Raw genomic sequence first — 115343 nt, 5'->3', positions numbered from 1 at the left:
CATCAGCTTCACTTACAAAAAGATTTGTAAATCCAGTAGTCAATGTTAAAGAGTATCTTTTTGTTAAATCATATTGTAATCTTGCATCTGCACCTAAGGCTAATTTGTATGGGTCTTGAGTAGCATATCCACCACTAACACCAAATCCTAATTTGAAACCTTGATCGTAATTTTTTACTGCTGTGTCTTGCGCAGATGTTGTATTTGATAAAAAAGCTGAGATTGCTAATACAAGTAGTGTCTTAATTTTTGTTGTCGTTTTCATAAATCTGGGTTTTTATATTGATAATTTTAATGCCATCTGAATATCTATTGTTGTATTGATGACTGGTGCAAATGTATAGCGGCAGCTCTCCTGAAAAGTTATAGAATTATTTGATTTTCTTATATAATTCGGGAGTAAGGGATAATATCTTAAAAAAAGGGAGCTTATTAGTTGAATAATACAAGAACAATCAAAAGCTTCTAATTATCTTTGCCTTCAAAATAATAATACAGTGAATTTTTCTAAATATACTCAAGAGTTTTCCTATAATTTAAGACTGGCTTATCCAATCATTTTAGGGATGCTTGGACATACAATTGTTGGGATTGTAGACAATATTATGGTGGGAAAACTAGGGCCAACAGAATTGGCAGCGGTTTCTTTAGGTAATAGCTTTGTTTTTATAGCCATGTCAATAGGTATTGGTTTTTCTACTGCGATAACTCCCTTGGCAGCAGAGTCTGACGGGAAGAATGATATTGAAGAAGGAAGAAGCGTATTTCATAACGGGCTGTTTTTATGCACGGTTTTAGGTTTGACTTTATTTCTTATTATATTCTTTTTTAAGCCTTTGATCGCTTTCATGGGACAACCGGATATTGTGGTGGAAATGGCAAAGCCGTATCTCGATATCGTTGCTTTCTCTCTTGTTCCGCTTATAGTTTTTCAGGCGTACAAGCAGTTTGCTGATGGGAAATCAGAAACTAAATATTCTATGTGGGCCACAATCATTGGTAATGTCATTAATGTGGTCATTAATTATTTCTTGATTTATGGGATTTGGATCTTTCCTAAAATGGGAATTGTGGGAGCAGCTATCGGTACGATTATTTCTCGTATTGTTATGTTGCTTTTTATGCATTACATCATGATTAGAAAACCAAAATTCCATCCCTATTTTGAAAACTTCAGTTTAAAAGAAATCAAGAAAAAAATGCTTAATAAGATTATCAACTTAGGCTTACCTTCCTCTATGCAAATGTTTTTTGAGGTAGGTTTGTTTACAGGGGCAATTTGGCTTTCGGGGGTTTTAGGAACGACGAGTCAGGCTGCTAATCAGATTGCGTTGAGTTTAGCTTCTTTGACTTTTATGTTTGCCATGGGTTTGAGTGTGGCAGTAACGATTAGAGTAGGAAATCAGAAAGGACTGATGGATTATGCTAAACTGCAGCTTGTGGCGCGATCCATATTTTTATTGGCCATACTTCTAGAGACGGTGTTTGCTGTTATTTTTGTGGTTTTTCACCAATATTTACCTCAAATGTTTGTGGATGTTAACGATATGAGGCACATAGTAGAGACTAAGGAAGTTGTTGTAATAGCCTCTCAGCTACTATTTGTGGCAGCATTTTTTCAAATTTCAGACGGAATTCAGGTTGTTGTTTTGGGAGCCCTAAGAGGATTACAGGATGTGAAAGTACCAATGTATATTACATTTGTGGCTTATTGGGTTGTTGGATTTCCAATTTCAATTTACTTAGGTTTATATACTGATTTGAAAGCTACTGGTATTTGGATAGGTTTACTGGTAGGATTATCTTTTGCCGCTTTATTTTTGTATATTCGCTTCTCTCGATTGACGAAAAAGTTAATCTTAGAGAAATCTATAAAATAATGTTATTCTAACATTATAACTTCTAATTCGTTTATTGTTCTTATTTGACCAATAAACATTCTAAATTAAAATACATGATAATACTTATTATTCTAGGCATAATCTTAGTGGTTATGAGCTTTACTTTGAAAACAGATCAAAATCCGCTGTCAAAATTTTCAAATCTTTTTAAAATTATTGGGATTTTGCTAATTATTGGAGGAATATTCTCGTCTGCATTTAAGCAAATTGATGCTGGTACAGTGGGGGTTAAATCCTTGTATGGTAATGTGGAACCAGGGATTCTTACAAGTGGTCTGAATGTTATAAATCCACTTTTGGATGTAACCATTTTTGATACCCAAACTCAAAACTATACTATGTCTGCCGCACAGTCTGAAGGAGCTCAAGAGGGCGATGATGCTATTCGAGTATTATCAAATGACGGTCTTGAGGTGGTTATTGATTTAACGGTATTGTACCGCGTATCGGCTGCAGATGCTCCAACAATTTTTAAAGAAATAGGGGTTAGCTATATGGATAAAATTGTGCGACCGGTTACTAGAACACGTATCCGTGATAACGCAGTTTACTATGATGCTGTGGCTTTATATTCTACTAAAAGAAATGAATTTCAAGATCGAATTTTTAAAAGTATTGAGACTGATTTTAAATCAAGAGGTTTGATTCTGGAGCAATTACTGATTAGAAATATTAATCTTCCTACTTCAGTAAAAGCATCTATTGAAAGTAAAATTAATGCTGAACAAGACGCGCAAAAAATGACTTTCGTGCTTCAAAAAGAAAAACAGGAAGCAGAACGTAAAAGAGTGGAAGCACAAGGTATTGCTGATTATCAAAGAATTATTTCTACGGGTTTAACAGCTAAACAATTGCAATATGAATCCATAAAAGCACAAAAAGAACTAGCTGCATCACCAAACACAAAAATTATTTTTATGGATGGTAAAGGAAGTTCTTCAATCATTCTTTCTGATAAATAGATTATATTTGTTGCAACGATTATTGATTTAATCGTTGCAATGAATTTAGCAATTAATGATTTAACATTTATAAATGGAATTACCAAAATTTTTACTAGGCGATAACACTGATTTTCAAGAAGATATCTTTATCATTCACTTAGATTATCCAAGATTCATAATCAATCTTAAAGATGATGAGGTAGAATTTATTGAAGAAGCCGAAGACCTTGATGAAGGCGAATTAAATGCCGAAATGGAAGGATTAATAGTTTTGGCTAACGAGTTTTATGATAGAGAAATGGAACGTTACGAGAAAGAGTAACGATTAATATATTGTTTTACTGAAAGTCTAGATGAAATATCAAATAGATTTATCCTTTAAAATACTTTTCTAACAATATTTGAGCGGCTGCAAAAGGTGAAATTTCACCATTTTGCACCGCTTTTTTAGTTGAATCTAATAATTTTTGAATGTCAGAATTATTATAAAAACTAAGCTTAAGCTGTTCGTTGATGGTTTCGAGCATCCAATATTCATTTTGCTCCGAACGTTTTACATTAAAGTAATCATTGCCTTTTGTGAGTTCGACAAATTGTACAATCGTTTCCCAAACATCTGGAATTCCATCTTGGGTAATCGCACTACAGGTAGCGGTTGTGGGAATCCAACCTGATCTTTTTGCAGGAAATAAATGCAGCGCTCTATTGAACTCTGTCTTAGCTAGTTTTGCTTTTCGAATGTTATCACCATCTGCTTTATTGATGACAATCGCGTCTGCCATTTCCATAATACCTCGTTTGATACCTTGTAACTCATCGCCGGCTCCGGCAATTTTTAATAACAAAAAGAAGTCCACCATACTATGAACCGCTGTTTCACTTTGACCAACACCTACCGTTTCTATGATAATGGTGTCAAAGCCACAAGCTTCACAAAGTGTAATTGTCTCCCGTGTCTTTCTGGCTACACCACCTAAGGTATCTCCAGAAGCAGAAGGTCGGATGTAAGCGTTTTTATCTTTAACTAATTCCTCCATTCGGGTTTTATCACCCAAAATACTTCCGTGTGAAATCGTACTGCTCGGGTCGACGGCCAGAACAGCTACCTTTTTCCCTAATCCAGTTAAATGTTTTCCAAACGCTTCAATGAAGGTGCTTTTTCCAACGCCTGGAACACCGGTTATTCCTATTCGAACTGATTTATTTGCATGAGGCAAACACGCATTAATAACTTCATTGGCTTTGAGCAAATGATCGGGATTCGTGCTTTCTACTAAAGTAATAGCGCGGCTTAGAGCGGTTATATTACCCGATAAAATCCCGGTTACTAGTTCATCCGATGAAGGCTGTACTTTTCTATATTTTTGAATGTTTTTTACAACAGACGGACTAAATATTTCTGGCTGGGGAATTCCAGCTTTCTCGTTAAGGGCAGTCTGTTTTATTTTGTCGTTTTCCAAAGCTTAAAATCATTTTAGTAAAATTAACACTTAAACATGAATTATTAGAATTTAATCCGCTTTTTAAGTAGAATAGTTTAGCTCGTCCCATTGAAATTGAATTATTGAAAAATAGTGAAATACAATTCTAATAATTTTGATTTATACCAAGTGATAGTGCTAAATTAGCTGATATAATTTTTAGACGATGATTAACTTTATTCTTATCTTTTTTTATTTAATTCTTGGGATTGTATTGCAACGTGTAAAACGATTTCCTACTAACAGCTATAAGCTATTAAATAAGATTGTAATTTATATTTGCCTTCCAGCTTTGGCCTTGTATTACATTCCGAAAATTCATTGGAATAACCAATTGTTATTTCCTATTGGCGTGGCATGGATTGGGTTTGCAGTTTCGTTTGTGTTTTTTCGTTTTTTAGGAAAAAAGTATGGTTGGTCAAAAAAACTGACTGGATGCTTAATCTTAACGGCAGGTCTCGGAAATACGTCGTTCCTTGGTTTTCCAATTATCGAAGCGCTATATGGTCAGGAAGGGATGAAAACTGCGATATTAGTAGATCAACCCGGAACTTTTGTAGTACTTTCTACTTTAGGGATTCTGGTAGCTACTATGTACTCTAAAGGGGAGCCGAATGGCATTCAAATTTTTAAAAAAATAATGTTTTTCCCTCCATTTATTACTTTTGTGGTGGCCTGTGTGATGAATGTGTTGAATTTTGATTTCCATGAATGGGTACAATATATTCTCCAGAAAGTAGGTAGTGGAGTTACCCCATTGGCGTTGGTTTCCGTGGGGCTACAGCTGCGTTTTGAAAGTCGAAGCCAACATTGGCGGTTTTTGGGATTGGGACTTCTATATAAACTAATATTGACTCCAGCCATAATCTATGTGTTGTACGTTGTGATTTTGAATCAAAATTCTAAAATGATTGAAGTGGCCATCATGGAGTCAGCGATGGCGCCCATGATAACTGCCAGTATATTGGCTGCTACACATGGTTTGAAGCCTCGTTTAAGTAGTATGATGATTGGTTTTGGAATCCCAATTTCTTTTATCACTTTAGCCTTTTGGTATTTTGTGCTTCGATTTATTTAATTTTTTATTTCTTCTTTTTTTTATCCGCTATGAATACTATTTCTAATACTGATTTAAAAGCAGATAATCCTGCAGGAGCTCAAAAAACCATTTATTCGGTTTTGTTCTCTATTGCTTTTGCTCATTTGATAAATGATTTAATGCAGTCGGTTATTCCGTCTACTTACCCAATTCTTAAAGAGAATTTTAGCTTGAATTTTACCCAGATAGGGTTGATTACTTTTGTATATCAACTGACAGCCTCTTTATTGCAACCGTTTATTGGTTTTTACACTGATAAAAAACCAAAACCATATTCATTGGCAATTGGTATGGTGTTTACGATTTCGGGATTAGCTTTATTATCGGTGTCTACTCATTTTTGGATGATATTAGTCGCAGTTTCCCTTGTGGGGATTGGTTCTTCCATATTTCATCCAGAAGCGTCGCGTGTTGCTTTTTTAGGTTCTGGCGGGAAAAGAGGTTTGGCACAATCCATCTTTCAGCTGGGCGGGAACACCGGAAGTGCGATCGGACCATTGTTAGTTGCTATAATTGTGGCACCATATGGTCAATCGAATATCATTTGGTTTGTAATAGTGGGTATTATAGGCATATTCGTTTTGACTAAAATTGCGGTTTGGTACCAAAACCATTTGAATTTACGTGCTGCCAAAAAAATTGCCAATGACGAAGATATTGTCCCTTTTTCGAAGAGAAAAATACAAATTTCAATAGGCGTGTTACTGCTTTTAATTTTTTCGAAGTTTTTCTATATGTCTAGCATGTCGAGTTACTTTACATTTTATTTAATGAAAAAATTCGGACTTAGTATTCAAGAATCTCAATTTCATTTGTTCGTTTTCTTAGCCGCTGTGGCTGCGGGAACATTGATTGGCGGACCATTAGGAGATCGTTTTGGGAGGAAATACATTATTTGGATTTCAATTTTAGGAGCTGCTCCTTTTACTTTGCTTTTGCCTTACGCTAATTTGTTTTGGACTGGAATATTATCAGTGGTTATAGGAATAGTCATTGCTTCGGCATTTTCGGCGATTTTAGTATTTGCTCAAGAATTGATGCCAGGTAAAGTGGGGATGATTTCTGGTTTGTTTTTTGGTTTTGCTTTTGGAATGGGAGGTTTGGGTTCGGCTATCTTGGGGTATTTGGCTGATCAAACCAGTATAGAATATGTTTATAAAATCAGTTCTTTTCTACCTTTGTTGGGCGTATTTACTTATTTTTTACCCAATGTAAAAATGAAAAAACACGGACACTAGTTTTGGTTTCTTTGTGTATTTACGCTTCTAGTTCACTATTTTTTGACTAACTTTAATAAAAATATAAAGAAATTATGGCAACACTACGATTAGGAGATATTGCTCCAGATTTTACAGCAGAAACAACAATGGGGGAAATTAATTTCCATGAGTGGATAGGCGATTCATGGTGTGTTTTGTTTTCACATCCTGCCGATTTCACGCCCGTTTGTACTACTGAACTGGGAACTGTTGCAAATTATTATCCCGAGTTTGAAAAAAGAAATACAAAAGTAATTGCATTAAGTGTGGATGGATTAGAGTCGCATATAAAATGGATTAAAGATATTGAGGAAACACAAAATGTTACTTTGCAATACCCAATCATTGCAGACGAAAGTAAGACTGTCGCAAATCTTTATGATATGATTCACCCCAATGCAAATGAAACCTTTACTGTTCGGTCTGTTTTTATAATTGCACCTGATAAAAAAATTAAGTTGATATTGACCTACCCAGCTTCTACAGGGCGTAATTTTGATGAAATTCTGCGTGTTATTGATAGCTTGCAGTTGACATCAGAATACAGTGTGGCGACACCTGCAAACTGGAAAGACGGGAATGACGTGGTAATTTCACCTTCAATTCCGGATCATGATATACCTGCGAAATTTCCAAAAGGATATCAGCAAATAAAGCCTTATTTAAGAATGACCCCTCAGCCTAATAAATAAGATTTTAATGATTTTAAAATTTTAAAAAGTATAATGAAAGCTATTTTATTATACTTTTTTTATGCTTAAAAAGGGTGTAAGAGGAGCTGGTTTTTTTGCGATTAGTAATAAACAAACCCGCGATAACGATTCCCATACTTATGATTTGGCTCAGAACAATATTCTGATTCAGAAAAAAGTAAGCTAAAACTCCGCTAAAGACAGGTATTAAGTAGTAGATTAATGCTGTTTTTTGTGTCCCAATTAGCGTAATGGCTTCGTTCCATAAATAATAGGATACCAGCGAGGCAAAGATCCCAACATAAGTGGTAGCAAAAATTGTAGTGGAGTCAAAAATAACTTTCTTGTAATAAAGGTGTTCCCAAAGGTAGAAAGGTAAAAGGAAAAGAACTCCCAAAACAAAAACACTGAATAGAAATACTTTGGATGGTAATTCCTTTGGTTTCAGCCTGACTAAAATTGTATAACTTGCAAAGAAAAAACAGGCAATCAGCATTATTAAATCACCTATTGCGAACTTTATTTGAAGCAAAGATTGTAAAGATCCTTTGGTAATTAGTATTAGAACGCCTAGTATGATTGTTAGGATGCCAATTATTTGGGTGTTACTTATTTTTTCCTTGAAAGCGATTCGGGATATTGCTACAATAAATAAGGGAATGGAAATGGCTATTAAAGATAGGTTGACGGCTGATGTTGTTTTTCCGGCAAAATAAATCAACGTGTTAAATATGGTAATTCCAAGAACTGCAGTGAGGGCAAGGAAACGAATATTTTTCTTTATTTCTATACGATTTCTAATAGTGCTCTTAATAGCAAAAGGAGCCAAAACCACACAAGCGATTGTCCATCTCCAAAAAGCCAAGCCTACAGGCGGAATATGACCTTTTATCCCGCTTGCAATCACAAAATTTACCGACCAAAGTAGGGTAGCGCATAGTGCGAATAAAACACCTTTTGTCTGGTTATTCATGTACTTAAATTTTAAAGGGAGGGTTTTAAACGAGATTGTTTATTTTAGCATGCTGTAATAGTATAATAGTCTTAGCATCTTTAATTTCGCCAGATGCAATCATAGCATATGCCTCGTCATAAGATATTTCCATAACATCGATATTTTCCTCCTCATGTGCGACGCCACCGCCGTCACTTACCTTCATAGATTCGTCATATTCACCAGTAAATAAGTATAAAATTTCAGTTACAGCACCAGGGGACATGTAGGTTTCCATTACTTTATCAACTTTTGTAATGCGATATCCTGTTTCTTCTTCTGTTTCTCTAATAATACATTGTTCGGGATTATCCTCGTCTAAAAGTCCAGCACAAACCTCAATCATCATTCCTGATTTGTTTTCATTTAGATACGTTGGTAATCGAAATTGTCTTGTAAGAATTACTGTTTTTTGTTTTGAATTATAAAGTAAAATGGCAGATCCGTTTCCACGATTGTACACTTCTCTTTTTTGAGTAATCCAGCTATTATCGTTTTTTTGATAGTCGAAAGTTACTTTATTTAATATGTACCAGTTATCAGAAAGAAGTTCTGTTTGTTTTATTTTTATTTCCGGATTCTTCATTTTTTTATTCGTGCTTTTAATATTGTAAAATTAAGGTTTTCTAGCTCTCAAACTAAGATTTTTAAAGGTAGTCCCCCAGTTATTGTTATTGTTGTCATTTGGTAATCCGGCCTTTGTTAATAAGGCGTCTGTGTCATTCTCATCATTTTTCCAAACCCAAGCACAAACAGATAGACTTCGATTGTAGATAATATCTAAAAATAGTTTAGGATTCATTAAAGCCCCAGCGTTTAAAGGGGCAGTCTCTCCAAAGATAATTGGAAGATTAGCTTTCTTCAAGGCATCTAAGCGATTGTTTATTGTGATTTCATCATCTAATAGCCATTTTTCATAAGCATGGATATCAAATAGAATGTTGGTTTTGTTTTTTAGAAAATCGGCTCCTTTGTTGATAATAATACTTTCATCTTGTCCTTGTTCAGCGCACGGAATTATTAAGATGTTTGTGTTTCCCGTCGCTCGTACTGTAGTGACCAGTTCGCTCATGTCAGACATCCAAACAGTATCTGTGAATCCATCAGCTCTATCAAAACGATATGGTTCATTCCACACTTCAATCCATACATCTTCTTGATCTTTAAATTGTGTAGCCCAAAGTGCTAGTTTTGTTTTGTAATCAGTCCACCACGATGTTTGCGCGGGACTTTTTCCTGTAAACTCTGTTACTTTTTGTCCATTCCAACCAAAAGCACATAGAATGGTAATCCGCTTATTTATTCTATTATCATCAATAATACGCTGCAACGAATATAAATAAGAGCCATTTGAGTCTTGAATTGCGTTACCCGTTACTGGGGTTTCTTTTATGTTTCCAATAAATTCTCTGGCAATATCAATATTCCAAGAATTCATATCAGTGCTTCCAGAACTAAATACGTGAAAGGAATTAGCGCCAATAAGCTGAATGGGATTTGAATTTTGTATAATTTTCGACCCTTCTATTTGGAATTGTTTTGGAGTAACTACTAATTCCTCCTCTTTACAAGATTGCAAAACTATCATTGTAAAAATTAAAAATAAAGAGCGGAATATAGAATAGCTTTTACGATTCAAAAAAGAGAGTGTTAGAAATTAGTTATCGATCTGATCAAGTTTTATTAAATTGTATAAATAGAATAAGGAGAAAAAAAAACGCTCTGAAATTTCAGAGCGTTAGTTAATCTTATTTAGTAATTGTTTGTGTTCTATCTGGCCCTACAGAGACAATTTTGATAGGGACTTCTACTTCTTTTTCAATGAAGTCAATATATTCTTTTAATTCTTTTGGTAATTCATCGTATGTAGTCATACCAGTCAAATCTGCTTTCCAACCTTTAAATTCTTTGTAAACTGGAGTTACATTTTCTGGTTCAATGTTGTAAGGGAAGTGAGCGATGTTTTTACCTTTATAAGTGTACTCTGTACATATTTTTAAAGTTTCAAATCCTGAAAGGACATCACCTTTCATCATCATTAATTGCGTTACACCATTTACTTGAATAGCATATTTTAGCGCTACTAGGTCTAACCATCCACAACGTCTTTGTCTTCCTGTAACAGATCCAAATTCATTTCCTACGCGTGCCATTGTAGTACCGTCTTCGTCAAAAAGTTCTGTTGGAAATGGTCCACTACCTACACGTGTTACGTATGCTTTGAAAATTCCGTATACTTCTTTGATTTTGTTAGGAGCAATTCCTAAACCAGTACAAGCTCCTGCTGCAGTAGTATTAGAAGAAGTTACAAATGGATAGGTTCCAAAGTCTACATCTAGTAATGAACCTTGCGCTCCTTCACATAGTATTGATTTACCTGCTTTTTGAGCTTGGTGTAAATATTCTTCACTATCAATAAAATCAAGTTTTTTCAAATCTTCGATAGATTCAAAAAATTCTTTTTCAAGCTCTTCTAAGTTATATTGAATATTTACATCATAAAATGCGATCATCGCCTCGTGCTTGTCAGCAAGTGCTCTGTATCTTTCTTTGAAGTCTTCTAGTTCGATATCACCAACACGAATTCCGTTTCTACCGGTTTTATCCATGTAAGTTGGTCCAATACCCTTAAGAGTAGAACCAATTTTAGCTTTCCCTTTTGAAGCTTCAGAAGCAGCATCTAGTAAACGGTGAGTTGGTAAAATTAAATGTGCTTTTCTTGAAATGATTAATTTTGATTTAATATCTAAATTAAATTTAGCTAAACCGTCAACTTCACCTTTAAAAACAACTGGGTCGATTACAACACCATTCCCAATAATATTAATGTTATTATCGTGAAAAATTCCAGAAGGAATAGTTCTAAGGACATGTTTTATTCCGTCAAATTCTAAAGTATGTCCAGCATTTGGTCCACCTTGAAAACGAGCAATAATATCGTATTTTGAAGTAAGTACATCAACAATTTTTCCTTTTCCTTCATCTCCCCATTGTAATCCTAGTAATAAATCTACGGTCATTCTGTTTATTATTTGCAGTTAATTATTTATTTGCTGAACCTCTCGCAAGTGATTCGTATTTTTTAAATTTCAGTGTCTGATATTGGTTTTTTCTTGACTCCGTATAGATATAGAGAGTGATTAGTGATTTCAATATCAAATATTTCTTCGATTGTTTTTTTGATGCTTTGTATTCTTGGATCACAAAACTCAATCACTTCTCCAGTATCGGTCATGATAATATGATCATGTTGTTTATCGAAGTATGATTTTTCGTAATGTGCTTGATTTTGACCAAACTGATGCTTGCGAACTAAAGCACAGTCCAGTAATAACTCAATTGTATTATATAAGGTCGCTCTACTGACACGGTAGTTTTTATTTTTCATTTTGATGTAAAGATTCTCGATATCAAAATGCTCTTCACTTTCATAAATTTCTTGAAGGATGGAATAACGTTCAGGAGTTTTTCGGTGCCCTTTTTTTTCAAGATACATTGTAAAAACATTTTTTACAATTTCTTGGTTTTTGTTGTTATCTGTGGAAATGAGTGTCATATCTGGCAAAGATAAATTATTTATTCTAATAGTTTTCAAGTTTAAGGACTTATAAGAGCATAATTTGTGAGTTTTGAAACAAAAAGAACCTAAATGCTGTAGTCCTCAACGAGTCGTGAAAATCGATGATAATGATTTAATCCTTATACTTTTATTTTTTGTAAACACGGGTTACCTTATCGATTCCGTCAATTTTTTTAATATTATCGATTAGTTTATTCAGTAAAGTACTATTCTGTACGACAACAATTAATTGTCCTTTGAATAGTCCTGCATCTCCGTTCAACGATATGCTTTGAATATTGACCTGCATATTATTCGAAATTACTTTAGTCAACTCATTTGTAAGTCCTAAAGTATCCATTCCGGTAATATTTATGATCGCCTTAAATTCTTGTTGTGACGAATCGATCCATTTGGCCTGCATAATACGATACGCATAGTTAGACTGCATCGCAATTGCATTTGGACAATCTTTTTTATGCACTTTAATACCTTCGTTTATCGTGACAAAACCAAAAACTGTGTCTCCTGGAATGGGATTACAGCATGTGGACAGTTTGTAGTCTAATTTATCTTGTTCTTTACCAAACACGAGCATGTCATAATTGCTGCTCAATACTTGTTTGTGGACGTCTGCATCAGCAGTTTGTCCGGAACGTTTAATTTTACTTTTAAAGAAATTTATTAAAGTGTTGCTTTTTTGGGCAGCATAATCTTTAAGTTGCTGATTGTCAATTGAACCCACACCAACTCTGTAAAACAAATCTAAACTGGTTTTTAGTTTGAAAAAATTGACTAATTCATTAATTACGCTCTCACTTAAAGTTATTTTTAGATGCTTTAATTTACGAGTTAGGATTTCTTTTCCGTCTTCAGCAATTTTTTTAGTATTTTCATTTAAGACATTTCGAATCTTATTTTTTGCGCGTGATGTGGTAACGTAATCAAACCAGTTGATAGTTGGTTTTTGATTTTGGGAAGTGATAATTTCGACCTGATCGCCATTTTTTAGTTCATAATTTAGAGGGACTAATTTTCCGTTTACACGGGTTCCACGAGTTTTAATACCTATTTCAGAATGGATGCTAAATGCAAAATCCAGAGAAGTCGCACCCTTTGGCAAAGATTTGATGTCTCCTTTTGGGGTAAAAACATATATTTCTTTTGAATACAGATTCATTTTAAAATCCTCAACAAAATCTACGGCACTAGTTTCTGAGTTTTCTAGTGCTTCTTTAAGTAAGTTCAACCAAACATCCAAACCACCTTCTTCTGTCGCACCATTTTTATATTTGTAATGCGCTGCGTACCCTTTTTCTGCAATCTCGTCCATACGCTCACTGCGTACTTGCACTTCTACCCAGCGCCCTTTAGGTCCCATGACCGTAATGTGCAATGCTTCATATCCGGTAGATTTAGGAGAGGAAATCCAGTCGCGTAAACGACTTGGGCTCGGACGATAATGGTCGGTTACAATGGAATATATTTTCCATGCTAGAAACTTTTCATCGTGCGGATTTGCTTTGTAAACGATCCGAAGTGCAAATTTATCATAGACTTCATCAAAGCTTACATTTTGAGCCAGCATTTTTCTTCTGATAGAATAGATAGATTTTGGACGACCTTTTATAACGTATTCAACTCCTTCAGCATCTAAAGAGCTTTTAATCACGTCAGAGATGTCTTTTATGTAGGCATCTTGTTGTTCTTTTGTCTCTTTAATTTTGCTAACGATATTGTTGTAAACGATAGGTTCAGTGTATTTTAACCCTAAATCTTCTAGTTTTGTTTTGATGTTGTATAATCCTAGGCGATGGGCAAGAGGTGCATATATATATAAAGTCTCAGAGGCAATTTTGACTTGTTTATGGTTTTCCATGGACTCCATAGTTTGCATGTTGTGCAATCTATCGGCTATTTTAATTAGGATAACGCGCACATCGTCATTAAGCGTCAATAACATTTTACGGAAATTTTCGGCCTGCATCGATACGTTCATGTCTTTTTGAACCAACGAAATCTTAGTTAATCCTTCTACAAGTTGCGCCACTTTTGGATTAAAAATCCGTTCAATGTCTTTAACGGTAGTGGGAGTGTCTTCCACAACATCATGTAATAATGCTGCGGCAATAGAAGTGGCACCCAGACCTATTTCTGAGGCAACTATTTTTGCCACGGCAATAGGGTGAAATATATAGGCTTCCCCTGATTTTCTTCGCTGTTCTTTATGGGCTTCTACGGAAACATCAAATGCCTTACGTATCAATTTCTTGTCTTCAGGAGTCAAGGTCTGGTAACTGATGCGCAGTAATTCTTTGTATTCCTGAGCAATTGCTTTGTTCTCTTTTTCTATATCTATTTCTGTCATAGCGGCATGGTTCATTTTCTAAAAATAACTATAAGTTGGCAAATATGCAAGAGATAAATTACTACCTAATATTTAATTTTCCGCTTGATCTTTCAAGGATGTTTTAGAGTTATTTTTTTTAGATTCGAATAAAATCCAAATCTTGAAAATCATAGCTGAAATCTGTTAAATCAGAGATGGGATTCATTTTTAACGTTATGGCTTTTCCTTTTTCATCAAAGCTAAAAAAGAGATGGGCATCAGCATGCAAGTAAGCGTTATTCCATTTTACTACATAGTTTCCTTTTTTATAGAAAAACACCTCTCCGCTAAGCTGAGAAGAACGTTTCGATTCAAAAAACAACTTCCCTTTTTTCTCGCTTATCACGACATCCCCAAACCATTTATCCTGATATGTTCCTGTTATTGAAGCTAGGTCAACTTTTACTTTGTCTTTTTTGTTTTTGGCAACGGTAGCCCACACTTCATCAGTTACTTTATCAGCACTTTCTTCATTGGCTTTAATGCGGTTACTGTATATCGTTACATAGTCTTCTGAATCAATATCTAAATAGCTGTCTTTTATGGTGTTTGTAATTGCGTTAAATGCAGCACCTGATTGTTGGTTTGTCAATACAATAATCCCTAACTGTAATTCAGGAATATAAGTAGTTTGTGTTACAATTCCTTCAAGTCCACCAGTATGTGTTACTTGTTTGTATCCTTTTACATCACTTAAAAACCAACCTAGTCCATAACCATTAAAATGTGTATTGTAGGGAGCTCTAGTTTTAGTTGGAATTATAGTTTGCAACTGCCACATTTCATCATGTTCTTTTTGGGAGAATAACTGCTTGTTGTCAGGGCCATATTTTCCATTATTCATTTGCATAATTGCCCATTTACTCAAATCGTTCACACTGGAATAAATTCCCGCGGCTGCATCAAAAAGCTGGTTTTGGTAGCGTTTAATTACTTTCAACTTTCCATTTATAGGTACGTGAGGGGCAATGATATTAGTAGAATCTTTTAAGCGAACAAATGAAGCTGCGCTATGATTCATTTCGAGTGGTGCCATAATACGTTCTTCAACAAAATTACACCAGCTTTTTCCACTAACTACATGAATGACTTCTCCTGCTACAATGTACAAAAGATTGTCATAATCATATTTAGTTCTAAAAGCCGAAACAGGCTTCAAGTATTGTAAGTTTTGAATAATATCAGTAGCTGTAAAGTTACTTCCGTCAGGCCAAATCATTAAATCTCCTGCTCCAAGTCCAAGTCCGCTTCTGTGTGTCAATAAATCACGAATGGTGAATTCCTGAGTTACGTAATCATTATACATCCTAAAGTTAGGAAGGTATTTTATGACTTTATCATCCCATTTTATTTTTCCTTCATCCACTAATATGGCTAGTGATGCGCTTGTAAAAGCTTTACTGTTAGAAGCAATACCAAATAAAGTATTGGCATCCACTTTTTCTTTTGTATCGATGGATTTTACCCCATACCCTTTAGCAAGAACTACTTTTCCGTCTTTTATAATTGCTACCGCAATTCCAGGGACATTAAATGCAGTTAAGGTTTTGTTCACTAGTGCATCCACTTGCGGCTCGGTTATTTGTCCGAAGGAAAGTGTTGTTGTGATTAATGTTATTAGAGCGAATAATTTGTTTTTCATATTCTTATTTGTTTATTTAATTCTGGAATCAAAAATGTAATTTTAAAATCCTCTTTGCCTTTTGGCTTCAAAAATCAATATTGCTGCAGCAACTGAAACGTTCATACTATCAATTTCTCCCTGCATTGGGATTATAATATTTTGAGTAGCGGCATCACGCCATTCTTGCGTTAAGCCTGTTGCTTCCGTACCTACAACTAGCGCTGTTGGTTTAGTGTAATCTTGGGTATGATATGAAGTTGAGTTTTGCAAAGTAGCACAATAGAAATTGATTTTTTTCTCTTTTAGAAAAGCAATAATTTCTGCTGTTGTTCCTGTTGCAATTTGGTTTGTAAACAAGCAGCCTACACTGGAGCGAACAATATTTGGGCTGTATAGATCACTTTTTGGATTGGCAATAATAACGGCATCAAGATTAGCTGCGTCTGCAGTTCGTAATAAAGCACCAATGTTCCCAGGCTTCTCAGGTGCTTCGGCAACAAGAATTAAAGGACTGTCGGATAATTTTAAATCCGACAGCTGTTGTGATTTTGTTTTGGCTATAGCCAAAACACCCTCAGTAGTATCACGATAAGCTAGTTTTTGAAATACATCTTTATTGATTTCAATTAGCTCAGGAGTATTTGATATTTTCTTAGCTTCAATTTCAGTACAAATTTCAGGATAAAATAAGATGGTTTCTATTTCATAACCTCCTTTTAGCGCCAAGGAAATTTCGCGTTTTCCTTCTATTAAGAAAGTGCCTGTTTGTTTGCGGTTTTTAGCTTTTTCTTGCAATAATACCAAAGATTTTATGAATGGATTTTGAATTGAAGTGATTTGTTTCAAGATATTCTAAAATTTAATTATTATTTAGGAAACAAAGATACGTAGAGAACAGGCAGTTTTAAAAATTTGAAACAGAATATTTGTTGACCCCAAAAGAGATTCCGCAGATATGTTTCTCAGAACTACTTTACGCCATTATTTTTTTTTAATTTTGCGGCAATTGTTTTTAATAACAAGAATACGATTTGCTCAATTTAAACTCATAAGAATCATGTTTCATTTATTGGATATTATAGGAACAATTGCTTTTGCCTTGTCGGGAGCGTTGACTGCTATGAGTAAAAAGCTTGATCTTTTTGGCGTTTTTATTATTGCCTTTGTAACGGCAGTAGGAGGAGGAACCTTGCGGGATGTTATGATTGGTAGAACGCCTGTGGGCTGGATGCTTAATTTAGAGTATGTATATGTGATATGTGCTGCTTTTGTCTTAGCTCTAATATTCAGAAAAAAGTTCGAGAGACTGCGTACGTCATTATTTCTGTTTGATACTATTGGACTTGGAGTTTTTACATTGATTGGTATAGAAAAAGGAATTAGTGTTGGTCTGCATCCTGTAGTTTGTGTTGCTTTAGGGACTATGACCGCTTGTTTTGGAGGAGTTATACGAGATATTTTATGTGCTGAGATTCCAGTAATTTTCAGGAAAGAAATTTATGCCACTATATGTATCTTGGGCGGAATTGTATTTTTTATGCTGAAAAAATTCAATTTAGATAGTGATATTTTATATCTGATAACCTCACTGGTAATTATTCTAGTTCGTTTAATGGCGGTGAAATTTAAATGGTATTTACCCACTTTAGAAAAGAATTAGTCCGTCAATTAGCAACTAATGAGATAAATATAAGAAGCCGACCAGCGGAATAGGGTAGTCTGGATCGTTTAACTCGATAATGTAATAGTAAGTTCCGTCAGGGCATCTTTGGTTATCGAGCAGTATTCCTTTGCTAGCGTAACCATCCCAGTCACTAGTATTGTTATTTCCTTCCCACAATAATGCACCCCAGCGGTTGTATATCGATATTTTAAAATTCAAGAAAATATCACGAATGCCTTTATTCACAAAGGTATCATTGCGATTGTCATTATTGGGTGAGATAAAGTTGTGTACAGTGGGAGCACAATTCTTAGTGTTTAATTGAAAAGAAGTAATGCTAAAACAGTACTCATTTTGGACTCTAATGTATATAGTAGTAACCGCTTTATTGGTCTTGAAGTTGTAAGTATTCTGTATTGCAGTGGCTCCATTTTCTACACCAAGCGTTGCGTCTTCTAGCGAAGTATAAAAACTAACGGTGTCTTCTGTCTTTACTTTTACTAAGTCGTCATAATTTGAAAAGTTATAAAAACCAATTCCTAACCCTTGATTACAAGATTCCATGTCAGCTACGATATTGATTTTTGGAGAAATCCTCAAAGAAATATTTTGAATAACGCTTGAATTATTTTCCTCGTTCAGTTCTGTTACGACTCCGATTCGGCTTCCGTTATCATCGACAGAAAATTCCAAATTAAAAGGACTTTGAATATTGTTGGGTATATCTAAGGTGATTTTGTTGTTTTCGACTCCATCAATAGGGATACTATTTTGGGTCTTTGTGGTGCCCGTCAATATTCCATTTGTATATATGGCGATTGGAGTTGCGATAGGAATAATAGCGGTACTATTAGTGTTATAAACACTATAGTCAATAGTGATTTTTCTAGAGTCACAGGCTAAGTCAATGTTGTTGATACGCAGTGTTGCATCCGGTAATTGACTGTTCAATTTGGTAACGATGGCATTGATCATCACAAAATCTTGACCTGACGTAAGCTGGATTTTTGCCGAATTATCTCCAATGTTAATGTTGTTTTGAATGTTGTATACATCTAAATCCATATTGTAAAGCGAAGTAGAGCCTGTGAAACTATTGGTCCCGTTAAATGCGTTATCTACTGGGTTCAGTGGTAAATTACTGATTGGATTTCCGTTCACTCGCAGCGTTTCATTAACACTGATTGATCGGTCTCCTTCCCAGGCAACAAAGCCTATTCTTGCATCTTGATTGTCAATAACATTCAAACTGTTTAACGTAATGTTTATTTCATTTGGAACATACTGTAATCCATCATATATAGTAAGTTGATTTAAGGGTAGATTAGCATTTTTATACACTAGGACAATTGCCCAACCTCCAAAATTGGTTCCATTCCAGCAATAATAATCGATTACGTCCCTTAAATCTAATTCACTTAAATTATAAACACCACTTCCTGTATTTTTAACTTGTGCTGTTATATCAGTAAAAGCACTGAAAAAAGGAAGCCCAGATGAGCTTTGAGTAACTTGAAAGGTTCTTTGAGCAGTAATATGTTGGTCGTTTAATTTTACTTCAAAATCACCAAATCCAGAGCCAGCCCAATAGAGATAGGCGCTTTCTATTTCATCACCGGGATTTAAGGTCAGTATTGCTGATGAGCTGGTATTAATTTCGCAAGGTCTCCCGGTACCATTTTCAAAGGTATTTAACGTGTTTCCAAAAAACACAAAATCATATCTCCCATTATATTGATTGTAGAGCGAGATATCCTGTCCATGCACGCAAGATGATAGAATAAGAATTAAAGTATAAAAACAATAACGTAATTTTTGCGTCATATAAAAGTAATGTAACGGATCTAAATTTAGTGATTTATTTTTACAAATCTAATTCTATAAATAGTGAGATATTTGCCGAATAATTGTTTAATTTCCCAATGTTTAAAAATCGACTTTGAAAAAACACATAATAAAACAATACGAATCTAAATATTTCGACGAATGGAATGCTTTTATAAGCAAGGCTAAAAATGCTAGCTTTCTGTTTCATCGCGATTTCATTGAATATCATTCAGATAGATTTCAAGATTATTCATTACTGATTTTTCAGGAGAAGAAACTAATTGCTGTATTGCCTGCAAACCGAGTTGAAACTACTGTTTATTCTCATCAAGGTTTGACTTATGGAGGATTGGTTTATGGAGAGCAAACGAAATTAGCATCGGTAATCGCTATTTTTTCAGCCATTTTATTGTTTTTAAACCAAAAGGGGATTGAGGAACTGCATATAAAAACAGTCCCGTCGATCTACCATACTAAACCTTCTGAAGAAATTCAGTACGCTTTGTTTTTGGCTGAAGCCAAATTAACCCAAAGAGATACGTTAGCAGTAATAGATTTATTACAAGAGAATACAGTAGCAAAAGGCAGAAAAAGTAGTCTTAAAAAAGCAATGCAAAATGATCTGGTGATTAAAGAAGAAAGTGATTTTGAACAGTTTTGGAATAATATTTTGATTCCAAATTTATCAGGAAGGCACAATGCTGAACCTGTTCATTCATTGGAAGAAATAGCACGTTTGAAAGAATTGTTTCCAGATAGTATTTTGCAGTTCAATGTCTATCATAATGATACAATTGTTGCAGGAGCAACCATTTTTGAAAGTGGAGCCGTTGCGCATTGTCAATATATTTCTAAATTTGAAACAAATCAGACGCTGAGTAGTTTGGAATTTTTATTCGATTTCTTAATCCATAAACGATTTGCAAAAAAGCGATTTTTTGATTTTGGAAGCTCTAATAAAAACCAAGGAAAAAAACTGAATGTGGGCTTGGTCTATTGGAAAGAAAGCTTTGGCGCCAGCACTATAGTTCACGATTTCTATGAAGTGGAAACGGCTAATTATTATAAATTAGATCAGGCTGCGATATGATACCATTTTTAGATTTAAAAAAAATAAATGCCTCATACGAAATTGCTTTTCAAGTAAAAATGAAAACGGTTTTAGAAAATGGTTGGTATATTCTAGGAGAAGAAGTCAAAGCTTTTGAAAGCAATTTCGCTAGTTACTGTAGCGCTAAATATTGCATCGGAGTAGGAAATGGTTTTGACGCCTTAACACTGATTTTTAAAGGCTACATTCTATTAGGAAAATTACAAAAGGGCGATGAGGTCATTGTTCCTGCTAATACTTATATTGCTACTATTCTGGCTATTCTAGAAGCCGATTTAATTCCGGTTTTGGTCGAGCCAAAGTTGGAAACTTACAACCTAAACCCCGATTTAATTTCTGAGAAAATTACTTTAAAAACGAAAGCTGTTCTTGCGGTTCACTTGTATGGACAATTGGCGGAAATGGAAGCAATAAACACAATTGCTGCTAAACATAACTTACTGGTAGTAGAAGATGCAGCTCAGTCTCATGGTGCAATTAGCAATCAAAAAACAACAGTCGAAAATCAAAAATCAAGCGTAGCGTACAGCTTTTATCCTGGAAAAAATCTAGGAGCATTAGGTGACGGAGGTGCGATAGTTACAAATGATTCAGCTTTAGCCAAAATAATATTTTCTCTTCGCAATTATGGTTCAGAAACCAAGTACTACAATGATTATCCAGGTGTAAATTCTAGATTAGATGAGTTACAAGCCGCTTTTTTAAATGTTAAATTACCACATTTAGATATCGAAAATGAACAACGCAGAAGGATTGCGAGAAGGTATTTGGCAGAAATTAAGAACAATAAAGTAGTGCTACCCAAATGGGATTCTTCAAATAATCATGTTTTCCATTTGTTTGTAATTCGAACAGAAAACAGAGCGGAATTACAAAAGTATTTACATGAAAATGGAATACAGACCTTGATTCATTATCCGGTTCCTCCGCATAAGCAAAAAGCGCTCTCTGATTATAATGCGCTGTCTTTTCCTATTACCGAAAAAATACATGAAACGGTATTGAGTTTACCTATAAGTCCTGTTTTGACCGCTGAAGAAGTGACTTTAATAATAGCAATTTTAAATAAATATTGATTTGGAAGTTTTGAAAAAAATATACCGGTCACAGCTATTTAAAATTAGTTCTTTAAATAGCTTAAGTATTATATTAAAAATAGGAATTGGGTTAGTTACGTCTAAATTGTTGGCAGTTTTTGTTGGACCAAGTGGCATGGCTTTAGTTGGGAATCTCAGAAATTTTATGACTTCAGTAGAAAGTGTTTCTACTTTGGGTTTCCAAAACGGAATTGTGAAATATGTAGCCGAGATCAAAGAAGACAAGCCGAGTCTTCAAAAATTATTGTCCACTGTTTTTATATGTTTAGTTTTTGTTGCTATTCTTTTAAGTGGTGTTTTGTTTTTCTTTGCCGCATTTTGGAACCAAGAAATATTTGGAAATAAGTACCAATATAAGTCTGTTTTCAAAGCCTTAGCTTTAGCCTTACCTTGGTATGTCGTCTCTATCTTTTTAATTTCCGTTCTGAATGGTTTAGGCAGTTTTAAAAGAGTAATTTGGACTAACAGTATTGGAAATGCTATCGGATTACTAGTTTCGATAGTTTTAATTTTGCAGTATAGAACCTTCGGAGCATTATTAGCGATTGTTGTTTCACCAGCTTTATTGTTTTTTTTTAGTTTCTATTTTGTCAACAAAGAAATTGATATTTTTAAATCAATTAGCCTTTCCGCTTTTGATTTAAAGATCATAAAAAGTATGTCTTCTTATTCTCTTATGGCATTGGTTTCATCCGTTTTAGGGCCTTTAATTTTTCTTGCGATACGAAATAATATTATTCAAACGTTAGGTTATAGTCAGGCGGGTTATTGGGAAACGATGATGCGTATTTCGACGTATTATATGCTTTTTGCAAGTACTATTTTGACAGTTTATTTTTTGCCTAAACTTGCTGTCGCCAAAAATAATCAGGAAACGAAAACCATTTTTTGGAGTTTTTATAAAGGGATATTACCCGTTTTTATTTTAGGAGTGACTATTGTTTATTTCGCTCGTTTTTTTATCGTTAAATTACTTTTTACTCAGGAGTTTTTACCGGTGACCACTTTGTTCTTTTGGCAGTTAGTAGGAGATGTATTAAAAGTAGCCTCGTTGATTTTAGGCTATCAGTTTTTTGCAAAAAAAATTACAGTAGCCTTTATTTTTACTGAATTGCTATCTCTTTCTATCACATACTTCTCCAGTATATTCTTAGTCTCAATTTATGGGCTAGAAGGGATTGTAATGGCGCATGCCTTGACGTATTTCATGTACTTAATATTGCTTGGGGTTTATTTTAGGAAAAGCTTGTTTTAGCTTTCAGACCAAGTTGTTATGTACCGCTCAGAAATCTTGACATAATCATGCTCTTTTTCTATAAACGCTCTGGCACGTTGGCCAATTGCAATAATTTCATTTGGGTTTTCAATTAGTAAGGATAATTCATTAACCAGATAATCTACATCAGCGATGGCATTGATAACTACTTTAGCGGACAGTTTGTAATGCTCTACGAATTGTTGTTCCGCGCCCGTAAAAACCACCTTTCCTTTAGCCATAGCTTCTAAGGCGTTGTAACCTTGGTCGTGAGCATACGCCTGGTCTAGTAAAATATGCGCTTTATTATAGGAATGAATGTAGGTGGCATAAGGAACATCTCGGGTTGTAATAACTTCTATTTTGTCCCCGTATTTAGACTCGATTATTTTTAATGCTTTTTCGAAAAAATCATTTCCTTTTTTATGGTAATTTACGGCGTTGATTCCGTGAAAAATGATGATTTTATCTTCGATTTCTAATGGCTTAAAATTAATTTTAGTGGTGTTGATTGGATTGGGAATTAGACCTAAATATTTTGGATTTTGAAGCAAAGGAAAATGGTAATCCATATCAGAGGCAATAATGCCCTTAATGTTTGAGTAAATAAATTGATGAAGTTTCTTAAACGATTTTGTTTTGAATTTCAATACGTTTTCGAAGCTTTTTGTACTTATTCGACCTAATAAATATGCTTGAATTACCGATTTGTAAGTAGGGTTTTCAAAGCAGTATTTTACGTTTAAATAGTCATAACCAGAAGATAGCAAGAAAGTTTTGGCGTTGTTGCTGAAGAGGTGTTTTAGAATTTTTTTTTCATGAAAAAAGTTGCAATAAAAGCTGTTTTCGTTGATAAGCTGAACTACATCAAAACCGGTAAAGTGATTTTTATGTTTTTTAAATTGTCTGTAAGTCAAATACGAGCTGACATCAAAACCAGACAGCAAATGAATTCCAACTTTTAATTTTTTTAAAAAACCACTATCCCATTTTTTCTTAATTGGGTAGTCAATTGGGTAATTTTTAAAGCCATCTTGGTGTCCTACAATGGAAACTTCATGACCCAGTTCCAGCAAGCCTTCTTTAAGGGAGTTATGTAACCTACTAAATTCACCAACAAGTAAAACTTTCATTTATATGTATATTTGACAAATATATTTACTTTTAGACAGGAATGATAAAAAACAAAAATAAAGTCGCTATAATTTCGACCGCATTAGCAAATGGGGGAGCGGAAAAATTTGCTTCGTTGTTGAGTTTTATGTTGGAAAATTTAAATATCGAAGTGCATACTATCATTATAAATGATGCCGTTGACTATGAATATGCAGGTGAGTTGTTGAATTTGGGAATAGATAGTGAAAATCGATTTTCTTTTTTAAAGAAAACAAAAAAGGGATATCTATTAAATCGTTATTTAAAGGAGAAACAGATTAGTTGCGTTATCGATAATAGACCCCGAAATAATCTGCTTAGAGAATTAATCACTAATTGGATTTATGGAAGGAGAAAAAAGATCGTTATCGTTCATAGTTTTAAATTAGGAAACTACTTTCCAAAGTCTGTATTTTGGTCTCAGTTTTTATATCGAAAGACTGCAAAGATAGTATGTGTTTCAAGTGCTATTGAAAAAGAGGTGAAACTGAAATTTGATTTAAAGAATACCAAGACAATACATAATCCTTTTGACTTTTCTAGAATACAAATTAGTAAGGATACTGCGACTACTGTGGATTACATCTTATTTTTTGGGCGATTTGATGAAAAAGTAAAGAATATCAGCTTAATGCTTGAATCTTTTTTTATCTCCAAATTGTTCGAACAGGGAATTAAATTAGTACTAATGGGAGAAGGTCCTGATTTAATCCGAATTGTAGATTCGATTAAAAGATTTCAACTGGAAGACTATGTGACAATCTTGCCTTTTAATAGGAATCCGTTTGATATTGTTAAGAATGCTAGATTTACGGTTTTAACGAGTCAGTACGAAGGTTTTCCAATGTCGATTGTAGAGTCCTTAGCATTAGGGACTCCGGTTGTTGCTGTGGATTGTAATTCAGGGCCAAGGGAAATAATAATCCATGAGTATAATGGATTATTAGTAGAAAACTATAATGCTATTAATCTCGCAGCTGCCTTTAACTGTATGGTTTCAGATCGCGAGTTGTATGCTTTTTGTAAAAAAAATGCTGCCAAAAGTGTTGCGCATTTATCTTTAGAAACGATTTCAAAACAATGGGAATCCATTTTACACTAAAAACAATGACAACTAATAATGATGTTCAATTAATTGAAATTCCAAAAATTAAAGACCGCAGAGGTAATCTTTCGGTAATTGAAGGAGATACTATTCCTTTTGACGCTCAAAGAGTATATTATTTATATGACGTGCCTGGTGGAAGTAGAAGAGGAGGCCATTGCCATATTGAGCAGCAAGAGTTTTTAATCGCACTGAGCGGTAGTTTTGATGTGGTGTTAAAAGATGGAAAGTCTAAAAAAGTGATGACACTTAACAAACCTAATATTGGACTGTTGATTGTAGACGGGATTTGGAGAGAATTAGAAAACTTTTCTTCGGGAGCCGTTTGTTTGGTCATGTCGTCAGCTGTATTCGATGAAGCCGACTATATCCGCAACTATAAAGATTTTAAATTATTTAAAAACCGATGAGCCAAAACCATAGTTAGTTAAAACTGTTTTTAAAGGAATTAATTGTTTCAAAATAAAAGAGGGAAGTAGTAATAGTATCCTTTTTTTTGATTCTAAATTTTTTAAGTCAATGGCGTCGTAATAATTTTGAAAGAGTGTTTTGTTTCCGGCTATTTTATGTTTTATGGCTAACGAAAACCGATTCAAATCAAGAAATATTTTTAATTCAGGATTTGATTTTTCCTCTTCTTTGAATTTTGAAAAATCAACTTTAGTGTCTAAATAGTTTTTATTCTTTGATAGACTTTTATCATCATAAACGTACCTCGCTAAAATTTTCCAAGAAAAAAGTACGGGATATTTTAACCCAATACGAATCCACATATCTGTGTCTTGGCCGCTTTTTATTTGGGTGTCAAAAGTTCCTATGTCTTCAAAAACCGTTTTTTCAAAAACAGCACAGGAAGTACATATTATCGTTTCCTTAGTACTTGCGGTAAAGTAATTTACAATTTCATAATCTCCCGTTTTTGCTATTGCATAGTATGCTGGAAATATGCTTTGTGAAGTTTCGATTTCTATTGCTGCTGAAAAAACTTTTATGTCAGGGAAACTATTTAATCTTACGAACATTTCTTCTAAAAATGTAGGATACCAATAGTCGTCAGCATCTATAAAGCTAATGTAATTGGATTGCGCCTTTTCGATTCCGTAATTTCTTGCTGATGAGGCTCCTCCGTTTTCTTTTGTGAAATAGCGAATTCTGGGATCATCAAATGTTGCAATTAGCTTTTCGCTATTGTCTGTCGAACCATCATTTACAATCAGGATTTCAAAGTCAGAAAAGCTTTGTTCCAGGACGCTTTTTAAAGTGGCTTCGACAAAGGTTTCTTTATTAAAAAGGGGGATTATGACCGAAAAGAAAGGCATCTATTTACTGTTTAAGGAACAAAAATAGCCTATTTTGTAGATGTCAAATGCAATTAGAGACGGTTTTTTTGAAGTCAGGTTTTCTTCCAGTTTAAATTGAAGTCTTCGAAATAATTTTGAAACGATATAATCCATTTTGAAAAAGCAAAGTGTTTTATACAATTGAGTTATTTTGCTTTGTTTTGTGATTGCAGGATTATTTTTAGAAAGAGATAAAAGTGTTTGAAGAGCTGTTTTGGTTTTTGAAAGGAATACTTCAGATGTCTCTATATTCAGATGAAATACTGGGTTCTCTATCTGTTCAATGGTGATATTTCGATGCTGTAAAGCGGCAATAAAAGAATAGTCTTCATAACCGTACGAATCAATTTTTTCATCAAACAAAATCGTTTCAAAAACAGATTTTTGTATCAGAAGATTAGAAACGAAAGTTGATTTATAGGGATTTTTTTTTCTTTCAGATAAAGGAATAGCTTCTCGACTCTTTCCAAATACCCATCGCAATAATTGCTGGTCAGTTGGTTTTTTCTTGGCGTAAAGCAACCCTCCAAAAAAAGCTTTTTTAGTAGCTAATTTAATTTGGTAGATATAATTCGAAATAAAATCAGAGCTTTTAGGAAAGGTGTCACAGTCCAAAAAAAGTAACCAATCCTTTCTAGATTTAGAGGCTAGTAAATTTCGAATTGAACTTCTCCCGATGTTTTTGGGCAATTCATTATAGATACAATTTGATAAAAATTGAATTTCACCGTTATTTGATTGATAATCCTGTGAGGCATCATCAACACAGATAATCTCAAAATCAATCTTGGATTCCAAACACTGAGAATGCAATTCTAACACTAATGGATAGGCATTGTAATTGTAGATTGGAACAAGGATAGAAAGCATTACACCGTTCTTTGAACTACTTCGTATATTTTAGTGTCTTCGCATTTCAATGTTTTTGATGGGAACTTCATCAATAATGCATAATCATGAGTAGCCATTATTATTGTTTTTCCGTTAGCATTGATTTTTCTCAATACCTCAAGCACTTCAGCGCTTGTTTGTGGGTCTAGATTTCCTGTTGGCTCATCGGCAAGGATAAGCTCTGGGTCATTAAGCAAGGCTCTGGCAATGGCGACACGTTGTTGTTCTCCACCTGAAATTTGATGTGGCATTTTGCTAGAGTATTCTTTCATTCCAACTTTATCCAATACCTCGTCAATTTTTCGATCCATCTCATCTTTAACAGTCCATCCTGTAGCTTTAAGCACAAATAACATATTGTCTTTAATAGTACGGTCCGGTAATAGTTTGAAATCTTGGAATACGATACCTATTTTTCTTCTCAAAAATGGGATATCATCTTCCTTTAGGGATGCTAAATCAAAATCTACAATGTGTGCTTCACCTTCTGTCAATGGCATGTCAGCATAAAGCGTTTTCATCAAACTACTCTTTCCTGATCCTGTTTTTCCAATGATGTATAAGAATTCACCACGGTTTACGTCCAAATTAATATTAGATAAAATCACTTTATCTTCTTGATGAATGGTTACGTTTTTTAAAGACAGTATAGCTTGAGACATAATTAGCATTTGTTTATTGGGTAAAAGTAATAAGATAACGGTTGTATTCAAAATAAATTTCATGTAATAAGGCGGATTTGCCCGAATATAAATGCGCGAACGGATAATGATCGTTATCGAAATCTAAATGATCGTGGATTTGTGGTTTTTAAAAAGAGGTTGAAGTAGTGTTAAGTACTTAAAATGGCATTGTTAAAACATTTGTTCATAATAAAACCGAAAGTGGATTCGTTATAGACCATAGAATATGATACATTTGAATATTAAATAAAAATAAAATGCGTAAACTTTCTTGGCTTCTCTTTTTAGTGCTTTTTGTTGCATCTTTTTCTGTTTCGGCACAAAAGTCAACAATATATACCCATGATTTAAAAGATTTTAATAGAGCCCTTTCCTTGTTTAATGACGGGCAATATGCTTCTGCTAAAATTATATTTGAAAAAGTAAAATCGGAAAGCGACAATGACGAACTAAAGTCTGATTGTTCCTATTATGATGCGACTTGCGCCATTCGTATGAATCAGGCTAATGCTGACATGCTTATGGAGCGTTTTGTTTCAGATTATCCTACAAGCGCCAAGAGTAATCAGGCATTTATAGAAGTGGCGCATTATTATTTTGACCAAGGAAGCTATCCTCAAGCTCTACAGTGGTTTGAAAAGGTAAATGAAAGTCAATTGAGTGCTAGCGATAGAGATAAATTTAATTTCCAAAAAGGATACAGTTTTTTTAATTCGAAAAATAAAAAAGAAGCAACTACTTATTTTAATAAGGTTGTAAACTCTCAAGAATACGGTTCGCAAGCCAAATATTATTTGGGTTTTATGGCTTATGAAGGTGATGACTATAAGGAAGCAACGAAGTATTTTGATGCTGTATCCGGTGAAGAAAAATACAAAGAAAAGCTTTCGTATTACCAAGCCGACATGAATTTTAAACTGGGTAATTTTCAAAAAGCAATAGAGCTAGGTGAAAAAGCAATGGCTAAATCGAATGCTGTAGAAAAATCGGAGCTGAATAAAATCATTGGGGAGAGCTATTTTAACCTAAAAAAATACGAGCAGTCGATTCCTTATTTGGCGGCATACAAGGGCAAAAAGGGCAGATGGAATAATACTGATTTTTACCAATTGGGTTATGCTTATTACAAGCAAAATGATTTTGAAAATGCTATTTCGCAATTCAATAAAATTGTAAGCGGAAAAGATTTTGTAGCACAAAATGCTTACTATCATTTAGGAGAAAGTTACCTGAAGTTAGACAAGAAACAAGAGGCTTTGAATGCTTTTAAGAATGCTTCCGAAATGGCATTTGACACTTCAATTCAGGAAGATGCGAGTTTAAACTATGCAAAGTTAAGTTATGAAATCGGGAACTCGTACCAAAGTGTACCTGCTGTTTTATTGGGCTTTACCAAAAAATATCCTAATAACGCTAGTCGTTCTGTAGTGGAGAAATTGTTGATTGATTCCTATATCTCTTCAAAAAATTATAAGGAAGCATTGGTTTTATTGGAGAAAAATAAAAGCCCTGAGAATAAGTTGGCGTATCAAAAAGTTACTTTTTACAGAGGATTAGAATTATATGCTGATAGAGACTATGCAGAAGCATTAAAAATGTTTAAGAAATCTATCGATGGGCAAGTTGATGCAGCCATGACAGCTAGAGCTACTTTCTGGAAAGCAGAAACGGAGTATGTTTTAGATGATTATAAAAATGCATTATTGAGTTTTAGACAATTTTCAGGATCGTCTCGTGCTTCATCTGCACCAGAATATAAAAACATCAATTACAATATTGCCTACACTTATTTCAAATTGAAAGAATACGATCAGGCGGCAACTTACTTTCAAAACCAAATTGAAACAGTAAAAGACGATAAAGTGCGATTGACTGATTCTTACTTGAGATTAGGAGATTGTCAATTTGTAACCTCAAAATATTGGCCTGCAATGGATGCCTACAATAAGGCAATCGATATGAAAGGTGTCGATGCTGATTATGCCTTTTATCAAAAAGCAATTTGCTATGGTTTTGTTGCCAAAAATGATAAAAAAATCGAAGAATTGAATTCCTTTTTACAATTGTATCCAAGATCAAATTATAGAGACGATGCCATGTACGAATTGGCTAACACTTATGTTGCGAGCGGGAAACAAGATTTGGCTTTGAAAACATTTGATCGCTTAATTTCTGAATTTAAGAACGGATCTTATACTGCAAAATCTATTTTGCGTCAAGGATTAATTTATTATAACTCTGATAGAAATGCGGATGCTTTAACTAAATTTAAAAAAGTAGCATCTGATTTTCCTAAAACTCCTGAGGCACTTGAGGCGGTTTCAACGGCACGATTGATTTATGTTGACGGTGGAAGAGTAGCTGAATATGCAACTTGGGTAAGAACTCTAGATTTTGTTGCAGTTACCGATGCGGATTTAGATAATGATACCTACGAATCAGCATTAAAACAATTTGAGCAGAACAATAACAAGCAGGCTATTTCTGGATTTATGTCGTACACTGCCAGTTTTCCAAGAGGAATACATTCTTTACAGGCTAATTTCTACTTGGCGCAAGCATACTTCGCTGAAGGATTGCAAACCAAATCCATTCCTAATTATGAATACGTAATAGGACAGCCGAGAAGTGAATTTACGGAACAATCTTTAGCTCGTTTGTCTCAAGTTTTATTGAAAAACAATGATAATGCAAAAGCGATTCCCGTATTGCTTCGTCTAGAGAATGAAGCTGATTTTCCTCAAAATAAAGTGTTTGCACAATCTAATTTGATGAAATGTTATTATGATAAAAAAGACTATTCAAACTCAGTTATTTATGCTGATAAAGTTTTGAGTAATCCTAAAACGGATGACAATGTAAAAAGTGATGCGCAAATTATCATTGCTCGTTCTGCAATGCAAACAGGTGACGAAGCAAAGGCGAGATCAGGGTATGCGAAATTACTAACGATTGCCAAAGGAGAATTAGCGGCAGAAGCGTTGTACTATGATGCATATTTTAAAAATAAAGACGGAAAGTTTGAGGTTTCAAATACAGCGGTGCAAAAATTGGCTAAAAATTATTCAGGTTATCGATATTTTGGAGCCAAAGGTTTGATTCTAATGGCCAAGAATTTCTACGGATTGAAAGATAGTTTTCAAGCAACCTATATTTTAGATAATGTAATTGAAAATTTCACTGATTTCCCAGATGTAATTTCCGAAGCGAAAAGAGAATTGGATGCGATTAAAACAGAAGAGTCTAAAACAAACTCATCGATTGTAAAATAAAAATGAAGTAAGGGAAATCATTGTTGATTGCCTATTATAAATTTTTAAAATAATTCATAAAAAATGAACATTCCTTTTTACATCGTTGATGTTTTTTCAGACAGCAAGTATGCTGGGAATCAATTGGCAGTTTTTTTAGATGCTGAGAATATAGCGGAGGATCAGATGCAGAAAATAGCTGCTGAAATCAATTTTGCGGAAAGCACTTTTATTACTAAAATGAATCCTGATGAGGCTACTGCGCAAATTAGAATATTCACTCCAGTAAAAGAGATGCAGTTTGCAGGACATCCTATTATAGGGACGTCATGGGTATTGATGAATAAAATTTTTAAGACTAATCCTCTAAATTGTACGGTAACTGTTCCTATTGGTCCAATTCCGGTTTACCAGTCAGAAGGTTTAGTATGGTTACAAGCAGCTCAACCAGAATTTTTTGATATTTTTTCAAAAGATGATTTTGTGTCTTTCAGTAACTTAGAATTGAATGACTTTGATAGCCGATTTCATATTCAAGAAGTCACTACCGGTAGTGCTTTTATAATGGTGCCTGTTAAAGATAAAAAGACACTTGAAAAAATTGAACTGGATAAAAGCAAAGCAGAGAAGTGGCTAAAGGATCATTGTAAAACAGCGCATCAGGTATTATACTTTTTTTGCCTCGAAGATAGTGAGCTTTGCAGTAGAATGTTATGTATCGAAAAAAATCAGTTGATAGAAGATGCTGCTACAGGAAGTGCAAGCAGCTGTTTGCAAGCGTTTCTTTTAAAATATCATTCTCCTATGATTAATATAATAAATAATCAAGGAGAGTTTATTAATAGGCCTTCACAAATTTTTTTCGAAGGAAAATTATCTGCTGAACATTTCGATATCAAAATCGGTGGCAAGACGCAACTCATTGCAAAAGGAGAATGGGAAATAGAATAGCAGCAAAACACTAGTTAGAAAAAATAATAAGAAAAGAGAATAACAGGAGGTTAAGATAAGAACGTTTCTTCTTAACTCTAAAAAAATAATAAAATATGAAATTCAATTTCCAAAATAAGATTAGCATTGCCGTTTTACTAATGGTACTTCAGATTTCTTTTGCTCAAAAGAAAGAAGAAAACATTGGCTCTGAGGTTGTAAACGTAGTAAAGCCATATACACCTGCCATTTCGGATGCTTTCAAAGTACAAGAGACTCCTGTTCTTGATGATGAAGGGAATGCTAAAAAAGAAACTATTAAATATTCTATTTTCTCTTTTCCTGTAGCTTCTACTTTTACACCTTCAAAAGGAAAAGCGGAAGGTGTAGATAAAACAAAACAAGAGCATATGTATAATAATTATGCTACGCTGGGATTTGGAAATTACAGAACATTAAATGCTGAATTGTTTGTTAACCAAGAACTGGATAACAATGATTATGTAGGCGGAATGTTTCGTCATCTGTCTTCACAAGGTGGAATAACTGGTGTGGAGCTAGACGACCGGTTTTATGATTCATCTATCGATTTGACTTATGGGGCTAATTATAATAATATGTCTTGGAATGTGGATTTAGGCTATAAAAACCAAATCTATAACTGGTACGGATTACCAGAAAATTTTGGTACTTCTTTAAACCCGGCGGATAGATCGGATTTGATTTATGGAATTGATCCGCAGCATACTTATAATACGATTTCTTTTGGTGGTAAAATTGATTTTAATGAAGGCATATTAAATGAAGCAAGCATGAAGTTTAACCGTTTTACGGATGCTTTAGGTTCTGCTGAAAACAGATTTTATATCAAGCCGTCCTTACAATTTGATGTTATGGAAGAGTCGATTAAAACAGATATAATAGTTGATTACGTAGGAGGAAGTTTCGAAAATAATTATTTAAAGACTAATACAGAACCTTTAAAATATGGGTATACGAATTTTGGAATAGCTCCTAGTTTTGTAATGCAAAAGGAGGATTGGACCTTGAATATTGGAGCTAAAGTATTCTATAGTTTAGATAATGAAAACAGTTGTAATAAGCTTTATGTGTATCCTAATTTTAACGCTTCTTACAAGGTGGTTGGAGACTTAATGATTTTTTATGCCGGTGCCGAAGGGAACTTAGAACAAAATTCTTATCTGGATTTTGCCAATGAGAATTTATACTTATCTCCAACGTTGAATATTGTACCTACAGACATGCAATATGATGTTTTTGCTGGTTTGAAAGGAAAGATAGTAAATAATGTGAGTTATAATATTCGTGGTTCTTATGTAAATGAAAGAAATAAGGCATTGTATAGAAGTAATGATTATAATGAAAATGTATCAAACGAAGATTATGCCTATGGGAATTCATTTCAAGTCGTTTATGATGATATGAAAACGGTGAGTTTCTCAGGAGATTTGAAAGCTAATTTTTCAGATGATGTGACTTTTGGAGTTAGCGGAACTTTTAGTAGTTATACAAATGATGTGCAGCAAGAAGCTTGGAATTTACCAACGATTAAATTAAATTCTAATATCGATTTTAATATAACTACAAAATGGTTTGCCGGAGCAGCTGTTTTTTATGTAGGGGAACGTAAGGATATGAAATTCAATACTAATTTCACAGTGGATTCTAGTCCAATTACTTTAGATAGTTATTTTGATGTAAATGCGCATGTAGGTTATAAATACAATGCGCAATTGACTGGGTTTGTAAGAGCTAATAATATTGCGAACCAAGCTTATCACAAATGGTTGAACTATCCAGTACAGGGTTTTCAAATAGTGGTAGGAGCTAATTATAAATTTGATTTTTAATCGAATTTACTTCTAATGCATAAAAAAATAGGCTTCCCGATAAGGAAGCCTATTTTTTTATGTTTAATAAATTATTATTCTGTGAAAGGAATAGCAATTCTTACTTTGTCCCAGCCCATATTCAATTCAATTCCTTTATCCGTTTTGGTGAAAACCATAGAAAAAGACTCCAATGAATCAGTGCCTTCAGTTACTGGAACTTTTAATCGAGCAACATCATTAGCTTCTTTGTAGAAGTAGGAACCCCAAACATTCAAATCTTTACTAATAATTATAGTGTAGCTGTCTTTTTCTGGAATAGCATATAAAGTATAAGTACCTGCCTTTACTTTAGTTTCTCCTAATTTCATGTCTTTGTAAAGCGTTATTTCTGCAGCTTCATTTGCACCTGTTCTCCATACTTTCCCCGCTGGAGCAAGTTCGTTTAAACTACGTCCTTTTAGTTGCGGTCTGCTGTAGGTTACTTTTGCAAGTTTGTCAGCATTTTTATAGTCTGTTGGGTATGAAGCCACATCCATAGGGCTTTTATCAAGATCAGGGAATTTTTGAGCATTTGCATTTGATGATAGTAGTATCGTAAAAGCAAAGGCAATTGTAGTAATCAATGTCGATTTTTTCATAGTTTTCATTATACAGGTTTAAATGTTAAAATTAGTATTTCAATCAAATGTAAAGTTAGAAATTCCTATTAAAACTCACTACAAATTCTGAAAAGGATTCTAAAAAAAGTTGTTGGACTCTATAATAATAACATAACTTTGGTAGCTGTAATCCAAAGTAGCGCTGGTGCTCTAGAAGCTTAAAGTGCAGAACTCATTTGCATTATCCGTATTTAAAATTTATAATTATGACTTTCAAACAAAAGATATATCAGTATTACTCACAACTCGTTCAAGACAGAATTGATGTTTTTAGAGATATGATTGTGGCGCTTACTGAGGATTCTAAAAATGATGCTAAAGGTTCTGCTGGAGACAAGCATGAGACGGCGCTATCGATGATGCATCTCGAGCAGGAAAAATTGAATAATAAACTACGAGAAGTGGTCGCGCAAAAGGCAATCCTTGATAAAATTGACTCTTCTAAAATTGCTGGAACCATAGTAGTAGGGAGTTTAGTGAAAGCTAACGGAATATATTTATATCTTAGTCTAGCATTGCCTAAAATTAATATAGAAGGCGTTAATGTTATTGCGTTGTCTCCACAATCACCATTAGGAAACAAACTGATGGGAAATACAGTTGGCTTTACATTCGAAATAAATACTACAAAGTATTTGATAGAGGAGATTGCATAGTATCCATTCTAATTAGTCCTCATAGATGCTTTTAGAATACTTTATGAAATTACTGTTTTCAACTTGGAAACTATTCTCGATGTTCTTTTAGTTACAGTTTTAAGTCTAATTTGCAATTATTGCTTATATTTATAACCAAATAGGTTATTTGTGTTTTGTAATTGTAACTGTAATTGCATCTTTGCCTTATCAAAATAAATGAAATAGTTAAAAATATATAGTTATGTGTGGAATAGTATGTGCCTTTGATCTAAAACAGAAAGCTGAAGTTTTAAGACCGCAAGTATTAGAAATGTCTAAAATCATTCGTCATCGTGGACCGGACTGGAGTGGGATTTACAGTGATGAAAAAGCAATCATGTCTCATGAGCGTTTGGCAATTGTTGATCCTGCTTCAGGGAAGCAACCGTTGTTAAGCGAAGATGGAAAATTGATTTTGGCTGCAAATGGTGAGATATACAACCACAGAGAATTGCGTAAACAATTTGAAGGAAAATATAACTTTCAAACGGAAAGTGACTGTGAAGTTATTCTAGCGCTTTACAAAGAGAAAGGGCCTCATTTTATTGATGAAATGAATGGAATCTTTGGATTTGCTATTTACGATGTTGATAAAGATGAATATTTTATTGCTCGTGATCATATGGGGATTATTCCATTATACATTGGTTGGGATCAACATGGAACTTTTTATGTAGCTTCAGAATTAAAAGCACTTGAAGGATATTGTACAAAAATTCAATTGTTTCCTCCAGGTCACTACATGACGAGTAAAGATGGTGAGTTTGTACAATGGTATAAAAGAGAGTGGACTGATTATGATGCTGTAAAAGACAACGAAACAAACATACAAGATATTAAAGTAGCGCTTGAAGCTGCGGTTCACAGACAATTGATGAGTGACGTTCCTTATGGAGTATTGCTTTCTGGAGGGTTAGATTCTTCTATTACTTCGGCTGTAGCCAAAAAATATGCTCAAAAACGTATTGAATCAGGAGATACAGCTGATGCTTGGTATCCACAATTGCACTCTTTCTCTGTAGGTCTTGAAGGTTCGCCAGATTTAGCTGCAGCTCAAATTGTAGCAGATCATATTGGAACGATTCATCACGAAATTAAATTTACAATTCAAGAAGGTTTAGATGCGGTTAAAGACGTAATTTATAACTTGGAAACATATGATGTAACTACAATTAGAGCATCAACTCCAATGTGGTTGATGGCAAGAGTAATTAAATCAATGGGGATCAAAATGGTACTATCTGGTGAAGGTGCTGATGAGTTGTTTGGAGGTTATTTGTATTTCCACAAAGCGCCAAATGCACGTGAATTCCATGAAGAAAATGTACGTAAATTAGGAAAACTACACATGTACGATTGTTTAAGAGCTAACAAAAGTTTAGCTGCTTGGGGAATTGAAGGACGTGTACCATTCTTAGATAAAGAGTTCATGGATGTAGCTATGCGAATCAACCCACAAGACAAAATGATTAACAAAGAGCATCCAATGGAAAAATGGGTAGTTCGTAAAGCTTTTGAAGAGATGTTGCCGCCAAGTGTTGCTTGGAGACAAAAAGAGCAGTTTAGTGATGGAGTAGGATATGGTTGGATTGATAAATTGAAAGAAGTAGTAGCTGTTGAGGTGACAGATGAGCAATTAGCAAATGCAAAATTCCGTTTCCCGTTACAAACACCTACGTCTAAGGAAGAATATTATTACCGTTCTATTTTCCATGAGCATTTTCCAAGTGATGCTGCAGCCTTATGTGTGCCTCAGGAAGCTAGTGTGGCCTGCAGTACAAAAATCGCATTGGAATGGGATGAAGCATTCAAAAATATGAATGATCCTTCTGGAAGAGCAGTTGCTAATGTGCATTCTGATGCTTATGCAAAAGTGTAGTTTAAAGTTTATTTATAATTAGTTAAGGAAACGTTCTCATTTATGAGAGCGTTTTTTTGTTTTTAACTAGTGCCTAGTGAAGCTATTTTATTTTTTGTTAAGTACTGATTTTTCTTGCGCGCCGAGGCTGGGATCAATTAAATTGAAGTAAAAAGTGAAATTTAGAATTTGGGTTCTATCTAAATAATAGGGAGTAGTTTTTTTTATTTGCTCTTCTTTTTTATATTAGCCTATCTAAACCGCACAATATGAAACGTTATATTTTAATTCTTACTTTATTCTCTCTTGTTTCTTGTCTAAAAAAGGACAAAACTGATGTAGATTCCATAATTACTGATGCCACGATATATACTGTAAACAATTCTTTTGATCGATCAACGGCTATGGCTGTTAAAGATGGTAAAATAGTTGCCATTGGTACAAATGACGAGATACGTAATAAGTTCAAATCTAATACTATCATAAATGCGAAGGGCAAGTTTATCTATCCAGGTCTAATTGATGCACACTGTCATTTTTACGGTTATGGACTTAGTTTGCAAGAAGTCGATTTACGTGGTACTAAAAGTATGAATGAAGTGATAAGCCGTATTCAGGCTTTTCAAAAAAAGAAAAATCTTAAATTTATTGTTGGAAATGGTTGGGACCAAAATGATTGGGAAGTTAAAGAATTTCCGTCTAAAGCAATTTTAGACAAGTACTTTCCTAACATTCCCGTAGTGCTTAATAGAGTTGATGGTCACGCGATAGTCGTGAATAGTAAAGTTTTGGCATTAGCCAATATTACTAAAGACACAAAAACAATTGGCGGACAGATCGAAATTGTAGATGGCGAACCAACGGGGATTTTAATTGATAACCCAATGGAGTTAGTGTTTAATATAATTCCAAAGCCAAGCAGGAAAACACAAATAACGGCATTGTTGGATGCTGAAAAAATAATGTTCGAATATGGGTTGACTACGGTAAATGATGCTGGTTTAGATCCTCAGGTGATTGATTTAATCGATAGTTTACAAAAGGCTAAGGCGATGAAGCTTAATGTTTATGCAATGATTACGGTTAATCAAAAAAACATGGATTTATATCTAAAAAAAGGGATTTACAAAACCGATAATCTGGATGTTCGTTCTTTTAAAATGTATGGTGACGGAGCCTTAGGTTCTCGCGGAGCCTGTATGCATAAGCCATATTCAGACAGTCCTGATCAGTTTGGCGCATTAATTACTCCTATTCCTGATATGAAAGTGATTGCCAACAGAATTGCAGCTTCCGATTTTCAATTGAATACACATGGAATTGGTGATTCTGCAAATACAGTAATATTGAAAGTATATAAAGCGGCTTTAGAAGGTAAAAAGGACAGACGTTGGAAAATCGAGCATGCACAGGTAATACAAGAGGCTGATTTTGATTATTTTAAATTGGGAATTATTCCTTCGGTTCAACCTACGCACGCTACTTCAGATATGTATTGGGCAGGGCAGAGAGTAGGAAAAGAGCGTTTAAAGAATGCTTATGCATATGAAAAATTACTTCAAAAAGCAGGAGTTATAGCCTTAGGTACTGATTTCCCTGTTGAAGAGGTGAATCCAATGCTTACTTTCCATGCTGCAGTTGCCAGAAAGGACAGTAAAGGATATCCCAGAGATGGTTTCCAGATGGAAAATGCTTTAACTCGAGAAGAAACCATAAAAGGGATGACAATTTGGGCTGCTTATTCTAATTTTGAAGAAAAAGAAAAAGGTAGCCTAGAAGTGGGTAAATGGGCAGACTTTGTTATGTATGATAAAGATATTATGAAAGTAGAAACCAGTGAGATTTTAGGAATGAAGCCTTCGAATACCTATTTAAAAGGAATTAAAGTCAAATAAACGAAGTGTTTAAAAGGAGTACTTATATTTATATTCTAATACTTCAGATCGTATCTATTTTAATTTCATTTTTAATGAACTTACTTGTTTTTGGTTATAAAGTATAACTAAATTACACACTTGTGTTTTGTATTTGTAACTGCTAACGCATCTTTACATGTTCGAAACAATGATAATTATAAAATTATGTGCGGAATATTAGCCATTATAGGAAAAGGAAAAGATGCTGAACTAGTAAAGGAGCTTTCAAAAAGGATGTCGCACCGTGGCCCAGACGAAAGTGATTTGCATGTTATGGAAAACGGTTCTATTTTAAGTCACGAACGTTTGTCGATCATCGACTTGCATTCGGGTAAACAACCTATTCAAGGAAGTACTACTGCCTATGTGGTTCATAATGGTGAGGTTTACAATCATCAAGAACTAAGAGAAGGTATATTGAAAGAGCACACTTTTAGAACAAAATCTGATTCGGAAGTAATTGTTCGTTTGTACGAAGAATTTGGCAATGATTTCTGTAATATGCTAGATGGTGATTTTGCTTTTGTAGTGGTGGATGGTGATAATTATATGGCAGCAAGAGATCCATTAGGAGTAAAACCCTTATACTATGGATTAGATGAGCGAGGGAGGATTTATTTCGCTTCAGAAATGAAATCTATTGCAGATCAGTGTAAAACGTTTTCTACATTTCCTCCGGGGCATTTTTATACAGGTAAATCGGGGTTTGTAAAATATTACCGACCAGAATATGAAGATTATTTAAATGCAAATCAAGAATTAGATTTGGTAAGCATAAGAGAAAGTTTGACAGAAGCAACTCGAAAACGCTTGATGGCCGATGTGCCTGTTGGGGTTTTACTTTCTGGAGGATTAGATTCGTCATTAACGTCGGCAATTACAGCAAGAATTTACGCTAAGCAAGGAAAAAAAGTACATTCGTTTTCTATTGGTCTAGATGCTACAACGCCAGATGTGTTGGCGGCCAAAAAAGTGGCTGATTTTATAGGAACAGAACACCATGAAATTTATTTTACAGTTGAACAAGGGATAGCATTGTTAGACAAGTTAATTTGGAATCTAGAGACTTATGATATCATTTCGGTAAGAGCAAGTGTACCAATGTATTTTTTATCGAAAGCGATAACTGATTTAGGAATTAAAGTTGTGCTTTCTGGAGAAGGAGCAGATGAGGTTTTTGGAGGCTATTTGTACTTTAGTAACGCACCATCTGCAGGGGAATTTCAAAAAGAAACAATAGAAAGAGTTCAAAAATTATTTACTGCCGATTTGTTACGAGCAGATAAGTCGACTATGGCTCTAGGATTAGAAACTAGAGTGCCATTTTTAGATAAAGACTTCTTAGATGTTGCTATGAGGGTTAAACCAGAAGAAAAGCAGCCTAAAAAGTATAATAACAAAGAAAAGTATATTTTAAGAAAAGCATTTGACACTCCCGAGGATCCTTACCTGCCTGAAGAAGTTTTGTGGAGACAAAAGGAGCAGTTTAGCGATGGAGTAGGATATAGCTGGATTGATCAATTAAAAGCCTATTGTTCGACACAAGTGACCGATTCGCAATTGGCAGCTGCGTCAGTTGAGTTTCCGTACAATCCGCCAACTACTAAAGAAGCGTATTTATATAGAACCATTTTCCATAAACACTTCCCGCAAGTTAGCGCTGCTCAAACAGTTAGAAAATGGATTCCTAGATGGCAAGAAAATGAAGATCCTAGCGGAAGAGCAAATGCTGCTCACATTGATGCGGCTTCAGAAATGGCTAAAGCTGTAGCTAAAGTTTAAATAAAAATATTATTTTGATATAATAGAAACGTTCTCCTGTTTGAGAGCGTTTTTTTATGTGAAAAAATCAACAATATGTTAATAACTTAACAGCTTAAAAAGCTATTTTAACGGTAATATAGTTTACATTTTTATATATTTGCGTGTTAGACGAAATTACATTATTAGAATAAATCATATGAGCGAAGAAATCAAGAAGGACAATTATTCAGCAGATAGTATTCAGGCATTAGAAGGAATGGAGCATGTAAGAATGCGTCCATCGATGTATATTGGAGATGTGGGGGTTCGCGGACTTCACCATTTAGTTTATGAAGTAGTGGATAACTCGATCGATGAGGCGATGGGAGGTCATTGTGATACCATTACTGTTGATATTAATGAAGATGGATCTATTACGGTTGAAGATAATGGTCGTGGTATTCCGGTAGGAATTCATAAAAAAGAAGGAGTTTCAGCATTAGAAGTTGTAATGACTAAAATTGGTGCTGGAGGAAAATTTGATAAAGATTCTTATAAAGTTTCTGGTGGACTGCACGGTGTTGGGGTTTCGGTAGTGAATGCGCTGTCGAATCATCTTACGGCTACTGTTCATAGTAGTGATGGAAAAGTGTACCAACAAGAATATGAAAAAGGAAAAGCGCTATATCCAGTAAAACAAATTGGGGAAACGACAAAAAGGGGGACGATAGTTACTTTTTACCCTGACAATACTATTTTTACTCAAACAACAGAGTTTTCATACGATACTTTATCTGCTCGTATGCGTGAATTGTCATACCTTAATAAAGGAATTACAATTACATTCACAGATAAAAGAGAACTTGATAAAGACGGAAATTTTGTTTCAGAAATTTTTCATTCTGATGAAGGATTAAAAGAATATATTCGTTATTTGGACGGAAATCGTGAGCCTATTATTGCACATGTGATCTCTATGGATAATGAAAAAGGAGAAATTCCAGTAGAGGTTGCTTTGATATACAACACAAGTTATACGGAAAATATCTTCTCTTATGTAAACAATATCAATACGCACGAAGGAGGAACGCACTTGCAAGGTTTTAGAACAGGTCTAACTAGATCTCTTAAGAAATATGCAGATGCTTCAGGAATGTTAGATAAATTAAAATTTGACATCTCTGGGGATGATTTTCGTGAGGGACTTACAGCTATTATATCTGTAAAAGTTGCAGAACCACAATTTGAAGGACAAACTAAAACGAAACTTGGAAATAGAGAGGTTGTTTCTCCAGTAAGTCAAGCGGTAGGTGATATGATTGAAGCTTATTTGGAAGAAAACCCAAATGATGCTAGAATCATTGTTCAAAAGGTAATTCTTGCAGCGCAAGCTCGTCACGCGGCTAAAAAAGCACGTGAAATGGTCCAACGTAAAACCGTAATGGGTGGTGGTGGATTGCCAGGAAAATTATCTGATTGTTCAGAGCAAGATCCTGCAAAATGTGAAGTGTATCTTGTCGAGGGAGATTCGGCAGGTGGTACGGCTAAACAAGGTCGTGACCGTGCTTTTCAAGCTATTTTGCCATTACGTGGTAAAATTTTGAACGTGGAGAAAGCAATGCACCATAAAGTTTTTGAAAACGAAGAGATTAGAAATATATTTACAGCACTTGGAGTTACTATAGGTACTGAAGAGGACAGTAAAGCATTGAACATTTCTAAGTTGCGTTACCATAAAGTAATTATTATGTGTGATGCCGATGTCGATGGTAGCCACATTTCCACTTTAATATTAACATTTTTCTTCAGATTTATGAAGGAACTAATCGAAGAGGGGCATGTCTACATAGCTGCACCGCCTTTATATTTAGTTAAAAAAGGAAATAAGAAAGAATACGCTTGGAATGATCTTCAACGTGATCAGGCCAATGAAAGAATGGGTGGAAGCGCAGGTATTCAACGTTATAAAGGTCTTGGGGAAATGAATGCAGAGCAATTGTGGGAAACTACGATGGATCCAAGTTTCAGAACCTTGCGTCAGGTAACTATTGATAGTTTAGCTGAAGCGGACAGAGTTTTCTCTATGTTAATGGGGGATGAAGTACCACCAAGAAGAGAATTTATTGAAAAGAATGCTGTTTATGCGAATATTGACGCATAACTAAATTATAAGAATCAACTAACTAACCAGAAACACATATATAAAGATGAAAGTTACTATTGTAGGAGCAGGAAATGTAGGAGCAACTTGTGCAGACGTAATTTCTTATAGAGGAATTGCAAGTGAAGTAGTATTATTAGATATTAAAGAAGGTTTTGCAGAAGGTAAAGCGTTAGATATTATGCAATGTGCTACAAATACAGGATTTAATACCAGAGTTTCTGGTGTTACTAATGATTATTCTAAAACCGCTGATAGTAGTGTGGTAGTTATTACTTCTGGGATTCCTAGAAAACCAGGAATGACTCGTGAAGAATTGATAGGAATTAATGCAGGAATCGTAAAAACGGTTGTTGAAAATGTACTAGTTCATTCGCCAAATGCTATTATAGTAGTGGTTTCAAATCCAATGGATACAATGACGTATTTGGCTTTAAAGTCTACTGGATTGCCAAAAAACAGAATTATAGGAATGGGTGGAGCTCTTGATAGCTCTCGTTTTAGAACATATTTGTCAATGGCTTTGGGAAAACCGGCTAATGATATTTCTGCAATGGTTATAGGAGGACATGGTGATACTACAATGATTCCTTTGACACGCTTAGCGTCTTACAATGGAATTCCAGTATCTCAATTTCTTTCAGAAGAGGCTTTAGAAAAAGTAGCTGCTGATACTATGGTGGGAGGAGCTACGCTTACAGGTCTTTTAGGAACGTCAGCTTGGTATGCGCCAGGAGCATCAGTTGCTTATTTGGTGGATAGTATTTTGAATGACCAAAAGAAAATGATTGCTTGTTCTGTTTTTGTTGAAGGGGAATACGAGCAAAATGATATTTGCATCGGTGTACCTTGTATAATAGGTAAAAATGGTGTTGAAGAAATTATTGAAATTGAGTTGAATGATAAGGAAAAGGCCGTGTTTGCTAAAAGTGCAGTTGCCGTTCGAGCAATGAACGATGCGCTTAAATCGATTTTAGACTAATTAATATCTTATATAATAAAGAAGACTGCACTTTAGCAGTCTTTTTTTTGAGATTAATTAATAAATAAATTGGTTAATCTTAACCTTAATTATATATTTGCTCGGTTAAAAAAAAATAATATAATTCTTGATTTTCTTTTTTAGAATCGAAATCGTGGTCAGGGGTTCTTTTATAAGGGTTGAAAATAAACAAATAAATATAAAATAATTAATTTTTAGTAATAATGCAGAATAAAGGACTTATTAAATTTTTCGCAATTCTATTTGCATTGGTGAGTATTTACCAACTTTCTTTCACTTTTGTCGCAAGCAAAGTAAAAAATGATGCCAAAGCTTATGCTGCAGGTAATTCTGAAAAAGAAACAAAATATTTGGATTCCATAGGTAAGGAAAGCGTATTTAACCTTGGATTTACAAATTTCACCTTCAATGAAGTAAGTGATAAGCAAATCAACAAAGGTCTTGACTTAGAAGGAGGTATTAATGTAATACTTCAAATCTCTGTTAAAGATATATTGAAAGGATTATCTAATAATTCTAAAAACCCTGTATTTAATAAGTCTTTAGCAGATGCTACAGCTGATTTAGAAGGGAACAAATCTTATTTAGACAAGTTTTTTGATGCTTTTGCTGCAAATTCAAAAGGAACTGTAAAATTAGCTTCGCCAGATATTTTTGCAAACAGAAGTTTGCAAGGAGAAGGTGGAGTAGATTTTCAAATGACTGACGCAGAAGTTGAAAAAGTAATCAAAAGAAAAGTTGACGAATCTGTAGAAAGTGCTTTTGGAGTACTTAGAAAAAGAATTGATAAATTTGGAGTTACGCAACCTAACATTCAAAAATTAGGAGAGTCTGGAAGAATCCTTGTTGAGCTTCCTGGTGCTAAAGATGTAGACAGAATTAAAAAATTATTGCAAAGTACTGCTCAATTAGAGTTCTGGGAAACGTACAAAATTGAAGAAATGGGTAATTTCTTAATGGCTGCAAATGAGGCATTGAAAAAAACCGAAATTACTACTGTAGAGTCAAAACCAGTTGTTAAAGATTCTTTGAGTGCTTTACTAGCAGATGGGAAAGATTCAGCTACTACTAAAAAAGGAAACAATCCTTTACTTGACAAAATTATTGCTCAAGGTGGTGGACCAGTTTTAGGTCTTTTCTCTCCAAAAGATACTGCAACAGTAAATGGATATTTTAAAAGACAAGATGTTAAAAATTTATTAGCTGCAGATCAACGCTATGCGAAATTTGTTTGGGGAAAACTTACAACAATAAAAGACGCTAAAGATAAAGATGTTGAAGCAGTAGAATTATATGCTTTGAAAGGGAATAGAGACAATATCGCTGCGATGAGCGGTGGAGTTGTAACTGACGCTAAAGATTCATTTGACCAGTTAGGAAAGCCTTCTGTTTCTATGCAAATGAACGGACAAGGAGCAAAAGCTTGGGAAGAATTAACAGGTAGAGCATACACACAAAAAAGCAATATTGCTATCGTTCTTGATGATATCGTATATTCTGCTCCAGGTGTATCTAGCGGACCTATTTCAGGTGGTAGATCTGAAATCTCTGGATCGTTTGACGTTACAGAAACTAAAGATTTAGCTAACGTACTAAGAGCTGGTAAACTTCCTGCATCTGCGGATATAGTTCAGTCAGAAGTAGTAGGGCCATCCTTAGGTCAAGAAGCGATCGATAATGGTACAAACTCTGCTATTGTAGGTTTGCTTTTAGTATCACTTTGGATGATGGTTTATTATGGTAAAGCGGGTTGGTATGCTAATATTGCATTGGCAGTTAACTTACTATTCCTTTTTGGAATCCTTGCAAGTTTAGGAGCAGTTCTTACATTGCCTGGTATTGCAGGTATCGTTTTGACAATGGGTACGGCGGTAGATGCTAATATTATTATCTATGAAAGAGCCAAAGAAGAATTACGAGATGGTAAATCACTAGATGAAGCAGTAAAATCTTCGTACAGTTGGACAGGAGCAATGCGATCTATTGTTGATGCGAATGTTACGCACATCTTAATCGGTGCTGTATTGTTTATTTTTGGTTCTGGACCAATAAAAGGTTTTGCAACTACATTGTTAATTGGTATTGTAACATCATTGTTTACTTCAATCTTTATTGCAAGAATCTTTATCGATAAAAACATTGGTAAAAAAGCTGATTTAACTTTCGTAACTAATTTCTCTAAAAACTTTTTTACAAATTTCAATTTTGATTTCTTAAAAGTTAAAAAATGGGCTTATTTGTTTTCAGCAATTGTAGTTGTTGTGAGCGTTATATCATTGGCAACAAATAAACTGGATCAAGGTGTTGATTTTGTTGGAGGAAGAACATTTCAAGTGCGTTTTGAAAAACCAGTTGAAGCGGGAATCGTAAAAGAAGAACTTACTAAAGTATTTGGTAGTGCTGAAGTTAAAATATTTGGTAATGATAATCAATTGAAAATCACAACTAAATATAAAGTAGAAGAGCATGGTGTAGAGGCTGATCAAGAGGTGAATAAATTGTTGTTTGAAAGTTTAAAACAACATTTCTCTGCAGATTTAACATATGATAAATTTGTAAATGCATACGCAGGTAAACAATACGGCGTTGTACAAGCATCGAAAGTAGGTCCTACTGTTGCTGAGGATATTAAAACTAATGCATACTGGGCAGTTTTAGGAGCAATGCTAATTGTATTCTTATATTTGTTAATCAGTTTTAGAAAATGGCAATATGGTTTAGGCGCAATCGCAGCTGTAGCGCATGATGTTATATTTGTACTAGGAATTTATTCTTTATGCTACAAGTTTATGCCTTTCGGTATGGAGATTGACCAACATTTTATCGCGGCAATCCTTACTGTTATTGGATATTCAATGAATGATACTGTAATTGTATTTGACAGGGTTCGTGAATTCTTAGACGGTAACACTAAAGGTACTTTCTCAGAAATCGTAAATAAATCAATTAATTCAACAATGTCAAGAACAATCAATACTTCGTTAACGATGATTGGTGTATTGGCGATAATGTTTGTATTTGGAGGAGAATCTATTAGAGGATTTATCTTTGCAATGCTTATCGGTATTATTGTTGGAACATATTCTTCATTATTTATTGCAACTCCAGTATTGGTGGATACAATCTCTAGAGAAGATAAAAAATTAATTGAAAAACAACATCAAGAAAGCTAGTAGTTGTTTTTATATAACTTTAAAAAGACCCAACGTAAGTTGGGTCTTTTTTTTTTGACTTTAAATTAGTTTTATATTGATTCAATTTAGTAATGCTTAAGTAAATGGAATGCCAATTTTAAAATAAAGGAGATAAGGGCTAATAGTAGACTCTTTGATTGGATTCGCTTTTTTACTTTTAGTGGGTACTTACTTAGGAGAAGGGGTGTGATTTTGCTCTTGGTATTTATTGTGGTAGTGCTGTAGGGTTGATAACGATATCTATATAAGTCGCTATTTTAATGTGCAACTTAATAATCTGCTGAAGGAAAGTTAAAACTTAGGGTATGAAATTTTTATGTAACCTGAAATGGATTATGTAGAATATAAACATAGATATTAATACAATAATGAAGTGGTAACTATATTGTACGTTCCAGACAAACAGAATGAATACGGAAGTGTGAAATTCATTAAAACTATATTGTCAATTGTAGCGTTAATGTAGCGAAACCAATTTCAGATTGTCTTTCTGACAGTGTTGGCTCCGTGATGAGGAACACTTAAACAGAATGGTTTTTGTAAGTTTTTCTGTATTTTAATATAGAATTTCAGTGGGTATTGTGTCTAAAGTTTATAATGTATTAGTGGAAGTCTGGCCAATTTATGCCGACTTTCTGATGCAGGCTTGTAAAAGTAAATTTTGGTTTTGACACTCTTAATTTGAAGTTGGGCTCTGTTGTTTCATTATGATTTTATAACTGTATCTCTATCGTAATTTTTCGTTTTTGTAAGAAATACAGAATGCATTCGCTGTTTCATCCCAATTACTCTTGACAATAAGTAGGTATTTAATTTTATTAAAGTCTCAATTTTTATATATTTACTAAATATTGATTTAAATTAAACCTTAAAGTATAATGAAAAAAAAGCACAGGTCATTTCTTTATCTTTTATTAGTAGTATGTTTATTCAATGTGACTCTTTATGGCTATAGTAGAGTAGATACTTTTGATTCAGTTGCTGTACTCATAGTTCCCCCCGCTGCGCCAGCTGTTATTTCACCGATTTATTATTGCCTAAATGGAGCGGCTGTACCATTAAAAGCGACAGCTTCGGCAGGTGCTGCATTAGTTTGGTATGGAACCAGTGCAACAGGAGGAAGTCCTTCTGCAGTAGCTCCAACTCCGTCAACTACCGCAGTAGGTCAAACAAGTTATTATGTAAGCCAAGTAGACGGCACTGGGGAGAGTCCAAGAGCTGTAATTGTAGTAAATGTTGTCGCTGATAACGGCGCTGTTATTCTTAACTTTAGATGCGATCCTACGCAAGCTACCACAACAACTTCAGTATTTTTTGATTGGTCCAATAACGCTGCTTTAGGTAGTAACACTTATAATTATACATATATGATTGAAGGAGGGGGCTCTGGGTCTGGTACAACAGGAGTTTCCCATCAGGAAGTATTTGGAATGGCACCAGGGCAAAAAGCTACAATGATATTGTCTTCGGCAACTTCACCTTGCGCTACTGCTACTTTAACTTGTAGTGTGCCTTGTGGAACTTCAACTGTAACCCCAAATTTTGCGCAGATTGCTCCTTTTTGCTCTGGAGATCCTGCACCTGTATTAGGGAATACATCACCAAATGGGATTACTGGAACTTGGTCTCCAGCAACGGTTAGTAACACCGCTAGTGGTAGTTATTTATTTACTCCAAATCCTACTACTTTTCCGTGCGCCTTGACACAGACGCTCGCCATTACTGTGACGCCAAGAGCAACACCGACTTTCACAAGCATTCCGACCACTGTGTGTCAGAATGCTGCGGCTCCTGTTCTTCCTTTAAATTCTAATAATACACCATCAATATCAGGAACTTGGAACCCTAGCACAGTTAATACTTCAGTTTTAGGACCCGTTACCTATACTTTTACAGCTAATGCAGGGCAATGTGTAGTTGCAACAAAAACGACTGCTACAATAACAGTTCAAGCAAATGTTGCTCCTAATTTTGCTTCAATTGGAGCTATCTGTACCGGAAATCCAGTGCCGGTTTTAGCGACTACTTCACCTAATGGAATTATAGGTACATGGGCACCTGCAGCCATAAATAATACCACTAGCGGTTCATATGTTTTTACACCTACTGCTGGTCAATGTGCCACTCAGCAAACGCTTCCTGTGACAATTACACCTAGAACAGTTCCTAATTTTCCTGCTATAGCTTCTTTTTGTGAAGGAACGGCAGCGCCTATTTTAGATAATAACGTGGCTTCTCCAAATGGAGTATCAGGTACCTGGGCACCAGCTACAATTAGCAATACGGCAAGCGGAAGTTATGTCTTCACTCCTAATGCGAATCAATGCGCCACAAACCAAACATTGAATGTTACTGTTAACCTTCGAATTAGTCCTGGATTTAACTCTTTTGCAATTTGTTCAGGTAGTGTTCCTCCTGTCTTACAAACGACATCTCCTAACGGAATTAAAGGAACTTGGTCTCCAGCTGTAGTTAATAACATGAATACTGGTTCGTATATTTTTACGCCAGACTCAAATCAATGTGCTAACCCGGAAACTATAGTTGTCACCGTAATACCATCTAACACTTTAACAGACTTTCAGTGGACCGTTACTGAGGCTTTTGCCGAAAATCAAGTAGTTACTATAATAGCGATAGCATCTGGTGGTAAGTATCTATATCAATTGGATGATGGGCCGTTTCAAGAGAGTCCAATATTCGAATATGTTTCTTCGGGATATCATACGGTTACCGTTATCGATGAAGGTGGATGTAGTGTGCCGATAGTAAGAACAAACATTCTAGTGATTGGGTATCCAAAGTATTTTACCCCTAATGCAGATGGTTATAATGACAGATGGAATATATATGAGCTACAAGATGATGTGAGTTCTAAAATTCACATATTTGACCGATATGGTAAATTATTAAAAGAGATTACGCCTGACGGTACAGGTTGGGACGGTACCTATAACGGTCGTCCAATGCCAGGAAATGATTATTGGTTCGTTGTCGAATACAGAGAAAATGACATACTTAAGAAATTTAAATCTCACTTTTCGTTAAAGAGATAAAATAAAAAAAGCTTCCTTATTAGGAAGCTTTTTTTTTATGATATGTTTTAATTTCACTTTAAAATTAGGACTTATATCTTTACTGGTTTTTCCGCTGTAAAAATAAAATAGAGCCCGATAAGAATAAATGGGATACTTAGCCATTGACCTGTAGAAAGTAATCCTAAGGAGCTTTCAAATCCACCCTGACTTTCTTTGACAAACTCTACAACGATACGTACGGAAAATAATAGTACTAGAAAAAGTCCGAATAAAAACCCAGATTTTTGTCTGGCTTCTGTTTTCCAATACAAGAAAAACAATATTGCAAAAACAAAAACATAACAAAATGCTTCATATAATTGAGCAGGGTGTCTGGCAGGAACTTGTTCTAGTAAATTAGCAAACTGTGGATTAGTTGCAATAGCTTGATAAGCTTCATTTGGAGTTGGTATCTGTGTTGCATTTACGGCATCTCTAGGACTAAATTGATCACGAACAAACTTTATTCCAAAAGGAGAGCTTGTTTGTTTTCCTATAATTTCAGAATTGAAAAAATTACCCAACCTTACAAAAATAGCACCACTGGCAACTGCAATTACCACTCGGTCTAAAATCCAAAGCAGCGGTCTTTGTAGTACTTTTTTACTAAAGTAATACATAGCTATTATAATTGAAATAGCAGCACCATGACTTGCTAACCCTTGAAATCCTGTAAATTCCCAGCCAGAAATAAAGCCAAATAATTCACCGTTAATATTTTCTCTAATCGGTAAAAGAATTTCGATTAAATGATTTCGAAAATATTCCCAGTCGTAAAAAAATACGTGACCTAAACGGGCTCCTAGTAAGGTAGCAAGAACAGTCCATATAAAAAGAGAATCTAGTTTCTCAATGGATTCTCCTTCGCGTTCGAATATGTTTTTCATGATGTACCAACCCAGTCCAAATGCAATTACAAACATTAGGCTGTAGAAACGGATTATAAAAAAACCTAAATCAATACCTTCTGATGGGTTCCAAACTATGTTTAAAGCGTGTGTCATTATTTTTTATTTGATGTAAAAATACATTTTTTGTTTTGAGTTTCAATAGTATATTGAAGTTATGCCTTATTTTCTTGTGCTATTTAAGAGTCAGATATCACAATTTTACTTAGGGATTATTGTCTTGATGATTGCACTTTTTTTCAGGAACTGGGTCATAGCCGGTTTTACCCCAAGGGTGGCAACTTAAAATTCGTTTAACACCTAGAAATCCGCCATAAAACAAACCGTGAACTTGCAACGCTTCAATCATATAAGAAGAGCAAGTGGGCGCAAACCTGCAGGTTGCTGGCATAAGTGGTGAAAGCACAACTTGATAGAAGCGAACTAATACTACAAAAGGAAATATGAGGATTTTTGAAATCATATTTTAGATATTTAGTATTTGAATTTCTTAGCTGATCACTAAAAAAAGATCATTAAACACTAAAAGTAGTTCCCTCTTTTCCATCTTTCAATTGAATTCCATAGGCAATCAATTGATCTCTTATTTGGTCAGAAAGTTTAAAGTTTTTATCTGCTCTAGCTTGATTTCTCATTCCTATAAGCATGTTTACAACTGCTTCCAGTTTATCATTATTACCGTCTGCTATTTTTTCGTCTTCTAGTCCCAACACATCAAATATAAAGGCATTCATTGTTGAAGATAAGTTTTCTAAATCAACTGCATTTAAGGTTTCTTTATCATCATTTAATAGATTAATAAAGCGAACTCCTTCAAATAATTGTGCGATTAAAATAGGGGAATTAAAATCATCATTCATAGCATCGTAGCAGGATTGTTTCCAGCTAGCAATGTCTAGCGTACTGCTTGGGCTTGCGCTTATCTGTTTTGAAGTAGCTAAGGCTTCCATCAGTCTTTTATATCCTTTTTCTGCTGCAACAATAGCATCATCAGAAAAATCAAGGATGCTTCTGTAGTGTGCTTGTAACATAAAGAATCGTGCTACCGAAGCAGGAAAGGCTTTACTTAAGATCGAGTTTTCTCCTGTTAAGATTTCTCTCGGTAAAATATTATTTCCGGTTGATTTAGCCATTTTTTTACCGTTCAAAGTCAGCATGTTGGCGTGCATCCAGTAATTAACTGGCGTTTGACCGGTACAAGCTTCGTTTTGTGCGATTTCACATTCATGATGAGGGAATTTTAAATCCATTCCACCACCGTGAATATCAAAATGATTCCCTAGGTATTTCGTACTCATGGCTGTACATTCTAAATGCCAACCAGGAAAACCTTCGCTCCATGGAGAAGGCCAGCGCATAATATGCTGTGGCTCGGCTTTTTTCCAAAGTGCAAAATCCTGTGGATTTCTTTTGTCAGTTTGTCCGTCAAGATCACGGGTATTAGCAAGCATATCTTCAATATTTCGACCGCTTAAACGACCGTAATGATTGGTTTCATTAAACTTAACGACATCAAAATAGACAGAGCCATTCGCTTCATATCCAATTCCTTTGTCGATAATTGTTTTTATAATCTCAATTTGTTCAATAAGATGTCCAGTTGCTGTCGGCTCGATACTTGGAGGTAAAAAATTAAAAGCTTTCAAAATTTCATGAAAGTCAACAGTATAGCGTTGCACAACTTCCATCGGCTCTAATTGCTCTAAACGTGCTTTTTTTGCAATTTTATCCTCTCCATCTTCTGCATCGTCCACAATATGTCCTACATCAGTAATATTTCGTACATAGCGCACTTTATATCCTAAATGTAGTAAGTATCTGAATATAATGTCAAATGACATAAAAGTTCGCACGTTTCCAAGGTGAACATTGCTGTAAACCGTTGGCCCGCATACATACATACCTATGCTGCCTTCATGAATAGGTACGAATGTTTCTTTCTCTCCTGAAAGAGAATTGTATATTTTTAACTTCTGGGTAGTATATAAAGGCATGTTTGTTTTTTTAGGAGCTGTTTCCTGCTTTCCGCTTCAATCTTTTTATTTTTAAGAAAAAACAAAAAGGATTTCCACTTCAATCAGGGCTAAGGAATTGTGGGTAAATAAGGAATAAATTACGTTAGAACTTTGTTTCTAATTTAATATAATCCAAAAACTCTCTGCGAGCTTGAGGTTCTTTAAATTTTCCGCCAAATTCAGAAGTGACTGTGCTACTTTCGATGTCACTGATTCCTCTTGAATTTACACAAAGATGTTTTGCGTCAATAACGCAGGCAACGTCTTTTGTACCTAAAGCATTTTGTAATTCCTGAACGATTTGCATCGTTAAGCGCTCTTGCACCTGCGGTCTTTTAGAATAGTATTCAACAATTCGATTCATTTTTGAAAGCCCAATTACAGTTCCATTAGAGATATAAGCAACATGTGCTCTTCCTATAATCGGTAATAAATGATGCTCACAAGTAGAGTAAACGATAATGTTTTTTTCAACTAACATTTCGCCGTATTTGTAATTATTGTCGAATGTAGATGCTTTTGGTTTTCTTGCAGGATTCAATCCTCCAAAAATTTCTTTTACAAACATTTTAGCGACACGATTAGGTGTGCCTTTAATGCTGTCATCAGTCAAATCCATCCCAAGTGTAAGCAGGATACTTTCAACATCTTTTTTTATGCTTTCTATTTTTTCGTCATCAGTAATATCAAAAGCGTCTTCTCGTAAAGGATTTGTTGCGCATGAACCAATATGATTATCTCCTATTTCGTCATGAATTTCTTCATTATGTTTCATTAAAAGCTACTATTATAGTGGGTGTATATATTTAAGGCGTAAAGATAATTAATAAATACTAAAGAATTTCCATCCCTTTTAATAATTAATGATCGCTTTAACATAGTGATTAAGTAAAGGACTTTTTACGATTTTGTATTAAAAACAAACGGCAATAACTTTATTGGTTATTGCCGTTGTAGGGTATTGATTTAATTATGAGGACTATACCTCTATTTTTATAGAGATATAGTCTCTTTTATTGTGAAGTTGTAGTGCTAATTACTTTGCATTATAAACGACAATTGCTTCTTTAAGTATTTGTACTGCTCTAATTAATTCTTCTTTCTTTAAAACATAAGCAATTCTAACTTGGTTTAAACCTACTCCAGGAGTAGAGTAAAACCCAGCTGCTGGTGCAACCATTACTGTTTCTCCATCAAGGTCGTAACTTTCTAAAAGCCATCTTGCAAAATCATCAGCATTTTCAATAGGAAGTTCAGCGATACAATAGAAAGCTCCTTTTGGAGTTGCTACTTTTGCACCTTCAATTTTATGAAGCTCTGCGATAAGTGTATCTCTACGTTCTCTATACTCTGAGATTACTTCATCAAAATAACTTTGAGGTGTATCAAGAGCTGCTTCACTAGCTACTTGAGCAAATGTTGGCGGACTCAGTCTTGCTTGAGCAAATTTCATTGCAGCAGCCATTAATTCCTTGTTTTTTGAAACAATGCAACCAATTCTTGCACCACACATACTGTATCTTTTGGATACAGAATCAATCATGATAGCATTTTCTTCCAGTCCAGGAATGTTCATTACAGAATAATGAATATCTCCGTCATAAGTAAACTCTCTGTAAACTTCATCAGCGATTAAGAACAGATCGTGTTTTTTTACTAAGTCAGCAAGCTGCATCATTTCCTCTTTCGAATACAAATAACCGGTTGGGTTTCCTGGATTACATATAAGGATTGCTTTTGTTTTTGGCGTAATTAGTTTTTCAAAATCAGCTATTGGAGGTAGTGCAAAACCAGTATCAATTGATGAAATAACTGGAACTACATTAACTCCTGATGCAGTAGAAAAACCATTATAATTAGCATAAAATGGTTCTGGGATGATGATCTCATCTCCTGGATCCATAGTGCTTCCCATTGCAAAAAGCAAAGCTTCTGATCCACCTGTTGTAATGATGATGTCCTCAAAATCGATAGTCAATCCTTGATTTTTATAAAATTGAGATAATTTAGTTCTGTAGCTTTCAAATCCAGCTGAATGGCTGTATTCTAATACTTTAATATCAAAATTCTTAACCGCATTCATAGCCACCTCAGGTGTCTTAATGTCCGGTTGTCCGATATTCAAGTGATATACTTTATTTCCCTTTTTCTTTGCAATTTCAGAAAATGGAACTAATTTACGTATTGGAGATTCAGGCATTTGTGTACCCTTGTTCGATATTTTTGGCATGATAGTAATTGTTGAAATGCAAATTTGCGATTTTTTTTTTGAACTAAATAAGCTATCTAGCCTATTTATTGTTAAATGTGGAATATTCTTTAGTTTTTTCAGTAAATTTATAGAAATGTTACTCTATGAAAAAACGAATCTTATTTTTTCTCCTTTTCATTTACGCCCTCACTATTTCGGCACAGGGTGGATTTCGATTTAAAAAAGAGGTTAAGAAAATAAGTATTCCTTTTAAATTAATTAATAACCTAGTATTTATTCCCATAAATGTGAACGGGGTAGAGTTGACTTTTTTAGTGGATTCTGGAGTAAAAGAGACGATCCTATTTAGTTTAGAAGAGGAAAGTGACCTCAATCTTAAAAATATTCAAAAAATCACTTTGCGGGGTTTAGGTAGTGATGAGGCTATTGACGGTTTGAAATCTGCTGGAAATCTATTGGAGGTTAAAGGAATGGAATCCCGTAATCATCTTCTATATGTAATCGTCGATAAGGATTTTAGTTTGTCCTCGCACATTGGAATTCCGGTAAATGGAATTATCGGGTCACCTTTCTTTAAGAATAATTTACTCGAAATTAATTACGAAAAAAGAAAAGTTGTTTTTTATGAAGACAGTCGGAGAAACAGAAAATGGATAGAAAGAAGATATAAAAAAGTGCCTATTACTATTGAAAAATCAAAACCATATCTAAATGCTAATGTTGTTATTGATTCCAGTAGGTTTGCCGCAAAATTACTTGTAGATGTTGGAAACAGCGATGCGATATGGCTTTTTCAAAATGTTTCGGATAAAATACATGTTCCAATAATTAATTTTGATGACTATTTAGGTAAAGGTTTTAGCGGTGATGTAGAAGGAAAAAGAGCGCGAATTGCTGAATTTTTTATTTCAGACTTTAAATTTTTCAAACCTATAATAGCTTTTCCAGATTCCAGTTCGATAAAACACGTAACCATGGTTCCAGATCGGGTGGGTTCGGTTGGAGGAGAAATTCTAAGGAGATTCTCAGTCATTTTTGACTACCCAAATGAATTTTTGTATTTAAGGAAGAATAGACACTATTCAGCTCCATTTGTTTACAATAAAAGTGGAATTGAAATACGACATTCTGGCGTGCAATGGATTCAGGAGACAGTACAGTTGCAAGCTTTTCCGATAACGGTAGACCATCTGGATACCAGTAGGGAAAGAAGCGCTACTAATTTAAAATACAAGTTTCAATTAAAGCCTATTTTTGAAATAGCCAATATTAGAAAAAATTCACCGGCTGAAAATAGTGGCTTACAAAAAGGAGATGTGATTATTTCCATAAATAGGAATCCTGCCTATAAATATTCTCTACAAAAGATCAATTCACTCTTAAGATCAGAAGAGGAGAAATGGATAACCATAGAAATAGAAAGAGAGAAGCAACTGCTTAAATTTAGATTCCAACTTATAGATATTTTGTAAAACGAAAAACGTTCCTTGAAATAATTATCAAGGAACGTTTTAATTTTTTAAGGTAACTAATACTAATTAGCGATTACATCTCCTTTAATTTTTAAAGGAACTCTACCTTCGTCATAATTGACAGCATTAGATTCTACTGTAATCGTTTTTCTGATAGGCCCTACAGCCATGTTATACTTCACTTCAATCTTACTTGATTTCCCAGGTAAAATAGTATCGGTTTGTTTAGATAGGATAGTAGAACTAGCAGTAGATTGAACAGAATATATAATTAGTGGGGTAGTACCAGTATTCGTAAATTCAAATACTCGAACACCATTATCTTTTCCTTTAGTTATGGTTCCGTAATCAATAGTGTTGTTTTCCGCTTTGAATTCAATTTTAGCCCCGTTCTGCGAAAATCCAATACTTGTAAAGAATACGACCGCTATTATTGTTGCTATTTTTTTCATAAGATTTTTTTTATAGATAAAAAGTAAATTTAGTTTCTTTTAATTAAAGCACAAATTTTTATTTCTCTTTTTATAGTGTACTTAATTATTTACTTTTGTTCCCTATATGAATTACAAATATCAGACCAAAGTTTAATTTTGGTTTTAACAGTTGCTTTTTATGACAATTCCCGCACAATTTGACGCCAAGACTATTGAAGATAAATGGTATGACTACTGGATGGAAAATAATTATTTTCACTCTGAGCCAGACCACAGAACGCCATATACCATTGTAATCCCTCCTCCAAACGTTACTGGAGTTTTACACATGGGACACATGTTAAACAATACGATTCAAGATGTCTTGATCCGAAGAGCACGTCTAAAGGGCTTTAATGCTTGCTGGGTTCCTGGTACGGATCATGCTTCTATTGCTACCGAAGCTAAGGTTGTTGCTAAACTGAAAGCAGAGGGAATTAATAAATCGGATTTAACTCGTGAGGAGTTTTTAAAACACGCTTACGATTGGACTGACAAATATGGTGGTGTAATTCTAGAGCAGTTAAAAAAGCTAGGAGCTTCATGTGACTGGGAACGTACTAAGTTTACTATGGATCCTGACATGTCAGCATCTGTAATTCGTTCTTTTGTTGATTTATATAACAAAGGACTGATTTATCGCGGATACCGAATGGTAAACTGGGATCCAGAAGCTAAAACGACTTTATCTGATGAAGAAGTTATTTTTGAAGAAAGACAAGGGAAATTATATTTCATACAATACAAAATTGAAGGAAGCGAATACTTCTTGACTATTGCGACAACGCGTCCGGAAACAATTTTTGGAGATAGTGCGATTTGTATCAATCCAAATGACGAACGTTTTGCTCATCTAAAAGGAAAAAAAGCGATTGTACCTATTTGCGGTCGTGTGATTCCTATTATTGAAGATGAATATGTAGATATCGAATTTGGGACAGGATGTTTGAAAGTGACTCCTGCTCACGATATGAATGATAAAACTCTTGGAGAAAAACATAACTTAGAAATTATTGATATCTTCAATGAAGATGCAACAATGAATAGTTTTGGTTTGCATTACCAAGGAAAAGACCGTTTTGTAGTTCGTGAAGAAGTTGCATTAGAATTAGAAACAATTGGTGCACTTGCAAAAACAGAAATACACTTGAATAAAGTAGGAACTTCTGAAAGAACCAAAGCAGTTATCGAACCAAGATTATCAGATCAATGGTTCTTAAAAATGGAAGATTTAGTAAAACCAGCAATACAATCTGTATTAGTGGACGGAGATATTAAATTGCATCCTAAACGTTTTGAGAACACTTACGCTCACTGGTTGAATAATATTCGCGATTGGAATATTTCTCGTCAATTATGGTGGGGACAACAAATTCCTGCTTATTTCTATGGAGATGGGAAAGAAGATTTTGTTGTAGCTGAATCAATCGAAGAAGCATTAGTTTTAGCTAAGGTAAGAACTAATAACCAAAACCTAACAAACCAAAACCTAACTCAAGATGTTGATGCATTAGATACTTGGTTTTCTTCTTGGCTGTGGCCAATGTCTGTTTTTGGAGGAATAATGGATCCAGAAAGTGAAGACTTTAAATATTATTATCCAACAAATGATTTAGTTACCGGACCGGACATTTTGTTTTTTTGGGTAGCGAGAATGATTATTGCAGGATATGAGTATACGGGTAAAAAACCATTTACAAATGTGTATTTAACAGGATTAGTTCGGGATAAGCAAAGACGTAAAATGTCTAAATCATTAGGGAACTCACCAGATCCACTTGATTTGATTGAGAAATTTGGTGCTGATGGAGTTCGTGTAGGATTACTGTTAAGTGCTTCTGCAGGGAATGACATCATGTTTGATGAGGAATTATGCAACCAAGGAAAAGGGTTTACTAATAAAATTTGGAATGCTTTCAAATTGATAAAAGGATGGGAAGTATCTGATACTATTCCGCAGCCAGAATCTTCAAAGGTAGCTATCGAATGGTATGAAGCTAAGTTGCAACAAACCCTTTTGGAAATCGAAGACAATTTCGAAAAATATAGAATATCAGAAGCTTTAATGGGAACGTATAAATTAGTATGGGATGATTTCTGTTCTTGGTTCCTTGAAATGATCAAGCCAGCATACCAGCAGCCTATTGATAGTGTTACTTTTGCCAAAGCAATAGAAATGCTTGAAAATAATCTAAAAGTATTGCATCCGTTTATGCCATTCTTGACTGAGGAAATCTGGCAGATATTAGCTAAGAGAACTCCAGAAGAGGCATTGATCGTTTCAACTTGGCCAGAATTAAAACCTTTTAATGCTACTCTAATTGCTGATTTTGAAAATGCTGCAGAAGTGATTTCTGGAATTAGAACCATTCGTAAAGACAAGAATATTCCTTTCAAAGACGCGATTGAATTAAAAGCGATTAATAATGATTCCGCTTCTACTTATTTTGATTCGGTTGTGACCAAGTTAGGAAACATTACTGCATTAGAATATGTTTCTGAAAAAGTGGACGGTGCTTTATCGTTTAGAGTAAAATCGAATGAATATTTTATTCCGATTACTGGAAACATTAACGTAGAAGAAGAAATTGCAAAATTAACTACGGAATTAAATTATACAAAAGGCTTCCTGAAATCAGTACAAGGAAAATTGTCTAATGAAAAATTTGTAAACGGAGCTCCTGAGAAAGTTTTGGCAAATGAAAGACAAAAAGAAGCAGATGCTTTAGCTAAAATTGAAACAATCGAGCAAAGTTTAGCTGGATTGAAATAAGTTGATTAAAAACATAAAAAAACCCCAATATTGAATTTCAATATTGGGGTTTTATATATAAATAAGTTTTAGATTCAATAGTAAGTGTATTTTTTTTCTCCAATAGGGCTTCTACTAGGACTTGAAAAATAGGTGTTAATTTGTTCTATTGGAAAACCATCGGAGTTATAATTGTATTTATAGGTGTCTGATTCATTGCGAATGATGTTGTTGACGTTATTTAAGTCTTGAATGTTGAAATGTCGATTAAAATTATTTGTAAACGAACCTGTGAAAAATAATTTATCGAATCCTATTATGTTGGCGTATTTATTAGGTTTCGTGTCATACTCATATATTATGGTTGATGAAATCATTCCGTCAGTATTGAACTTTTCTCTTTTTACAATGTTCCCGTCTTTAAAATAAATTTTCATTTTAGGGTATGGAGCAACTAACTCCCAATTATTGAGAGAATAAGAATAGATACCAATATCTACGGTATTATCAGGCTGATAAGTGTAAACTAACTTATTTTGATTCATAGCCGGAAAAATTGTTCCGCTATTCGTGTCTTTATAAATTACAGTTTTTAACTTGTTACTCTCATACGTATATTCAGTGCTCACAATAAGCTGGTCATTGATGTATCCGTCTTCTTTTGTAATATAATCTCCAGTATATGTATAAATGATTTTATAAACTCCAATATAAAGATTACTGGTAACTTGGATGATTTTGTATCCGTTATAAGTGAACACTGTTGTTGAACCATTTGTAGTATTTATCACTTCAATTGTTTTGAGCAGTGGTTTACTATTTTCTTTAGTTGGTATATCAGTTTCGTCTGTTGAACACGAAGAGATAGTGAGCAATAAAAGTCCAATTATAATTATTATCTTTTTCACTTAATTTTAGTTTTAGAAAAGTGTGGCTAAACCTTTGTTCAATATTTAATGCATGAATTTACGGTAAACGAAACTACAATAAATAAAGATATGGTAACACTGATTTTGATAGTTTGGTTAATTTAAATTTTGAGAATAGTTTTATGTTTATATAATACCATTTGCACAATCTATTATAGTAAATTACTTAGATACGTATTTAATTAAAACTGTAAAACGAGAAATTTGTAGACGGAACTCTAGAGAGTGCTTTGTTATAAGAAAAGAGCACAAGTGTTTTAATCTAAAATTTTAAGTACAATGATATCAAGTATTTTTATCGACGAACGACATCGCCATTGTATTTCAAAGGGTATTTTTCCCTTTAAACGATTTATGTGTTATTTCGGACATATTGTTATATATTTTTGTCCTTATATTGTTAAATACCACATTAATAAACATATGAAAGAAATATTTAGTTCTACTTATAGGATAGGCTATCTTGACGGATATTCAATGGGTTTAAATCCACATGAATCATCTGAAGGTAATACGGATACTGCATTTAGTGCGGGTTTTAAATCCGGACGGTTAGATTATGAAAACATGAATGGTTTAATTTGTTTCGGAATTCCGCAACGAATTGTGACTGAAAAAATTTTAGAAGACTTTCTCATCGCTGGTATGTTAGGTTTTGATATCGATGCTGATGGCTACACAGCGAATCAAATTAATGTAATTTCAAAATGGTATGAAAGTGGTATTGAAAAATATGAGCCCAATCAGTATGCTAATCTTTCAGCATTACTTAATGAGAACGAAATCAAAATGAACCAAGAAATTTAAGGTATATTTTAAATAGTTAAAAACAAAAAAACCGTAATAACGCATGCGTTATTACGGTTTTTTTATGCCTTATTCTCTCTTCTTAAGCTAATAAGAACAAGAAAATTAATGGAAATAGGATTCCCGCTACTGCTAGTTTCCATCCACGCTGTTTCCAACTAAATTTACCTGCTTTTACCATTATTGTTCCGCTTAGAGCAATGATGATTAGACTTAGGGCGAAAATATCTGAATAATAAATCCAGAAATTAGAAGTGTTTTTGTGCAGACTCATCGACTGACTAATGATTGGTGTTTTTAAGAAAGAAACGATTTCACCTTTGCCAGTTTTCATGTCTATTTCGACATCATGTTTTTCAAATGAAATTTTCAGGTTTCCTTTTTTAACATTGTGACGGCGAAACTTGTCGTCTATTCCTAGTTTCGTACCTAAATCTTTAGCAAATTCTTCATTGATTTCGCTCTCTTTGGGCAGGGTAACTTCAATAAGTTTAGTCTCAGTTGTATATTTTTCAGGATGCCACATGTCGCGGTGATTCATCATAAGTCCTGATAAAGCAAAGGAAACGATGAGTCCAATATAGAAGTAACCTAAATCTCTATGTAAATTTCTGAAGGTCTTTTTTTTCATTGTAAGTGTTGAATTTGTATTTGCGAAAATAATATATTCCTATTTATAAAAGAAAAAACTTTTCTCTGTTTTTCAATAAGTGGTCATTTAGAAAAAACTTTTTTAAATAGTTTGTTTTAAAATTTATATTTTAAGGAAGTTAGTACTTGACGTGGCGCAATTGGGTTTACACTGTAGTTTTCATGAACGGTATAGTCTAATACGTTTCCTATGTTAGATAATTTACATAACACAGAGAATTTGCCCCATTCATAACCGGCAGATATATCTACAGTAGTGTAATCATTTATTGGTACTTGTCTATCTCTAAGAGTCGCAACTTGAGTATCTGGGTCAATTAAGATTTGGTTGTTCCATCCAGCTACACGATTTCCTATGTAATTTGCTGATGATCCAATTGAGAGTCCTTTTAATATTCCTGATGGCAAGGTGTAGAAGAAGCTTAGGTTAGCCGTGTTTGCTGGTGTTCTTGCTAGACGGTCTCCTACAATAAAGCTTCCGTTACCACCTGAAGTTTTTGTGTAGCGCATGTCATTATAACTATATCCTGCCATTAAGCGCAGACCTTCAGTAGGTCGAGCCGTGATATCCAGTTCTACTCCTTTACTTTTTGTAGCTCCACTTAAGACTTTTATACTTGAATCAGTATTGTTTGATCCATCTGCTTTAAATTCGGCAGTTTGGGCTAAGTTGCTATTTTCAATTTGGTACAAGGTGATGTTAGTACTCAACACTCCTTGCCAGAAATCTTTTTTGATTCCCAATTCATATTGGTCAATTAAAGAAGGTTTAATTACTTTTAGGTCGATCGTTGTACCAGAGTTTGGAGTAAAAGAATTAGAGTAACTAGCAAATAAGGCCATGTCTTGAGTAGGTTGATATACAAGCCCTAACTTAGGAGTAAAAGCTTGGTCAATACGTTTTGTATCAGTTGTAACCGTAGTTGGCGTTTTAGTTAAATCATAAGTTTCAGCTTGAGCTTCTTGCCATGACCAACGCAATCCTGCCAACACTTTGAATTTGTCAGTAAGCGAAATTAAATCCTGCGCATAAATTCCAAAACGATTTGTGTCCGTTTTTACTATTTTGGTATTTGTTGCATCTGGAATGGCGCCACCTTGATCAAAATTATCAAAATCAAAAATATTACCGCTACCATAAGTTTTCGGTGAGAAGTTATAAGTATATGCTTGAGCATAAGAACTCTCAAAATCAACACCTGTATATAGTTGGTGTTTTATATTTCCAGTATTGAAATTTCCTTGTAAGCTGATTTGCTGTCCAAGTATTTGTTCTAGGTTTTTATTTTGTCCTAATGGCCTTTCCCAGTAGCCATCATCTGTTGGTTGGATACGCTCTGTACCTTTTGATGTTCTGTTATAGTTTTGAAAAGAAGAGTTGAAGTTTAATTTCCAGTCGTCGTTAAATTCATGTTTTACTAACCCTGAAACGCTGGTTTGTCTTGTTTGCCCGTTAGACCATGTGGCACCTAAATAAGTGTTTCTAGGTACATCAGCAATTTCTTTCCCAGTCATTCCAGTTCCAAAATCAGGAGTCCAATCGTCGCGTAAATAATCTCCTTGCAATATAATTTCCGTTTTGGTACTTACTTTAAATAGTACCGATGGGTTGACATAATAACGTTCTTTTTTTACAACATCTCTAAAGCTTTCTGAGGTTTCGTATGAACCTGTGAATCGGTAAGCGATAGTACTATTTAAAGGACCATAAAGATCAATAGATGGTTTGTAGAAGGCATTGCTTCCCATTTGAATGCTAATTTCTCCGCCGCTCTTGAAAGAAGGTTTTTTTGTAACCATATTCAAGATCCCTCCTGGGGCTACATTTCCAAATAATAAGGCAGCGCTTCCTTTAAGTACTTCTATTCTTTCCAGAGAAGATACTTCTGGAAGGGAACCATTACTAAAACGGAAACCGTTTTTAAACATATTATTAGAAGACATATCGTATCCGCGAGACCAGAATGATTCTTGGGCACCACCACGGGCTGAACCAACATAGACACCATTAACATTTCGAATAACATCGCTCAACCGTACCGCTTGCTGTTGTTCTATAATATGGTGTCCTACTATTTGAATACTTTGAGGTAGATCTATTGACTTTATATCCAGACCTGATAAAACGGTTTCTTTCTTCTTGTTAGGAGTTTGCTTGATTTTAATCACTAATTCCTTCAGGGTCGTGATGTCTTCAATTAATCTAAATTCTACAAAATTTGTTTGGTTGGTCAAAACTTTAATCTCTTTGGATTGTTTTTTCATGCCAACCCCCTCAAGTGTTATAGTATGGTTTCCTGTAGGGAAATTGGCGAATTTAAATTCACCATTGGCATTCGTTTCAGTTGTTTTTGCTTCCTTACCTAACTTAATAGCTATTCCTGGAAGCGGAAACCCATCAGTAGAAAGTATTTTTCCTTCGATGATTCCGTGTTCTTGCGCGTTTATATAAAGTGAAGTAAATAATAGGATGAATAGGATTCTAATTCGAGTGCTCATAATTGTTTATTTGGAATGATTAAAAATAAAAAAAGGATCATTTTTTTACTATAACTGCTGCTTTTTATTCTTTTTTTTATTTCGTCCCCACCAAATAAAAAATCCAGTTACTGGTAGCGTGGCAATGAGAAGACTAATTAGAAACGCAAATATTTTTCCGGCTAAGCCAAAGATGCCACCTGTATGAATGTCGTAATTTAATTTCATTAGCTTATCAGCATTATCAGTGTCTTTTAAACGTCCCCAAAGATGGTTTACCTCAATTTCTTCTAACGTAAATTGATCAAAATAACGGTAGTCAATGGTGCCGTAAGTAGCTTTTTTGGAATTGGCATTGGCAGCAATTGACGAAGTAGGACTTTCTGGAGGATGTACTTCTATGGATTCTGCTTCGGGATATTCACTTACCATTTGTTTCCAAACTATATCTAATGGGTTTTCAATTGTACCCTTAGTCGTATTTATCTTTGATGCGGGTTCTTCATATAATAGGGATTTTTCACCTCCCATTACTGTATAATAAGAGAATGCAAACCATTGAAAGCCCCAAACCAAGCCCGTAACAGCAAAAATAAATGCAATTATCAAAACATAGAAGCCGGTAACATTATGTAAATCATAATTTTTTCTCTTCCATTTCATTCCCTTTTTCCACTTCAAAGAGAAGCGTTGTTTGGCAGCATTTTTATTTTTTGGATACCAAAGTATAAGCCCAGAGATAATCAATAGTATAAATAGCAATGTAGCACTGGCTACTACAACTTGACCAATGGCGTCCGGAAGCCATAAATAAAAGTGGCCATCTAAGATAAAATGAAAGAATCCTTCTTCGTTATTGATTGTTTTGATCACTTTTCCAGAATACGGATTTAAATACGTTGTGTAATAATAACTGGGCTCATAATGAAAAAATATAGCTTCTACGGCATCTGTTTTTCTATTGTACTTTAAGGCATGCAGGGTTTTTCCAGGAAGCTGTTTCTGGGCAATTGCTAGTAGTTTTGATGGAGGTAAAAAAGGAGATTGCTGTTCTGTTACAAATCGGTAGTCTTCAGTTAGGTTTTGAATTTCTTCTTGAAAGGCGTATAAACATCCAGTAATAGCAATGATAAAAACGATTATTCCTGAGGACAATCCTAACCATAAATGCAATACGCTTATTGCTTTTTTAAAACTCATTTTCATGTGATGTAACAATTAAAATAACTCCGCTTGAAATGAACGGAGTTATATGTGATTGATAGTTTTTAAAATTTATAGGCTACAGTAACCCTAGCATTAGTACCTGCCTCCGCTTGCCAATAATACATGTCGGTATAGCTGTAATATCCTCCTGAGTACAAATATTTGTTCAGAATATTATTGACAGTAAGGTTTATAGTTACTTTTTTTCTTTGATAGGACAAGCCTCCATCAACGCGGAAATAATCTGGTAAGCTGGCTGTATTTCCTGTTGAAATGAACCAAGGTGCTCTTTTTACCTGATATTGATACCCTAATGAAACACCAACTCCGCTCAACGTTCCTTTATCTATTTTGTAATTTAACCAAGCATTTTGAATGTGCTTAGTACTTCCTGGAACTTGCGTTCCTATGAGAGAAGCGTTGCTATCTTTAGTTGTTTTTCCTTCTGTAAACGCATAGTTTAGGATAAGGTCTAAATTATTAAAGATTTGACCTCGAATATCTACTTCAAAACCTTTTACTTTTTGCTGTCCGCTTTCTCTGCTATATTGCATTGCTGCAGTAGAGTTTTCTAAATCGGCAGTAAGCACGTTGTTTTTTGTGATCTGGTATACAGATACAACTGAATTCCATTTCCCGTTCAACCAGTCTCTTTTTAAACCAAATTCGATGTTTTCACCCGTCTCAGGATTAAAGGAATTCCCTTGCCAGTCAGCGCCATAATTTTCATTAAATGATTGATCGTTTACAAAATAGGCAGATGTATTTTTATTAAAGGAATAGCTTAAGCCTACCCTTGGTGTAAACCTGCTGTTTTTAGTATCTCCAGAGTAATAGTTAGCTGCTTTAAGAATAGTATATCTTCCTGCTAATGTCAATCGTAGTTTGTTGTCAAGGAAACCTAATTCATCTTGTACATACAGCGCTTTATAATTATTTTGGTATTTTACTCCTCTGTCTTCAAGATTCTTACTTCTGTCAAAAGTAGGAGAGGCAGCTAATGTTCCGTGTACCGGATTGTAGATGTCTAGATCTGGCATGCTAAAGTATTGCACCCAATCGTGATAAAATGTTTTATCGCTTAGATCAATCCCGGATAAAATTTTGTGAGAGACGGCTCCAGTTTTTACTTCACCATTTACATACGCTTGTCCCACATAGATTTTTCCTAAAATATCCCAAATGCTTCCGGCACGTTTAAGGATCGCTTCATTAGTACTATCAAAACCATTAGGCCACAAAGAAAGCCCTTCTTGCTGGTAGTTTAGGTAAGAAGATTGGGCTGTAAATTTCCAGGTATCATTTATTTTATGTTCTACAATGGCAAGAATATTTCTTTCTGTCATTTTTGTAGGATCTAGATTAGCTTCAGATGTTGTGAAGCTTCTAGGTAAATCAGCATAGCCTTTATGTGAATAAGAATAATTAGAACCAACTGCATTTACTTTAGAGAATTGTTGTGTGTATTCTAATGTTACTGCTGTTTTGTCTGAAAACAAATATTTTAAAACAGGTGCAAAACTATAGCGGTCATTAAAATCAAAATCACGGTAGCTGCCTTTCTTTTCTGCCATTACATTAACTCTATACAGTAATTTTCCATTATTAGTTAATTTCCCGTCAAAATCTAATGTACCTCTATACATATCAAAGCTTCCTAAAGTTAAACTTGCTTCCCCTTTAGTGCGTCCGCTAGGTTTTTTAGTAACTACATTATAAAAACCACTCGGGTTTCCGTTGGCCAACATAAAACCAGCTGGACCTTTTACAAATTCGATACGTTCTACCATGCTCATGTCTTCCGTAAGTGGACCCCATGTTGAACTGATGTTCATACCATTTCTAAATGCAGCAACTTGACTACCTCTCATAGTAATATTGGCATAATTATCCCAATGCTCTACTCTGGTAGCTCCACTGACGTTGCGAGTAACGCCTTCCAACATGTTAAAAATTTGTTGGTCATTAATCAGTTTACCAGTAATTACTTGGATGTTTTGGGGAATCTCAATAATAGGGGACTGTAGTCGTAATGAAGAGGAGATTCTATTGGTTTTGAAAGCACTTTTATTACTTAAAATAATGACTTGATTCAATTCGGTATTTGATAAAGAAAGTTTAATGTTAACAATTGTTGTTTCTTTATTGGTAATTGTTACCTCTTTCTCAATATCGTTATTTCCTATTAAGCTTACTACTACGATGTGTTTTCCTGCTGTTAGGTTTTTAAGAATAAAGAAACCGTCATTATCAGTGATTGTGGTTTTGTTTTCCCCTTTCAGCTGTATAGAAACCCCTTCGGCTGCCTTGCTGGTATTGGTTAAGACTGTTCCTTTTATGGAAGCAGTTCCTTGCTGTGCAAACATGGAGTTTAAAGAAATTATGTATAAGCTAAGGAGAAATAAGAGGTTGTGTACTTTTTTATGCAAATAGATCATGGTAAAAATTAATTAAAGTTAAAGATTATTATTATTTAGATTTAATAAGAATAGTGCAAATCTATATTTTAATTTTTATTTAACAATAACTATTTAGATTAAATAAAAATAAAGTTTTTAACGAAATGGATTACAGTTATTTAGAACATAAAAAAAACCTTGCTAGAAGGCAAGGTTTTAGTAAGGAGGTTTAATTTCGTATTTAATCCGTGGTTGATTGTGTTTTTGAAAAACTAGGCTTCGCTGACGGCATGCTTCAAAGTGCTGGGGCAGGTTCCTGAAAAAGCGTATCTAAAAAAGTCAAGAAGAGCTTGTTTTGGGTTTATTAATAGTTGCTTTTTACCGATTTTCGGTTCCAATAAATTAAATATAATGTGGGAACAATAAAGGGAGTAATCCAATCAATTCAATTCCGTCAAAAAATGCCTGAATGGAAATTAAAATCGTAATAGATTGTTCCATTCTAATTTTATTCATGCTCTATCATGCAAACTTTTTGGATAAGTTGATTTTATTAAAATTTTATTTCACAACATCAAAGTATTATTAATGAGTAGCTTAGTACATGAAATTATTCCTCTTGTTTAATATAATGGTACAAAAAAAGTCTATAGAATACGGCCCTAAAGTTAGTTTGTAAATTGTATAGTGTAGCGGGGCATTTTTAGCTGTTTTCTTTCAGAATTTTATAAACCAATTCTTTAGTTGGTTTTTGGTCTTTCAATTTTTCTCTGACTATATCAAAAGTAACTTTAAAATCACATCCAGATTTATAATCGGTGCAACCGTAAGCTGTATTTCCTTTGATGACCGTTCCTTTTTGACATTTTGGACATGGCAAAGCATCAGATTGAGCTTTGTTTTTTGTTGGTGGAGTAGGAACAGCTATTTTTTTAGGTTCTAACTTGAGTTTGAAATTTTCATCAAAGCGTAGCAAACCTTCGACAGTTCCCGCATCTGTTTTAAACTCTTTTAAATTAACAGTAGACCCTTTTTGAAGTAAGCGTAAATATTGGTTCTCTGATATTTTTTTATCAGCAAAAGTATAAGGTAGTACAAAATCACAACCCGCTTTATAGCCGGAGCAACCATAAGCTGATTTCCCTTTTAAAAGTGTCGCTTTTTTACATTTCGGACAAACTTCTGCCGAAATTCCTGCTGCTTTCTTCTTCTCTACGGTAGCCTCTTGTTTTTGAATACTTCCGGCATGCGAAATATTTGCACGCTTGGTTTCACTGCGCACTTCATACACCAAAGCTTCTACCATGCGTTTCATATTGTTGATAAACGCAGCAGCGGTAAACGTTCCTTTTTCAATATCTTTCAACTGCTTTTCCCAAGACCCCGTCAATTCTGCCGACTTCACCATATCATTTTGAATGGTGTCAATCAATTGAATTCCTGTTGGCGTTGGTAATACTTGTTTTTTATTTCTTACAATGTACTGGCGTTTAAAAAGCGTTTCGATAATATTTGCTCGCGTTGACGGACGTCCAATTCCGTTTTCTTTCATCAGTTCTCGTAAATCTTCATCATCAACCTGTTTCCCTGCCGTTTCCATCGCGCGTAATAAGGTCGCCTCCGTAAACTGATTGGGTGCTTTAGTTTCTTTTTCTAAAAAGGAGGGTTGGTGCGGACCTTTTTCACCTTCAACAAAGTCAGGCAATAAATCAGCTTCTTTTTCTTTGGCGTCTGGGTTTTCAAAAACGACGCGCCATCCTTTTTTTAGAATTACTTTTCCAGTGGTTTTGAAGGACACATCAGCCGCTTTCCCTATTACGGTAGTATTCGCTACGGAACAATCATCATAAAAAACGGCAATAAAACGTTTGGTGATGATATCATACACCTGTTGTTGGTTGTATTGCAAGTTGCTCTGAATTCCCGTTGGAATAATGGCGTGGTGATCCGTTACTTTTTTATCATTAAAAACCTTAGTTGATTTTTTTATTTTTTTGCCTAAAAGTGGTTCGGTTAAAGCAGCATAATTCGTAAGGTTTTGCAAAATACCTGGCACTTTTGGATAGATATCGTTGGGTAAAAATGTAGTATCGACTCTGGGATAAGTGACCACTTTTTGTTCGTACAAAGTTTGAACAATTTTCAAGGTCTCATCTGCCGAAAAGCCAAACTTAGTATTGCAATAGACTTGTAAGCCCGTTAAATCAAAAAGCTTTGGTGCAAACTCATTCCCTTTCTTTTTTTCGATGGAAACAATCTCGAAATCACTTTCCTTGACTTTATTGGCTAGAAGTTCTCCGTCTTCTTTTTTCAAAAAACGACCTTCTTCGTAACTAAAAAGAGTTTCTCTATATAATGTTTGCAGCTCCCAATAGGGTTGCGGTTTGAAATTTTCAATTTCTTTCCAGCGATCTACAACCATCGCTAACGTTGGCGTTTGTACCCGTCCAATAGATAGTACTTGCTTGTAACCGCCATGTTTTACAGTGTACAAACGGGTGGCATTCATCCCTAATAACCAGTCGCCAATGGCTCTGGAAAATCCAGCGTAGTATAAATTATCGTAGTTGGCAGATGGTTTTAAGTTTTCAAAACCCTCTCTGATGGCCTCGGTGGTTAAGGAGGAAATCCATAGTCGTTGTACTTCGCCTTTATAATTGGCTTCATTCATCACCCAGCGCTGAATGAGTTCTCCTTCTTGTCCTGCATCCCCGCAGTTGATAACCAAACTCGCTTTATCAAATAAACTTTTTATAATTCTAAATTGCTTTTGAATCCCTGAATTTTCCACGACTTTGGTTTCGAATTTATCGGGAAGCATGGGTAGGTTGTTCAAATCCCAGCTTTTCCAATAGGATTTGTAATCGTTAGGTTCTTTTAAAGTACATAAATGCCCAAAGGTATAGGTTACCGCATAGCCGTTGCCTTCATAATAGCCATCATGTTTGGTATTAGCTCCTAAAACGGATGCGATTTCTCTTGCTACACTTGGTTTTTCGGCAATACAGACCTTCATTTTTCCTACTGATTTTGAAGGTGCAAATTAGGAATTTAGAAGTTGGTATGGAAATGAAATCTTCAGGAGTTATGAACGGGGATGGTTTCCCCACGAAGGAGCTATGTATGGAAGATGAATTAATTGGAGAAGAAGTCATACGACTAAAGTATTAAAACAAACGAGGTTTTATTCAAGTTCTATATTACGTGATTTAAGGACTCCGTTTTTCTTTATTTTTACCAAGTCATCAACATAAGTTCCCCTTATAGGAATTGCTTTGTTGTTTGTTATTTTGTAATATTCGGAAGGATATTCAGACTCGATCTGATTAGGTGATAATTTGGTAATATCAAACCAAACGGAGTCGTCAAATTTAATTTTTTGAGCTTGAATGATTTTTTCTTTTACGTTTTTCTCGTATTTATATGGATTTCCTGGGCTAGCCCATTTTCCGTTTTTTACTTTATATAGATCAAAGTATTGGTATTTTTCGTGATAAAGTTGTCCACAATATTCTCTCACAAAAAGTAAGACATTTTCATATTTACTAAAATTAGGAATGCCGTATTCATCAGTGGCCGCGAAATTTATTGTGTCTTTCTGATAATTCCCATAAATATTTTTTTCTATTTTGTACTCACTTTTATACTCACCGTTAAATCCATGTATAAAAATCACATCACAATAGTTAGGGCCTTTTTCGTATTTTATATCAATCTTTTTTCCAATAAAAACATAAAATTTTGATGGCTTTTCTTGTATACATTCAACATATGGAATACAAGGTTCTGGTTGCAATAGAATATTTATTTCGTTCCTTTTTATTAAATCAGATACTGCAAATTTTTGTGTAACGTAAGTCAATGAAGAGAAAAATAGTGAATCTGATGGTTTGGCTGAAATACTAAAAAAACCTGTAGAATAGGTATGTGTTACGTATCTTTTGTTTTTAGCTAGTTCGGGATAACTATCCCATTTTTTTGTAAGCTTAGCCATGTCTCTAAATTTTTTTAAAGTGTCATTCACTTGTACTGAAACGTATTTATTATTTTTTATATCAAATGAAACAATTCCTTCAATTTTAATTTCTTGAGCGGAGCAAATTATTGATAATGAATATAGTAACAAAAAATATATTTTTTTCAATATGATTTTTTTTAAAAGTTTATGACATGTAATCTGCGCTAGTATTAAAATAAAACATAAAAATTTTGTTTATATTCAAATTGAAAACTATCTAGAAATGAAAGGTCTTATTTATTTTAGCCAACCTTTTTTAATTCCAATAGTTGAGAACCATAGTAGAAAAATGCCGAAAACAATAACTAGTATAGGCATGATTTCTGTGCCGGAGCCATAGACTTCCTTGGCTTTTGTAAAAAAAAGAGTGTGAATCATTTGTGGTATAATGGCAAGAAGCGAAATAATAAATGCAGGTTTTGCCCATTTTTTCTTCATAAGTAATCCAATGCTACCAATAATTCCTCCGAAAACAGCAAAGGCAAAGGCAATGAATGTCCAAAGTGGATAACTGTTATACAACTCTTGTTCGGCTAGAGGTAATGCTTTCAACGCTTCACCAGTCATTGTAAGTTGTTGAAAAAAGGAGCTTACACCCATTAAATTCCAAAGTAAAGAGAATGATGCTACTGCCCAAAACCACTTTGGGATTTTTGTTTTTTGATTTTCCATTGTTATTATTTTATGAGTTACTTGGTGTTTTTTTGTTAGAAACAATAACGAAGTTATGAAAATTATTTTTTTTAATAAGGTCTAAAAATACAAATGGAATGCGTCTTCTTTTATTTGACAAGTAATTTGCTAATCCAATTAAGGCAATCTACTGGATCCATTATTGACCAGGAATGTGGATGTTTACTTCCGTCTAATTTAAAACCTTTGCCATAGCTGATAATTACATTTGCATCTTCATTTCCCATAATCTTTAGGCTATTCACCATTGCTATGATATCAGTTCCATTCCAATCATACAAATCACGATGGCGTTCCTGCATTAGCCACTCCACATCAAAATCAGTATACATTCGCAATGGAATGTTTTTTAAATATTTTGCGTTTCCACCCTCTTTTGCACCATAGGAATAGATTGATGCTGCTATGTATTTTTCTGGATTTTTATAAGGTGTGCCGTATAATTTTTTATATCTCTCGATTATCCATTTTCCTTCACTAACTCCTACTTCATTATAATTTCTTTCAATTTCTCTTTCACAATATTCATACAGATGCGCTTTATCCACTGGACTGTCTAAAGCAAAAACTCCTTTGGGCACTAGAAAAGTGGTACCTGGATATTGAACTGTTTTTTCGGCATAACTTAAGGAAATCATTCCTCCATTAGACAAGCCTCCTAAAATAAAATTATCTTTAGAGACATGATAATCCTTTACTATCTCATTAAAAATTTTGTCTAAGAGGTTAAATTCAGCAGTTCTATTTTCTGTTCCAAAATTAATAGAAGGAATAAGTACTAATAAACCTTTCTCAACCGCAAGTTGAGGCAGTTTGATCTGTTTTAATAAATTTTCAGTAGTCTCACCTCCTGAAGGTAGAATTACAAGAACACCTTTAATTTCAATTTTTGGGACTAATTTCAGATAATATAAAGTTGTTGAATCTCCGTCATTTATATACAGATCAGTTGTATCACAGTCTTTAAGAATGACTTTTTCCATCTCTTGACCATAAGATAGTGTCATTGTCAATAGTAGTAGTAACGATAAAAGCTGTTTCATTTTTGAGTTTGTATTTAAATAAGCGATAAAGTCGAGTTCTACAAGACCTTCTCGAAAGCAAAAATAGTATTATTAGGATGCACAGCGATCGTGACAATTAAGATGGAATACTTCGGATAGCAGATTTTTTCACAGCCTGACGTCCTGCTGCTTTGAGATGGCTGGGAAATCGTAAACGCTCAGTTTTCGGCTTAACGAAAACTTGATGCGAAACGGTAATTCCACTAAAGTCCAGCTAGCTCAATGGCTGTTATCTACTGTTTTTTATTCCGTTACGTAATTCTTCTTCGTATATTTTTAATCCGTCAAACTTTTCAAATTCTGTGAAATCACTTTCAGTATATTTCTGATGAGTTCTACTCTTTAACCAAATCAATTCATTTTCTCTACCATCAAATACAAACTTATGATTTTGTCCATTTATTCGGTATACGAGGAGTCCACTTCCAAAACTATATGGTAAAAAATGCAATTCTTGTAATTCAAATTCAGCGATTGAGCTTAATTTTAATTCTATGTCTTTTCTGAAATCTTCGAAATTCATCTTGTATTATTTTCTAATTCCCATTTCTTTGTATGCGTGTAATTCACAAAAAACAAGATTATTTAAAGCCTTTTTGCTACAATCTTTCCATTTGCATTTCTCATTTGATAATCCTCTACTTTCCTTCAAAAATTCAATTCTTAAATCTTGGTCATTAAATTCCGTCCAATTTTCTGCTGATTGAATTTTGACAAACATTTGAGTTTGGTATTTATTCCATTCATCTAGTCTCCAAAATGATTTTCCCGCTTTATTCTGATAAAGTCTATACCAATCCTTTTTCTGAATTAAATCAAAGTCCGAATCGATTATTTTTAGAATAGTCTCGTCAACGTAATAGATGTTCTCGTTCAGCATTTTCGTCTTTTAAAATAGTGTATAACTTATATATAAACGCTACACAATAACGCCTGTCAACTCTGTATGAGGTGGATATTCGCTATTCGATAGCGTAAATCTCTTTATTCAAATATATACTATTTTATTTACAATTGATCAAAGAACTTTTATGCTTGTCAAGCTGTTTTTAGCGGTTAAGTCAAAAAAAAAACCTTGCTTTCGGCAAGGTTTTTTATAAAGTATTGTGAGTTTTTTATTTAGTTCTTAGCATAATATATTTTTCAGAACTGGGTTTCCCTGACTGAATGCCTGATATTTCAGCAACTAGGCTGTCTTTAGAAACTTGGGTATAACTGATTTTTTGTGGGTAATCATGTTTTGGGTTTGTAAAGACAAGTTGGTTTTCTTTTGTCTCTGTAAGTACGAAGGCGACTGGCTTATCGTCGTTTTGGCCTCTTACATTAGCATTGTAACTTAATTGCTCTCCTATTTGTTGCAACACGATCGTTTCATAATGAACGGTGTCTTTTCCTTTTAGAAAAAAAGAGTGTCCATTATAAGTACTGTCATTTATTTTTTTCCAAGTTTCGGTAAGTGTTCCGTCCTCGGACTTGTTTTCCCATTGCCCTTGCAGCCAACGTGCCGTTTTGATTTTATCTTTTTCGTTTTTATCAGGATCATTTGTATCCATTTTTTTACAGGAAACAAAAATTGTTATTAGTACTAGAAAAGTAATTTTTTTATACATAGCTATTTTGAGATTGAGTTGTACTACAATGACGGTGCGAAATTATGAAAAAGATCGTAAATAGCCCAGATAAAAGCGGCATCCTTTTTAGGGTTGAATGACGGAGGAATTTCAGTCTAAAAAGATATAGCGGATAGCTGGAAATAGCTTCAAGAATTATAAATTATAAATGATGGATTTTAAATTATTAGATATTAAGTGTATTTCTGCCTTTTGATTCAATGTATTTGCCTTTGAAATGGCTTTCGTTTAGTTGTTTTTTATCCTAAAAAAGAGATAGTAAATGGCTTAGATTTGTTCTTAAAAAACTTGGAACTTTAAACATTAAACTTTAAACAAAAATTTCGTATTTTTGCACTCCAAATATAAGGACTAATAATATGTTAGATAGACTTCAAATAGTAAAACAACGTTTCGATGAGATTTCGGATTTAATCATTCAACCGGATGTTATTTCTGATCAGAAGCGTTATGTGCAATTGAATCAAGAATATAAGACTTTGAAAGCTTTGGCTGAAAAACGCGATGAATACGTGCTTTTACTGGCTAATATAGAAGAAGCAAATGAAATTATAAGCGATAATAGTGATGCAGATATGACCGAAATGGCCAAGATGCAACTCGATGAGGCAAAGGAAAGACTACCAGAATTAGAGGAAGAGATCAAATTCATGTTAATCCCAAAAGATCCAGAAGACGCTAAGAACGTGATGGTGGAGATTCGTGCCGGTACCGGTGGGGATGAAGCAAGTATCTTTGCAGGAGATTTATTCAGAATGTATACTAAATATTGTGAAGGCCGCGGATGGAGAACATCTGTAGTGGATATGAATGAAGGTACATCTGGTGGATTTAAAGAGGTGATTTTTGAGGTGACCGGTGAAGATGTTTATGGAACTTTGAAGTTTGAAGCAGGTGTGCACCGTGTACAACGTGTGCCACAAACAGAAACTCAAGGACGTGTGCATACATCAGCAGCGACTGTTATGGTTTTGCCAGAAGCAGAGGAATTTGATGTACAAATCGATATGAATGATGTACGTGTAGATTTTTTCTGTTCTTCAGGACCAGGTGGACAATCGGTAAATACGACTAAATCTGCAGTTCGTTTAACGCATATTCCAACAGGATTAGTTGCGCAATGTCAGGATCAAAAATCACAACATAAAAATAAAGACAAGGCATTTGGCGTTTTGCGTTCCCGTTTATACGAGCAGGAATTAGCTAAAAAACAAGCTGAAGATGCTACTAAACGTACTTCTCAAGTAAGTTCTGGTGACCGTTCTGCAAAGATTCGTACGTATAACTACGCACAAGGTCGTGTAACGGATCACAGAGTGGGATTGACTTTATATGATCTAGGAAATATCATGAATGGTGACATTCAGAAAATTGTTGACGAACTAGCGTTAGTTAACAACATGGAAAAATTAAAAGAAGCTAGCGAAGTTTTTTAAATTGGTTTTCGGGTTTTAGGTTATAGGTTTTTGTAAAACTAAAATATATGAGAAACTTTAGGGATTTAGAAGTTTGGCAAAGTTCTGTTTTATTTGTTAAAAAAATATACATAATTACCAGTACATTTCCTAAAGAAGAAAAATATGGATTGGTGTCGCAAATTAATAGATGCGCAGTTTCAATTCCTTCGAATATAGCAGAAGGTTGTTCTAGAACATCTCAAAAGGATTTTTCTAGATTTTTACAAATTAGTTTAGGTTCGGCCTTTGAATTAGAGACTCAAATTGAAATAGCTAAGGAGATAGGTTTTGTGGATCTAACTTTACACTTAGAAATTATCACCGAGCTTAATATAATTCAAAAAAGGATTCAATCTTTGAAAAAATATGTTGATTCCAAGGTCTAAAATCCAACACTCAGCTAATACCCAACGCCCAGCACCTAAAACCCAACAAAATTGACTACACAACAACTTATAGAGCAAATCAAAATTAAAAAATCATTTCTGGCCGTAGGATTAGATGTTGATTTAGATAAAATTCCAAAACATCTATTAGAACTCGAAGACCCAATTTTTGAATTCAACAAAGCGATAATTGATGTCACTCATGATTTGTGTGTTGCTTATAAACCCAACACCGCTTTCTATGAAGCCTATGGGATTAAAGGATGGATGTCACTAGAAAAAACAATAAACTATATCAATGATACCTATCCAGATATCTTCACGATTGCTGATGCAAAACGTGGTGATATAGGAAATACTTCTTCGATGTATGCAAAAGCCTTTTTCGAAGATCTAAACTTCGATTCGGTTACTGTTGCTCCGTATATGGGAAAGGATTCAGTAGAGCCGTTCCTTGCCTTTCAAAACAAACATACTATTATGCTTGCGTTAACATCTAATGAAGGCGCTTTTGATTTCCAAACGCTTACTGTGGACGGAAAGGAATTGTACAAGCAAGTTCTAGAAACTTCTAATACATGGAAGAATGCTGAAAACTTGATGTATGTTGTAGGCGCAACTAAAGCAGAATACTTCACTGAAATTCGTAAGATTGTTCCAGACAGTTTCTTGCTGGTTCCTGGAGTAGGGGCACAGGGAGGAAGTTTATCTGAAGTATGCAAATACGGAATGAATGCCAATGTAGGATTACTGATTAATTCTTCGAGAGGAATTATCTATGCTTCTAACGGAAATGACTTTGCCGAAAAAGCAAGAGCAGAAGCTTTGAAAATGCAACAGGAGATGTCAGCAATTGTTAGTTTAAAGTTTAAAAATTTAGTTTAAAGTTTAAAAATTTGGTTTAAAGTTTAAGGTTTAAAGTTTAAAGTTTTTTGGATTGTGTGTAAAAATCTTAAACACGAATTAAAAACAACAAACTTTACGGTAAAACGTAGCGGGCTTTACGTATCCCGATAGCTATCGAGAATGCTTCCACTGTGGTTAAACTTTAAACTTTAAACTTTTTCAAACTTCAAACAGAAGCTTATCGGTTAAACTTTAAACTTTTTCAAACCTTAAACAATTTAAACTTTTTTAAAACTTTTCTCTTTTGAAACAAAAAACGCTAACAGACCAGCTCGGAACGATACATACTTTTGAAACTTCGCCTCAACGTATCATCTCTTTAGTTCCTTCTCAAACGGAGTTGCTTTATGATTTGGGGCAGGAAGCAAAAATCATTGGGGTTACTAAATTCTGTGTGCATCCGTATCATTTTAAATCAACCAAGAAGAGTGTCGGCGGTACCAAAAAAGTGCATTACGAAAAAATCCGTTTGCTCCAACCCGATATTATCATTTGTAATAAGGAAGAAAACACCCAGGAAATTGTTGAAAGACTAAGTGAAATATGCCCAGTTTGGGTGACTAATATCATTACCATTGAAGATAACTTTCAGATGATAACTGATTTTGGTCAACTTTTTAACTGTAGGACCGAAGCACAAAAGTGGAATGATAAATTGGCTTTTGCCTTGAGCGATTTTAGAAACTTCATCAAAGATAAAGCGGTAAATAAAGTAGCTTATTTTATTTGGAAAAACCCCTACATGGTGGCGGGTTCAGACAATTTCATTAATGAATTGTTGAAGCTGAATCACTTTAAGAACATATATGATAATAAAGGAAGGTATCCTGAAATCGAACTTGAAAAAATGAAGACAGAAGGTGATCCAGAAATTGTTTTTCTTTCTTCTGAGCCTTTTCCATTTAAGAAAGAGGATGGATACGAAATAGGACAATATACAAACGAAGCCCAGACTGTTCTAGTAGATGGCGAAATGTTCTCTTGGTACGGCAGCCGTCTTTTGAAAGCATTTGATTACTTCAAAATGTTGCATAAAAATCTAGAAAAATAGTTTGTGCTATCTCGAAAGTTAAAATTCTCTTTTTCATCAGTATTAAAAAACCATTTATAAATTAAGACCTGATCCTTAATTTATAAATGGTTTTAAATTTTAATACTTCTTCGATTTTTTAAAATACAAACTCCAGAGTAGTATAAAAAGTTCTAGCGTCTGATGGAATGATTCCTGGACCAGGATATCCTGTAGCTCTTCTTGTAAAATAACTGTTGTTTGTAAAGTTAGTTACTCCAGCTTCTAGTTTCCACTTTTTCCATTTGTAAGATGCTGAAAAGTCGGCAACATAATAAGAAGGAATTTCTCCAAATATCCCGTAAGTGTTATCATTTATGTCTGTTTTACTATTGTTCGCTTCTGTATATTGAGAAGAAACATAGGTAAATTGCAGGCTAGACATGAAATTTTTATATCCAATACCTGTTCCAGTTTTGACGTTAAAAAGAGGGACAAATTCGACTTTGTTTCCTTCTATATTTGGCGCATCAGATTTTAAGTATTGTGAATCGGTTAAGGCGATGTTAGAAAACACGTTCCAGATAAAGTTTTCTTTTCGTTCAAAGAAAGTTTTGTTTAAACTCCAGTCAAACATGGTTTCAAAACCATAAGTAACAGCAGTACCTATATTAGAACGGTAACGTACTACAGCCGCAGATCCATTTGGATTACGAGTTTCATATTCACCAATTTTGTCATTGTAGTACAAGCCGTAAATACTGGCGTCAAAAGTTACTTTGTCGCCTAGTTGTCCACGTACACCAATGTCTGAAGTAAACCCTTTTTCATCGCTTATATTGGGATCAATCACATTACTTGGACTCACGGTACGGATGTCGTTAAAAGTCACTGAGCGGTAATTTTGAGATACGTTTCCGTAAAATTCAATTTGGTTTTGTGGCTTGTAACTTAATCCAACACCTAATAATACAAAATTCCTGTCTTTGACATTGTTCTCTTGTTGATTTTCGTCAAGGATTACATTTCCAGCTAAGTCTAGGTTTATTTTTCGGTAATATCCTTCGGCTTGCGTACGTATTTTTTCAAATCTAAAGCCTGGTGTAATAGAGAAGTTTGACGATATTTTGAAAATATTTTCTCCAAAAACAGCAAGATTTAAGTTTGGGAACGTATAATCTGACTGGTTTGCATAGAACGGAAATTCGTTATTGGCTAAATTAAAATTGGCATCACTACCTGAGCTACCTGGCCCTTGTAATCCGGTATTTTTTGATTGGTAGTATTTAGCTCCAATTAAAAAGGCACTTCTATTGTCGTTAATGCTGTAGCGTTTTAAGTAACGTGCTTCGGCTCCCCAGTTTACAAAATCACCTACGATTAAATCCCGAACGGTTCCTGCAGCATCAGAACTTGAAACACGGTTTGAGCGATATCCTACCGTTTTTCTACTGGCATCTAAACCAAATAACTGTAAGGAAAAGTCAGCATCGTTATTGAACTTATGCTCTAATTTTAAAGCGAACAGATTCCAATCTACAGCAAACCAGTTTCTGGTTCTGTTGCTTTGTTTGGGATCTTGGTTGAACATGAAATCAGTTAAACCACCAGCTTGTTGTGCTAAGTAATTAAAATAAGTATAATCAAAATGTAAAGAAGTTTTGTCATTCAATTGATAGTTGAGATTAGCATAATAATTCTTGCTTTCAAACTCGGAGTTGGGTCTAAAACCATTTCCTTGTTTGTGATTGTAAAAACTGTAATAGCTAAATTTCTTTTTCGTTCCGCTAACGGAAGTGAAATTGGTAAACAAACCATAAGATCCTACCGTATTTCTAGATGTAAATTCAAAAGGTTTTTTAACCGGTGATTTTATCTTAAAGTTCACCAAACCCCCAAACTGGGTTCCGTATTGCAAAGAGGCAGCACCTCGAACGACTTGTATTTCTTCTAAAGCTTCTGTAGGTGTAGCGTAGTAACTTTCAGGGTATCCTAGAACATCTGCGCTGATATCGTAACCGTTTTGGCGGGTGTTGAAATTTGAAGTTCTGTTTGGGTCTAATCCACGACCACCGATGCTTAGTTGCAGTCCACCATCGGAGCTTTCGTTAATTGTTAGGCCCACTACTTGAGCAAATATTTGACGGGCATTGTTGGTTGCTTTATTAGCGGTCAATTTATTTATAGATACTACCTCAGTCTTTTTGCCGGCATAAATAGCAGTACCTTCAATATCTTTCAGCTTGTGGAGTGCAAATATTTTTTCGTTTTGTTTCTTGATGATTACTTCAGAAAGGTTGTTGATTTTAGTCAATGCAATCGTCAGGGTGCTTCCGGTAGTAATACTGTTTTGTTCTACAATTGAGTAGCCCTCTTTGAAGAAAACAAAATCAAAGCTTCCTGATTTTTTTAAATCAATTTCAAAAGCGCCTAAAGCGTCTGTAAACACTTTTGTGTTGGACGTTTTATTGTATATTTCTACAGCTATTAATTTTTTTCCGTTTCCATCAGTAACTACACCCGCAATTTTATTTTGGGCAAAACTACCTACAGAAAACAATAAAAGGATGACAATACTAAAATCCCTTAATCGTATCATTGAAAGGCAGTATCCAAGTTTTGTGTTTGAAATTTTCATTTTCGTTTGCTAGATTTATTTTTGGGTCTATATATTTTTGGCTTAATCTTCCGTTTAGTGCCACGTAGCTTTCTACGTAAACTTCCGGATTATTAAGGCCTTGTTTTTGGTGATAATCGTGTAAATAATGAGCGTATTCCAAAATAAAATCAGGCTGGAAAGCCATTTGTTTTTCTTGAAATGTGGTCAAAAAGTGACTGTTGTTGATGGTGATTTCCTTTTTAGAAACCGCATCTTTTACTTTAAATGTGGCATATCCTGCTTTTTCCATCAACATAACGCGCCATGAGAATCGGAAACCTTCTTCAGTCCAAAACAACTCATTGGGATAACATAAATAGCGAAAAGGGAATAATAACTGAAACGCAATAAAGCAGCTTATAAAAACTAATTTTGTTTTATATAAAGAGTTAAGATTGGGTATTTTTTCTTTTCCATTTTCGAATATTAAAATAGGAATGGAAATCAGTTTTCCTAAAAAGGACAATGCTTTTTTATGGAAATTAGCATCAAAGAATATCAATGAACTGATGATCATTACATAAGGGAAAACGCCTATTGGGAATAATATTTTAGTTAGAATATGAAATACAACAACTAAAATAAAACCGAATATGCGGGTTCTTTTGTAAAGTAATAAGACCACAATTCCGAGGTCATAGATAGCTCCAGTCCAGCTAAACACATAATGTACCCAGTTTTCATTTAGTAATGCACCTATTAATGGGAGATTAGAGTTATTAGGCAACCATATTTTAAGAGGCATAGCTTCTAATAGCCAGTCGGAGTTTAGTTTTGCTAAACCAGCGTAGAAGTACACAATAGCCAATAATAATTTTAAAATGTCAATATTCCAACGTGGAACCTTCTCAAATCGGTTTTTTTCATTCTTTAAAGCATCCACTGAAAAATAACAGTTTGCTGGTAAAAATAACAGCACAAGACTAATAATAGTGATGAAATAATAATGATTAAGGTAAGTTGTCTTGTCTAGTAGTTCGATGTAGGTAAAACTCAAGAAAAAGGCAGCGATAGCCCACTTGTATTTATATCCTATTGCGACAAATAAAGCAGCGAGTCCTGCAATGATAAAAAGTAAATAGGTGTAGTTCCCAAAAGGTTTAACCCACTGAAACCCGTAATATGTAAAATGAAATTGCGGATCAATATAGAATTTCTTAATCCATCCGTAACTCGCAAAGCGAATTAAACTCAATAGCATCATTAAACCAAACGCTAGCCTAAAAAAAGCTAGCGTCGAGGCATGTGAATACGTATTCAGATATTTTTTAATTTGGGTACTCATAATTAATCACCGTCTCCATCAACATAGTCAATGGTAATGTTTAAAGCTTGCATCATGTCTAGTTTAGTATAGATTACATTTTGTTGTAACGCATCGTAAGCTAGGATCATTTTTGCATTATCTGTATTTATCTGGCTTGAGAAGATGTTGCTTAGAGTAGCATTTACTGCAAAAATAGCGGTAAATTGATTGTTGATAATCGTGCTCAGATTTTGGCCGTTACGAACAGTTTTAAGGTAATCCAAATAAGATGCTAAACCTTCCCCTGAGGTGGTTTTATTAAAGTGTTTTCCGTTAAAGAAATCTTGTGAAGCTTGGATAGCCGTGTTTAATAACTCTTTTGAAACATCGTTTTTATAAAAAGCTTCTACTTTCTCTGGGTATTTTACTCCACCAGAGAAAACCCCTGCTGGAATTCCAAGTTTTCCAGAACGTACATTTTTCTCTAAATTCTTTACGAAGTTATTTGTAGTAATGTTTACTGAACTGCTTACAGAAGTTCCGCTATTGGCAATGTAACTACTTCTATAACTTGAATTCCAGTCTGCCACTACAGTGTCTGCACTTGACTTTAAGCGCGTAACAACATCGGTTAAGTATTTTTTATAGTTTGCTGCATTTACGTTAGTAGTATAACGAGCCACAATTAACGCATCAGTAGTATTTGATCCATTAATCAAATAATCCAAAGCGGGGAAACCTTGTTTGTCAAATTGAGACAACAATGCCAGATTGTATCCACCTGCACTAATATTAGACTCAATGCCTGCGGCATCAGTAGGGTAGGTGTTAGCGCTCTGTTTTAAGTTGATTTCCTCTGATTTTCCAAAACTGTAAATAGCAACATATTGATATGCTTTATAGGCTTCTAGCCAAGAGGTTCTTACAGCTTGAAGATTTGTCGTGGTTGAAGCACTGTTAAAAGCAGTAATATTTGTTGCTAATATTTCGATTTTAGCTTGGTAATTAACATAACTAGGGATAATGATATTATCTGCCCAGTTAGTCAAAAGGACTGTTCTATTATAGTTATTGCCGTCTGTGCCAGCGCTGCTATCGTCACTTGAAGAACAAGCTGCAATAGTTAGTAAAGCACCAAAGAATATAAATAGTTTCTTCATTTTAAAATATTTTTTGCAAAAATACAAAACCAATTGTACTTATTTGTATTAATTCTAAATTAATTTACTGTTGCAGCCTGTGCAACTGTGAAGCCAAATTTAGTAGCAATTTGTGCTGATATGCTGTCTAATTTTGTTCCAAGGGTGTCAATATCCCAAAATCCATTTGTACCACTTACCATATTAGCTAGCATCGCATCAACTTCTGCTTTTGTAAAATAAGGTTTGTCAGTACCTGGTTTGTTAGTGTATCGCAATGAAATGATAAAACCGTATGCTTCTGAAAGGGCATGAAATGCTTTGGCACCTTTATCTGTTGTTAGTTTTCCTTTTCCTTCTTGAAGATAGAAAACTGCTCTAACCGCTGGTACTATAGCCAATTTGGCTTTGATAATATCAATTTGTGCATCACGAGTAGCATAATCATTGGCTACAATTGCTGCTCTACCTGTACGAAAAGCTAGGTTGATATCAGCTTTTACAGTGTTGAAATCAGTATCAGCATTTACTTGGTCTATGTAACTACTCCAAAATTTTGTGCCATCCACACCATAGATGTAACCGTAAGCCTCATCCCAGGTATGTTCCATTGTAGTGTAAGTTTTACTGTCTTCTAAAACTTTATTGGTGTTGTTTATTTTATTGGTCCCTTCGTCTAATTTATTTTTGCTTAAATAGTTATTGACAATTTGATCCATAAAGCAAGCACCCATCATTCCTTTTAATAAGACTTGTTGTGGCTCTAACCCATTGGCGGCAAACAATCTTTTGCTGGTGCCATCTAGATAAGAACCCGCTACCCCTGCTGACGCTGCTGTACCCAGACTAGCTGTATTTGCTGACGTTAATTGAGTTTCAAAGAAAGCTTGAACACTTATTTTTTCAGTAGTTGTTCCACCACCTAGAAATAATTGAAAGTAGTCTTTTGAAGCTGCAGTCTTATCTTTTAATTGTTTTCCCGATGTATTTAGAGCAGTAGTTTCAAAAGCGTTGTTTGTATTAGAATACATATTGGTCAAAACAGACTGACTTGCCACTGTTCCATTTGTAGCAGCAGTTTTGATATTATTCCCCATTTCTTCAAGCATAAGTAAACGACTGCTTTGTCCAGAAAAGTCTACTGTTGTAGAACTGCTTCTTTCAAATGTGTAAGTTGCTGGAACGGTATAATTAGGAGTTTGTTCTGAATTATCATCATTTGAACATGAGGTAATTGTTAACGCTGTCATTAGTAACGTTGAGAGTAGAACTTTATTTAGTTTCATATAAGTTGTTTATTTAGATTGAATAAGAATAAATATTATGCAAATATATAACTCAATTTTAGAATTCCAAAACTTTGTTTAGAATTTTTCTAAATAATATTTATTGGTTCAGATCAACACGTTAGTAGGGGGTGTAGAGATGTTTTTTGAAGCTACATCTTCGAATAAAAAGAGTAGGGTTTGGGTATTTGTCCTAAATGACACTAAATAAGATTGTTATAAATGTTTCTTAATTTTTATTTAAAATTAATCTAAATAAGATTTTGCTGTTTAAATAAAAGCATATACTTTCGCTTAAATTTAATTAATCTAAATAACAATACTATGAATAAAGTGCTTTTGAGAACATCATTATTTTTATTAATCGGAGGTTTACTATTCTCATGTAATAACGATGATGATACTTCAACTGATTCTAATGTCACTAAAAAAGAAGTTGTCGGAAACTATGCGAATATTGCTTACGCCAATTATAAACAAGCTTATGATGATGCTGTTGTTCTAGAAACAGCGATAAATACTTTTACGAATGCTCCAACTCAAGCTAATTTTGATGCCGCAAAGTCGAAGTGGAAACAATCAAGAGAGAGTTACGGTACTACAGAAGCTTTTCGTTTTGCTAATGGTCCCATTGATGATGAAAATGGACCAGAGAGTTTAATGAACGCTTGGCCGTTAGATGAGAATTATATTGATTATGTAGAAGGAGCGAGTACTTCAGGTATTATCAACAATCCAGTTTTATTTCCACTTATTGACAAGGCTTTCTTAGAAGCTCAAAATGAAAATGGTGGAGAAAAGAATATTAGTGTGGGTTACCATGCTATTGAATTTCTACTTTGGGGACAGGATTTGACTGCGCCTTCTGAGAAAAAAGCGGGATTACGTCCTTTTACTGATTATGTTGTGGGCGGAACTGCTGCTAATCCATTACGTAGAGCGGCTTATTTAAAAGTTTGTGCTGACCTTTTAACGGATCATTTGGACTATATGGTGAACCAATGGAAAGTAGATGGAACATATAGAAAAACGTTCTTAGCACTGTCTGATGATAAAGCGATAAAAAATATTTACTTAGGAATAACAACTCTTGCTTCTGCTGAATTGCCTGTTGAACGTATGGACGTTGCTTTAGGAAATGCAGATCAAGAAGACGAACACTCTTGCTTTAGTGATAATACCCACAGAGATATTGCCTTGAATTTACAAGGAGTAATCAATGTGTATCAAGGGAAATACGGGACTATCGACGGGCCTTCATTAGAAGATTTAGTGAAACAAAAAAACACCGCTATTTATAATGATACTGATGTTGCTGTTAATGCTTCTTTAACTAAAGTAGCTGCTATTCAAACCCCTTTTGATTTAGCTATTTCTGGAGGATTAAACTCAACAGAAGGTGCTAAGGTTAGAGTAGCTGTTTTAGAATTGAAAAACTTAGGCGCTAATTTGTTAGCGGGCGCTGTTAAAATAGGAATCATCGTTAATGGATAATTTTAACTAAATATGTATAATCTAAAGTGTCCTTTTTTTTCAAGGACACTTTTTTCTGTTTTAATATAATGAAGAATACTATAAAGATTTTGTTTTTGTTAATTGGTTTCCAATTTTATAGCTGCAGTGATAGTGATGATAAATACATTCCACTTACGGCCGAAGAAGGGGAACAATACTCAGGTGGTGAAACTACCTTTTTTAATGCTACCGAGGAGGCTTTTGGCTTTTCGGCGCCTAATTTAACTTTTGATGAACAAAGTGATTTCGGAATCGGGAATTCTTTTTTCCGTCAAAGTTGGGTGACAGCTCCGGCCTCTACAACTGCCAGAGATGGTTTAGGGCCTTTTTTTAATGCTACATCATGTTCTAGTTGTCATTTTAAGGACGGTCGAGGTAGAGCTCCATTAGTTGATGGAGAAACGGCACATGGTTTATTGTTGCGTTTAAGTGTGTCTGGTGTCGACAGTAATGGTAGTTCGTTTTCTGATCCTATTTATGGGGGACAATTACAGGATAATGCCATTTTAGGACAAACTGTAAAAGGAAAATTCAATATTGTTTATCAGGACATAGTAGAGACTTTTGAGGATGGAACGGTGGTGATACTTAGAAAGCCCAATTATCATATTAATAGTTTGGGTTTTGGAGGATTAGCTGCAGATGTAAAAATATCGCCTAGAGTGGCTAATCAAATGGTAGGCTTGGGTCTGTTAGAAGCAATTGATGAAAGCACATTGTTAAAATGGGCAGATCCTAGCGACAATAATAAGGACGGAATTTCAGGAAAACTAAATTATGTATATGACATTGTTTCTAATTCAAAGAAAATAGGGCGCTTTGGCTGGAAAGCAAACCAACCTAATGTTCGTCAGCAAGTAGCTGCTGCTTTTTCTGGTGATATCGGAATTACATCTAGTTTGTTTCCAACAGAAAACTGTCCTCCAGGTGTAGATTGTGATGCAATTCCTAACGGAGGTAGTCCAGAAATTACAGATTCTAATCTAAACAAGGTAGCCTTGTATTCTAGTACGCTTGCCGTTCCTGCCAGAAGAAATTACACAGAGCAAAATGTTTTGGAAGGAAAGAAAATATTCGAAACAATTAATTGTACGAGTTGTCATATCGCTAAAGTACAAACCGGAAATACACATGCGATTACAGCTTTGCGCAATCAAACCATTAGGCCGTATACAGATTTATTGTTACATGACATGGGAGCTGGTTTAGCTGATAACGCAACTGATTTTGAGGCTTCTGGTAGCGAATGGAGAACGCAACCTTTATGGGGAATTGGCTTAATCAATACCGTAAATAAGCACACTAATTTGATGCATGATGGTCGAGCAAGAAACGTTACTGAAGCTATTCTATGGCATGGTGGCGAAGCTCAGAAAGCAAAGGATAGCTTTAAAAAACTCCCGGTAACTGAGAGAGATAAGCTAGTGGAATTTATAAATTCACTTTAATAGCTATAAAAACAAAAAAAAGGGATTCTGATGTTTTTCAGAATCCCTTTTTTATTTCGAAATAGGTTTGAATAATTTTAAACTTCTAATTATTTAATACTCAAATTCTTCCAAAACCAATTCTTCTTCAGGAATTATAACTTTTGAAATAAGATCAGTATCGATATTAAAATTTAATTCAGAAAGCATTTTGTATTCTCTTTGGAGTTTTTCAATTTCACTTTTCTCTTGCAGTAATCCAATCATGGTGGTATTTTTTCGGCAAATTTACGTTATACGATTAGAAAATATGCAATAAAAATTGTTAAGATTGGGATTTAAAATTAAAGTACTATTTTTACCAAAAAAAACGTGCTTAACTATACCATTTACGAAAATCCGGACAGTACCCAATGGGTGACTTTTGTGCATGGTGCAGGTGGAAGTTCATCGATTTGGTTCAAACAAATCAGGGATTTTCAAAAACAGTATAACGTACTGTTGTTGGATTTGCGCGGTCATGGAAATTCTAAAACATCGCTAAAAACAGCGTTCAAACAAAAATATACCTTTTCGGCTCTTGCCAATGATATTCTGGAAGTTTTAGATTTTCTAAAAATTAAAAAATCACATTTTGTCGGAATTTCTCTCGGTACAATTCTAATCAGACAATTAGCTGAAATGCATCCGCAGAGAGTACAAAGTATGATACTTGGTGGTGCAATCTTAAAAATGAATTTTCGCTCCCAGATATTAATGCGTTTGGGTAACACCTTCAAGTATGTTTTGCCTTATTTGGTTTTATACAGATTCTTTGCCTTTGTGATTATGCCTAAAAAGAATCACAAGCAATCGCGTATTCTTTTTATAAATGAAGCAAAGAAATTATACCATAAAGAATTTCTAAAATGGTTCAAATTGACAGCCGAAATTAATCCTATCCTTAAATGGTTTCGTCAGGTCGAGCTAAATATTCCTACGCTCTATGTCATGGGTGAAGAGGATTACATGTTTTTACCGTCAGTGAGAAAAGTAGTAGAGAGTCATTATAAGTCCTCAAAATTATTTGTTGTTGCTAACTGTGGTCATGTGGTAAACGTGGAACAACCCAATGTTTTTAACGACGCGGTTCTTTCTTTTATGAGTGGAACTAAATAAAAAAATGCCGGTACTCTATGAATACCGGCAGTTCTTTAACTAACCAAAACCAAATAATAAATAACCAGTTTATTACACTGCAAAGATGGTTCAATTGTGAGCTAATTGTTGTTAAGATTATGTTATTAGTTTGTTGTACATAAGTTAAGTTTTTACACTTTCTTTTATGAGAATTTTACTTTTTATCTTGTAAGGCAAAGACCTTCTTAAGAACATCAGAAGTTCTTGCGTTTAAATTGCCTCTAATACTTTTCTCTTCTACGGTAATCATTTTAAAAACACCATCAAGCGCCTTGTTTGTAACGTAATCTGTAATATCTGGATTTACCTTAGAAACGAATGGCAGTGTATTGTATTTTGTAATAATGTTTCCCCAAATTACATCAGCATTAACTTTACCAATAGAGGTTTGTACCACAGGACTAAACTTGGCGTATAATGCGGTTGTTGTACTAGTTTGTAAATAATTAGTAGCCGAATTGTCGGCACCTAATAAAATACTTTTGGCGTCAGTGATACTCATGTTTTTTATGGCAGAAACAAAAATTGGCGTTGCTTCTTTTACAGCATCTTCGGCAGCACGATTTAGTGCTTTGATACCGTCGTCAGCTAAGCTGCTCATTCCCATTTTGCGCAAAGTTTGGTCTACTTTAATTAATTCTTCGGGCATTAAAATCTTGACAGCTTCATTTTTATAAAATCCGTCAGCCTGAGTTAATTTAGAAACTTGTTCTGTAACTCCTTTATTTAAAGCTTCTTTTAGTCCAGCAGCAATATCTAAACCCGAATTTGAACTGCTAATAGCGGTAGCTTTATCAGTAGTTTTTTTTAGCAAATCTTTGAATTGTGCGGAACTAATTAATGGAACAAACAACAATAGTAATAGTAGCTTTTTCATTTTTTTAAATTTATTCAATTGAATTTTGTTCTAAAATAGTTTTAGGAAAAAACAACTGTTTTATTAGAATATACCATCACTTTTCTTTCGGCATGTAGTTTTATGGCTCTTGCCAAAACAGTGCGCTCCAAATCTTTTCCTTTCATGATAAAATCATCTACAGAATTGATGTGGGAAACCCTAGTAATGTCTTGCTCAATAATTGGACCCTCATCTAATTCCTCAGTAACATAATGACTGGTCGCACCAATGATTTTTACTCCTCTTTTAAAAGCCGAGTGATATGGTTTAGCTCCTGGAAAAGCAGGCAAAAAGGAATGGTGAATATTGATGATTTTATTTTCGTAAAGCGAAATCAAATCAGGCGTGATGATTTGCATGTAACGCGCTAGAACAATAAAATTAATATTGTGTTTTTGGAGTAATTCTATTTGTTTTTTTTCTCCTTCTAGCTTGTTGTCTTTCGTAAAAGGAACATGATGAAATGGAATGTTGAATTGATCAGCGATGGGTTTTAAGTCCATATGATTGGATATAATCAAAGGAATTTCGACATTTAGTTCTCCAGCACTGTAACGCCCTAAAATATCATACAAACAATGATTGTATTTAGAAACAAATAAGGCCATTTTAGGTTTTATCTCCTTGTTGTAGAGATCCCAGGACATATTGAAATCAGTGGCAATGGTTTGCTGAAAATTAGCTCTTATGGCTTCTACGCTACTTGCTGGATTAGTAAGTTCACTTTCTAGTCGCATAAAAAACACATTTTGCTCCATATCGACATGCTGATCTAAATAAGTGATGTTTCCTTCCACTTTTAGTATAAAATTAGTCACGGTTGCAATAATTCCTTTTTGGTCTTTGCAATGAATAAGTAGGGTGATTTTTTGCATTATTGTTGGTTCTTGTAATTTTTAATCCTTTTTTTGGGTGACAAAAAAAAGTTTAGTTCTGATTTTCTATTTTCACTCAATGAATGAAAGGAAAATCAAAACTAAACCATTTTACCTAAAATAAACAGATAAAGGATGTTTTAAATCTATGTTTACTTATATTTTTTTGTGTGAATTAGAACTAGCATAGCTGCAAGCAAAAAGAATTATATCTTCTTGTCCTGCAAAGCAAAAATTCTTTGTAATAAAACGGAGGTTCTTGAGCTAAGACTGGTTCTGATATTTTTTTCTTCGACAGCCACCATTTTAAAAACCCCATTCATCGCTTGATTGGTTACATAGTCAGTCAAATCTGGATTTACCTTATTTACCAGTGGAATACTATTGTATTTAGTGATGATGTTCGTCCACACTTTGTCTGCGCCTACTTTCGTGAATGAGTTTTTTATTACGGGATTAAATTTCCCGTATAAAGCAGTAGAAGTACTGTTTTGTAAATAGCTTGTTGCTGCACTTTCGTTTCCCATCAAGATTCCTCTCGCATCTGCAAATGACATGCTGGTTACTGCATCTACAAATATAGGAGTTGCTTCCTTCACCGCATCTTCTGCTGCACGATTCAACACTCTAAGACCTTCATCAGCTAGAGAGCTAAGACCAATGCTTCTTAATCCAGCATCTACTTTTCTTAACTCTTCCGGTAAAAGAATCTTCACCGCTTCATTTTTGTAAAAACCATCAGTGGCAGTTAACTTAGTTACTTGTTTAGAAATACCGTTGTTCAATGCTTCTTTTAGACCTCCTGAAATATCAAGGAAACCTGAGCCGTCCGTCTGTGGAAACTGATTCATTACTTGTTGCATCTCAGCGCAACCAAAAAGAGAAAACACCATTGTTAAAAGCAAAATTTTTTTCATGTTCATCGTTTTATTAGTTTACTTCAGCTGCGTAGCCATTTGGTTTCAGCCAAAAATACTACTTCTTCAAATATAAAGCCACTATTTGTTTTTTGGAGCAGAAACTTTAGTATTTATTTAAGAGGACTAGTCCCGCTATGCACTTCAATCTTTTCTTTTTTAAGAAAAAAAGAAAAGGATTTCCACTTCTATCGGGGCTAAAAGAGAAGATTGTTGCTTTTTTATCAACATCTGCAAGGAACATCAGGCAATCATTAAAAATTTTTGTAAATTGCACTCCTAAAATTATCATATTCTCAAAATGAATCCACAAACTCCATATATTCCTAAGAATAAAGTAAGAATTGTTACTGCAGCCTCTCTTTTTGACGGTCACGATGCAGCTATAAACATCATGAGACGAATTATTCAATCTACCGGCGTTGAGGTAATTCACCTTGGTCATGACCGTAGTGTTGAAGAAGTGGTGAATACCGCTATTCAAGAAGATGCAAATGCGATTGCTTTGACATCCTATCAAGGAGGTCATAATGAGTATTTTAAATATATGTATGATTTGCTAAAAGAAAAAGGAGCAGCTCATATTAAGATATTTGGAGGCGGAGGTGGAGTGATCCTGCCTTCTGAAATTGAAGAATTACAAGCTTACGGAATTACCCGTATTTATGCACCAGATGATGGTCGTTCTATGGGATTACAAGGAATGATAAATGATTTGGTGGAGCGTTCAGATTTTCCAACAGGAGATAAGCTGACAAATGAAGTTGAACAATTAGCGTCAAAAAATCCAACAGCTATCGCAAGAATTATTTCTGCGGCCGAGAATTTTCCGGAAATAGCAAAACCTGCTTTGGCTGCTATTCATAAAATGAACGAAACCTGTACTACACCAGTTCTTGGAATTACAGGAACAGGAGGTTCAGGGAAATCGTCTTTAGTGGATGAGTTGGTTCGTCGTTTTCTAATCGACTTTCCAGAGAAAACAATTGGTTTAATTTCTGTGGATCCATCAAAACGAAAAACAGGAGGAGCGCTTCTAGGAGACAGAATCCGAATGAATGCAATCAATAGTCCTAGAGTATATATGCGTTCTTTGGCAACGCGTCAATCTAATTTGGCCTTGTCTAAATACGTAGCTGATGCTATCCAAGTGATCAAAGCAGCTAAATATGACATCATCATTTTAGAAACTTCTGGTATCGGTCAGTCGGATACAGAGATTATGGATCATTCTGATGTATCATTATATGTAATGACACCTGAGTTTGGTGCTGCAACTCAATTGGAAAAAATCGACATGCTTGATTTTGCTGACTTAGTAGCATTAAATAAGTTTGACAAACGCGGAGCTTTAGATGCTATTCGTGATGTTAAAAAACAATACCAACGTAACCACAATCTATGGGATGTTAATCCTGATGAAATGCCTGTTTTCGGGACTATTGCTTCACAGTTCAATGACCCAGGGATGAATACGTTGTACAAAGCGATTATGGATAAGGTGGTTGAGAAAACAAATTCCGATTTGAAATCAACATTCGAAATCACTCGTGAAATGAGCGAGAAGATTTACGTTATTCCACCGCATAGAACTCGTTACCTATCTGAAATTGCCGAAAGCAATCGTCATTATGATGAAACAGCGGTGACTCAAGAACAAGTAGCCCAAAAATTATACGGTATTTTCAAAACACTGGAAACGGTTTCAGGAAAAGTACCCGTTATTACAAAAGCAGGAATTGATGATGCATCTGTATTACCAACTGCAATTGAATCTGAAAAACAAGGAGTTGCTGAAAATAAAATTTTCCTAAACCTTTTACTGAATCAGTTCGATAAAGTGAAAATGGATCTAGATCCGTACAACTGGGAAATTATATTGACTTGGAATGAAAAAGTAAATAAATATAAAAACCCTGTTTATACTTTTAAAGTTCGTGATAGAGAGATAAAAATGGCAACACATACAGAGTCTCTTTCTCATTCTCAAATCCCGAAAATTGCCTTACCAAAGTATCAGGCCTGGGGAGATATCCTACGTTGGTGTTTACAAGAGAATGTTCCTGGTGAATTTCCTTTTACCGCTGGTTTATATCCTTTTAAACGTGAAGGAGAAGATCCTTCTCGTATGTTTGCAGGTGAAGGTGGGCCAGAAAGAACAAACAAACGTTTTCATTATGTAAGTGCAGGATTGCCAGCAAAACGATTGTCAACAGCTTTTGACAGTGTGACTTTATATGGGAATGATCCTCACATCCGCCCTGATATTTACGGAAAAATCGGGAATGCTGGAGTTTCTATCTGTTGTTTAGATGATGCTAAAAAATTGTATTCTGGTTTTGATTTGGTTCATGCTATGACATCAGTAAGTATGACTATCAATGGACCAGCACCTATGTTATTAGGATTTTTCATGAATGCTGCAATCGATCAGCAATGTGAGTATTACATTAAAGAAAACGGTTTAGAAAAAGAAGTTGCCGTAAAAATCAATGCTATATATAAAGGGAAAGGTGTCGAAAGACCACATTATCAAGGCGATCTACCAGCTGGAAATAGCGGTTTAGGATTGATGCTTTTGGGTGTGACTGGAGATCAGGTTTTACCTTTAGATGTTTATAATGAAATTAAAGCGAGAACCTTGTCACAAGTTCGTGGAACGGTTCAAGCAGATATTTTAAAAGAAGATCAGGCACAAAATACCTGTATCTTTTCTACTGAATTTGCGTTGCGTTTAATGGGGGATGTTCAAGAATATTTCATTAATAAAAACGTAAGGAATTTTTATTCTGTTTCAATATCAGGATATCACATAGCTGAGGCAGGTGCCAATCCAATTACACAACTGGCGTTCACACTTTCAAATGGATTTACGTATGTAGAGTACTATTTGAGTCGCGGAATGAGTATCAACGATTTTGGACCTAACTTATCTTTCTTCTTTTCGAATGGAGTAGATCCTGAATATGCAGTTATTGGTCGTGTAGCACGTAAAATTTGGGCGAAAGCCATGAAAAATAAATATGGCGCTAACGAACGTGCTCAAATGTTGAAATACCATATTCAAACATCAGGTCGTTCTTTGCATGCGCAAGAAATTGATTTCAATGATATCCGTACGACTTTACAAGCCTTGTACGCGATTTATGATAACTGTAATTCATTGCATACTAATGCGTATGATGAAGCGATTACTACGCCAACGGAGGAATCTGTGCGTCGTGCGATGGCAATTCAGTTGATTATCAATAAAGAGTTAGGTCTGGCCAAAAATGAAAATCCAATTCAAGGTGCTTTTATCATCGAAGAGTTAACTGATTTGGTTGAAGCGGCCGTATTATTAGAATTCGACAGAATCACTGAACGTGGCGGTGTTCTAGGTGCTATGGAAACCATGTATCAACGTTCTAAAATTCAGGAAGAGAGTTTGTATTATGAAACTTTAAAACACACAGGGGAATTCCCAATCATCGGTGTAAATACGTTCTTGAGTTCTAAAGGATCTCCAACGGTTATTCCAGCTGAGGTAATTCGCGCTACTGAAAAAGAGAAACAGTACCAAATTACGATGTTGGACAATTTGCACAAAGCAAATCATGACAAAGTGGATGAAATGCTGAATACGATTCAAGAAGCAGCCATTAATAACGAAAACTTATTCGATCATTTAATGGAAGCAACTAAGGTTTGTTCTTTGGGGCAAATCACTGCTGCGTTGTTTGAAGTAGGTGGTCAATATAGAAGAAATATGTAGATAACATTATCTATACGAACTGACTCGGAATTAAACGTAATGTTTACAGCGTTTAATGGTTGTCGGTGTTCATGTAGAATTGAGAAAATACACTTTTGGTTAACTAATGGTTGACTAAAGGTGTATTTTTTTTGTTTACATTTGGTCTTTGGAAATTCTAAAAGATATGGCAACAATAAAATACTTACTTCAAAGTAAAAACGAGAACTCAAATATCTACGTGCGCTATTCTATTAATAGGACGTCGGTTTGGAAGCGTAAAACAGGTTTTGTAATTAACCCTAAGAATTGGAGTCATGACAAAGCACAGCCTATTCAAAAAAGCGAAGAGTTAAAGATTTTAAAATCTACGCTGGATAAGCTCTCTGTGTCTATAAACGATGCTTATAACGTTGGAGTAAATTCAGGAATCGAGTTTACAGGTGATTGGCTGCAATTACAAATAGACTTATTTAATAATAAAGTTGCTTTGATTGACCTAGACATTTTAGTAAATTCCATCGACGATTACGTTGATAAAGGAGATAACCTTACGAGAGGGTCATTAAAAAACTTGGATAACCTTAAAAAGTTCATCTTAAAATACGAGTCTGAGGCTTTAAAAGGAAAGCAAGTACTTATTAGAGACATAGATCTAAACTTCATTGATGCTTTTAAAAAGTACCATATAGGCAAGGGTAGGTCTGTAAATTACATTGGGACTTACTTATCGATTCTGAGAGCAGTTGTGAACAAGGCTTCTTTAAATGGTGTTCCAGTACATTCTCAATTTAAGCAGATAAAAGTACTAAAAGAGAACAAAGAACCTGATGAAATCATCATTTTAGACGAGCTAGAGCAACGTAAAATTAAAAACGTAAAACTAGCAAAGGAAGCGCATATAAATGCCCGTAAGTGGCTATTATTAGGTTGCTTAATAGGTCAGAGGGCAGGCGATTTACTGAATATTACTGAAAAAAATCTAAAAGAGATAAAGGGAATGAGAATAATCGAACTGAAGCAGAAGAAAACAGGGAAACTAGTTGCAATTCCCTTGTTGCCACAAGCACTTGAAATAATAGAAAGTGGTTTACCTTATAAGATTTCCTTAGAGCATTTTAACAGATACAGTAAAGAAGTATGTAAAGAAGCAAAAATCAAAACGATGGTAAAAGGTAAGATGCGTATTGATAAGAAAAGAACTTTAACAGCTGGTAACTATGAAAAGTGGCAAGTTATTAGCTCGCATGTCTGTCGAAGAAGCTTCGCAACAAACTTTTATTCAGACATACCAACACCTTTAATAATGAATATCACTGGTCACAGCTCTGAACAAATGTTTTTAAAGTACATAGGGAAAACCACGTACGACAATGCGCACCAGATGCTGGAATATTTTCGTAAATTAGCACCTGAGCGTAGTGAGGAATAAATGGAAGTAATCAGAAATACGGCTAAGCAATAATTACAAAATATGACTAATTTAAAAGAGTATTTCTATAACGTGAATAACTATTCGGATCCTATAATCATGAAGTTCATTTACGATTTTACTGACAAGTTTAATCCTTTTCTGCTTATGGCTTTAAACAAGGAGTTTTTGAATAGTTATTTGTTTGATCTGGATGAGGTGAATGAATGGAGAGTAAATGATGACTTTGAGCCTTTAGAAAACCTAATAGGTAAGGAAGAATTAGATAAGAGTACAAATGTATTATGTAGGATGTATACTTATTCTGATAAAGTCTATGAAATAAAAGAAGTGTTAGAGCACTATAGTAATCTAAGTGATAATGAGCATACGAAGATAGCAGCTAAGATTCAGGATTTTCAATACTGTATGCATAAAATTATTTTGTGGTTGAATTCAGATAGCGCTAGTACGTATAATCAACAACCAGCTTTCGATGTCCTAGAAATAGGTTTTAATCGTAATAACTTAAATAAAAAGACTCATGAACTTTTCACTTACCTAGTTGAAAATTATGAAAAGAAGGGAAATATTAAGTACATTAACATATTTAAGTTTCTAAAAAACAGCGATAAAAGAATGTATGCGTTTAACTTCACAGAGGATTTATATAGAGAGCATATTTTTAGACTTAAAGGTGTACAAATCACAAAATTTTCGACTGCTGCATTTGCATATGGAGATAAAGAATTGCCTATTTTGAATGCTTTTGAAGAGGCTTTTCGGAAAGAGCATTTAAAATGATTCATTATACCTAATTTACACCTAAAATAGATCGTTTACGGCTCTTTTCCCCACCCTTAATGTCTAAATATCATTGTGATTCAATTTAAATGAATTACAATGAACACACAGATTTTCTTAAACGGCATCACACTCCAGGAGTTAGCCGAAGCACTTATCCCTTTATTGCAATCTAAACAAGTTGCAAATACTCAGCCCGAAAACGAATTAATGACACGCGATGAGGTGTGTAAGATGCTCTCTTTCAATAAAACCAGTTTATGGAAACATACCAAAAGCGGTAAGCTCAAGTCTTATGGCATAGGTAATCGTGTCTTGTATAAAAGGAGTGAGGTGGTTTTAGCTGTTAAGCCATTAAACCACTAAAGGATGGGAGCTGAAAAATCTCGACTCAGGGAGGTGCACTTTAATGACAATGAATTAAAAAACAGTTTTAAAAAAACTAGGGTGCAAATCTCCTCAGGTTATATACATAGCATTCCTCAGGGCTTAGGATTAATAGAATGTTACGAAAGTAGAAAAGGTTCGGTAAAGGGTCAATCTAATGACTTTATATTTTATTTCGGCCATTATCTCTCCGTAAGCGCTAGGTTTAAAATAAATGAATATAAAGTGGATTACGATGAGTTTCTGTTGAAAATAGAAACCATGTTTTCTGTTTTGCATCACCTAAACAGGCGTCGTACAGGCGCCTATCACGTCAAATTAATTTTAGAACATATAAATGAAAACGGTAGCTATGTCTTTAATGTGCGGCAGATGTATATAAAGGTTAGAAAGTTTGAATACAACCCTGCTCTTGTTAGTTCAAAAAAAAGAGATTACGTGGTCACGGGAACAAGGACCTTTAAAAAAAAGATTGAGTATTTGAACGCTTTAAACGAAGCACGTAGGACAGTCAATACACATCATAATTTGAAAGAGTTGTTTTGTCTGTTGGAGGAGCGTATCGCTAATGAAGATTATGGGTACCTAAATGAGGCAATTGTGATTGGGCATAAAAACAATAATTTATTGGTTTATGCGATGGTTAGAATGTTCAATCTTCTGTGTACAGGAAGGAAACGTCAGCGACAAAAACAGGTTAAGAGTGAGCCTCTTTATAATAGTAGCATAAAGAGGCTAACTCTTAAGTCGATGTCGTTAAAGTCACAACAGCGAAATGCTTTTATTGTGAAACAAATTGCAATGTACGAACGAGAACTAAAAGAGTTTAACCGTGTGATAAACAACAGAAAAGTAGTTCTTCAAATGTTTTTAATTCTCAATGAGTTAACAGGAATGGGTTCTGAAATAAAAATAGTTCCCAACCTGAAAGTACAACAACGATTAAAGTCAGAGCTGATGAACCTTATCGAAAAAACAAATCGCAAGGGGGTAATTGCAGGAGCAAAGAAATTCGACAGCAGGTATAAAAAGTATCTTGGGAAGAGATTACCCTTCATCACGAATTTAGCAGCTGTGTTCGACACTGATTTTACAAATAGTATTTTCAACCAGGTCTCATTCGAGGAAGCTTATTCTAGAGGGGATACATTCTGGAAGGAATACAATGAATTTCACAACAAGGCAGAATCAAATGGGTCAATGAATTTCGGGATTTTGACGCCCGATTAACAATCAGCTTCACTTCTTCTCAAGAAAGCACAAATGGACAAGCATGTTCGTTTTCTTAAGAAGAAGTGGAGTTTATTTTTTAGGTTGTATAGTGTGAATGCTGAACTAGATGCTAAACTATAGCAATAGCATTTACCACCAAAGTAAAATCATTAAAAGTAGGTATTGCAGGAATCAATAAATCACTTTACTTTTCAAGAAAAAAAATGGGGGAAAAGATTGTTATAGGAATCGCCGTAGTATTCGCTCTTGTGATTTCTTGGTAGGTGGGATTTTTGATTTGGAGTGCTTTCTCAAAAGATGAGCGGGATCCAACAATAGGGAGTTCTATTGTCTATGTCGTTATTGGTCTTATTGCTTTAGGAATGTTAAGTACGATCCTAAAGTTTGTATTCGCATGGGATTCAAATGCTGACCTTTAAAAATAATATCTACTTAGAGATTAAAAAAAATGCGACGTGACAAGTATTACTGTCTCTAGTCAAATTCTGTCAACCTACCCACAAATGCGGTTTCCCGTAAGCTAATCCAGTCTGAGTAGATTAAGTTTGTTAGCAGCGAAATAAAACAACTGAGTGGAATTTCACTTTTGTAGTTATTTTATTATAAATTAGCAAGGAGCAATCAACGTGGTTACAAGTAGCAATCCTGATGATAAATTCATTTAGAACGTTTATCCGTTAATAAAGCTGCATTTTTTGGCTGAGCGTAAGAATAACAAATGTAAATTTGACCGTATAAAAAGAATTAAATAAATGTTTGAACAGACTTTTAAGAATATAGATGATATCCTGCATAAGGATGCGGGTTGTGGGAGTGAGTTGGATTATGTAGAACAAACCTCTTGGGTTTTGTTTCTGAAGTACTTAGACGATCTAGAGAAAGATAAAGCAACAGCAGCTGAACTTACGGGTAAGGCATATACAAATATCATAGCACCTGAATTTCAATGGAGCGTTTGGGCTACACCCAAAGACAAAGACGGCAACATGGACCATCACGCTGCTTTGACGGGCGATGATCTAGCCGACTTTGTAAACGAAAAACTCTTCCCTTACCTCAAGAAGTTTAAAGCTGATGCTTTGACTCCAGATACCATTGAGTACAAAATAGGCGAGATATTCAGCGAACTAAAAAACAGGATGCAAAGCGGCTACAATATACGTGAGGTAATCAACCGCATAGACGAATTGCGTTTCCGTACCCATGCAGACAAACATGAAATGAGTCACCTCTATGAGGACAAGATTAAAAACATGGGTAACGCTGGGCGTAACGGTGGGGAGTATTACACCCCTCGTCCTTTGATTAAAACCATTATTAAGGTCGTGGCTCCACAAATAGGAAATACTATTTATGACGGCGCTGTAGGTAGCGCGGGCTTTTTGTGTGAGGCATTTGACTATCTAATGAACAGCAAAAAACTGACTACTGCCGATGTAACCACGTTACAAAAAAAGACCTTCTATGGTAAAGAGAAAAAGTCATTGGCCTATATCATAGGTACGATGAACATGATCTTACACGGTGTAGAAGCACCTAACATTATACACACCAATACCCTTGCGGAGAACATAACCGACATACAAGAGAAGGACCGTTATGATATAATTCTGGCAAACCCACCCTTTGGAGGTAAAGAGCGTGCCGAGGTACAACAAAACTTCCCTATTAAAACAGGAGAAACGGCTTCCTTGTTCATGCAGCACTTTATTAAGATATTGAGAGCTGGTGGTAAAGCAGGTGTGGTAATCAAAAATACCTTTTTGAGTAACACTGACAACGCTAGTGTCGCTTTGCGAAAGCTATTACTAGAGAGCTGTAATCTTCACACGGTTTTAGATTTACCAGGCGGAACCTTTACGGGCGCGGGAGTAAAAACCGTAGTCTTGTTCTTTGAGAAAGGAGCGCCTACGCAGAAAACCTGGTTCTACCAACTAAATCTAGATAGGAACTTAGGTAAAACAAGCCCACTAAACGAGAAAGATTTAGCTGACTTTGTGGAACTCCAGAAAAACTTTGCCGAAAGCGAAAACTCTTGGAGCGTAGATTTCACCTCTCTAGATCAAACCACATTTGACCTGAGTGCCAAGAACCCCAACAAGAAAGAAGAAGCGGCTTTGCGTAAGCCTGCGGCTATTTTGGAGGAAATAAAAGCTTTGGACGAAGAAAGTGCCGGTATTTTAAACTCAATCTATGAACTGATATGAAGCAAGGATGGGAAGTAAAAAACTTGGTTGATGTATGTATTGTCGAAAGGGGAAGTTCACCAAGACCTATTAAAAAATATCAGACTGATAGTTCTGACGGGGTTAATTGGATTAAAATTGGAGATACCAAAGGAGTAGAAAAATACATTTATACTACAAAAGAGAAAATTACAAAGGAGGGCGCTGAAAAGTCAAGGTATGTAAAAGAAGGAGACTTAATTTTATCAAATTCGATGTCGTTTGGAAGGCCATATATTATGAAAACGGATGGTTATATTCATGACGGTTGGTTTGTATTGCGTTTACATAACTTCATTGATGCTGAATATTTTTTTCATCTTCTATCATCTCCGTGCGTGAATGAACAATTTCATAAGTTAGCGAGTGGTTCAGTTGTACAAAACATTAGCGGTGATTTAGTTAAGAGAGTGGTTCTGCCAATTCCTTCGCTCCATGAGCAACAACTCATCGTAGCCATTTTAGACGAGACCTTTGATGCGATAGCCAAAGCCAAAGCCAATGCAGAACAAAACCTAAACAACGCCAAGGAGCTTTTTGAGAGTTACTTACAAGGGGTGTTTGAGACTAAAGGCGAGGGATGGGAGAATAAAACATTGAAAGAACTAACTACTCTCCTTGGAGATGGATTGCACGGAACGCCAAAATATACAGAAGATGGTGATTATCATTTTATAAATGGCAACAACCTCAAAGATGGTGTTATAGAGTTTAAAACAAGTACGAAAAGAGTTTCTATCGAAGAATATAATAAGTACAAGAAAAACTTAACTGATAGAACTGTTATGGTTTCTATCAATGGGACATTGGGAAATGTTGCTTTTTACAATAATGAAAAAATAATTTTAGGGAAGAGCGCTTGTTATTTCAACATGAAAGATAGTGTTGCTAAAAGTTACATCAAGTATGTTCTATCAAGCCCTTATTTTTTGTTATATGCACACAAAGAATCTACTGGTGCTACAATTAAAAACGTTTCTCTTAAAACTATGAGAGAATTTATTGTGCCACTACCTTCTCTCAATGAACAACAATCCATCGTGCGAAAACTCGATGCGCTTTCATTAGAAACAAAAAGACTAGAAGCTATTTACCAGCAAAAAATAAATGATCTGGAGGAGTTAAAAAAGAGTGTCTTGCAAAAGGCGTTTGCTGGGGAGTTGAGCAGTAAAACATTAGAATTAGAAAGCAAATAAAATTATACAGAAACATGAAAACAATTTATATTAAATTTTTTGCAGCAGTGGATAGTGCTGCCACTAATGCATTAATGAATGTTATAGATCAAAAAGTGCATGAAGGTTATGAAAAGATTGTCCTGCTTATTTCTACACCAGGAGGAAGTGTTTTTCATGGGTTGTCAATTCATAATTATTTAATGGGGATACCTTTAGAAATAGAAACACATAATTTTGGCAGCGTTGATTCCATAGGTGTAGTGATTTTTTCAGCGGGTGCAAAAAGATATAGTGCTCCAGATGCAAGATTTTTATTGCATCCTGTTTCCGCGGGTATAAATGGTAATTTAGAATCTGAAAAAATAGAAGAAATTTTAAAGGGCATGAAGATAGACACAATAAATATTTCATCTACAATTTCAAAAGCTACGTTGAAAACCGTTGAAGAAATAACGGATTCAATAAACAAGCGAACTACTTTAAGCCCTGAGGAAGCAAAGGAATTTGGACTTGTACATGAAATTAAGCAGGATTTGTTCCCTAAGAATGCTGAAGTTTTGTCAATAAATGTAGCCTAATGAACGAAGCAGAAACAAGAGCAGAGCGAATAGACCCAAAGCTAAAAGCTTGCGGTTGGGGAGTTGTTGAGGGATCAAAAATCCTTCGGGAACGCTTAGCTAAAATCACCGATGGTAAAATCCAAGCTGGTGGAGGACGTTCTAAACCCTTGATAGCTGATTACATTTTGGTTTATAAAGGCATCAAGCTAGCTGTTGTGGAGGCGAAGAGTGATGAACTTGGAGTTGGTGAAGGTGTCGCTCAAGCGAAGCTCTATGCCGAGAAATTAAACTTAGAGACGACTTATTCCACTAACGGAAAAGAGATATACAGCATCTGCATGAAAACGGGTGCAGAGGGATTAGTCGATAATTACCTTTCTCCTGATGAATTATGGGAAAAGACATATGCAGTGCAAAACGAATGGCGTGAGAAGTTTGCTGCTATTCCTTTTGAAGAGAAAGGAGGCACTTGGCAACTACGTTACTATCAGGAATTGGCAGTCAAAAATACATTAGAAGCAGTTGCTAATAACGAAGACCGCATTCTGCTAACATTAGCCACGGGTACAGGAAAGACCGCAATCGCTTTTCAGATAGCGTGGAAACTATTTCAGACACGTTGGAACCTGAAACGTGATGGAAGTCGCAGACCACGAATCCTGTTTTTAGCTGACAGGAACATCTTAGCAGATCAGGCGTTCAATTCCTTTTCGGCTTTTCCTGATGACGCTTTGATCAGAATCAAAACAAAAGAGATAAAAAAAAACGGAGGCGTTCCTACTAACGGGAGCATCTTTTTTACCATATTTCAGACTTTTATGTCTGGCAAAGATGAGGATGGAAAACCAGCACCTTACTTTGGGGATTACCCCGCAGACTATTTTGATTTTATAATCATAGATGAATGTCATAGAGGTGGTGCCAATGATGAAGGAAACTGGAGAGGGATTTTGGATTACTTTTCCCCCGCAGTGCAACTGGGCTTAACAGCCACACCAAAACGAAAAGACAACGTAGATACCTATAAATACTTCGGGGAGCCAGTTTATATCTACTCTCTTAAGGAAGGGATTAATGACGGTTTCCTTACGCCTTTTAAGGTGAAGCGCATCAAAACCACGATGGACGATTATATGTTCACTGGCGACGACGAATTACTTGACGGAGAAGTTGAGGAAGGGAAACTCTATAAAGAAGCTGACTTTAACCGAATCATTGAAATTAAGGCAAGGGAAGAAAAGAGAGTGCAGATCTATATGGACGATGCTAATCAGAAAGAAAAAGCGATCATCTTCTGTGCAACCCAAGACCATGCTGCAGCTGTTCGAGAATTAGTCAATCAATACAAGAAATCAACAAACACAAATTACTGTGTGCGTGTCACCGCTAATGACGGCGAGATAGGTGAACAATTTTTGAGAGAGTTCCAAGATAACGAGAAGTTTATTCCTACGATACTTACAACCTCTCAGAAGCTCTCAACTGGTGTAGATGCACGAAACATTAGGAACATAGTTTTGATGCGTCCTGTGAACTCTATGATTGAATTCAAGCAAATTGTAGGTCGAGGTACGCGTATGTTTGACGGAAAAGATTTCTTTACCATTTACGACTTTGTAGATGCCTATCACCACTTTGCCGACCCGGAATGGGACGGAGAAGCAGAACCTTGTGATGTATGCGGAAAAGCGGTTTGTGAGTGTCCGGATATTCCTGGACCAACTCCAAAGCCTTGTAAAATTTGCAATCAGTGGCCTTGCGTTTGCGAAAAGCCACCAAAGGAAGCCTGCGAAAAATGTGGAGAATTACCTTGCTCTTGCGAAAAGAGAAAGACGATAAAAATAAAACTACGTGACGGAAAAGAAAGAGAAATACAGCATATGGTATCTACCTCTTTCTGGAGCGCCGATGGCAAGCCTATTACGGTAGAGGAGTTCCTTAACAACTTATTCGGGGCACTGCCTGATTTTTTCAAAAGCGAAGAAGAATTGCGAGCGATATGGAGCAACCCTATGACTCGCAAAACATTGTTGGAGAAGCTAGACGAAGCAGGTTTTGGAAAAGATGAATTATCTTCTCTTCAGAAACTTATTGACGCTGAAAAAAGCGATTTGTTTGACGTTCTGGAGTACGTATTCAACAGTGAAATTAAACCGATCACCAGAGAAGCCCGAGTAGCTGCTGCACAGGCAACAATCTTCGCCTTGTTGAACGACAAGCAAAAAGAGTTCATAGAGTTTGTTTTGACGAAGTACATTGAGACAGGCGTAGAAGAGCTGGATCAAGAAAAGCTCCCAATCTTACTCACAAACAAATATCAGTCCTTAGAAGACGCAAAAGGGGTGCTGGGTGAAGTCTCAAACATCAGTAAGTTGTTTATAGAGTTCCAGCAGCACTTGTATAGTGGGAAGGTGGCGTAGGTATCTAATAACAACGAATCCAAATAAAAATTTAACTCACATTACATGGAAAAAGCTATTAAAATAGTTCTGATAATATTCACAGTTTTGGTTGGTTTCTTGGTTTTATCTTCTGTACTAGGACTAATCTCAAATTTATTTAATTTTCTCGAGGAAAATTATACTGCAATTCTAGTTGTAGTAGCAATTACATCTGGTTTAATTCTGCTTACTACTGATAAAGTCGAGTCTCCAAGTCTTAAATCGACCGCTGGTATATTCTTTTTTATAGCACTACTAAATTTAGTTGGTGTTTTTGTGGGTAACCTGATAGATAAAGGTATAGGATCATTCTTTAAATGAATCAAAAGTGATCTAATGATTAAAGTTGGTTTACAGACAGAACAAAGAATGAGCTATCTAATTAAATAAAAACTTGGTAAAAAAAAGCATGTAAGTATAACTAATAATTGATTGAAAAATTATGAAGAAAATAATAATTATCCTAAGTATCCTCTTCCTTTTCTCAAGTTGTATGGTTCCTAAATCTGAATATGATGAGTTGGAATCCAAAAATGAAAGGATTATGTCGGAAAAGGAAAGTTTAAAGTCTGAAAAGGAAAGATTAGAATCTATCAATCGACGCCAAAACACGATAATAGACTCGTTATACGATGAAAAGGAAACAATAGAACGGAAAAAACTTGAAACCATACATTCAGAAAACAAAGCGCTTAAACTAATCGAAGATTATTACACCTTCTATAATGCTGATAAAACATATAGACAGCCACAAATTAGGAGGATAGACAACAATAAATTTAGTGTTTCGCTACAAGAATGCACAAATAAAGAGGCGTATAGGAGCGATGATTTTTTTTGGCATTCTAGGGTTCTTACACTTGTAATAAACAATAATGGTTCTTATAAAATAAACTAACAAACAAAATACATGAAAAAAATAATTTTAGTTATTGTCTTGATTTTAAGCATAAACTCTTATTGTCAATCTGCTAAGGCCTATTTCGATATAGGTATGGAAAAAGTAGAATCAGATAACTACCATGAAGCTATCTACAATTTTGACAGAGCAATTGAAATTTATCCTGACATGGGTTCGTCTCTACTTATGAGAGCATTTTCAAAACGTCAGATCAAAGATTATCAAGGTGCAGTTGATGATTACACACGAGCCATTGACCTTAATCCGTCCGATGCTTTTATATATTGTAACAGAGGAGGTAGTAAATTGGAATTAAAAGACTTTCAAGGTGCTATGTTAGATGTAAATAAAGCGATCAAACTTGATCCTAAAAATGCTGAGGCTTATTTTGAAAGAGGAAAGGTGAAAAGTAAATTAGGAGATATACGTGGTTCAATTACTGATTACACTAAAGCTATTATTTTAAACCCGAAACATAGAGATGCCTATACTAAAAGAGGCAGCGCGAAATTGGATTTAAAAGATTTTAATGGAGCAGTCAGTGATTACAGTCAAGCACTTTCAATTGATCCAAACTATGCCTTTGGATATATTTATAGAGGTATTGCAAAAGCTGTGTTAAAACAAAAGCAGAGTGCTTGCTTAGATTTTAGCAAAGCGGGAGAATTAGGGCTTGTAAAAGCTTATGATTTTATTAGGGATAATTGTAATTAAACAACATGAAAACACTAACGACTACAATACTTACACTTTTGTCAATTTGGACTAGTTACAGTCAAACGGCTCAAGATTATACAAAAACTGGATTAGACAAGTATTATTCAGCTGATTATGAAGGTGCTATTAAGGATTTTACAAAAGTAATAGCGCTTGATCCAACGGGAACTGGCGGTTACCTAAACAGAGCAAATTCAAAATTTAATATCCAAAACTATTATGGTGCTGTTTCTGACTACTCTAAAGTAATTGAAATCGATCCAAATTTTGAATTTGCTTTTTATAGCAGAGGAACCTCTAAAGAAGAAGTAGAAGATTTTCAAGGAGCGTTGTTAGACTATAATAAAGCAATCAAAATTGAACCAGATTTTGAGATCGCTTATTTTAAAAGAGGTAGTTTGAAAATTAATATGGAAGATTACCGTGGTGCGATAGAAGATTACACTAAAGTGATTGAACTTCGATCAGGAGATTCAAATGCTTATACTAACAGAGGTTATTCTAAAATCTTGTTAAATGATTTCTATGGTGGAATTGAAGATTGTAATAGCGCAATAGAGTTAGAACCAAATAACATAAATGCTTACCTTAATCGAGGGAATGCAAAATTTGAATTAGGAAACTATAAAGGAGCATTGGAAGATTATAATAAAACGGTAGAACTTGACACGAATGTCGCTCTATATGTTTACAAAAGAGGGCTAACTAAACTTTTATTAAATCAAAATAATAGTGGCTGTTTAGATTTATATAAAGCGAGAGACTTAGGAATGGAAATGGCAATTAATGCGATAGAAAATTTCTGTAAGTAGTGTTGTTAAAGAACAAACTAATATGTAAACTCAAGCCTAACCTTATCGTTAGGCTTTTTTTTGCTCTAAAAAGTTGTCAAAGTTGTCTTTTTGAAAATAATTTTTTTTTTCTAAGAGAGCTAGTTGATCCATACTCCAACCGCCCTACTTCAGTGAAGAGGGAGAGTCCCCTATGAATCAACTATAATAACACAAAACTATGGTACGAATTATTGATTTTAAAAACATTAAACAGAAAACAGGAACAGAATTCAACTTGCTAGTTGTGCAAGGAGGTTTAGAACCTTTGGTAAGTAAAGCAACAGGGCGCATCTATTTCACTATGCGCAAAGCCAATGTCTCTACCACCTTCGATGCAGCTACATGCAAATCTCTTGTAGGCACAGAGTTGCCCGGAACTATTGAAAAAACAGACTGTGATCCCTATGAGTACGCAGTCCCTGAGACTGGAGAAATCCTCACTTTAAAACACAATTGGCGGTATGTGGACAAAGACATCATAAACGCCAATTCACAAGTCATCAAGGAAGAAATGGTCAACTAAGACCTAAGCAAGAGAGCATCGAAAGATGTTCTCTTTTTTATTTACACTAAAAACTAAAAGTATGAAACTACAAAAGGCAGAACGCCAACAAGTAAAATTAAGAGTAGGACTATCAGGTCCTTCAGGTTTTGGCAAGACCTATTCAGCTTTGCTATTAGCTTACGGAATAACAGGAGATTGGAACAAGATAGCCTTAATCGACACTGAGAATAAAAGTGCAAGCCTCTATTCGCACTTAGGAGATTTCAATGTCGTATCATTGGAAGAACCCTTTGCCCCAGAACGCTATTTAAAGGCTATTAAGCTATGCGAGGATTCCGATATAGAATTAATCATTATAGATTCTATAAGCCATGAGTGGCAAGGAAAAGGGGGCTGTTTAGAGATCCATGAGCAATTAGGCGGTCGGTTCCAAGATTGGGCAAAAGTAACCCCTCGACACAATTCTTTCATTGATGCAATCATTCAGTCCAAGTGTCATATTATTACTTCTACACGCAGTAAAGTGGACTACAGTCTTGATAAGGACAGTAACGGAAAGACTAAGGTTATGAAGCTTGGAACAAAGAGCATCACAAGAGAAGGCTTCGAATATGAGCTTACAGTAAACTTTGAGTTTCTTAATGACAAGCATCTTGTACAAGCGTCTAAAGACAGAACCGAATTATTCTCAGGAAAGCCAGAGTTCATTATCAATTCCTCAACAGGTAAAAAACTAATCGAGTGGTGCAGTCAAGGTATTTCTATCGAGAGAATAAAAGAGGAAATTAATGCTTGTGACACGGTTGAAGGTTTAAAACAGATCTATAGTAAATACTCAAATCTAAGCAAGGAGATTTATCCTGTTGTAATGGCAAGAAAAGAAACGCTAGACAATGTCTCAGCACAAGTAATCTACGAAGAAGAAATTATTCAAAACTTAAACCCACAAAACAATGAATTTAGTATTAAATAATCCTGAGGAACAAATTATAGATGAGTCACAAGTCGTTCAACCTGATAGAAAAAACTTTATTGAAGCCAATACGATTCAAGTAGATTTAGAGCATCTGAAGAATGAGTGTGTAATACCAGTTTTCGCTAGGGACAACGAATCGACTATTAGTCACTACGAGTTTATAAATTATACTATTGATGTGATCACTAATGTATTGTCAAATAGTATACAGCTAAAAGAACAGATCAGAGTTTCTCACATGATCAAAGGTAGAATTCCTTCTGCTATTGGGAAACCTGTTAAAGAATTATTAGAGCATGAGAAAACACTCTATTACGAAAGAATGGCGTTTGTGATTGAGATACCAGAAATAAGTGAAGTAATCAATGGAAACAGATTGAACTTGTCGATTGGAGGTGTCCGCTCATACAGCCTTGAAAACCTTTACGGCAAGAAGAATATTGAGCGTTTTAAAGTATTCATAGGCTATCAGAATAAGGTATGTTTGAACCTTTGCATCTCTACCGATGGTTTAGCAGAGAGTATTAGGATCAGTTCCGTTGGTGAATTGAAAACTAAAATCCTTGAATTAATAAATGGTTATGACAGGAAACAACATCTAGAGAACTTAAAAGAGCTGGGGAGGTATAGTATAAATGAAGGGCAGTTTGCCTTTCTGATCGGAAAAATGAAGATGTATCAATACCTTTCTAAAGAAGAGAGAAAAGACTTATTCCAACTTTCCACCACAGACAGCCAAATAACTTCCATTGTGAAGGATTACTATGCGGATGAATTCTTTTGTAGTACAGAGAGAACTATAAATTTGTGGAAGCTATACAATATTTTCACAGAAGCTAACAAGAGCACTTATATTGATAATCATTTAGAGCGTAACGTTTCAGCGTACGAGTTTATCCAATACCTAGCTAAACACATAAAAAGCGGTAAGCCAAATTGGTTTCTCCATAATATAAATATAGCTAATACAGATAACTAATGGATGTGAATGCTTACGGGTTTTTGCTTAAATACAGCAGTCCTTTTAGTATTCTAGTTGTTACAAGAGAAGACCGGATTATGGAGTTAAAGTGTCCTTTTAAAGTTGAGGTGATTAAGAACGTCAAAAATATGATGTTGTCTCAAGTTAAAGAGGTTGCTCAGGTGAAGTTATCCACGAACAATAAGCTTGTTTACATCATAGAGGACAAGCCCTATTTCTATTACTATTTCAGCATCCTAGTATGACATTAAGGAGTTATGCTGTATTTCGATAACCAACTTTTGAGACGGTTTCTCCTCCATCAAAAAACCCCTGAAAAAGCGCTAGCAGATTTTGTAATTAAGAGGAGTCATTTTTATGGCTCTTCCTGATTATATTTTAATTTACATCAGAAGAGGGTGAGCTTCCAGAAAGATTTTTTTAACTTCGACTTTCATAGGAGTTACAAGGGAGCTAATAGGTTCTTTTTAAACATGGTTGCCTAATGGTTGTCTAAAACCTGTGTTAGGTCAAGTAAATCAATAAAAAACAACATCGAAGAAATATGTAAGCAGAGAACCACTTTTTTGCGCAGCAAAAATAGGTATGAATCGCTTATCCCCATGTCTATTGGGATTTGTTAATGAAAAAACCTTCCATTTATGGAAGGTTTTTTCATTTCTAGTATGTGCTAGTATTGGAGTAGTATAGGTTCAATATTTTAAAAGTAATACCGGTTTATGGAACTTTAGAAAGCGTACTGCAATAGTATGGTGTAAATTAAAAAAACGTTCTAAAACAAAGAAATAGTAAGCGCTTGGGCTATTTCTTAGCTATTAGTAGTTCAAGCGTAATACTATTCTTAGGTTAACAATTAATTTGTAATACAAAAGCTAATAAACTAATTATCAATACTTTAACAAGGGTAGGGTTGTTAATATTTTGTTTTTGTAATGGGTTTCTTTAATGACCCTGTTTTTTATCGGCTATAATAGAATTTTGTCTATTTGGAGCTGTTTTTATTCTTTTTTTTTTGATTAATGGGTAACTTTATTTAACAATAAAAAGCAATTCGATTTTTAATAACGACATTTTTTAATAAGTTTTTTTTTTAGTTTAAAACTTTTCTTTTAGAATATTGGCTTTATTAGAAATTGGAAATAATGTTTATTTTTTTTAACGCTGCCCCAAGCTTTTTTTTATCAATTCTCCTACTTTAATTTTAATTATTGAGCTTTTAGAAGTTCAATAGAAGGGTTTTGTTAGTAGCAAAATATCCTTTAACTGACGGTTCACTTCATATTTTTTATGAAGGTGTTTTTTCTTAATAGTTTCTTCCCCGAGTCTATAAACTACCTATATAACATGTTTTATGAAGTAAAAATACTATTATTATGAAAAAGATTACAATTTTATCGAAGCTAAAAGTATGGCAAGAGTATTGTCAAACTTTTTCCTGCCGTTTTAAAGCAGGTTTTTCAGATTTTTTTGAAACGAGTAGATCTACTAAGAGACTCGTTTTCTATGCAACGCTGCTGCTTTTAGGGATTGGTTTTACATCAAATTCCTATGGGCAGGATGTAGGTTCATCTGCTGTTAAAGCTAATTTTGGAATTGATGGGGATGCTTATTCAGGCTTGTTTAAGTTTCAACCTAATCCAGCAGTTAGTCCACTTATTGATGGAGCAAATACTGATGATTGGTTTTTAGGTGCATCCGGCTTAGGGGTAATTGATCAGACCGGCGCTAATCCGAAATCAGACCCAATTCCGAATCCGATGACAAATACGTCTTTTCAGAGAAGACAATCGATATTTGCTCCTACCGAACCATTTCCTTTTCCTGTAGTTCCTCTTGCAGGTTATGATAAAGACGTTCCTTCAACTTGGTCAGGAAAATATCTATGGCTGGATGCGGTTTATGGACGCGATACTTATGTAAAGGGAGGTAAAGCCGAAACATCCTATTTTGCAGGTAGTGGAGATAAAAATTCAGACAATCCATCTACTTGGAATATAGGTACAGCGGGAAGTGTTCCCCAAAAAGATGATATCATTGATGTGTATGCGCATTTAAGGGGGGAAGGAATTAGACTTCCATTTTCAGGCCTCCCTCCGGGAGACGTAGACCCAAGACCTTTTACAACGCTTTGGGCTTATGCAGGAGCTTCTTTAGTGGTTACTAATGGTAACAAGCACGTCGATTTTGAATTCTTCCGTACTGCGTTAGAAACCCCGGCTGACTTGTCAGTTCCTGGAAAAACCGGTCCTGATGGAGGTCGTACCGCATTTACTTTTGATCCACTAGATGGTTCTGTTGCGATTCCGGGAACCATCATTATTTCTGTAGATTACATCAATGGGGGAAATGTTCCTTCTATCAGGGTCAGAGTTTGGATGAGTCAAGCGACTTTTGATGGATATACTACAAAGTCCAATAGCCCTTTTAATGTTGATAAAAGTGTAGCTTTCGAAAAAGGTACCGGTTCAGGGGATTATGGTTATGCTGCCATTAATTCTAAAGGATTGGGTGTAAATATGTGGGGTAGGGTTAATGATGATTTCGCTACATTTGAAAACTCTCGTACACAAGCACCACCATGGAATACATGGGAAGGAACTACGCCAACAGATGTAGATATGTATACACGATATCAGTTTGTTGAAATAGGAATTAATCTAACTGCTTTTGGATTGGATAAACGTGGGGAGCAAAGCCCATGTAGCAATATACTGGGTAGTTTATTGGTTAAAACACGTAGTAGTGGTGGTGGACCAAACGAAGGCGCTTTTGGCAGTGAGCTGAAAGATTTTGCAGGTCCTTTCTTATTTGGGAATACTGGAAAGATACCGGTTGTGTCAGTTCTGCCTAAGTCTGCTTGTGCAGGGACAGCTATTGACTTGACTGTAGGGGCAACTACTGATAGTGGTCCAATTAAATATTACAAGACTTTAATTAATAATGTGTACTCAGAAGAAATAACTGTACCAACAAATTATACACCTACCGGAACTATGACTATTTATGCTCGTAGTGAAAGCTTGTCGAATCCAGGTTGCTATGGTTATGCGGAGTTAGATATAACTGTGAATCCTTTACCAGTAGCACCTACAGGCACAGACGTAACAGCATGTTTTGACAATATAGCAAAAACTGGATCAGCAACAGCGGGATCAGGAGAGACGGTTGTATGGTACGCTGCAGCAACAGGAAGCACTACATCAGTAGCTCCTTCTAGAACTGCAGTTGGAACTACTTCAGCCTATGCCGGAGCTAAGATTACAGCTACAGGTTGTGAAGGACCACGTACACTGGTAACAGTTACAATCAATCCTTTGCCATTAGCCCCTTCAGGTACAGACGTAACAGCATGTTTTGACGGATCGGCAAAAACTGGATCTGCAACAGCAGGATCAGGAGAGACCGTTGTATGGTACGCTGCAGCAACAGGAAGCACTACATCAGTAGCTCCTTCTAGAA

Annotated in this window: 92 protein-coding genes (1 of these 92 running past the window's edge); 50 read left to right on the top strand and 42 right to left on the bottom strand. The window is 34.8% G+C overall.

The features are described from left to right. Positions 1 to 265, bottom strand: partial view of a hypothetical protein gene (locus tag AAC069_RS00460; RefSeq protein WP_339918586.1) — the start only. It extends 305 nt beyond the left edge of the window; only the first 265 of its 570 coding nucleotides appear in the window; its start codon is at positions 263 to 265; its stop codon lies off the left edge, out of view. A gap of 232 nt (positions 266 to 497) precedes the next feature. Between AAC069_RS00460 and AAC069_RS00455 the strand changes: the two genes are divergently transcribed. The 3 genes from AAC069_RS00455 to AAC069_RS00445 all read left to right on the top strand — a co-directional run bounded on the left by AAC069_RS00455 (position 498) and on the right by AAC069_RS00445 (position 3167). Next, complete coding sequence (locus AAC069_RS00455; protein ID WP_339918585.1) at positions 498 to 1880, top strand: MATE family efflux transporter; 1383 nt, start codon at positions 498 to 500, stop codon at positions 1878 to 1880. Positions 1881 to 1954: 74 nt separating this feature from the next. After that, positions 1955 to 2863: a prohibitin family protein gene (locus tag AAC069_RS00450; protein ID WP_339918584.1), complete on the top strand. Its 909-nt coding sequence runs from the start codon at positions 1955 to 1957 to the stop codon at positions 2861 to 2863. 73 nt (positions 2864 to 2936) lie between these two features. After that, the gene (locus tag AAC069_RS00445; RefSeq protein ID WP_074721236.1) at positions 2937 to 3167 is read left to right on the top strand and encodes a hypothetical protein; all 231 of its coding nucleotides are present in this window, start codon (positions 2937 to 2939) and stop codon (positions 3165 to 3167) included. 49 nt (positions 3168 to 3216) lie between these two features. Here the strand turns inward: AAC069_RS00445 and meaB are convergent, their stop codons facing one another. Beyond that, positions 3217 to 4305 (bottom strand): methylmalonyl Co-A mutase-associated GTPase MeaB, encoded by a 1089-nt coding sequence (meaB, locus tag AAC069_RS00440; protein ID WP_339918583.1) that lies wholly within the window; start codon positions 4303 to 4305, stop codon positions 3217 to 3219. A 187-nt stretch (positions 4306 to 4492) separates the two neighbouring features. Between meaB and AAC069_RS00435 the strand changes: the two genes are divergently transcribed. From AAC069_RS00435 to AAC069_RS00425, 3 genes are all read left to right on the top strand, one after another. Next, positions 4493 to 5404, top strand: a complete 912-nt coding sequence (locus AAC069_RS00435) for an AEC family transporter (protein WP_339918582.1) — start codon at positions 4493 to 4495, stop codon at positions 5402 to 5404. A gap of 29 nt (positions 5405 to 5433) precedes the next feature. After that, the gene (locus tag AAC069_RS00430) at positions 5434 to 6663 is read left to right on the top strand and encodes an MFS transporter (RefSeq protein WP_339918581.1); all 1230 of its coding nucleotides are present in this window, start codon (positions 5434 to 5436) and stop codon (positions 6661 to 6663) included. Positions 6664 to 6737: 74 nt separating this feature from the next. Continuing rightward, positions 6738 to 7376: a peroxiredoxin gene (locus AAC069_RS00425; RefSeq protein WP_339918580.1), complete on the top strand. Its 639-nt coding sequence runs from the start codon at positions 6738 to 6740 to the stop codon at positions 7374 to 7376. A 40-nt stretch (positions 7377 to 7416) separates the two neighbouring features. Here the strand turns inward: AAC069_RS00425 and AAC069_RS00420 are convergent, their stop codons facing one another. From AAC069_RS00420 to AAC069_RS00385, 8 genes are all read right to left on the bottom strand, one after another. Then, positions 7417 to 8349, bottom strand: coding sequence for a DMT family transporter (locus AAC069_RS00420; RefSeq protein WP_339918579.1), 933 nt, complete (start codon positions 8347 to 8349; stop codon positions 7417 to 7419). A gap of 25 nt (positions 8350 to 8374) precedes the next feature. Next, on the bottom strand, positions 8375 to 8956 hold the full coding sequence (locus tag AAC069_RS00415; RefSeq protein WP_339918578.1) for an NUDIX domain-containing protein: 582 nt from the start codon (positions 8954 to 8956) through the stop codon (positions 8375 to 8377). Between the two features lie 30 nt (positions 8957 to 8986). Further along, entirely contained in the window at positions 8987 to 9958 is a 972-nt protein-coding gene (locus AAC069_RS00410) for a cellulase family glycosylhydrolase (protein ID WP_339918577.1), read from the bottom strand. A 160-nt stretch (positions 9959 to 10118) separates the two neighbouring features. After that, positions 10119 to 11390 carry an adenylosuccinate synthase gene (locus AAC069_RS00405; RefSeq protein ID WP_339918576.1) on the bottom strand — a complete coding sequence of 424 codons (1272 nt, stop codon included), beginning with the start codon at positions 11388 to 11390 and terminating at the stop codon, positions 10119 to 10121. A 62-nt stretch (positions 11391 to 11452) separates the two neighbouring features. Continuing rightward, positions 11453 to 11926: a transcriptional repressor gene (locus AAC069_RS00400; RefSeq protein WP_091084457.1), complete on the bottom strand. Its 474-nt coding sequence runs from the start codon at positions 11924 to 11926 to the stop codon at positions 11453 to 11455. A gap of 151 nt (positions 11927 to 12077) precedes the next feature. Further along, positions 12078 to 14297 carry a RelA/SpoT family protein gene (locus AAC069_RS00395; protein WP_339918575.1) on the bottom strand — a complete coding sequence of 740 codons (2220 nt, stop codon included), beginning with the start codon at positions 14295 to 14297 and terminating at the stop codon, positions 12078 to 12080. 118 nt (positions 14298 to 14415) lie between these two features. After that, positions 14416 to 15960 (bottom strand): serine hydrolase, encoded by a 1545-nt coding sequence (locus tag AAC069_RS00390; protein ID WP_339918574.1) that lies wholly within the window; start codon positions 15958 to 15960, stop codon positions 14416 to 14418. A gap of 42 nt (positions 15961 to 16002) precedes the next feature. Further along, positions 16003 to 16788, bottom strand: a complete 786-nt coding sequence (locus AAC069_RS00385) for an RNA methyltransferase (protein ID WP_339918573.1) — start codon at positions 16786 to 16788, stop codon at positions 16003 to 16005. Between the two features lie 211 nt (positions 16789 to 16999). Between AAC069_RS00385 and AAC069_RS00380 the strand changes: the two genes are divergently transcribed. Next, entirely contained in the window at positions 17000 to 17602 is a 603-nt protein-coding gene (locus AAC069_RS00380; protein ID WP_339918572.1) for a trimeric intracellular cation channel family protein, read from the top strand. Between the two features lie 15 nt (positions 17603 to 17617). On the opposite strand, the gene AAC069_RS00375 is transcribed toward AAC069_RS00380, so the two are convergent. Further along, complete coding sequence (locus AAC069_RS00375) at positions 17618 to 19429, bottom strand: gliding motility-associated C-terminal domain-containing protein (protein ID WP_339918571.1); 1812 nt, start codon at positions 19427 to 19429, stop codon at positions 17618 to 17620. 115 nt (positions 19430 to 19544) lie between these two features. Between AAC069_RS00375 and AAC069_RS00370 the strand changes: the two genes are divergently transcribed. The 3 genes from AAC069_RS00370 to AAC069_RS00360 are packed head-to-tail and all read left to right on the top strand — an operon-like array spanning position 19545 to position 22895. Then, positions 19545 to 20522 (top strand): GNAT family N-acetyltransferase, encoded by a 978-nt coding sequence (locus AAC069_RS00370; protein WP_339918570.1) that lies wholly within the window; start codon positions 19545 to 19547, stop codon positions 20520 to 20522. Then, the gene (locus AAC069_RS00365; RefSeq protein WP_339918569.1) at positions 20519 to 21619 is read left to right on the top strand and encodes a DegT/DnrJ/EryC1/StrS family aminotransferase; all 1101 of its coding nucleotides are present in this window, start codon (positions 20519 to 20521) and stop codon (positions 21617 to 21619) included. Before AAC069_RS00370 ends, AAC069_RS00365 begins: the two co-directional genes overlap by 4 nt. 1 nt (position 21620) lies before the next feature. After that, positions 21621 to 22895: an O-antigen translocase gene (locus tag AAC069_RS00360; protein WP_339918568.1), complete on the top strand. Its 1275-nt coding sequence runs from the start codon at positions 21621 to 21623 to the stop codon at positions 22893 to 22895. Here AAC069_RS00360 and AAC069_RS00355 read toward each other — a convergent pair. Beyond that, positions 22892 to 24028: a glycosyltransferase gene (locus AAC069_RS00355; protein WP_339918567.1), complete on the bottom strand. Its 1137-nt coding sequence runs from the start codon at positions 24026 to 24028 to the stop codon at positions 22892 to 22894. The genes AAC069_RS00360 and AAC069_RS00355 overlap by 4 nt on opposite strands. 41 nt (positions 24029 to 24069) lie before the next feature. Here AAC069_RS00355 and AAC069_RS00350 point away from each other — a divergent pair, with 41 nt between their 5' ends. Continuing rightward, the gene (locus AAC069_RS00350) at positions 24070 to 25152 is read left to right on the top strand and encodes a glycosyltransferase (RefSeq protein WP_339918566.1); all 1083 of its coding nucleotides are present in this window, start codon (positions 24070 to 24072) and stop codon (positions 25150 to 25152) included. Positions 25153 to 25157: 5 nt separating this feature from the next. After that, positions 25158 to 25565: an FdtA/QdtA family cupin domain-containing protein gene (locus tag AAC069_RS00345; RefSeq protein WP_339918565.1), complete on the top strand. Its 408-nt coding sequence runs from the start codon at positions 25158 to 25160 to the stop codon at positions 25563 to 25565. On the opposite strand, the gene AAC069_RS00340 is transcribed toward AAC069_RS00345, so the two are convergent. Genes AAC069_RS00340 through AAC069_RS00330 form a run of 3 tightly spaced genes read right to left on the bottom strand, consistent with a single transcriptional unit; the run spans position 25548 to position 28048 of the window. Then, a complete protein-coding gene (locus AAC069_RS00340) occupies positions 25548 to 26474 on the bottom strand; it encodes a glycosyltransferase family 2 protein (protein ID WP_339918564.1) in 927 nt (308 codons plus the stop codon). The two genes, AAC069_RS00345 and AAC069_RS00340, sit on opposite strands and share 18 nt — an antisense overlap. Then, entirely contained in the window at positions 26475 to 27365 is an 891-nt protein-coding gene (locus AAC069_RS00335; RefSeq protein ID WP_339918563.1) for a glycosyltransferase family A protein, read from the bottom strand. Next, positions 27365 to 28048 carry an ATP-binding cassette domain-containing protein gene (locus tag AAC069_RS00330; RefSeq protein ID WP_339918562.1) on the bottom strand — a complete coding sequence of 228 codons (684 nt, stop codon included), beginning with the start codon at positions 28046 to 28048 and terminating at the stop codon, positions 27365 to 27367. The genes AAC069_RS00335 and AAC069_RS00330 overlap by 1 nt, the downstream gene beginning before the upstream one ends. A 278-nt stretch (positions 28049 to 28326) precedes the next feature. Here AAC069_RS00330 and AAC069_RS00325 point away from each other — a divergent pair, with 278 nt between their 5' ends. From AAC069_RS00325 to AAC069_RS00315, 3 genes are all read left to right on the top strand, one after another. Then, positions 28327 to 31341 (top strand): tetratricopeptide repeat protein, encoded by a 3015-nt coding sequence (locus AAC069_RS00325; RefSeq protein WP_339918561.1) that lies wholly within the window; start codon positions 28327 to 28329, stop codon positions 31339 to 31341. 63 nt (positions 31342 to 31404) lie between these two features. Next, positions 31405 to 32271, top strand: coding sequence for a PhzF family phenazine biosynthesis protein (locus tag AAC069_RS00320; RefSeq protein ID WP_339918560.1), 867 nt, complete (start codon positions 31405 to 31407; stop codon positions 32269 to 32271). A gap of 95 nt (positions 32272 to 32366) precedes the next feature. After that, entirely contained in the window at positions 32367 to 34121 is a 1755-nt protein-coding gene (locus tag AAC069_RS00315; RefSeq protein ID WP_339918559.1) for a TonB-dependent receptor, read from the top strand. A gap of 74 nt (positions 34122 to 34195) precedes the next feature. Here AAC069_RS00315 and AAC069_RS00310 read toward each other — a convergent pair whose 3' ends face one another. Next, positions 34196 to 34741 (bottom strand): DUF2911 domain-containing protein, encoded by a 546-nt coding sequence (locus tag AAC069_RS00310; protein ID WP_339919011.1) that lies wholly within the window; start codon positions 34739 to 34741, stop codon positions 34196 to 34198. Positions 34742 to 34968: 227 nt separating this feature from the next. Between AAC069_RS00310 and AAC069_RS00305 the strand changes: the two genes are divergently transcribed. The 8 genes from AAC069_RS00305 (at position 34969) to AAC069_RS00270 (ending at position 50370) form a co-directional block, all read left to right on the top strand. After that, the gene (locus AAC069_RS00305) at positions 34969 to 35418 is read left to right on the top strand and encodes a hypothetical protein (RefSeq protein ID WP_339918558.1); all 450 of its coding nucleotides are present in this window, start codon (positions 34969 to 34971) and stop codon (positions 35416 to 35418) included. Positions 35419 to 35641: 223 nt separating this feature from the next. Further along, positions 35642 to 37318: an asparagine synthase B gene (gene asnB / locus AAC069_RS00300; protein WP_339918557.1), complete on the top strand. Its 1677-nt coding sequence runs from the start codon at positions 35642 to 35644 to the stop codon at positions 37316 to 37318. 248 nt (positions 37319 to 37566) lie between these two features. After that, positions 37567 to 39192, top strand: coding sequence for an amidohydrolase (locus AAC069_RS00295; protein ID WP_339918556.1), 1626 nt, complete (start codon positions 37567 to 37569; stop codon positions 39190 to 39192). A gap of 186 nt (positions 39193 to 39378) precedes the next feature. Next, complete coding sequence (gene asnB, locus AAC069_RS00290; RefSeq protein ID WP_339918555.1) at positions 39379 to 40995, top strand: asparagine synthase B; 1617 nt, start codon at positions 39379 to 39381, stop codon at positions 40993 to 40995. 178 nt (positions 40996 to 41173) lie between these two features. Further along, positions 41174 to 43117: a DNA topoisomerase (ATP-hydrolyzing) subunit B gene (gene gyrB / locus AAC069_RS00285; RefSeq protein ID WP_339918554.1), complete on the top strand. Its 1944-nt coding sequence runs from the start codon at positions 41174 to 41176 to the stop codon at positions 43115 to 43117. Between the two features lie 46 nt (positions 43118 to 43163). Further along, the gene (gene mdh / locus AAC069_RS00280; protein ID WP_339918553.1) at positions 43164 to 44099 is read left to right on the top strand and encodes a malate dehydrogenase; all 936 of its coding nucleotides are present in this window, start codon (positions 43164 to 43166) and stop codon (positions 44097 to 44099) included. Between the two features lie 224 nt (positions 44100 to 44323). Beyond that, a complete protein-coding gene (gene secDF / locus AAC069_RS00275) occupies positions 44324 to 47293 on the top strand; it encodes a protein translocase subunit SecDF (RefSeq protein WP_339918552.1) in 2970 nt (989 codons plus the stop codon). An 899-nt stretch (positions 47294 to 48192) separates the two neighbouring features. Continuing rightward, positions 48193 to 50370 carry a T9SS type B sorting domain-containing protein gene (locus AAC069_RS00270; RefSeq protein WP_339918551.1) on the top strand — a complete coding sequence of 726 codons (2178 nt, stop codon included), beginning with the start codon at positions 48193 to 48195 and terminating at the stop codon, positions 50368 to 50370. A gap of 71 nt (positions 50371 to 50441) precedes the next feature. On the opposite strand, the gene lgt is transcribed toward AAC069_RS00270, so the two are convergent. The 5 genes from lgt to AAC069_RS00245 all read right to left on the bottom strand — a co-directional run bounded on the left by lgt (position 50442) and on the right by AAC069_RS00245 (position 55544). Then, positions 50442 to 51395 (bottom strand): prolipoprotein diacylglyceryl transferase, encoded by a 954-nt coding sequence (gene lgt, locus AAC069_RS00265; protein ID WP_339918550.1) that lies wholly within the window; start codon positions 51393 to 51395, stop codon positions 50442 to 50444. A 109-nt stretch (positions 51396 to 51504) separates the two neighbouring features. Next, positions 51505 to 51762, bottom strand: coding sequence for a membrane protein insertion efficiency factor YidD (gene yidD, locus AAC069_RS00260; protein ID WP_339918549.1), 258 nt, complete (start codon positions 51760 to 51762; stop codon positions 51505 to 51507). Between the two features lie 52 nt (positions 51763 to 51814). Further along, on the bottom strand, positions 51815 to 53293 hold the full coding sequence (gene cysS / locus AAC069_RS00255) for a cysteine--tRNA ligase (protein WP_339918548.1): 1479 nt from the start codon (positions 53291 to 53293) through the stop codon (positions 51815 to 51817). Between the two features lie 124 nt (positions 53294 to 53417). After that, on the bottom strand, positions 53418 to 54089 hold the full coding sequence (gene folE / locus AAC069_RS00250) for a GTP cyclohydrolase I FolE (protein ID WP_091084535.1): 672 nt from the start codon (positions 54087 to 54089) through the stop codon (positions 53418 to 53420). Between the two features lie 261 nt (positions 54090 to 54350). Continuing rightward, positions 54351 to 55544 carry a pyridoxal phosphate-dependent aminotransferase gene (locus tag AAC069_RS00245; RefSeq protein WP_339918547.1) on the bottom strand — a complete coding sequence of 398 codons (1194 nt, stop codon included), beginning with the start codon at positions 55542 to 55544 and terminating at the stop codon, positions 54351 to 54353. Positions 55545 to 55669: 125 nt separating this feature from the next. On the opposite strand from AAC069_RS00245, the gene AAC069_RS00240 reads away from it, so the two are divergent. Next, positions 55670 to 56998, top strand: coding sequence for an aspartyl protease family protein (locus tag AAC069_RS00240; protein WP_339918546.1), 1329 nt, complete (start codon positions 55670 to 55672; stop codon positions 56996 to 56998). Between the two features lie 62 nt (positions 56999 to 57060). Here AAC069_RS00240 and AAC069_RS00235 read toward each other — a convergent pair whose 3' ends face one another. Beyond that, the gene (locus AAC069_RS00235) at positions 57061 to 57450 is read right to left on the bottom strand and encodes a DUF1573 domain-containing protein (protein WP_339918545.1); all 390 of its coding nucleotides are present in this window, start codon (positions 57448 to 57450) and stop codon (positions 57061 to 57063) included. 160 nt (positions 57451 to 57610) lie between these two features. Here AAC069_RS00235 and AAC069_RS00230 point away from each other — a divergent pair, with 160 nt between their 5' ends. Then, positions 57611 to 60244 (top strand): valine--tRNA ligase, encoded by a 2634-nt coding sequence (locus AAC069_RS00230; RefSeq protein ID WP_339918544.1) that lies wholly within the window; start codon positions 57611 to 57613, stop codon positions 60242 to 60244. A gap of 74 nt (positions 60245 to 60318) precedes the next feature. Here the strand turns inward: AAC069_RS00230 and AAC069_RS00225 are convergent, their stop codons facing one another. Beyond that, the gene (locus AAC069_RS00225) at positions 60319 to 61131 is read right to left on the bottom strand and encodes a hypothetical protein (protein ID WP_339918543.1); all 813 of its coding nucleotides are present in this window, start codon (positions 61129 to 61131) and stop codon (positions 60319 to 60321) included. Positions 61132 to 61575: 444 nt separating this feature from the next. Here AAC069_RS00225 and AAC069_RS00220 point away from each other — a divergent pair, with 444 nt between their 5' ends. Then, positions 61576 to 61959, top strand: coding sequence for a hypothetical protein (locus AAC069_RS00220; protein ID WP_339918542.1), 384 nt, complete (start codon positions 61576 to 61578; stop codon positions 61957 to 61959). A gap of 82 nt (positions 61960 to 62041) precedes the next feature. Here AAC069_RS00220 and AAC069_RS00215 read toward each other — a convergent pair whose 3' ends face one another. The 11 genes from AAC069_RS00215 to AAC069_RS00165 all read right to left on the bottom strand — a co-directional run bounded on the left by AAC069_RS00215 (position 62042) and on the right by AAC069_RS00165 (position 76021). Further along, positions 62042 to 62590: a PepSY-associated TM helix domain-containing protein gene (locus AAC069_RS00215; protein WP_339918541.1), complete on the bottom strand. Its 549-nt coding sequence runs from the start codon at positions 62588 to 62590 to the stop codon at positions 62042 to 62044. Between the two features lie 116 nt (positions 62591 to 62706). Continuing rightward, positions 62707 to 65109, bottom strand: coding sequence for a TonB-dependent receptor (locus AAC069_RS00210; RefSeq protein WP_339918540.1), 2403 nt, complete (start codon positions 65107 to 65109; stop codon positions 62707 to 62709). Positions 65110 to 65157: 48 nt separating this feature from the next. Next, positions 65158 to 66288 carry a PepSY-associated TM helix domain-containing protein gene (locus AAC069_RS00205; protein ID WP_339918539.1) on the bottom strand — a complete coding sequence of 377 codons (1131 nt, stop codon included), beginning with the start codon at positions 66286 to 66288 and terminating at the stop codon, positions 65158 to 65160. A 68-nt stretch (positions 66289 to 66356) separates the two neighbouring features. Further along, positions 66357 to 68660: a TonB-dependent receptor gene (locus tag AAC069_RS00200; protein ID WP_339918538.1), complete on the bottom strand. Its 2304-nt coding sequence runs from the start codon at positions 68658 to 68660 to the stop codon at positions 66357 to 66359. Between the two features lie 736 nt (positions 68661 to 69396). Continuing rightward, positions 69397 to 71709 carry a DNA topoisomerase 3 gene (locus AAC069_RS00195; protein WP_339918537.1) on the bottom strand — a complete coding sequence of 771 codons (2313 nt, stop codon included), beginning with the start codon at positions 71707 to 71709 and terminating at the stop codon, positions 69397 to 69399. 168 nt (positions 71710 to 71877) lie between these two features. Then, complete coding sequence (locus AAC069_RS00190; protein ID WP_339918536.1) at positions 71878 to 72837, bottom strand: hypothetical protein; 960 nt, start codon at positions 72835 to 72837, stop codon at positions 71878 to 71880. Between the two features lie 111 nt (positions 72838 to 72948). After that, complete coding sequence (locus AAC069_RS00185; protein WP_339918535.1) at positions 72949 to 73383, bottom strand: hypothetical protein; 435 nt, start codon at positions 73381 to 73383, stop codon at positions 72949 to 72951. A 110-nt stretch (positions 73384 to 73493) separates the two neighbouring features. Further along, positions 73494 to 74447, bottom strand: a complete 954-nt coding sequence (locus AAC069_RS00180) for a hypothetical protein (RefSeq protein ID WP_339918534.1) — start codon at positions 74445 to 74447, stop codon at positions 73494 to 73496. Positions 74448 to 74697: 250 nt separating this feature from the next. Beyond that, positions 74698 to 74991 (bottom strand): hypothetical protein, encoded by a 294-nt coding sequence (locus AAC069_RS00175; protein WP_339918533.1) that lies wholly within the window; start codon positions 74989 to 74991, stop codon positions 74698 to 74700. A 6-nt stretch (positions 74992 to 74997) separates the two neighbouring features. Further along, a complete protein-coding gene (locus AAC069_RS00170; protein WP_339918532.1) occupies positions 74998 to 75348 on the bottom strand; it encodes a hypothetical protein in 351 nt (116 codons plus the stop codon). A 235-nt stretch (positions 75349 to 75583) separates the two neighbouring features. Beyond that, the gene (locus AAC069_RS00165) at positions 75584 to 76021 is read right to left on the bottom strand and encodes a DUF6265 family protein (RefSeq protein WP_339918531.1); all 438 of its coding nucleotides are present in this window, start codon (positions 76019 to 76021) and stop codon (positions 75584 to 75586) included. Between the two features lie 437 nt (positions 76022 to 76458). On the opposite strand from AAC069_RS00165, the gene prfA reads away from it, so the two are divergent. From prfA to AAC069_RS00145, 4 genes are all read left to right on the top strand, one after another. Beyond that, complete coding sequence (prfA, locus tag AAC069_RS00160; RefSeq protein WP_339918530.1) at positions 76459 to 77535, top strand: peptide chain release factor 1; 1077 nt, start codon at positions 76459 to 76461, stop codon at positions 77533 to 77535. Positions 77536 to 77582: 47 nt separating this feature from the next. Next, the gene (locus AAC069_RS00155; protein ID WP_339918529.1) at positions 77583 to 77942 is read left to right on the top strand and encodes a four helix bundle protein; all 360 of its coding nucleotides are present in this window, start codon (positions 77583 to 77585) and stop codon (positions 77940 to 77942) included. Between the two features lie 51 nt (positions 77943 to 77993). Further along, complete coding sequence (gene pyrF / locus AAC069_RS00150; RefSeq protein WP_339918528.1) at positions 77994 to 78827, top strand: orotidine-5'-phosphate decarboxylase; 834 nt, start codon at positions 77994 to 77996, stop codon at positions 78825 to 78827. Between the two features lie 265 nt (positions 78828 to 79092). After that, positions 79093 to 79899 carry a helical backbone metal receptor gene (locus AAC069_RS00145; RefSeq protein WP_339918527.1) on the top strand — a complete coding sequence of 269 codons (807 nt, stop codon included), beginning with the start codon at positions 79093 to 79095 and terminating at the stop codon, positions 79897 to 79899. Between the two features lie 118 nt (positions 79900 to 80017). Here AAC069_RS00145 and AAC069_RS00140 read toward each other — a convergent pair whose 3' ends face one another. Genes AAC069_RS00140 through AAC069_RS00125 form a run of 4 tightly spaced genes read right to left on the bottom strand, consistent with a single transcriptional unit; the run spans position 80018 to position 86187 of the window. Next, positions 80018 to 82495 (bottom strand): TonB-dependent receptor, encoded by a 2478-nt coding sequence (locus tag AAC069_RS00140; protein WP_339918526.1) that lies wholly within the window; start codon positions 82493 to 82495, stop codon positions 80018 to 80020. After that, entirely contained in the window at positions 82434 to 83801 is a 1368-nt protein-coding gene (locus AAC069_RS00135; protein WP_339918524.1) for an HTTM domain-containing protein, read from the bottom strand. The genes AAC069_RS00140 and AAC069_RS00135 overlap by 62 nt, the downstream gene beginning before the upstream one ends. Positions 83802 to 83803: 2 nt before the next feature. After that, positions 83804 to 84922 (bottom strand): imelysin family protein, encoded by a 1119-nt coding sequence (locus tag AAC069_RS00130; protein ID WP_339918523.1) that lies wholly within the window; start codon positions 84920 to 84922, stop codon positions 83804 to 83806. Between the two features lie 59 nt (positions 84923 to 84981). Further along, positions 84982 to 86187 carry a DUF4856 domain-containing protein gene (locus AAC069_RS00125; protein ID WP_339918522.1) on the bottom strand — a complete coding sequence of 402 codons (1206 nt, stop codon included), beginning with the start codon at positions 86185 to 86187 and terminating at the stop codon, positions 84982 to 84984. A gap of 324 nt (positions 86188 to 86511) precedes the next feature. On the opposite strand from AAC069_RS00125, the gene AAC069_RS00120 reads away from it, so the two are divergent. Further along, positions 86512 to 87681, top strand: a complete 1170-nt coding sequence (locus tag AAC069_RS00120) for an imelysin family protein (RefSeq protein ID WP_339918521.1) — start codon at positions 86512 to 86514, stop codon at positions 87679 to 87681. Positions 87682 to 87749: 68 nt separating this feature from the next. Further along, entirely contained in the window at positions 87750 to 89150 is a 1401-nt protein-coding gene (locus AAC069_RS00115; protein ID WP_339918520.1) for a di-heme oxidoredictase family protein, read from the top strand. 93 nt (positions 89151 to 89243) lie between these two features. On the opposite strand, the gene AAC069_RS00110 is transcribed toward AAC069_RS00115, so the two are convergent. Then, the gene (locus tag AAC069_RS00110; protein WP_339918519.1) at positions 89244 to 89396 is read right to left on the bottom strand and encodes a hypothetical protein; all 153 of its coding nucleotides are present in this window, start codon (positions 89394 to 89396) and stop codon (positions 89244 to 89246) included. A 105-nt stretch (positions 89397 to 89501) separates the two neighbouring features. Between AAC069_RS00110 and AAC069_RS00105 the strand changes: the two genes are divergently transcribed. Then, positions 89502 to 90287 (top strand): alpha/beta hydrolase, encoded by a 786-nt coding sequence (locus AAC069_RS00105; protein WP_339918518.1) that lies wholly within the window; start codon positions 89502 to 89504, stop codon positions 90285 to 90287. Between the two features lie 175 nt (positions 90288 to 90462). On the opposite strand, the gene AAC069_RS00100 is transcribed toward AAC069_RS00105, so the two are convergent. The 3 genes from AAC069_RS00100 to AAC069_RS00090 form a co-directional block, all read right to left on the bottom strand. After that, the gene (locus tag AAC069_RS00100; RefSeq protein WP_339918517.1) at positions 90463 to 91185 is read right to left on the bottom strand and encodes a DUF4197 domain-containing protein; all 723 of its coding nucleotides are present in this window, start codon (positions 91183 to 91185) and stop codon (positions 90463 to 90465) included. Positions 91186 to 91226: 41 nt separating this feature from the next. Continuing rightward, positions 91227 to 92081 carry a formyltetrahydrofolate deformylase gene (purU, locus tag AAC069_RS00095; protein ID WP_339918516.1) on the bottom strand — a complete coding sequence of 285 codons (855 nt, stop codon included), beginning with the start codon at positions 92079 to 92081 and terminating at the stop codon, positions 91227 to 91229. 206 nt (positions 92082 to 92287) lie between these two features. Continuing rightward, the gene (locus tag AAC069_RS00090) at positions 92288 to 92998 is read right to left on the bottom strand and encodes a DUF4197 domain-containing protein (RefSeq protein ID WP_339918515.1); all 711 of its coding nucleotides are present in this window, start codon (positions 92996 to 92998) and stop codon (positions 92288 to 92290) included. Between the two features lie 301 nt (positions 92999 to 93299). Here AAC069_RS00090 and AAC069_RS00085 point away from each other — a divergent pair, with 301 nt between their 5' ends. From AAC069_RS00085 to AAC069_RS00005, 17 genes are all read left to right on the top strand, one after another. Next, complete coding sequence (locus AAC069_RS00085; RefSeq protein ID WP_339918514.1) at positions 93300 to 96752, top strand: methylmalonyl-CoA mutase family protein; 3453 nt, start codon at positions 93300 to 93302, stop codon at positions 96750 to 96752. Positions 96753 to 96918: 166 nt separating this feature from the next. Then, positions 96919 to 98163, top strand: a complete 1245-nt coding sequence (locus AAC069_RS00080) for a phage integrase SAM-like domain-containing protein (RefSeq protein WP_339918513.1) — start codon at positions 96919 to 96921, stop codon at positions 98161 to 98163. 99 nt (positions 98164 to 98262) lie between these two features. Next, positions 98263 to 98946: a hypothetical protein gene (locus tag AAC069_RS00075; protein ID WP_339918512.1), complete on the top strand. Its 684-nt coding sequence runs from the start codon at positions 98263 to 98265 to the stop codon at positions 98944 to 98946. 99 nt (positions 98947 to 99045) lie between these two features. Further along, positions 99046 to 99312, top strand: a complete 267-nt coding sequence (locus AAC069_RS00070; RefSeq protein ID WP_339918511.1) for a helix-turn-helix domain-containing protein — start codon at positions 99046 to 99048, stop codon at positions 99310 to 99312. A gap of 3 nt (positions 99313 to 99315) precedes the next feature. Next, positions 99316 to 100563 (top strand): hypothetical protein, encoded by a 1248-nt coding sequence (locus tag AAC069_RS00065; RefSeq protein WP_339918510.1) that lies wholly within the window; start codon positions 99316 to 99318, stop codon positions 100561 to 100563. A gap of 755 nt (positions 100564 to 101318) precedes the next feature. Further along, positions 101319 to 102773, top strand: a complete 1455-nt coding sequence (locus AAC069_RS00060; RefSeq protein ID WP_339918509.1) for an N-6 DNA methylase — start codon at positions 101319 to 101321, stop codon at positions 102771 to 102773. Then, positions 102770 to 103987, top strand: a complete 1218-nt coding sequence (locus tag AAC069_RS00055) for a restriction endonuclease subunit S (protein WP_339918508.1) — start codon at positions 102770 to 102772, stop codon at positions 103985 to 103987. The genes AAC069_RS00060 and AAC069_RS00055 overlap by 4 nt, the downstream gene beginning before the upstream one ends. 14 nt (positions 103988 to 104001) lie before the next feature. After that, on the top strand, positions 104002 to 104547 hold the full coding sequence (locus AAC069_RS00050; RefSeq protein WP_339918507.1) for an ATP-dependent Clp protease proteolytic subunit: 546 nt from the start codon (positions 104002 to 104004) through the stop codon (positions 104545 to 104547). A gap of 197 nt (positions 104548 to 104744) precedes the next feature. Beyond that, positions 104745 to 106949 carry a DEAD/DEAH box helicase family protein gene (locus AAC069_RS00045; RefSeq protein WP_339918506.1) on the top strand — a complete coding sequence of 735 codons (2205 nt, stop codon included), beginning with the start codon at positions 104745 to 104747 and terminating at the stop codon, positions 106947 to 106949. Positions 106950 to 106994: 45 nt separating this feature from the next. After that, on the top strand, positions 106995 to 107291 hold the full coding sequence (locus tag AAC069_RS00040; protein WP_339918505.1) for a hypothetical protein: 297 nt from the start codon (positions 106995 to 106997) through the stop codon (positions 107289 to 107291). Between the two features lie 121 nt (positions 107292 to 107412). After that, complete coding sequence (locus AAC069_RS00035; RefSeq protein ID WP_339918504.1) at positions 107413 to 107868, top strand: hypothetical protein; 456 nt, start codon at positions 107413 to 107415, stop codon at positions 107866 to 107868. Between the two features lie 12 nt (positions 107869 to 107880). After that, positions 107881 to 108585 carry a tetratricopeptide repeat protein gene (locus tag AAC069_RS00030; RefSeq protein WP_339918503.1) on the top strand — a complete coding sequence of 235 codons (705 nt, stop codon included), beginning with the start codon at positions 107881 to 107883 and terminating at the stop codon, positions 108583 to 108585. 5 nt (positions 108586 to 108590) lie between these two features. Further along, positions 108591 to 109400: a tetratricopeptide repeat protein gene (locus AAC069_RS00025; RefSeq protein WP_339918502.1), complete on the top strand. Its 810-nt coding sequence runs from the start codon at positions 108591 to 108593 to the stop codon at positions 109398 to 109400. Positions 109401 to 109599: 199 nt separating this feature from the next. Further along, complete coding sequence (locus AAC069_RS00020; RefSeq protein WP_339918501.1) at positions 109600 to 109944, top strand: hypothetical protein; 345 nt, start codon at positions 109600 to 109602, stop codon at positions 109942 to 109944. A 61-nt stretch (positions 109945 to 110005) separates the two neighbouring features. Further along, positions 110006 to 110899, top strand: a complete 894-nt coding sequence (locus tag AAC069_RS00015) for an AAA family ATPase (RefSeq protein WP_339918500.1) — start codon at positions 110006 to 110008, stop codon at positions 110897 to 110899. Next, positions 110880 to 111881, top strand: coding sequence for a DUF3871 family protein (locus tag AAC069_RS00010; protein WP_339918499.1), 1002 nt, complete (start codon positions 110880 to 110882; stop codon positions 111879 to 111881). The genes AAC069_RS00015 and AAC069_RS00010 overlap by 20 nt, the downstream gene beginning before the upstream one ends. Before the next feature lie 1376 nt (positions 111882 to 113257). Further along, positions 113258 to 115343: hypothetical protein (locus tag AAC069_RS00005; protein ID WP_339918498.1), on the top strand; the 2086-nt coding region annotated here is incomplete at its 3' end.

This window comes from uncultured Flavobacterium sp., from assembly GCF_963974175.1.
Classification (GTDB): Bacteria; Bacteroidota; Bacteroidia; order Flavobacteriales; family Flavobacteriaceae; genus Flavobacterium.
This window is presented reverse-complemented; position numbering and strand designations above follow the sequence as displayed.

What these genes read in the sequence shown, in the direction of transcription:
- AAC069_RS00450 (WP_339918584.1), top strand. Translation starts at nt 1,955, where the DNA reads ATGATAATACTTATTATTCTAGGCATAATCTTAGTGGTTATGAGCTTT.
- AAC069_RS00445 (WP_074721236.1), top strand. Translation starts at nt 2,937, where the DNA reads ATGGAATTACCAAAATTTTTACTAGGCGATAACACTGATTTTCAAGAA.
- AAC069_RS00435 (WP_339918582.1), top strand. Translation starts at nt 4,493, where the DNA reads ATGATTAACTTTATTCTTATCTTTTTTTATTTAATTCTTGGGATTGTA.
- AAC069_RS00430 (WP_339918581.1), top strand. Translation starts at nt 5,434, where the DNA reads ATGAATACTATTTCTAATACTGATTTAAAAGCAGATAATCCTGCAGGA.
- AAC069_RS00425 (WP_339918580.1), top strand. Translation starts at nt 6,738, where the DNA reads ATGGCAACACTACGATTAGGAGATATTGCTCCAGATTTTACAGCAGAA.
- AAC069_RS00420 (WP_339918579.1), bottom strand. Translation starts at nt 8,349, where the DNA reads ATGAATAACCAGACAAAAGGTGTTTTATTCGCACTATGCGCTACCCTA.
- AAC069_RS00415 (WP_339918578.1), bottom strand. Translation starts at nt 8,956, where the DNA reads ATGAAGAATCCGGAAATAAAAATAAAACAAACAGAACTTCTTTCTGAT.
- AAC069_RS00410 (WP_339918577.1), bottom strand. Translation starts at nt 9,958, where the DNA reads ATGATAGTTTTGCAATCTTGTAAAGAGGAGGAATTAGTAGTTACTCCA.
- AAC069_RS00405 (WP_339918576.1), bottom strand. Translation starts at nt 11,390, where the DNA reads ATGACCGTAGATTTATTACTAGGATTACAATGGGGAGATGAAGGAAAA.
- AAC069_RS00400 (WP_091084457.1), bottom strand. Translation starts at nt 11,926, where the DNA reads ATGACACTCATTTCCACAGATAACAACAAAAACCAAGAAATTGTAAAA.
- AAC069_RS00395 (WP_339918575.1), bottom strand. Translation starts at nt 14,297, where the DNA reads ATGACAGAAATAGATATAGAAAAAGAGAACAAAGCAATTGCTCAGGAA.
- AAC069_RS00390 (WP_339918574.1), bottom strand. Translation starts at nt 15,960, where the DNA reads ATGAAAAACAAATTATTCGCTCTAATAACATTAATCACAACAACACTT.
- AAC069_RS00380 (WP_339918572.1), top strand. Translation starts at nt 17,000, where the DNA reads ATGTTTCATTTATTGGATATTATAGGAACAATTGCTTTTGCCTTGTCG.
- AAC069_RS00375 (WP_339918571.1), bottom strand. Translation starts at nt 19,429, where the DNA reads ATGACGCAAAAATTACGTTATTGTTTTTATACTTTAATTCTTATTCTA.
- AAC069_RS00365 (WP_339918569.1), top strand. Translation starts at nt 20,519, where the DNA reads ATGATACCATTTTTAGATTTAAAAAAAATAAATGCCTCATACGAAATT.
- AAC069_RS00355 (WP_339918567.1), bottom strand. Translation starts at nt 24,028, where the DNA reads ATGAAAGTTTTACTTGTTGGTGAATTTAGTAGGTTACATAACTCCCTT.
- AAC069_RS00350 (WP_339918566.1), top strand. Translation starts at nt 24,070, where the DNA reads ATGATAAAAAACAAAAATAAAGTCGCTATAATTTCGACCGCATTAGCA.
- AAC069_RS00345 (WP_339918565.1), top strand. Translation starts at nt 25,158, where the DNA reads ATGACAACTAATAATGATGTTCAATTAATTGAAATTCCAAAAATTAAA.
- AAC069_RS00340 (WP_339918564.1), bottom strand. Translation starts at nt 26,474, where the DNA reads ATGCCTTTCTTTTCGGTCATAATCCCCCTTTTTAATAAAGAAACCTTT.
- AAC069_RS00335 (WP_339918563.1), bottom strand. Translation starts at nt 27,365, where the DNA reads ATGCTTTCTATCCTTGTTCCAATCTACAATTACAATGCCTATCCATTA.
- AAC069_RS00330 (WP_339918562.1), bottom strand. Translation starts at nt 28,048, where the DNA reads ATGTCTCAAGCTATACTGTCTTTAAAAAACGTAACCATTCATCAAGAA.
- AAC069_RS00325 (WP_339918561.1), top strand. Translation starts at nt 28,327, where the DNA reads ATGCGTAAACTTTCTTGGCTTCTCTTTTTAGTGCTTTTTGTTGCATCT.
- AAC069_RS00320 (WP_339918560.1), top strand. Translation starts at nt 31,405, where the DNA reads ATGAACATTCCTTTTTACATCGTTGATGTTTTTTCAGACAGCAAGTAT.
- AAC069_RS00315 (WP_339918559.1), top strand. Translation starts at nt 32,367, where the DNA reads ATGAAATTCAATTTCCAAAATAAGATTAGCATTGCCGTTTTACTAATG.
- AAC069_RS00310 (WP_339919011.1), bottom strand. Translation starts at nt 34,741, where the DNA reads ATGAAAAAATCGACATTGATTACTACAATTGCCTTTGCTTTTACGATA.
- AAC069_RS00305 (WP_339918558.1), top strand. Translation starts at nt 34,969, where the DNA reads ATGACTTTCAAACAAAAGATATATCAGTATTACTCACAACTCGTTCAA.
- asnB (WP_339918557.1), top strand. Translation starts at nt 35,642, where the DNA reads ATGTGTGGAATAGTATGTGCCTTTGATCTAAAACAGAAAGCTGAAGTT.
- AAC069_RS00295 (WP_339918556.1), top strand. Translation starts at nt 37,567, where the DNA reads ATGAAACGTTATATTTTAATTCTTACTTTATTCTCTCTTGTTTCTTGT.
- asnB (WP_339918555.1), top strand. Translation starts at nt 39,379, where the DNA reads ATGTGCGGAATATTAGCCATTATAGGAAAAGGAAAAGATGCTGAACTA.
- gyrB (WP_339918554.1), top strand. Translation starts at nt 41,174, where the DNA reads ATGAGCGAAGAAATCAAGAAGGACAATTATTCAGCAGATAGTATTCAG.
- mdh (WP_339918553.1), top strand. Translation starts at nt 43,164, where the DNA reads ATGAAAGTTACTATTGTAGGAGCAGGAAATGTAGGAGCAACTTGTGCA.
- secDF (WP_339918552.1), top strand. Translation starts at nt 44,324, where the DNA reads ATGCAGAATAAAGGACTTATTAAATTTTTCGCAATTCTATTTGCATTG.
- AAC069_RS00270 (WP_339918551.1), top strand. Translation starts at nt 48,193, where the DNA reads ATGAAAAAAAAGCACAGGTCATTTCTTTATCTTTTATTAGTAGTATGT.
- lgt (WP_339918550.1), bottom strand. Translation starts at nt 51,395, where the DNA reads ATGACACACGCTTTAAACATAGTTTGGAACCCATCAGAAGGTATTGAT.
- yidD (WP_339918549.1), bottom strand. Translation starts at nt 51,762, where the DNA reads ATGATTTCAAAAATCCTCATATTTCCTTTTGTAGTATTAGTTCGCTTC.
- cysS (WP_339918548.1), bottom strand. Translation starts at nt 53,293, where the DNA reads ATGCCTTTATATACTACCCAGAAGTTAAAAATATACAATTCTCTTTCA.
- folE (WP_091084535.1), bottom strand. Translation starts at nt 54,089, where the DNA reads ATGAAACATAATGAAGAAATTCATGACGAAATAGGAGATAATCATATT.
- AAC069_RS00245 (WP_339918547.1), bottom strand. Translation starts at nt 55,544, where the DNA reads ATGCCAAAAATATCGAACAAGGGTACACAAATGCCTGAATCTCCAATA.
- AAC069_RS00240 (WP_339918546.1), top strand. Translation starts at nt 55,670, where the DNA reads ATGAAAAAACGAATCTTATTTTTTCTCCTTTTCATTTACGCCCTCACT.
- AAC069_RS00235 (WP_339918545.1), bottom strand. Translation starts at nt 57,450, where the DNA reads ATGAAAAAAATAGCAACAATAATAGCGGTCGTATTCTTTACAAGTATT.
- AAC069_RS00230 (WP_339918544.1), top strand. Translation starts at nt 57,611, where the DNA reads ATGACAATTCCCGCACAATTTGACGCCAAGACTATTGAAGATAAATGG.
- AAC069_RS00220 (WP_339918542.1), top strand. Translation starts at nt 61,576, where the DNA reads ATGAAAGAAATATTTAGTTCTACTTATAGGATAGGCTATCTTGACGGA.
- AAC069_RS00215 (WP_339918541.1), bottom strand. Translation starts at nt 62,590, where the DNA reads ATGAAAAAAAAGACCTTCAGAAATTTACATAGAGATTTAGGTTACTTC.
- AAC069_RS00210 (WP_339918540.1), bottom strand. Translation starts at nt 65,109, where the DNA reads ATGAGCACTCGAATTAGAATCCTATTCATCCTATTATTTACTTCACTT.
- AAC069_RS00205 (WP_339918539.1), bottom strand. Translation starts at nt 66,288, where the DNA reads ATGAGTTTTAAAAAAGCAATAAGCGTATTGCATTTATGGTTAGGATTG.
- AAC069_RS00200 (WP_339918538.1), bottom strand. Translation starts at nt 68,660, where the DNA reads ATGTTTGCACAGCAAGGAACTGCTTCCATAAAAGGAACAGTCTTAACC.
- AAC069_RS00195 (WP_339918537.1), bottom strand. Translation starts at nt 71,709, where the DNA reads ATGAAGGTCTGTATTGCCGAAAAACCAAGTGTAGCAAGAGAAATCGCA.
- AAC069_RS00185 (WP_339918535.1), bottom strand. Translation starts at nt 73,383, where the DNA reads ATGGAAAATCAAAAAACAAAAATCCCAAAGTGGTTTTGGGCAGTAGCA.
- AAC069_RS00180 (WP_339918534.1), bottom strand. Translation starts at nt 74,447, where the DNA reads ATGAAACAGCTTTTATCGTTACTACTACTATTGACAATGACACTATCT.
- AAC069_RS00175 (WP_339918533.1), bottom strand. Translation starts at nt 74,991, where the DNA reads ATGAATTTCGAAGATTTCAGAAAAGACATAGAATTAAAATTAAGCTCA.
- AAC069_RS00170 (WP_339918532.1), bottom strand. Translation starts at nt 75,348, where the DNA reads ATGCTGAACGAGAACATCTATTACGTTGACGAGACTATTCTAAAAATA.
- AAC069_RS00165 (WP_339918531.1), bottom strand. Translation starts at nt 76,021, where the DNA reads ATGGATACAAATGATCCTGATAAAAACGAAAAAGATAAAATCAAAACG.
- prfA (WP_339918530.1), top strand. Translation starts at nt 76,459, where the DNA reads ATGTTAGATAGACTTCAAATAGTAAAACAACGTTTCGATGAGATTTCG.
- AAC069_RS00155 (WP_339918529.1), top strand. Translation starts at nt 77,583, where the DNA reads ATGAGAAACTTTAGGGATTTAGAAGTTTGGCAAAGTTCTGTTTTATTT.
- AAC069_RS00140 (WP_339918526.1), bottom strand. Translation starts at nt 82,495, where the DNA reads ATGAAAATTTCAAACACAAAACTTGGATACTGCCTTTCAATGATACGA.
- AAC069_RS00135 (WP_339918524.1), bottom strand. Translation starts at nt 83,801, where the DNA reads ATGAGTACCCAAATTAAAAAATATCTGAATACGTATTCACATGCCTCG.
- AAC069_RS00130 (WP_339918523.1), bottom strand. Translation starts at nt 84,922, where the DNA reads ATGAAGAAACTATTTATATTCTTTGGTGCTTTACTAACTATTGCAGCT.
- AAC069_RS00125 (WP_339918522.1), bottom strand. Translation starts at nt 86,187, where the DNA reads ATGAAACTAAATAAAGTTCTACTCTCAACGTTACTAATGACAGCGTTA.
- AAC069_RS00120 (WP_339918521.1), top strand. Translation starts at nt 86,512, where the DNA reads ATGAATAAAGTGCTTTTGAGAACATCATTATTTTTATTAATCGGAGGT.
- AAC069_RS00115 (WP_339918520.1), top strand. Translation starts at nt 87,750, where the DNA reads ATGAAGAATACTATAAAGATTTTGTTTTTGTTAATTGGTTTCCAATTT.
- AAC069_RS00110 (WP_339918519.1), bottom strand. Translation starts at nt 89,396, where the DNA reads ATGATTGGATTACTGCAAGAGAAAAGTGAAATTGAAAAACTCCAAAGA.
- AAC069_RS00100 (WP_339918517.1), bottom strand. Translation starts at nt 91,185, where the DNA reads ATGAAAAAGCTACTATTACTATTGTTGTTTGTTCCATTAATTAGTTCC.
- purU (WP_339918516.1), bottom strand. Translation starts at nt 92,081, where the DNA reads ATGCAAAAAATCACCCTACTTATTCATTGCAAAGACCAAAAAGGAATT.
- AAC069_RS00090 (WP_339918515.1), bottom strand. Translation starts at nt 92,998, where the DNA reads ATGAAAAAAATTTTGCTTTTAACAATGGTGTTTTCTCTTTTTGGTTGC.
- AAC069_RS00085 (WP_339918514.1), top strand. Translation starts at nt 93,300, where the DNA reads ATGAATCCACAAACTCCATATATTCCTAAGAATAAAGTAAGAATTGTT.
- AAC069_RS00080 (WP_339918513.1), top strand. Translation starts at nt 96,919, where the DNA reads ATGGCAACAATAAAATACTTACTTCAAAGTAAAAACGAGAACTCAAAT.
- AAC069_RS00075 (WP_339918512.1), top strand. Translation starts at nt 98,263, where the DNA reads ATGAAGTTCATTTACGATTTTACTGACAAGTTTAATCCTTTTCTGCTT.
- AAC069_RS00070 (WP_339918511.1), top strand. Translation starts at nt 99,046, where the DNA reads ATGAACACACAGATTTTCTTAAACGGCATCACACTCCAGGAGTTAGCC.
- AAC069_RS00065 (WP_339918510.1), top strand. Translation starts at nt 99,316, where the DNA reads ATGGGAGCTGAAAAATCTCGACTCAGGGAGGTGCACTTTAATGACAAT.
- AAC069_RS00060 (WP_339918509.1), top strand. Translation starts at nt 101,319, where the DNA reads ATGTTTGAACAGACTTTTAAGAATATAGATGATATCCTGCATAAGGAT.
- AAC069_RS00055 (WP_339918508.1), top strand. Translation starts at nt 102,770, where the DNA reads ATGAAGCAAGGATGGGAAGTAAAAAACTTGGTTGATGTATGTATTGTC.
- AAC069_RS00050 (WP_339918507.1), top strand. Translation starts at nt 104,002, where the DNA reads ATGAAAACAATTTATATTAAATTTTTTGCAGCAGTGGATAGTGCTGCC.
- AAC069_RS00040 (WP_339918505.1), top strand. Translation starts at nt 106,995, where the DNA reads ATGGAAAAAGCTATTAAAATAGTTCTGATAATATTCACAGTTTTGGTT.
- AAC069_RS00035 (WP_339918504.1), top strand. Translation starts at nt 107,413, where the DNA reads ATGAAGAAAATAATAATTATCCTAAGTATCCTCTTCCTTTTCTCAAGT.
- AAC069_RS00030 (WP_339918503.1), top strand. Translation starts at nt 107,881, where the DNA reads ATGAAAAAAATAATTTTAGTTATTGTCTTGATTTTAAGCATAAACTCT.
- AAC069_RS00025 (WP_339918502.1), top strand. Translation starts at nt 108,591, where the DNA reads ATGAAAACACTAACGACTACAATACTTACACTTTTGTCAATTTGGACT.
- AAC069_RS00020 (WP_339918501.1), top strand. Translation starts at nt 109,600, where the DNA reads ATGGTACGAATTATTGATTTTAAAAACATTAAACAGAAAACAGGAACA.
- AAC069_RS00015 (WP_339918500.1), top strand. Translation starts at nt 110,006, where the DNA reads ATGAAACTACAAAAGGCAGAACGCCAACAAGTAAAATTAAGAGTAGGA.
- AAC069_RS00010 (WP_339918499.1), top strand. Translation starts at nt 110,880, where the DNA reads ATGAATTTAGTATTAAATAATCCTGAGGAACAAATTATAGATGAGTCA.